This is a genomic window from Streptomyces sp. NPDC093801, assembly GCF_040701585.1.
GTDB lineage: Bacteria > Actinomycetota > Actinomycetes > Streptomycetales > Streptomycetaceae > Streptomyces.
Genome location: NZ_JBFBDP010000002.1, coordinates 150,846 through 260,893, shown reverse-complemented (window position 1 = coordinate 260,893; position 110,048 = coordinate 150,846). Strand labels below are relative to the sequence as shown.

Below are 110,048 nucleotides of genomic sequence, written 5' to 3'. Positions count from 1 at the left end.
TGCGGCCCGCCCGCCCCGGGCGGTCAGTCGGCCGAGGCGATCTCGTTCACGATCCACGCGCCGAGTTCCTCGGTCATCGTGGTGTGCCCCTCGTTGCGGCCGGCGCACAGGAAGGCGTCGAGCGCGCTGTGGTCCGGGCCGATCGCACGGTAGAGCGCCTTCGGGTCGCCGATCTCACCGGCCGCGACGGCGCTGATGCTGGGGATGAAGCAGGACGTGGTGATGACGTCCGGGTCCACGGTGTTGCCGAGGAGGGTCATGAGGAGGCCGGCCAGGCCGAAGCTGCCGGTGTCGCCCACGGGGGACGGCATGACGAACAGGCCCCCGGGCGCGCCGTCGATCTCGGGCAGGCCGTTGGTGCGCACCGAGACCGCGTCCTCGCCCGTCTTCTGCAGGCGGGCGACCTCCTGGGCGCCCTGCGCCTGGGTTGCCAGCCAGGTGTCGTGCAGCGTTTCGCCGTCGCACCTCACCGCGACCACACCGGGCTTGACCCCGTTGCCCTTACCGGTGCCCACACCGTTGGCGACGCCGATCTTGCGGACGCTGCGCGGCCATCCGCCGAGCGCGTCGAGCTCCTTCAGGAACTCGGCCCGTTCCGGCGCCGGCGCCGGGGTCTCGCCGACCTTCTCGATGTGCCAGCGCGCCATCTGCTTCGCGGCGGTGCTGTTGAGCAGTCCGGAGAACTGGCGCAGCACGGGGCCCAGGGTCGGCGCGTCGCCCCACTTGTCCGTCGCGTAGTGCGTGAAGGCCTGCAGGGAGATGGGGAACCACGCGCCGTGGTGCGGGGAGTCGTAGGAGAGGTGGATGGAGGTCTCGTGGTCGGGCAGGGTGGGGTCCTGCTCCATCTTGGCGAGGGCGTAGCGGGTGACGAGTCCGCCCATGCTGAACCCGCCGACCACCAGCTTCGCCCGGCCCACCCGCTCGGCGACGGCCCGGCGGATGCACTCGACGGCGGTTTCCGCGTTGGCGGTGATCGATGCGGTGCGGTCGGTGTAGCCGAGGATGATCACGTCGCGGCCGGTCGCGTGGAGCTCGGAGATGAAGCGGAAGTCCCCGTTCTCCTCCAGCCCGTGCCAGAGCTGGTCGAGGTCGCTGGACCCGCTGGAGAACCCGTCGGAGAGGATGACGGGCCTGACGAGCTGCCTGCGGTTCAGCGGGCTGTAGTAGACCCAGGCCATTCCGCCGGCGAGTGCCCATTCGTCATGCGGTTCCGGAGCGGGCGGGAGCGTGGAACGGGCCCCGGGGGCGACGGGGCCCCAGACGTCAACGACAGGTGCGGACATGATCAGCCGACTCCTTGTGCGGTGCGGTTCGCGGATACGCCGATTGGCCGGTGCCGTCTCGCACCTTCGCGGGACCCGGCCACCCCTCCATGGTTACAGAAAGTGCGCGTCCCGTTACTCAACGTGCCCGACGATTCGTAACCCCTTGCGTAACTCCAACCCCACCTGCCCCGTTAGCACCTTCCGCCCCTACCGCATCACCCTGCGGGCTCCCACAACCCCTCAGTCGTGCGTCCACCAGGCGCATGTGCATCCCGGATCGCAGACTGGGAGCTCGGCGAGGTGGCTTCCGAGCAGCCGGGCGGACGGGTGGTGGCGACCGGCGCCGGGATCAGAGGTCGCCGTGGACCAGGGCGTGCAGGTGCTCGTCGTGCCAGCCGTCCTCGTGCAACAGGGCGCTGCGCATCGTGCCTTCGAGGGAGAATCCGGCCTTCTGGGCCACCCGGCACGACGCGGGATTGGCCACCGCGTGACACAGCCGGAGCCGGTGCAGGCCCAGGTCGTCGAACGCCCACCGGCTCACGCTTCGCGTGGCATCGACCATGGCGCCGCGGCCCCGCCCTTCGGGCAGGATCCAGTACACGATTTCGGCACTGCCGCCGGCGAGGTCGATGTCACCCCATCCGATCAAGCCCACGGCCCGGCCGTCGGCGGGCCCGGCGACGGCCCATATCGCGCTCTGCTCCTCGCGCCAGCGCTCGTGCATGCGGCCGATCCGCTCGCGCGCCTGCGCCCGCGACGTCACGACGAGCCGGTTCCACTGGCGGATGGCCGGTTCCCGGGAGGCGGCCACCAGTGCGTCGGCGTCGCTGATGCGCCAGGGGCGCAGCTCCAGACCGCCGGGGAGGGCCAGCACGGGTTGTTCCATCGCGGCCAGGCGGCCTGCGGGGACGACGGGTGGTACGGGTGGAGTGATCATCCCGGCATCGTGCCACGGGCCTCCGGCGGACGGACCCGGGCCGAAGTCCCCGCAGGGAAGGGCGAGCAGCCGGGCGTGCGGAGTTCCGGCCTGCGGGGTGCCGTCCGCGCGATTCCCGTTCGAGGGGTTCTCCTTTCCGCCGTGACAGCGTCGGGGCTCCGGGATCCACCAGGAACGAAGGGACGATGGGAATGGCCAAGTCAAGGCGCAGGTTCGGCATCGGCGCCGTGGTCGCCGCGATCGCAGCCGCGATGATCACGGTCACGGGACTCCAGGGAGCCAGTGCCCAGGACCTGGCACGCCGGGGCTGGGACCACTTCGGGTTCGGGGTGCCGTGGGAGGAGTCCTACGGGTACTCGCAGGGCATCAGGGCCGGGGACACGATCTACATCTCGGGACAGGTGTCCCACGACGAGGCCGGGAACTTCATCGGCGCCGGCGACTTCGAGAAGCAGGTGCGCCAGTCGTTCGCCAACCTGGACAAGGTCCTCGCGCACTACCGGGTCCCGCGCAGCCAGATCATCAGCATGAAGATCTTCACCAAGGACCTCCGCCAGAACTTCGACACGGCCGCCAGGCTGCACAAGGAGTACGTCGGCAACCACCGCACGACCGACACCATCGTCGGCGTCAGCGACATGTCCGTGCCGGAGCAGCTCGTGGAGATCGAAGCCATCGTCCAGGTCTCGCCGCGCTCCTGACCGAACGGGGCCGCGTGGCCACGACCGCCACGCGGCCCGCTCCGCGCACCCTAGCGGCCCGGTGACCGGCAACGGCCGCCGGGCCACGGCACGTCCGCCGGTCCCGCCGGCGGTGTCCGCAGGGCGGCCGGGGGCTACTTCAGGTCGGCGCAGGGGTCGCAGCAGGAGGGGGCTGGCTCCACGCAGACGGTGACCGTGTCCGTGTTGTTCGTGGTGTCGGGGTCCTTCTCGTTCCCGGTGGCGGCGGCCGTGTTGAGGATCCGGCCGGTCTTCTCGGCCTTGGCCCTCAGGACGAGGGTGGCCGTGGCGCCGACGGGCAGGCCTCCCACGGTCCAGCGGCCGGTGGCGGGGTCGTGGCGTCCGGGGCCTTCGGCGGAGAGGAAGGCCAGGCCGTCGGGGAGCCGGTCGGTGACGGTGACGCCGGTGGCGTCGTTCGGGCCGGCGTTGCGGACGGTGATGCGGTAGGTCACCGTCTGGCCCACGGTGACGGTCGTCGCGTCCGCCGCCTTCGTGACGGCCAGGTCGGCGGCGGGCCTGACCTCCGTGAGCTGTTCGTCGGAGGTGGACGTCAGGGGTTCGGGCGTGTCGCCGAGACGGTTCTCGTACGAGGCGGTCGCGGTGTTGCTGACCAGCTTGCCGGCGGCGGCCCGTCCGAGGGTGACCCGGTACTCGACCGTGGTGCCCGCCGGCAGCGTCTCGGTGTTGGCCAGGCTGCCCCCGGCCGTGGCGGACGCGCCGTTGCCGAGGTGGAAGACGACCCTGTTCGCCTGCGCGTCGAAGTGGGCCTGGTCGTCGCCCCGCGCGTCGCTCTTCACCCCGGCGTTCGGTCCGTCGACGATCCGCAGGGAGCCGGGCAGGTACGTGGTGCCCTGCGGTATCGCATCGGTCAGCACGAGGTTCTCCGCCGCTCCGCCGCCCGGGTTCCTGGCGGAGATGCGGTAGGTGAGGACGTCACCCACCTCCAGCGGCCCGGTGGGCGCGGCGGTCTTGTCGAGCACCACGTAGGGGGCGGTGCCGAAGAAGATGCCGTCCAGGAAGTTGCCGATGCCGCGGTTGCCGCCGGCGGCGGAGACGGAGCGGAAGGCGAAGCGGGTCAGCGTCTGGCCCGCCGGGACGGTGTAGGTGCCGGTGTAGTAGCCCCATGCGGTGTTGCCGTCGGTGAAGCGGCGCTGCTCCACGGGCGCGCCGGGCGCGCCGATGTCCAGCGCCATGGTGTCGTCCCCTTGGCGGCCCCGGTGGTACAGCCGCCAGTAGAGCTTCGTCCCGGGGGTCGTCGGCAGGTCCTGGTAGAGCGTGGAGACCTCGTTCGCGTTGAGCTCGGCGAACTGGGCGCCGTCGGCTGCCGGAACGCCCTGGAATCCCGAGTGCCACAGCTCGACCCGGTGGTCGGTGGCGGTCGTGAGCCAGCCCGGGACCCGCTTGGGCGCCTGCGTCTGCGAGGCGTCCGGCAGGATCTCCACACCGGCCACGACGGGATCCTCGAAGCTGCCGTTTGCCAGGGCGACCCGGAGCGGAGCGGGGGGTGTGGCCATGGTTCTTCCCTTCACGTCGACGCTGGTGGAAGGCGCCGCCGACCCGGACGCGTCCTCCGCGTGCCGTGGCGGAGCCGGAACACGCCGTAAGGGCATCGCATCCGGGTGAACACGTAAAGTGACGAACGGAGGGACTCGGCCAATCCCGTGCGACGGGTTTGCGGGATCCGCCCCCTCACCGCTCCTTCCGCACGGTGAGGTGCGCCGGTACGGACGCGCCGCCCCCGCCACACGCGCCTCCCGGCCCTCTTCCGCCTGCGCCGTCACGACCGAAAGCCCCTACCGCACCTGTCGAGCCCATCCCGCGCACGGGTGAATCACCCGTTGGCCGTGTTGACGTTCCGGGTGTCGCGGCTTTCGCGCCCGGGGACGGAGCGGGGACGACTCGGGGACAGAGCGGGGAAGGGTCGGTCACCGAGCGTCATGGCGTTCTGCTTCCCGTGCCGCCGACGGCTCCTCAGGCGACGAGTGCGTAGAGGGCGCTGGCGGTCAGCCAGATTCCGGCCAGCAGCGAGAGGGTGACGATCAGCTGGTCCTGGTGGTGCTCGAGCCAGCTCCGCAGGGCGCTCAGCCGTGCCTGGGCGGCTTCCGGGGCCCAGACGGTGTACAGCTCCATGATCAGGAGGCTGACGGTGGCCAGCAGGCAGTAGCCGGTCAGGGCCAGCCAGTCGGAGACGGAGGAGAGGTCGGCGTCGACGGCCGTGGCGGCGCCGGCCGCCACCAGGGCCCAGGGCTGGAGCAGCCAGGCGAGTGCGGCGGCGGTGGCGAGCGAGGCGTTGTCGATGCGGGCCGTCCAGCTCGGCGGCCGGTACGGGCGGGGCGGCCGCCGGAGGCGGTAGCCGCCGAACAGCACCAGGCCGACGCCGATCGCCAGCTTGGCGGCGACCGCGGCGGTCGACGGCGTGGTGTGGTGGACGGGCGGCGTCCCGCCGGTCAGCAGCACGACGCAGGCGATCACCGCGACCAGGTTGGCCAGCCAGGACAGCAGGTAGGTGAGGCCCTTGCGCACGCCGCGGCGCGACGCCAGCAGCAGGATGAAGGCGCTGTTGTGCAGCGGCCCGAGGGTGATGGCCGTGCCGATCACGACCAGGTCGACGACCATCGGCACAACGGCTCCCGGAGATCGAGGGCCGCCCGGTGTCATCGGGCGGGCGCAGGGCACGGGCGTGCCCGGCGGGCAGGGGGTTCCCGTGCCCGCGCGGGCCGCTTCCCGACTCTGCGGCCCCCGGCCCGGCGGATCAAGCGGGCCACGCCGGTACCGCCGAACCTCTCGGCCGGCCCGCGGTGGTCCGGTCAGGTGGCGGTCGCCGTCGGCCCGGGGCGTGGGGCCTCGGGCGCGGGCCCCGCCGGGAGCCGGGCGAGGTGGAGCGTGGCGACGTAGGAGACCACCACGCCGACGATCACCAGCGGCATCACGGTGAGGCCGTCCGCGCCGAGCAGCAGGGTGGCCAGCATGACGGCGGTCAGGGGCAGTTTCAGCATCGCCACGGTCATCGCGCCGATCCCGATGGCGAATCCGGCAGTGCTCCCCAGTCCGGGCAGGTGGGAGAGGGCGAGGCCGCCGGTCGCGCCCACGAAGATGGCGGGGAAGATCGGGCCGCCGCGGAAGGCGCTCATCGAGGCGCTGTAGGCCAGGGCCTTGCACACCAGCAGGACGACGAGGGTGGCCGCGGTGTAGCCCGCGCTGTCGGCCAGCAGGGGTGCGAGGGCGTCCTGGCCGGAGAACAGCACGCCGGTCACCGGCCGGTCCGTGATCACCGCGTACAGCAGCGCGATCACGCCGACGGCCACGCCCATCAGGACGGTGAGCGGCAGCCGGTGGCGCTCGACGACGGCCTGGAGGGAGAGTGAGGAGCGGCGGATCGCCTCCCCGAGGAAGGCGGCGGCGACGCCCGCGACGACCGCCCAGGCGAACTCGCCGACGGTGGGCGGGCCGACGGGCGGCACGTGGGTGAGCGCCAGCGAGAAGGTGCCGAGGCCGGTCCAGTTGCCCAGGCCGGTGAAGATCAGCGACCCGACCCCGGCGGAGAGCAGGCCCGGCACCAGCACCACGCCCATCATCGGGCCGCCCAGGCCGGTGGCCTCCATGAGGAGGAAGGCGCCGACGAGCGGGGATCCCAGCAGTTCGCTGATGGCCGCGAAACTTCCGGCCGCCCCGACCACGGCCACGGCGGTGGGCGGGGCGTCGCGCTTGAGGAGCTTGGCCGCGCCGACGGCGAGCCCGCCGCCGAGCGCGATCAGCGGGGCCTCCGGGCCGAGGACGGCCCCGAGGCCGAGCGTGGCGAGCGCGGCGAGCGCCACACCGGGCACCATGGCGAACGAGGGTACGCCGCCGGTCTTGAGGCCCTCGGCCGGCTTGTGGCCGCCTCCGCCCGGCAGGTGCCGGATCGTCAGGGCGACCAGTGCGCCGGCGACCGCGAGCGGCCCGATCGCCCACCAGTCGGGGGTCCCGTGGAAGCCGAGGTGCTCGGGCAGGTCGTGGTAGAGCAGCGACTGGAGTTCGGACACCAGGGCGAGGAAGCCGAACGCGACGGCCGAGATCGGGACGCCGAGCAGCGCCGAGATCACCAGCACCGACACGTAGCCGCGGCTGCGGACGATCGCCAGCGCGTCCTGTGGCGCTGCGGTGCCCTCGGCGGGTGGTCCGGCTGACATGTGCATCGTCTCCTTGGGATCCGGCCCGCATCCGGAACACCGGGCGCGCGGGCCTGAGTCTGGGGGTGGCACGGGCACCGGCCGTCGCTGCCCCGCCGGTGACCGGGCCCGGCCGGGAGCCGGGCCGCGCGGCGGGCGTCGGCCGAGGGGGCCGTGGTGCGCCCTACCGCCGCGGGGCAATGCGCGTGGGGGCCTCACCGGGTGCGGCCGGCTCCTGCCGGGCGGCGTCGTACGCCGGTATGGCGGTGCTCGGGTCGTCGGCCACCGGCTGTCCCTCCTGGCTGGGCGGCACGCCGTCCGGCGGCGGTCCGCATCCGTCCTGCGCATCATCGCGGGCGGGGACGACCGAGTACCGCTGCGGCACGCTCGGACGCGCGATCGGTGGCGGCGGCCCCCCGCGGGGCCCCGGGGCGGCACGGCGGGCGTCTCCGGCCGAGGACGGCCGATCGGGTGAGGTCCGGCGGGTCTGCCGGGCAGCGGCGGCCCGGGGTCCCGGGCTGCCGGTTGGCGGCGGCCCGGGGTCCCGGGCTGCCGGTTGGCGGCGGCCCGGGGTCCCGGGAACGGCCGGCCGGATGCGGTGTGCGCTACGCCGCCGGGGCGAGCGGCGCCGGCCCCTCCGTGACCACGGGGCACGGGCGGCTCGCCGGGCACGGGGGCTGCGGCGAGGCCGTGCTCCCTCCCCGCGCGTCCGGGCGCGGGGACGGGTACGACGGGGTGGGGAGTCCTTCGAGGTCCTGCCGGGTGACCGGCGTCGCCACGGCGTCCGCTCGGCCGGAGCCACCGGTGCCCCCGCGGCGGCCGCGGCGCGAGGGCGCCGGGACGCGCGGGGGCCGGGCACAGCCGGGTGCCGTCAGCGGCCGGCCGGGGTACCCGCCGGGGCGAAGCGGACGGTCTGGGACACCGCGTGCGGGCCGCGGACACGGGTCCCGAACACGACCACCTCGCAGCCCGGAGCGACCCGGCAGTCGACCGTGCGCCCGTCACCGGTGGTGAAGGTCTCCGAGAGCACGACCGTCTCGTCCAGCCGCCCCTGGTCGGTGGTGGCGGGCGGGCGGCCCCGGGTACGGCAGCCGGTGGCCTCCGTGGCGCCGGCGGCGCACTCCAGGACCACCGAGTGGTACTGCGGCTCGTAGCCGCGGCCGGTGACGTGTACGGACTGCCCGTCCACCAGCCCCTCGGAGGGGTCCACCCGCACGGTGGGAGCCGCCTCCAGCGCACCACCCGGCCGGAAGTCCAGCGCGACGGTGGTGAGCACGGCGCCGGTGTTGTCCGTCAGGGCCAGCCGGCACGGGTGCGCGGCGGTGGCGGTACGGCAGTCGAAGGTGCCCGTGCCCGTGGCGAGCTGTGCGTAGAGCTTCTTCGGCGACACCGGCAGGGTGCCGTCCGGCAGCACGCGGAACTGCCGTCCGGTGTCCTCGTCACAGGCTCCCGCCACCGTGTCCGGGGCACACAGTTCGACCCACACGTACGCCTTGGGCGGACCGGCCTTGACCGAGAACGCGACGATGTCCCCGTCGAGCAGCCCGGCCGTCCGCTTCACCACCAGCTGCGGAGCCGCCGGCACCGCCTCCGCCACCCCGCCCCCGGCCAGTCCGGCCCCGGCCAGTCCGGCCCCGGCCAGGGCCACCACGAGCCCGGCTCTCCCGAGAACCCTCCACGGTCCCATTGCCGCCCCCTCCTGTTGCGCGTGTCAGGACGAGGGGATCCTCCTGTCCCCCGGCGTCCCCCACAAGGACGCGATCAGGCCGCGTCCCGGAGCGTCCGGGGGCCGCAAGTGCCCGGGCCGGACGACCGGAACACGGCGATCACGGACGCCGGCGGCCGCGGTCACACGGAGCCGGGGAACCCCGGGACCGACGACCCCGTCTGCCGGTGATGTCCGGGGCACTGCGCGGTTCAGCCTCCGAAGACGGTTACGAACGCCTCGCAGAACGCGTCCAGGTCGTCCGGTTTGCGGCTGGTGATCAGGGGGCTGGCGCCCGCCCGGCAGATGTGGACCTGTTCGTCCACCCAGGTGCCGCCGGCGTTGCGGATGTCGGTGGCCAGGCTGGGCCACGAGGTCAGGGTCCGTCCCCGGACGACACCGGCCTCCACCAGCAGCCACGGCGCGTGGCAGATGGCGGCCACCGGCCGGCCCGCCTCGAAGAAGCCGCGCGTGAAGCCGACCGCCGACGCGCTCGTCCGCAGCGCGTCGGGATTCGCGACTCCCCCGGGCAGGACGAGGGCGTCGAAGCTCTCGTCCGTACGGCCGGTCAGGACCCGGTCGACCCGGTACGTACCGGCCTTGTCCAGGTGACGCATCGCCTGGACCTCCCCCGGCTTCGTCGAGACCAGCCGCGGGGTCCAGCCTGCCCCGAGGACCGCCTTCCAGGGCCAGGTCAGTTCGACCTCCTCGACGCCTTCGGGCGCCGTCAGGAATGCGATGCGCACGGTACTCACGTCCTTTCGAGGGCATTTCCCCGCTGCGGGCGGCCGGGCGCGGCCGCGGATGGGCGGGGACCGGGGGCCGGCTCCGGCGAGGTGGCCCGTGTCCGCGCCTACCCGCCGGGCCGCCCCTCACACGGTGCGGGCGCCCCTCCCCTGCGGCCCGGCTGCGGTGGCGGGTGCGGCCCGGTGCTGTTTGGCTGGGAGCCCACCCTCCCCCCACCACCCGAGGACCGGTCATGAGCAAGGACAACGGGCCGAACGAACGGGCCCGCGAGATGCGCGACAAGGCCCAGGAGCTGGAGCAGGCCGCCCAGCGGGCGACGGATCCCGCGGAGCAGCAGCGGCTGAGGAACAAGGCCCTGCACATCCGTCAGAAGAGCGAGGAGCAGAACGGTCCGGGCAGCGGGACCATGGACCCCATGTAGGCCGGGCGCTGCGCCCCGGGGAGTCATGACGCGTCGTCGTGGTCGCGGGCCACGGCCCGCTCCTGCCGCCGCCTCAGCTCCTCGGGGGTCCGTCCGGGCACCGGCCTGCTGGCCTCGGGGTGCACCGGGTCCGGGCCCGGATGCTCCTGCACCTGCTCCTCCCGGCCGATGCCGGGCTCCTGCTTCTTGTGCTTCATGCCGCTCATGGCAGCCGCTCCTCGTGCTTGCGTGCGGACGGGGGTCGGTGGGCAGGAGGCGGGTCGTTCACGCTCCCGCCCTCGCGGGGGCCAGGGGCGGGGTGTCGGCGCCCGCTCCCCGGCGGAGGCCTTCGAGGAACTCCGCGACGGCCTCCGTGGCCGTGGTCGACGGTTCCCAGCCCAGTTGTTCCCGGGCCCGCCCGGCGTCGAGCAGCGGCAGGCGCAGGACGGCGTCGAGGAGGCCGGGGGCGGCCGGTACGAGGTGCATGCGCCAGGCCGCGGCGAGCGCGGCGCGGGCCGCGCCCGCGGGGACCGGGACCGTACGGGTGTGGAGGAGGTCCGCGAGGGCTCCGGTGTCCAGCACGGGGTCGGCCACCAGGTTGAACGGGCCGTGGACCGGGCGGACGACGGCCGCGCGGTAGGCCCGGGCGGCGTCGTCGGTGTGCAGGGCCTGGAACCGCAGGCCGGAAACGGCGGGCAGCGCGGGCAGCAGGCCGGGCCGGATCAGGCGCCACGGCAGGAGCGGGCCGGCGAAGATCCGGCGCTGTTCGCTCGCCGACTCCTCCTTGAAGAGGAACGCCGGCCGCATCCGCACCAGCCGGATGTCGGGGTGGGCGAGCTGGAAGCCGTCCAGGTAGCGCTCCAGGTAGGCCTTCTCGCGGGTGTAGGCGGCGCCCGGCCAGCCGTGGGTGGGCCAGGACTCGTCGACGGGGCGTCCGTCGGCGGGGCCCGGCGAGTACGCGCCCACCGACGAGGCGTGCACGAGGGTGCGCACCCCGGCCCGGGCACAGGCCTCGAAGACCCTGATGCCGCCCAGCACGTTGGTCCGCCAGGTGGCGACGGGGTCGTGGGTGGGCTGGAACCGCCAGGCCAGGTGGACGACGGCGGCGGCGCCGTCGAAGAGGCCGGTCAGGTCCTCGTGGCCGGGGTCGACGTCGGCCGCGGCCCAGCGCACGCCCGGGATGCGGAGGTCCGGCAGCCGGCGGGCGATGCCGAGCACATCGGTGACCGTACGGTCGGCGGCCAGGGCCCGTACGACGCCGGTGCCGGCGTTTCCGGTGGCTCCGGTGACGACGACCCTCATGACGCCCACCGCGGCCTTCCCGGCATCCCGTGACGGGCCGCTCCCCCGTGGCGGCGGGCCTGGGCGGCATCCGCCGCCGGGGCGGCGAAGGTGCCCCGGGCGGCTTCCAGTCTCAGGGCCTCCAGGAGGGAGGCCTGCCGCCCCGCGCGGGCCAGGAGCCGGTCGACGGCGGCCAGGTCCAGGCGGGAGTCGGTGGCCGCGAGGACCCGCAGCGACCGCCACAGGGACGCCTTGCCCTCCACTCCGAGCCGCATGGCCTCCAGTTCGAGGACGTCGCTCAGGGGCGAGCGCTGCACCAGGCGGCCGTTGGGCTTGAGCCGGGCCGCCTTCTCCACCAGCCGGCCCGCGGCGACCCTGGGCCACTGTGCGGGCACGTCCAGGGCCGTCATGAACGCGCGCAGGCTCTCCCGGTCCTCGGCGATCGCCGCGGCGAGCCCGGCCAGGGCCGGCCCCGCGGGCGTACGGCGGTGGGTCCGGGCGATGCGGCGGATCAGGGACACGCCGCTGCCCGCGCCCGCGAGGTGGTCGTTGAGGTAGACCGCCAGGAGGCGCTGCGGGTCCGGAGGGGACGCGAGGGGGCGGGACCGTGTGCTGGTGGGACGGGTGTTCATGGCACCTCCGATCCGCGGGGGTGGCCGGCGGGCGGCCTCCGCTTCGGTTGGCGCGTGCCCGCGGTCATGCCCCGCAAACCCCGGAGGGCGGACGGCGGACCGGTCGGGGACCGGCCGGCGTGGAGGTTCGCCTCCCCCGGCCGGGGGAAGGAATGCCCACGATCCGGAGGGGGGTCCCGCCATGAGCACCGGGCTCGACGCCGTTCCGCTGGCACCCCGGCACCTGCCGCTCCTCGGGCACACGGTGGCGCTGCTGCGCGACCGGCCGGGGTTCATCGCCTCGCTGCCCGGCCGCGCCGGTCTGGTGCGGCTGCGGCTCGGGCCGCACACCATGGTCCTGGTGTGCGACCCCGCCCTCGTCCAGGAGGTCCTGCGGGAGGACCGCACCTTCGACAAGGGCGGCCCGTTCTTCGACCGGGCCAGGGAAGCGGTCGGCAACGGACTGGCGACCTGTCCGCACGGCCGGCACCGCAGACAGCGCCGGCTGTGCCAGCCGGCGTTCCGGCCGGCGCGACTGCCCGACTACGCGGACGCGGTCACCTCCGCCGCGTACGAGACGACCGCCGCCTGGGCCGACGGGCAGGTGGTCGATGTCAACCGGTCCATGCTGGCCATCGCCAACCGGACCCTGGCCACCACGATGTTCGGCAGCCGCCTGCCGGACGCCACGACGCGCCGCATCGGCGAGGACGCCGAGACGATCATGGCCGGCGCGATGCGCCGCATGCTCCTCCCCGCCCCCTTCGACCGTGCGCCGACGCCGGGCAACCTGCGGTTCCGGCGCGCCCGGGCGCGTCTGCTGGAGACGGTCCGCGAGGTCATCGCCGCCCACCGCACGGGCGGCGCCGGCCACCGGGACCTGCTCTCCGACCTCCTCCTGGCCGCGGAGCCCGACGGCCCGGACGACGGGCCCGCGGGGCTGTCCGACCAGGAGGTCGCCGACCAGGTCCTCACCTTCTTCATCGCCGGCACGGAGACGACCGCCGGGCTGCTGTCGTGGGTCCTGTACGAACTGGCCCGCCACCCCGAGGTCCAGGACCGGCTCCACGCCCACGTCACCCGGGTCCTGGGAGGCAGGCCGCCGCGGGCGGCCGACGTTCCCGAACTGACCTACGTCGCCCGGGTGGTCGACGAGGCGCTGCGCCTGCACTCGATCACCTGGCTCGTCACCCGCACGGTCACCCGGGCCACCACGCTCGGCGGAACGCACCTGCCGGCCGGGACCACGGTCGCCCTGAGCCAGTACGCGGTCCATTGGAACCCCCTCGTCCACCCCCGGCCCCGTGTCTTCGACCCCGACCGGTGGGCCGGACGGCCCGCCGACCGGACCTCTTTCATCCCCTTCGGATCCGGTCCGCGCCGGTGCATCGGCGACCGTTTCGCCCTTCAGGAGAGCGCGCTCGTCCTCGCCCTGCTGATCGGCTCGTGGAGGTTCACGGCCGTCACCGACCGCCCCGCGAGGACCGCCCTGTCCGCGGCCTGTGTCCCCCGCGACCTGCGCCTGCGCCTCGAAGCCCGGCCGGCGTCCCCCGGACGGCCCTGAGCGGTGGCACGCGTCCGGCCCGGGCCCGCGCCGTCCTGCGCGCCGGTGCTCGGCGGCGCGCCGCGCGGTCCCGGGTGAGGGGGAGGGGCGCGCCGTCACGCGCGGGAGGAGGTGCGGACCGCGGTGGTGCTCGCGTACGTCCGGTTCCGGCGGTTACCCGCGCGCACCGCTCGGGAAGGAGGTACGCGGCCGGAGAACGCGTGTGCCGACGGAAGGGGCGTGATGGTCGGGCCCGGGGTGACGGAGGAGCTGCTCGGTGCCGGGGGGATCCGCGACCGGGTCGACGGGTGCCTGGAGGACTTCCTCGCCGCCAAGTCCCGTGCCGCCCGGGCCCAGGGCCTGCCCACGGAGATCCCGCGGGTGCTGCGCGCCTTCCTGGGCGCCGGCGGCAAGCGGATCAGGCCCCTGCTGTGCGTGGTGGGCTGGTTCGCCGGCGGGGGTGCCGGCGCGGTTCCGCGGGCGGTGGTGCAGGTGGCCGCGTCGCTGGAGCTGTTCCACGCCTTCGCGCTCATCCACGACGACGTCATGGACGACTCCGACACGCGGCGGGGTGCCCCGACCGTGCACCGTGCGCAGGCCGCCCGCCGGAGCGCTGCCGGGGCCGCCGGGAGCGACGCCGAACGGTTCGGGCTGGGCGCCGCGATCCTGGCCGGGGACGCCGCCCTGGCGTGGTCCGACGAACTGCTGCACACGGCCGGGCTGTCGCCGGAGCGGCTGGTGCGGGTCCTCCCGCTGGTCGACGCGATGCGGACCGAGGTCGTGCACGGCCAGTTCGCGGACCTGGAGGCCACCGGGAACCCGGGCGCGGACGTGGGGGCCGCGCTGGCCGTCGTCCGCCACAAGACCGCCACCTACACCATCGAGCGCCCGCTGCACGTCGGCGCCGCCCTCGCCGGGGCCGGCGAGGGGGTGCTGGAGGCGCTCAGCGGCTACGCCCTGCCGGTGGGAGAGGCGTTCCAGCTCCGCGACGACCTGCTGGGCGTGTTCGGTTCCGGCGAGCGGACCGGCAAGTCCTCTCTGGACGATCTCCGGGCGGGCAAGCACACCGTGCTGGTCGCCCAGGCCTTCCGGTACGCCGATCCCGGCCAGAGGCGGGTCCTGCGGGCCCTGCTCGGCCGTGCCGGTCTCGACGAGGGCGCAGCCGAGACCCTGCGGGGCGTCCTTCTGGCCACGGGTGCCCGCGACCGTGTCGAAGACATGATCAAGGAGCGGCGGGCCCTGGCCCTCGACGCCCTGCGGGCCGCCGGCCTCCCGTCCGGCGCCGCTGCGGTCCTGCGGCAGCTGGCCGACACCGCCACCGTCCGCCCGGCATGACCCCCAGGGAGGCCGTCGCCATGGCAAGCCCGCCGAAGAACCCCCCGCCCGTCCCCGGCGCCCCGTCCTCCCCGGACCCGGCGCGCGGCCTGTTGCCCGCCGCCCGGGCCGTCGTCCGGGGCGCGGTGCGGGAGCCGTGGCTGAGCTGGCAGTTCATCAGGAACGACGTCTGGGCCGGCTTCTGCCCGGGCGTGTTCTTCGCCGTCGCCGTGGCCGTCCGGTACCAGCAGCCGCCGGGCCGCATCGCCGTGGTCGCCCTGGCATCGACCGTCTACTTCTGGCTCTACCTCTACACCTTCTGCCTCACCAACCAGGTCGCCGGACTGCACGAGGACCGCCTCAACAAGCCCTTCCGGCCCCTGGTGCGGCAGTCGGTCACCCCATGCGGCGCGCGGGTGCGCGCGGCCGTGGCCTTCTGCGCGTTCCCGCTGCTCGGCTGGGCGCTGGGGGTGTGGCAGTGGGCCCTGTTCTGGCAGGCCGTCACCCTGCTGCACAATCTCGGCGGCGCCCGCCACTGGATCGTCAAGAACGCCGTCATAGGCCTCGGCGTCCTGCCCATGCTCGGCGCCGCCTGGCAGATGACCGCCCCGCTCACCGCCGGGGCCTGGCGGTGGATGCTCGCCCTCGCCGTGTCGACGTTCCTCCTCATACCCGTCCAGGACCTGCGCGACCTCCGGGGGGACGCCGCAGCCCGGCGCACCACCTTCCCGCTCGCCTTCGGCGAGACCCTCACCCGCCGGTTCCTCGCGGCCGGGTTCGCCCTGCTCCCCCTGGCCGGGCACTTCTTCCTGATCCGCGCCACCACCCCGGCCGCGTGGTGTGCCGAAGCGGTCACGGCGGCCCTGTGCTGGACCATCGCCCGGCGCGTCCTCGACCGCCGCGGCCCGGCGTACGACCACCGCACCTACCGCTACTACGAGTACTGGTACGCCGCCGTCCTGGCCGCCGCCGTCCTCACCCTCTGACCCGTCCCCCGAACGGGCGGCCCGTCCTGCGGCCGTCCGCGGACGGCCGCAGGATGGTCGCGGGAACGCACGACGGGAGCCGTCCAGGATGCCGAACACCGCCGGTCACCCGCGCAGGGCGCGCCACGCCCTGGTGGGCCTGCTGCTCCTGGCCGGGGTCGCCGTCACCGGGTGCGGCGGCGGGGCCGGCGGCGCCGGCCGGGGTCCCGCAGCGGGACCCAGCCCCCGGGCGACGCACTCCGGCAGGGTCACCGTCGTCTACGAGGAGCGGACGCTCGAACCCGAGGACCGGCAGGTCGTGGCGCTGATCCGGAACTCCCGCGTACTGGAGCGGACGGCCGACTGGGTGAACCGATCCCTCACGCTCCCGCACGACATGGTCGTGAAGGTCACCGCCGCGGTGCCGCCGGGCGTCACCGACGCGGTCACCCAGCCGGACGGCAGGACGATCTACATCCCGCCGTCGTTCCTGGCGGAGATCAAGGGGGCCTTCGCCGAGATCGTGAAGACGGTCGAGCGGCCCTCCGTGTTCCCCGCGTCCGCGTACCACACCGACGACCTGACCGTGCTGGCGACCGAGTTCGTCTTCGGCCACGAGATGGGCCACGCCCTGCAACGCCAGCTCGTGCTGGCCAACCTCGGTCTCGAGGAGGACGCGGCCGACGGCTTCGCCTCGTTCCACACCGTCAACGAGGTCGGGCCGGGCCCCTCGCTGGCCGCCGCGATCCTCTTCGACCAGATCGCCCGCAAGGAAGGGCGGCTGACCCTGGAGAACTTCGCGAGCGACCACCCCGTCACCCAGCAGCGCGTCTTCACCTTCCTGTGCTACCTGGAGGGCAGCGACCCGGAGAAGTACCGGCGGCCCCTGGTCGACGGCGGCTACCTGCCGAAGACCCGCGCCCCGCTCTGCCCGCAGGCGTGGGCCATGCTCGACCACGGCTGGTGGACCCAGCTGCAGCCTCGTTTCAGCGCGGCGTTCAAGGCCCGGGGGGACGAGGAGCAGAGGCGGTCCCGCGCCCGGCTGCTCGCGGAGACGGGGGCCCTGGCGGAGCAGCTGGACAGGATCCGCACCAGCCAGTGAGCGCGGCCCGGCCGGCTCCGGCGGTGCGGGCGGGGCGCCTCAGCCGTCGCCGTCCTCGACCTCCCAGCGCAGCAGGTCCCCCGGCTGGCATGCGAGCACCTCGCAGAGCGCGGCGAGCGTCGCGAAACGCACCGCCTTGGCGCGGCCGTTCTTGAGTACCGCCAGGTTGGCGGGCGTGATCCCCACCCGCTCCGCGAGCTCGCCCACGGACATCTTCCGCCTGGCCAGCATCACGTCGATGTCGACGGCGATCGGCATCAGATCACCTCGTCCAACTCGGCCTGGAGCTGTGCCGCTTCGGTGTCGCGTGCGACGGCCTGGACGAGCAGCATGCGCAGGACGAGCACGATGAGCGCGACTCCCAGGATGGCCACGCCGATCCCGCCCATGATGACGGTGACGCCCGGGTCGTCCCGCTGGCCCGGTGCGTTGACGGCCGTGACGGCGAACCACACGAGGGCGGCCGCCACGATCGCGCCGATCACGCCGTCCACGTAGCGGAAGGCGGCGTGGGAGAAGACGGTTCCGCGCCGCACCATCGCCACCAGCCGCCCTACGCAGACCAGGGCGACCTGGGCCGCCAGCATGCCCGCGACCGTGATCAGGCGCAGCGGCGTCAGCGGGACCGACCCGTCCTCCGGGTCGTTCCCGCTGATCAGGGTCCACACCATCATCGCCTGCACGCCCACGGTGCCGGCGAGCACGACCGCGAGCACGGCCTGCAGCGCGCGGATCGTCAGCTTGCCCATGATCCCACCTACCTTCCATCGATCTTCGATGGGAATCTATCGAATTTCGATAGATGACGCCAGCGGCCGGGGGTGAGGCACCCCAGTGAAAATTGCCATTCAAGATCTTGAAGTTTGTTCATGCCCATGCCAGATTCGGCGCAGCACCACCCGGGTCGACGGCGGAGCCCATTCCTGCTGCGCCGCAACAACTGCAGGGAGAGGCCACCACCATGCCGGCACCACACACCTCCGGGGACCGCCTCGCGGTCGAGAGACGGACCATCGAGGCCGTCCCGGACTCCGAACGGCACGGCACACCGCGCAGCCAGTTCACCCTCTGGTTCGGCGCCAACATGCAGATCACCGCCATCGTCGACGGCGCGCTGTCGGTCGTCTTCGGCGCCGACCCGCTCTGGGCGATACCCGCGCTGCTCCTCGGCAACGTGCTCGGCGGCGTCGTCATGGCCCTGCACTCCGCGCAGGGACCGCGGCTGGGCGTGCCGCAGATGATCTCCAGCCGGGCGCAGTTCGGCGTGTTCGGCGCGGTCCTGCCGCTGCTGCTGGTGATCCTCATGTACCTCGGCTTCGCCGCGACCGGCAGCGTGCTGGCCGGCCAGGCGCTGGCGAAGATGCTGCACCTCGGCACGGCCGCCGGGATCCTCCTCTTCGGAGCGCTGACCGCCGTCGTCGCCGTGACCGGCTACCGCCTGATCCACGTCGCGGGCCGCATCGCCACCGTCGTCGGCGCACTCGGCCTGGGCTATCTGATGGTGCGGCTGTTCACACAGTACGACGTGGGCGCGCACGTCGGCACCAAGGGGTTCGAGGCGGCGACCTTCCTGCTCGCCGTCGGTCTCGGAGCCGGATGGCAGCTCACCTTCGGCCCCTACGTCGCCGACTACTCGCGCTACCTGCCCCGCGAGACCAGCACCCGTGCGACGTTCTGGTCCACCTTCGCCGGCTCCGTCATCGGATCCCAGTGGGCCATGACGCTGGGCGCGCTCACCGCCGCCGTCGCGGGCAAGGCCTTCCTGCCCGACCAGGTGGGCTTCCTCGGCCATCTGGCGGGCCCGGCGCTCCTCGCGTTCCTCATCTACCTGGTGATCGTCGTCGGCAAGCTGACCGTCAACTGCCTCAACGCCTACGGCGGCTTCATGTCGGTCCTCACCACCGTCACCGCCTTCGACCGGCGCTCGCGCATCGCACCCGCGGCGCGCGCCGCCTACATCGTCGGCTTCATCGCGGTGTCCATGGTCATCGCGCTCGCCGCCAGCGACGACTTCCTGAACAACTTCAAGAACTTCGTGCTGCTGCTCCTGGCCGTGTTCACGCCGTGGAGCGCGATCAACCTGGTCGACTACTACCTGCTCTCCCGCGAACGGGTCGACATTCCCGCCCTCTACGACCCGGACGGCCGCTACGGCCGCTGGAACGCCGCCGCCCTGAGCTGCTACCTCATCGGCATCGCCGTTCAGGTCCCGTTCCTGGCCACCAAGCTGTACACGGGCGCGATCACCAAGAAGCTCGACGGCGCCGACATCTCGTGGATCGTCGGGCTGGCCGCCACCTCGGCCCTCTACTGGCTCTGGGCGCGCCGCACCGCCAACCCGCCCGCCGAGACCATCCACCCCGCCGCGGCCGACGGCGGGGCCCCGGAGGCGGCGCCGGCCGGCTGACCGGGCTCTCCCGCGGGCCGTCGGCCGGCGGGCCGCCGGAGCGCGTCACGGGGTGAGGACGATCTTGCCCTTGACGTGGCCGGTCTCGCTGAGCACGTGCGCCGCGGCCGCTTCCTCCAGCGGCAGGACCCGGTCGACGGCCACGCGGAGGCTGCCGTCCTCCACCAGGGCGGTGACGCCCTCCAGGTCGGCGCCGGACGGGGTGAACCCGAACTCGACGAACCGCAGGCCGCGCGCCCGCGCCTGCTCCCGGACGGCGGACCGGTCGGGACCGGTGCCCCGGACGTCGAGGAGGGTCCCGCCCGGCGCGAGGGTGTCCAGCGACCGGGGTCCGTAGTCGCCGCCGATCGGGTCCAGGACCACGTCGACGTCCCGTACGACCTCCGCGAAGTCGGCGGTGGTGTAGTCGACGAGCTCGGCGGCACCCAGGCCGCGCAGGAACGCGTGCCCGCCCTCCCGGGCGGTGCCGATGACGTACGCGCCGCGTGCCGCGGCGATCTGCACGGCGAGGTGGCCGATCCCCCCGGCCGCCGCGTGGACGAGCACCCGCCGGCCGGGGCCGACGGCGGCGACCCGCACGAGCGACTGCCATGCGGTGAGCGCCGCGACCGGCAGCGCGGCGGCGGACACGGGGTCGATGCCCGCCGGCGCCGCGGCGAGGGCTTCCGCCGGTGCGACGACGTACTCGGCGTAGGCGCCGTGCGGCGGGAAGGCGCAGCCGTACACCTCGTCGCCGGGCCGGAAGCGCCCCGCCGCCCCCTCGCCGGCCTCCTCCACCACTCCGCACAGGTCGAGGCCCAGGGTGAACGGCGGGGCTCCGAACTTCCGCACCGTCCCGGAACGGATCTTCCAGTCGGCCGGGTTCACTCCTGCCGCGCGGACGCGCACCAGCACCTCGCCCGGGCCCGGCACCGGCACGTCGGTCTCGACGACCTCCAGGACGTCCGGGCCGCCGTAGCCGCGCTGGCTGACCGCGCGCATGCGGGTGGTCATACGGGAACTCCCCTCGGTCGGTCGGCCGGTTCGGCCGATGGCGGTCACCATCCTCGACCGGGTGGGTACCCCTTGTGAAGTAGGCACCTGATTGATACCCAGGTACCTCATGGATACCGACAAGCGGGCTCCCGCCTCCGCTCCCGCTCCCGCTCCCGCCTCCGCCCCCACCCCCACCTCCGCCTCCGCCTCCGCCTCCGCCTCCGCCTCCGAGGACTGGACCGCCGCCTACCGGCGTGACTGCCCCTCGCGCACCGTCGTCGAGGTGCTGGCCAACAAGTGGGTGCTGTACGTCCTGGCGGCGCTCCGCCGCCAGGAGCGCCCCATGCGCTTCAGCGAGCTGCGGCGCCTCCTGGACGGCATCACGCAGAAGATGCTGACGCAGACCCTCCGCGCGCTCGAACGGGACGGGCTGGTGCACCGCACGGTCTACCCCACCGTCCCGCCCCGCGTGGAGTACGGGCTCACCGCGCTCGGGGTCGAGGCCGGACGGCTGACCGGTGCCATCGGCGAGTGGTCCGTCGAACACGCCCGGCAGATCCTGGCCGCCCGCCGGACCTTCGACGACCGGGTCGCCGAACCCCCGCAGCCCGTCGAGCCGCGGGACGGCGCGCAAGGGTGAAAATGGGGGTGATGCGGACCCGTGCCCCACGAGGGGGTTCCCATGCGCACGCACCGGCATCACCGTCGCCCTCCTCCGCGGAGGAGGAGGCGAAGGCGTCGGCACCCGCTCCGCCGCCTGGCACTGCTCGTCCTCACCCGCCGCACCGCGAGACGGGCGATGGTGTGGGGCATGCGGCTGACGGTGCGCAGCGCCCGGCTCACCCTCCGGATGGCCGTGCGCCGCGCCGCGCCGCGGCGGCTCCGGCCGGGCTGACACGCCGCGGCTCCCCGCGGCGCCGTCCGGCGCCACCGGACGGCCCAGAGGTGCGGCCACCGGCCGGGTGACCGGCCGGGCGCCGACGGCGTGTACGGCGTCGGACCCCCCGGGGCGGGGGTGAGGATGCTCGGGCCCGCTCTCCCCTCTTGACCGGCTGGAGTCTTTCCGTGCTCGAACGCAAGAAACTCAAGGGCCGCACCCAGGTCACCTTCGTCCTGCCCGAGGACACTCCGGTCGGCCCCGTCAGCGTGGTCGGGGACTTCAACCACTGGAACCCCCACGCCCACCCCCTGGCCCCGCGCGGCGACGGCACCCGCGCCGCGACGGTCGCCCTGCCCGCCCACACCAGCCACGCCTTCCGCTACCTCGCGGCCGGCGACTACTGGTTCGACGACGAGCACGCCGACCACCACGACGGCAGGAACAGCCGCCTCGACACCTGACCCGCCCGGCGGCCGCCGAAGGCCCGCGTCCCCGTCCGGGATTGGGTGCCGCGCGGCGGGGCAGACGCCCTGCAACCAGCCTGGTCTGGTGGGAGACCCCACGCCACCACAGGGTCACCGCGGGTGGCCGACGGACGGTGCGGGTGGTCTCGCTCGGCTTTGCGCGGCCCGGTGCCGTGCGCTTGACGGCCTCTTCCTCCGCGTTCGGGAGCCGACCGCTATGGGCTCCGATCCGAACGGCGGACCGCACCGTGCACGCCTTCGACATCCAGGTCACCGAACGTCCCGGCCGGACGGTGGTGGCGCTGGCGGGTGAGCTCGACCTGGCCACCTGTACCTGCGTCACCGAGGCCACCGCCGCGATCGCCCTGAAGGACCTGAGCCTCGTCCTGGAGCTGTCGGCCCTCACCTTCCTGGGTCCCACGGGGCTCAACCTGCTCCTCGGCCTGCGCCGACGCGCCCGGGACGAGGGCGGCACGCTGACCCTGTCGGGCCTGCCCGACCAGGCACGCCGGGTCCTCGATCTCACCGGCACCCGCCACCTGTTCGCCCTCTGCCCCCGCCCCGCCCCGTGAGCGCGCGGCACGGCCCGCGCACCACGGCCGGGCGGGGTCAGGACACGGGCGGGACGGAGGGGGGAATGCGGGCGTGGACGGTCTTGCCGCCCTCCCGCGTCGGAAGGACGTCCACCCGGGAGGCGAGGCACTGCACGAGCGGCCAGCCGTAGCCGCCGGTGGCTCCCGTCGGGTCGCCCGGACGTCCGCGGGGCGGGGTGGGGCTGGAGTCCGTGACGTCGATGTCCAGGCCGTGCGGTGACCAGCCCACGTCCAGTCCGCACCGGCCGGAGGCGTACTTCACCGCGTTGGTCACGAGCTCACTGGCGACCAGCAGCGCCGCGTCCTCGACGGCCGCCGGCACCGGGTCCCCGCTGAGCACGGCGTCGTCGACGAGCCGGCGGACCTCCCGTCGGGCCCGGGCCGGCGCGCTGTCCCCCTCGCACTCGCAGCGCCGTCGCACCGGGCGGGGTTCCGCGGGGTCGGTCATGGTCCCCTCACCTCAGCCCTCTGCCGCTCACGGCCCCGACAGGACGCCTTCCCCCGGAGGCCCGGCCTCATGCCCGCGGCAGCCGTGCCGGCGCTATGTGCGGTGGTTGTGGTGGCGGCCGTGACGGGCGTGATGCCCGTGATGGCGGTCGTGGTGCTTGAGGGAATCCATGATGCCCGCGGCCCGTTCCCGGACGTGCTCCGCCGCCTCGCGCATCTTGGCCTTCGCCTGGTCCGTCCTGCCCTCGGCCTGCAGCCGTTCACTGCCGGCGATCTTGCCGACGGCTTCCTTGATCTTGCCTCTGACCTTGCCCATGGTGGCGTCGTGACCCATGACCTCGGCCCCCTTCGGTGCGGGAACGGGTATGTCGTCCACGCTAGGAGGGCCCGGCCGTCTCCGCCTGTCGGTCCGCGCGTCCCGTCCGGTTCCGGGATGCGACGGCCCGGCGGGGGAGGTGAGCATGGAGGGACGTGGGTGCCTGATCCGCCCACCGGGAAGAGAGGCCAGGTCCCGTGAAGGAAGACCCAGCCGCCGGCCCGCACGTCGGTCCCGCCCCGGCGGGCGGCGGCTCGCGGGTGCTGGCCCCGCTCGCGCTGGCGCAGTTCATCTGCAGCTTCGCCGGCTCGAACATGAACGTGATGATCAACGACATCAGCCGCGACCTCGACACCACCGTCCAGGGGGTGCAGATCGCGATCACCGTGTTCCTGCTGGTCATGGCCGCCCTGATGATTCCGGGCGGCAAGGCGACCGACCGGTTCGGCCGCAAGCGCTGCTTCCTCGCCGGCCTGACCGTCTACGGCATCGGCGCCCTGCTCAGCGCCGCCGCGCCCGGTCTCGGCGTGCTGATCCTCGGCAACTCCCTCCTCGAAGGCGTCGGCACCGCCCTGCTCATCCCCCCGGTCTACATCCTCACCACGCTGCTCTTCACCGACCTGGCCTCCCGCGCCCGCGCCTTCGGGGTCATCATGGCCGCCGGCGGCGTGGGAGCGGCCGCGGGCCCGCTGATCGGCGGCCTGATCACCTCCGCGATCAGCTGGCGCGCCGCGTTCGTCTTCCAGGCCCTGGTGATCGTGGTGATCATCGCTCTGAGCCGCACGGTCTCCGACCCCCTGCCGCCGGACCCCGACCGGCACTTCGACGTCCGCGGCGCCGTCCTGTCCGCGGGCGGGCTCGTGCTGATCGTGATGGGCATCCTCGCCGCCGACAACGACCTGTGGCTCATGCTCTGCCTGATCGCCGTCGGCGTCCTCGTGCTGGCCTGGTTCGTGCACTGGATCCGCCACGAGGAGCGCACCGGAGTGGAACCCCTCCTGTCCACGAGCCTCTTCCACAACCGGACCTCCAACCTGGGCCTGGTCACCCAGAACGCCCAGTGGCTGCTGCTCATGGGCACCTCGTTCACCGTCGCCACCTATCTGCAGGTCGTGCGCGGCTACGACGCCATCCAGACCGGCGTGATCTTCACGGCCGCCACCCTCGGCCTGCTCGCCTCCTCCCTCGCCGCCGAACGCCTCGCCCGACGGCGCCCCCAGCGGACCTTGATCATCGCCGGGTTCGCCCTCGCAGTCGTCGGCGTCGCGGCCCTGATCAGCCTCGTGTCCGGCTCCGTGAGCGCCTGGGCGTTCGCGCCCGGTCTGCTGCTGATCGGGCTGGGCCTGGGCGTCATGCTGACCCCGTCCGTGAACGTGGTCCAGTCCGCCTTCCCCGAGGACCGGCAGGGCGAGATCTCCGGCCTGTCCCGGAGCGTCTCCAACCTCGGCTCCTCCTTCGGCACGGCCATCGCCGGCACCATCCTCGTCGCCAACCTCACCACGAGCGCCTACGCCGCCGCCATGGCCGTCCTCGCGCTCGCCGCCCTCATCGGCCTCGCCACCGCCACCCGCCTCCCCCGCACCACCCCGCCCGCGCACACCGCACCAAGCCCCGGAGCCTGAACCTCCCGCCGTCCCTGCACCCGTCCGCGGCGCACGAGGGGCACAGCCGCCCCTCCCCGCGGTGTCGGCGCCACTGCCGCGGCTGCCGGATGGTATGCACGGGTTCGTCCGTATATCGGGAGGACCCTGGAGAGGTGCATGCCCCGGAGACGCACAGCACTGCTCGCCGCCGCCGGTCTGCTCACCGCGGCGCTGGGCGCGGCCCCACCGGACCGGGCCGGCGCCGGCGGGCACCGGACGTTCGACGTCGCGACGTACAACGTCTACCAAGGGGCCGACCTCGTCCCCCTCTTCAGCGCCCCCGACCTGCCGGAACTGATCCGGCGCGCCGGTGTCGCCTACGACCAGGCCGTCGCCACCGACTTCCCCGGCCGGGCCCGGTCGATCTCCCGCCTGCTCAAGAAGGACCGGCCGGCGGTCGTCGGCCTGCAGGAAGTCGCCCTGTGGAAGACGGGCCCGCGGGGCGGCCGGCTCACCACCGCCTACGACTTCCTGGCCATCCTGCTGGAGGCGCTGCGCGCCGAGGGGCTGCGCTACCGGGCGGCCGCGGTCGACACCACGTTCAGCGGCACCCTGCCGATCAGCGCCACCCGGCAGGCGAGCATCACGGACCGGGACGTGATCCTGGTGCGCGACGACCTGCGGACGGCAGACGCCCAGTCGCACCTCTACGCGGCGCAGCTGGTCGTCCCCACACCCTCCGGCCTCACGTTCACCATCCCCCGGGGCTGGTCCTCCGTGGACGTGCGGCTCGCGGACGGTCCGGTGCGGGTGGCGAACACCCATCTGGAACCCTCGGCGGCGCCCGTCCGCACGGCTCAGGCCCGGGAACTGCTCACCGCCCTGGCCCCCTCGCCCCACCCCGTGGTCGCGGTCGGCGACTTCAATTCCCCGCCCGTGGACGCGAGCGGTCCGTACGGCACCTTCACGGGCGGCGGCCACCTCGACGCGTGGCATGCCGTGCACCCGGTGAAGAACGGCTTCACCGCGGCCCAGGACCCCGGTCTGACCAACGTCCCGTCCGCGCTGAGCCGCCGTATCGACCACGTCTTCCCCCAGGCGGGCCGACTGGCGGCGGTACGCGCCGAGGTCATCGGCGACCGGCTGCGCGACCGCACCCCCGCCGGCCTGTGGCCGTCCGACCACGCCGGCCTGGTGGTACGGCTGCGCACCGGCCGCCGGTAGCGACGACCGCCGGGCCGGGAGACCGTCCGCCGGCGGCGGCGCCTACGGCCCGGCGGGCGCGGCCGTCTCACGCCCCTCCGCACCGGGTGCGGCGGTCCAGCCGACGTGCGGGGGTACGACCCGCGCGCACAGGGGGTGGCCGCGTGCGTCGGTGAGGCCGAGGCGGGCCACCAGCAGCCCGCTGCGGGACGGGCGGCGTCACCGGGATGCGGGTCCAGGAGTCCGGGAGGGCGGCCGCGGCCCTGTACGGCGACGTGGACGTCGCGGTACACGGGGCCGTCGCCGTCGGGCGGTGCGCAGGTGCTGCCGGGCAGGTCGTGTGCTTCGATGCGGATGCGCAGGCCGGTCATCGTCCCGCCCCTTCCCGTCGGCCCGGACATCCTCGCACCGGAGCCCTCGGACCGGCCGAAGACGCAGGTCGCCCGGCGGGTCGGCGCCGGGGCTCTGGCAGGTCGGGGGCCGACCATGATTTATGCTTCAGAGCGGCCACTGGGCGGCGGCTCGTCGCCCGATACGGCAACTGCGGAACGGTCAGTCCGACCGGTCGGGGAGAGCGACCTGCATCGGGGCCCTGGTCCGAACGGGGACCACATGACGCTGATCATGAAGATCCTGGGGAATCGAGGGGCCGCCGACAGGCGCCTCAGTGGTACGGGCGCCCAGCCCACCCGCCCCGCGCAACAGAAGACCCCCAGGGAGAAGTGAGGTATGCCAGTGATCTGCGTCGGAGGCATGATCGGCATCGGCAAGACGACCGTGGCCGAGCTGATCGCCAAGGAGTTGGGGAGCGAGGTCTTCTACGAGAGCGTCGAGGACAACCCGATCCTCCCGCTCTTCTACACGGCGAGCCCCGAGGAGATCCAGGCCAAGCGCTACCCCTTCCTCCTCCAGCTCTACTTCCTCCAGACGCGGTTCGCCTCGATCAAGGCGGCGTACAAGCAGGGCGACAACGTCCTCGACCGGTCCATATACGAGGACTGGTACTTCGCCAAGGTCAACCACGACCTCGGCCGGATCAGCTCCCTCGAGATGCAGGTGTACGAGGGCCTGCTCGACGAGATGATGCGCGAGATCGACGGTCTGCCGTACCGCAAGGCGCCCGATCTGATGGTGTACCTCAAGGCGGACTTCGAGACGGTCCTGCACCGCATCGGGCTGCGCGGCCGCGACTTCGAGCAGGACGAGAGCCTCGTGGAGTACTACCGGACGCTGTGGTCCGGCTACGACGACTGGGTGCACAAGCACTACTCGGCCAGCGAGGTGCTCGTGATCGACATGAACAACACGGACGTGGTGAACAACCCCGGGGACGCGGTCCGCGTGGCGCAGGAGGTCAAGGACGCCCTGGCGGCGGGCGGGCGCCGGGCCTGACGCCGGTCCTCGTCCGCGGACGGGGCACTCAGCCGAGGAAGCCGAAGGGGTTGGAGAAGCAGGTCAGGTCACTGACGCGGACCAGGCCGAGCCCCTCGGGATCGACCCCGGAGCCCGACAGGACCACGTCCGTGGTCCCGACCCGTCCCCGGGCGACCCAGCCGCAGTTCCGGCCCTCGCGCCAGAGTTCGAACACCACGGGCCGCCCTTCCACGGTCACGGTGACGGGTTCGGGGGCGGGCAGCGCGGCCGGGGGTTCCCCGCCGGTGGCGAGGTAGTCCTCGAAACCCCGCTGCAGGGCCTCCTCCACCTCCGGGTTGCCGAGGGAGGCGCTGCTGACCGTGACGTGCGCGACCTCGGGGTCGAAGTGCGGCGAGCCGAACCACAGGTGGACGTGGGCGTCGCCGCCGACTCGGTCGTGGCCGTGCCCCGTGACCTGCCGTGACTGCGGCCAGGCGGCGTCGACGCCGAAGGCGGTGAAACCTTCGGGCGCGCCGGGTATGCCGTGCTCGTTCATGGGATCTCCCTGTTTCTTCGACGGAGTTCCGCCCGGAGGGCGGCGGTGGCAGTAACAGTGGGCTGCTCCGCGGCACCGTGGGCGATATGACCGCCCGTCAGGTCCGTCCGCCGGGCGGCCGCGCGGGCGGGGAGTCCGGCGGGCGGGGTACGGGCGTCCATTCCGGCGAGCCTACGGGGGCCGGTGGCGCCGCCCCCGCGCGGGATCCGGCCCTGCGGGCGGGGCGGGCGCGGTACGACGTCCGGGGAGGTGTGACGCCGGCAGGGCCCTCGGCGTGCGGCAGTGATCCGGCGCCGGGCGGTCAGCGTCCGAGCGCCCGGCGGACCGTCAGTCCGTGGTGGAGGCGCAGGCGGCGCATCTCCCACCAGGACAGGGCCGTGACGGTGACGGGCGCACCCAGGACGAAGGCCGCCCGGACGCCTGCCGGGACCTGGGGGTAGGCGCCCGTGACGACGTCCAGCAGGGCCATCTCCCACACCAGCACGCCGGCGAGGACCGGCGGCACCACCTCGTGGATGTCGGCGGTGCGGAAGACGTGGACGAGCGAGAGGCCGATGCCGTAGAGGGCGAAGCACACCGCCCACACGAACAGCACCCCGATGGCGATCTTCCCGGGCGTCCCGACGGCGGCGCGCAGCCCCGCCAGTTCCGGCGCCATCGCGAGCGCAGAGGTGCCCATGGAGGCCGTGACGGCCAGGACCGCGCCGAGCGGGCGCACGGCCCGCCGCAGGTAGACGCGCCGCAGTCCGCCCCGCGCGGCGGCGACGAAGACGCCGACCACCACGGGGAGGGTGCAGACCAGGACCAGGACGCTGGACCAGCTCTGATCGAGGCGCTCGTCCGCCGCGGCCTTGACGTCGCCGGCGCTCACGACCGCCTTGTAGGCGAGCGTCAGCCCCACCCAGGCGGCCAGGCCCAGCACGGTCCGCCCCATCTGGAGCCGGCGGACCTGGGGATCGTCCACGATCCCGGAACGCGAGGGCCGGAAGGCCCGTTGGGCGGCGTAGAGCGGATTGCGGATCCCGCGCAGGACCTTCCGGCCCCGGGAGGGCTCGGCGGGCGGAGGCGCGGCCGGCGGTGCGTACGTGGGGTACGGCGGGTACGGCGGGTACGGGTACCCCTGCGGCGGAACCGGTACCGCGGAGGGCCCCTGCGGGGGGTACGGATACCCCTGCGGCGCCGGCTGGGCGGGCCGTGCCGCCGGCGGCCGACCGCCCGCACCGCCTGCCGGACCCGCGTATCCGCCGTCCCCGCCCGTGCCGTACCCGCTCACTCCGTGCCCCCGTCCCGACTGCCCCGCACCGCCCTGCCGATGGTACGCATCGTCATCGGAGCGCCCCACCCGGCGCTGCCGCGCGGCGGGCCCGCCGGTGACGGTCGGGACCCGGCGCGACCCTCGGCCGGGTTCCTCCAACAGCCCCGACACCAGCCGGAATTGGGAGAACCGGACCCCTGCTACGGTGGGCCGATGACATCGATCAAGCAGTTCCAGGTCACCTTCGACTGCGCGGACCCCGAGCGCGTCGCCCGGTTCTGGTGCGAGGTGCTGGGGTACGTCGTCCCGCCTCCGCCGGAGGGGTTCGCCGACTGGGACGAGTTCAACCGGTCGCTGCCGCCCGAGCGGCAGGGTTCGGCGTTCGCCTGCAACGATCCCTCGGGCGTGGGGCCGCGGCTCTTCTTCCAGCGCGTTCCCGAGGGCAAGGCCGCCAAGAACCGGGTGCACCTCGACGTGCGGGTCGGTACCGGGCTCGTGGGTGAGGAGCGGCTGGCCGCGCTGGAGGCCGAATGCGCACGCCTGCTCCCGCTCGGGGCGGTGCGCGTGCGGCTGCTGCGTGCCGACGGCGTCAACGAGTCGTGCCTCGTGATGCAGGACGTCGAGGGCAACGAGTTCTGCCTCGACTGAGCCGGCCCTCGGCCCTCCGCGCCTCCCCCGACCCCGCGGCATGCGGGCGGGCACGGGGCCGTCGCCGGGGTGTCAGAACGCGAAGAGCGGGTTGCCGTTCAGGGTCGCGGACATCACGCACGCGTTGGCGAAGGAGTGCTTCCACGCGACGCGGTCGCCCTGCCAGACGCCGTCCGCCGTGACCGTGACGGGGTCGAAGCGCTTCGTGCACGGGCGGCCGCGGTCCGGGGCGGCCAGGAGGCGGTCGAACCGGCCTCCGGTGTCGTTCATGGCGTCGCACGCGGCCCGGGGATCGGGGTGCGTGCCTTCGGCGGAGTAGGCGCAGCTGAGGACGGCCGCCCGCAGGACGGTGCCCGGGGTGGTGCCGTTGCCCTGGGTGATGGTGAAGACCATGGCGGACGGGCCGGACGGGCCGGCCGCCTCGGCCCGTGCCACGCCCGCGGTTCCCGCGAGGCAGAGGAGAGCGGCGGCGGAGACTGCTGCCAGGCGCTGACGCATGATCAGTTTCCTTTCGAATCACAGGCGTTCTGCGGCGCCACAGCTTGCGTGTAGCGCTCGGACAGGGCCGAGCCTTCCAGATCCGAAGGCCCGCCGCACATGGACGATCGGGATACGGACACCGGGTTCGCATATCGGAGACCGGAGGTGATGCGTCCGCCCCCTGTGCGTGATGTCCGCAGGTCCGCGCCGCGCGGCACCGCGGCGCTCCGCCCGCCCCGGCGGGCCCGCTCCCGCCGTCGGCCCTGGTGGCGGCCGCGGCGGTCCGGGCCCCGCGGCCGTCCAGGGTGACCGGATCGGTACGGTGGCGCGCCCCGGCCGGCCTCGGTCCCGGAAGGCCTCGTCCCGGCCGGGACGGTACGGCCCGCGCCTCAGGGGCGGGCCGGGGGGCCGTCCGTGCGGTCGGCCGGTCCCCCCTCGCCGCCGTCCGCGAGCGCATGGAGTTCGGCGACGATCTCGGTGCCGAGTGCGTACGCCGGCACGCCCGCGGTGATGAGCGCGGTCTCGGCGACGCCGACGAGGTCGGCGATCGCCGCTCCGGCGTGCAGCGCGCCCCGGGCGTGGATCCGGGCGGGATGGGCCCGGCCGAGGGCCAGCAGCTGCCCGAAGTGGACCAGCTGCTGCACCCGCGCCCCCAGTGGACTGTCCGTCAGGACGATGTGGCGCAGGGCCGCGATCGCCTCCTCCGTCGGCAGCCGGTCGTACTCCCGGGCCAGGCGCAACCGCTCCTCCACTCCCCCGGGCACGGTTCCGAGGGTGGAGCGGTACCGGTCGCGTACGGCCTCCGCGCGGGAGGCGGCGGTGGTGTCCGTCACGACGCGACCTGCGCGATCGCGGCACGCACGGCCTCCTGGGCGCCCGGCGGGAAGTCCACGGCCCCGCCGATCGCCGCGGCGGCGATCTCGGCCTCGGCGCTCTCCTCGATCGCCACCACGAGGTGGGCGGCGGCCGCGGCGTCCGGGCCGAACACGAGGAGGCCGTGGTTGGCCAGGAGCACCGCGGCCGTCGTCGGGCGCCGTTCCAGCACCTCGGCGATGCCGCGCACCGACACGTCCGATCCGCGGGGCCCCCAGGGGACCACCGGAACGTCCTCGGCCTGCCCGAAGCGCAGCATCGGCTCGGTGCGGCAGGGCAGCGGCCGGTGGGCCACCGCGAAGGCGGTCGCGGCGGGCGAGTGGGTGTGGATGATCGCGCCCACGCGGGGCCGGGCCCGGTACACGGCGGTGTGCATGGCGATGATCTCGGCGCTGACGGACTGCAGTTCGCCTTCGAGGACGCGCCCGTCGAACCCGACGGTCGCCAGCTGCTGCGGCCGCAGGCCGCGGACGTGCCCCGGCGTCAGGAGGATCCGCTCGCCGTCCACCCTGGCGCTGAGGTTGGCGTGTCCGGAGTGGGCCATCACCCCGGCCGCGAAGAGTTGCTCCGCGGCTTCCACCAGCCGGCCGGCCAGCTCGTCCCGTACGCGTGCGTCGCTCATGGCGCTACCTCCACATGTGCTGTCGGCGGCGACCCGTTCGCCGCCGTCCACCTGCGGACCACTCTTCAACTTGAACTAAGGTTCAAGTCAAGCGCCGGGGCGGCGGGGAGCCAGGCGGAACAGGGACCGGAACCGGAACCGGAGGAGCACAGCGTGCGCATGACGATCGGCCGACTCTCCGAGATCACGGGAGTGCCCGCTTCGGCCATCCGGTACTGGGAGCGCCACGGCCTCCTGCCGGCGCCCGAGCGGGTGAGCGGGCAGCGGCGCTATCCGCCGGAGGCGGCGGAACGGATCACGGTGCTGCGCACGTGCCAGCAGGCCGGGCTGACCCTGGTGGAGATCGCCGAGTTCCAGCGGGAGCAGTCGCGCAGGGAGGCGGTGATCCGCGCCAAGATCGGTGAGATCGAGCAGCGCATGGTCGACCTCGGACACGCCCACGAGCTCATGACGCACGCCCTCAGGTGCGGCGAGGAGGACATCGTCCGGTGTCCGAAGTTCCGGGAGCAGATGGCCGCCTGGCGGACGCCGGATCCCGCGTCCTGAACCGCCCTCTGTGGGCGGGGGCGGCGCCGCCCGGGCCGGTGCGCACCCGGGCGGCCCCCGCCGCCCGGTGGGCGGCGGGGGCGTCGGCGCCGGCCTGCCGGGGCCCGGCGGCCGGGCGGACGGGCTACTTCTTGATCTGGTTGAGGCAGAGCACGAACTGCTTGCCCGACCTGCGCCGGGAGCCCCGGCTCTGCTCGTAGTAGCCCATGTCGGACTTGCCCTGGCAGCGGTTGGTGTCCAGCGTGCCGGGGATCACCTCGACCACCTTGTACGTGGCCCCGGCGGACCCGCAGTCCACCACCTGGAGGTCCAGGCTCGCGGCCGTGGTCCCGTTGTTCTTCAGGCAGTTGCCGACCTCGGCGTGGTCGGCGTCGTCCTGGCTCAGGAAGTACCCCACCGCGCAGGCGATGAGGACGAGCACGATGCCGATGCCCTTGAGGATCTTCATGATGCCGGGGCCGCCGCTGCGGGCCGGCGGGGGCGGCGGGGGCGCGGACCACTGCTGCGGGTGCGGCGGCTGCATCTGCATCGGCGGCTGGTTCGGGTACGTCTGCTGCTGCGGCGGACCACCGTACGGCGGCTGGGCCTGCGGCGGCGGGTACGCGTACCCCGGCTGGGGCGGGTAGCCCTGCGGGGGCGGTGCGTACGGGCCGGGCTGGCCGTAGGGGCCGGGGCCCTGCTGCGGCGGATAGGTCATGCGGGAGTCCCTCGTTGGTCAGGCTTTACGTCGAATTGACGTGGGCACGCTATAGCAATCGATCACGATCGCTTCAATCCGTCCGCCGGCGCCGGCCCGCCGTCCCCGCCGCCGCGGCCCGGACGCGCTCCCTCAGGCGGCCTTGGACCGCCGGGCGAGGAGTTTGCCCAGCTCCCACGCCAACAGGAGCACGACGGCGGCCAGCAGCGCCCAGCCGAACTGCCGCGCGTTGATGTCGGTCGTCCCCAGCAGGCGCCGGAAGCCGTCCAGCTGGGTGACCAGCACGGCGAGCACGAACTGGGCCAGGGCCACCCAGTTCATCTGCTTGCTGTCGAACGTCGAGGTCGTCAGCACGGACTCCGTCTCGCTGCGGCACTCGAAGGCGGCCACGATCAGGCACATCGAGAAGGCCGTGAACGCGATCGACTGGCCGACGGCGGTGCTGCCCCAGTGGCTCTCGCCGAGCTTGATCAGCGCGAGCAGCAGGATGGTGAGCGCCAGCCCGCCCAGCCCGACGGTGACGAAGACCGGCCGCGTGAGGACCGATTCCCCGCGCGGGCGGGGCCTGCGCCGCATGAGTCCGGCGCTCTCCCGGTCGAAGCCGAGGGCGAAGCCGAACGAGGCGTTGACGACGAAGTGGATCCACAGGACCTGCGGCGGGGTGAAGGGCTCACCGGCGGCGATGTTGAAGACGGTGGCCCCCAGGAAGGTCAGGACGAACGTGACCAGCAGGAGCAGCACGAACCGGATGTACTTGGTGAGGTTGTCGTAGATCGTCCGGCCCTGCTCGACGGCATAGACGATGGTGGCGAAGTTGTCGTCCGAAAGGATCATGCGTCCGGCGTTCTTCGCCACGTCCGTGCCGCTGCCCATGGCGATGCCGATGTCCGCCGCCTTGATGGCCGGCGCGTCGTTGACGCCGTCGCCGGTCATCGCGACGACCTCGCCCTTCTTCTTGAGGGTGTTCGCGAGCAGCACCTTGTGCTCCGGTGCGACCCGGCCCACCACGCCGATGCCCTCGATGCGGGCGAGCTGCTCGTCCGCGCTCATGGCCGCGAAGTCGGCGCCCAGGACGGCCTCGCCGGGGATGCCGATCTGGCGGGCGATCGCCGCCCCGGTGGTGACGTCGTCACCCGTGACCAGGCGGACGCGGATGTGCGCCGCCTGCGCGTCGGCCACCGCGGCCTTCGCCTCCTCGCGCGGCGGGTCGACCATGCCGACGAGGCTGGTCATCCGCAGCTCGGTGACGTACCCGAGCAGGTCGCCCTCCGGATCGAAGCCGTCCGGGTCCAGGTCGCGGCTGGCCGCGGCCATCACCCGGTGCCCCTCGCCGCCCATCCGCTCGCTCGCCGCCTCCGCGCGGCGCTGGAGTTCGCCGTCCCACGGGATCGTCCGGCCCGCCGCGAGGGCGGTGGTCGCCCGGGCCATCACGGCCGGGCCCGCCCCTTTGACGAAGCAGCGCACGACCTGCCGCCCCGAGGCGTCGGTCGCCGCGTGGAAGGTGGCCATCAGCTTGTACTCGGGGTCGAACGGGAGGGTGGCGAGCCGGGGAAGGGCCCCGCGGGTGGCATCGGTGTCCAGGCCGGCCTTGTGGGCGAGGACCAGCAGCGCGCCCTCGGTGGGGTCGCCCACCACCTCGCCGCCGACCAGCTTGGCGTCGCTGGCCACCACGTAGGGCAGGATCGCGTCCTCGATGCCCGCGGCGGACCCGGCTGCGTGGTGGACCTTCCCCTCCAGTCCGTAGCCCGTCCCCGACACGGTGTACCGGTCGGTGGGGCTCAGCACCTCGACGGCCGTCATCTGGTTCATCGTCAGGGTGCCGGTCTTGTCGGAGTTGATCGCCGAGGTGAACGCCAGCGTCTCCACCGACGGGAGTTCCTTGACGATGGCGTTGCGCCTGGCCAGGTTCAGGCTCCCGACGGATAGGATCGCCTGGGTGACGGTCGGCAGGGCCTCGGGGATCGCGGCGATCGCCAGCGAGACCGCGCTGACGAACAGCACGTCCCAGGCCTGGTCCCGCTGGCGCCCCAGGGCGAACATCACGACCATGGTGAGGCCCGCCGCCGCGGTGATCCACAGGGTCAGCCGGTCGAGCTCCTTGGTGAGCGGCGGCACTTCCTTCTCGGTGGCCGACAGCATGCCGGAGATCTTGCCGAGTTCGGTGTCGGCGCCGGTCGCGGTGACGACCATGAGGCCGCTGCCGTGCGTCACCGGGGTGTTCATGAACGCGGTGTTGGTCCGGTCGCCCGGCGCCGGCCGGATGCCCTCCAACGCGCCCGTCTCCTTCGCGGCGGGGACGCTTTCGCCGGTCAGTGCGGACTCGTCGATCTGCAGGGCGCTGGCTTCGACCAGGCGTCCGTCGGCCGGCACCTGGTCGCCGGCCGAGATGAGCACGACATCGCCGTCGACGAGCTGTTCGGCGGGGATCTCGGCTTCCGTGCCGTCCCTGCGGACCCGCGCCGTCGCCTTCATCATCGACTTCAGCGCGTTCATGGCGCTCTCGGCCTTGCCCTCCTGGCGCAGGCCCACGACGGCGTTCAGCAGGGTCAGTACGATCAGCAGGATCGCGGTGGTCCACTCCCGGATGACCAGCGAGACGATCGCCGCGGCCACGAGGACGATCTGCATGTAGCTGCGGTACTGGGCCAGGAACCGGCGCCAGGCCGGCGTGGGCGCCTCCTCGGGCAGCGCGTTCGGGCCGTTCGCGGCCAGGAGTTCGGCGGCCCGGGCCGCGGACAGGCCGACCGCGGGATCGACTCCGAACGCCGCCGCGACCTCCTCGGGAGAGCGCGTGTACCAGCCGTCACCGGCAGCCCGGGGCGGTTCCGCCACGGAATCCGACCGCACCGTCATGGTTGTGCCTTCCGATCCGGGGCCGCGGACGCATCCGGGCCGGACACCCTAGCCGTGCTTCCTCCGCATCTTCCGCTTCCGGCGCTTCCTCCCGCCGTGCCCTCCGGCCCGGTCCGACGACGGGTGCCGGGCCGCGTACGGATCGGACGCGGCCCCCGCGGGGGCCTCCCGCTCCAGGCCCCGCTTCGTGACGAGGAGGTCCTTGCGCACCTCCGGCGACACCTCGGGGTACTGGGGATCGATCTCCATCAGGGTGTGCGCCAGGACCGCCCCCGCGCAGATCCGCGCGAACCACTTCCGGTCGGCCGGTACGACGTACCACGGCGCCCACCGCGTGCTGGTGGCGGAGAGCATCTCGGAGAACGCCTTCTGGTAGTCGTCCCACCGGCGCCGCTCGCGGACGTCGGCGGCGGAGAACTTCCAGTTCTTCTCCGGCAGGTCGATCCGCTTCAGGAAGCGGATGCGCTGCTCCTCCTTGGACAGGTTCAGGAAGACCTTCACCACCTTGAACCCGTTGTCCGTGAGGTAGCGCTCCCACCGGTTGATCTCCCGGTAGCGGCGGTCCCAGATGTCGTCTCCGACGCCCCGTCCGGGCCCGTGCTCCGGAAGATGCTGCCGCAGGAGGACCTCCGGGTGGACCCGCACGACGAGGACCTCCTCGTAGTGCGAACGGTTGAAGATCGCGATCTCGCCGCGTGCGGGCAGCCTCTGGGCGTAGCGCCACAGGTAGTCGTGGTCGAGCTCTTCCGCGGACGGCACCTTGAAGCTGCTGACGCGGACGCCCTGGGGGTTGACCCCGCTCATGACGTGGCGGATCGTTCCGTCCTTGCCCCCGGCGTCGAGGGCCTGGAGGCAGAGCACGACGCCGTACGTGTCCTGGGCGGCCAGCCGATCCTGGTACTCGGCGAGCAGCGACACCCCGGTCCGCAGCAGCTCGACGCCTTCGCGCTTCTTCATGCCGCCCTTGTAGCGGGGGTCGAAGTCCCGCTCCAGGTCCACCGTGGACCCGGGCTCCACCCGCAGCGGCTCGACGAACTCCGCGATGCGCCCGGCTCTCCCGTCCGTCATGGCCCGTCACCCCTTTCGTGGACATTCTGGGGGCGCCCCGCCAAGATCGCCCTCCGGACGCCCGCCGGGACCGGCCCACCCCTCAGCTGGGGTTCACCGTTCCCGGCCCCCGCCCGTGGCACCGGGCTCGTCGTCCCAGTCGGGGACCGTGGTGGTGCCCGAGAGCCAGTCCCGGCGCAGGACCGCGTAGCCGACCGCGTCGCGCACCCGGCCGTCCGCCGCCGGCCAGGCGTCGCGGTAGTGGGCCTCCTTCACGTAGCCGCTGCGCCGGAGGGCGCGGCGCATCGCGGTGTTGTCCTGCCGCGTGGTGGCCTCGATCCGGCGGACCTGCGGGAACGCGGTGAACACGTGGCCCGTGAGCCAGGCCAGCGCCTGTCCGCCCAGGCCCCGCCCCCGGTGCTGCGAGCGGATCCGCAGGTCGAACAGCGGTGTGTCGTCCTGCAGGTCCGTCAGCCGGACGAGTCCGGCCCGCTCGCCGGCCCGGACGATCCAGAAGGCCCGGTTGTCCGGGCCGTCGTAGCGGCCGTCCTCGACCCACCGGCGGGCCTGGTCCCGGGCCACGACGTCCACGGCGTGGAACGGCCAGGTGTCGCCGGAGAGGAAGTCGACCAGGTGCTCCGCATGGGTCGGATGCGTCGGCTCGACGCGTTCGTAAGTGGTCTCCACGGGCGCAGCCTAGGGTCGCGGGCAGCGGCCCGGACACCGGTTTACGCGCGGGTGGAGGACGTCCTGGCCCTCTTCTGCCGGACGGGGGAGGCGTCCCGGTGCCCGGCTTCAGGGCTGCTGCGGCTTGTTGCGGTCGATGTACTCGTTCGCCTTCTCCTGACCCGTGTCGACCTTGTCGGAGTACTTGCTCCCCGTCCGCTCGTCGATCATGTCTCCCCCGCGGTCCACGGCTTCCTTGGCCTTGTCGGGGTGCTGGCCGAGCAGTCCCTTGAGCTTGTCGACGATCGACATCGCGTCCTCCTTAGGCGGCTCTTGCCCTCCCAGCGTCCTCCTCCTTCCGGCGGACCGCATCCGCGCCCGTCAGTCGACCCGTACTCCGATGACGCAGGTGTCGTCGTCGGTGTCGGACCAGCTCTCGGTGAGCAGCCCGTCGAGCCGGCCGTCCAGGTCGTCGGCCGCCGAGGCCACCGTGTCCAGCAGATGGGCCAGGGAGTCCTGTACCGAGGCGTCCCGGCGTTCGACCAGGCCGTCCGTGAACATCAGGAGTGTGTCGCCCGGTTCGAGCCCGACCTCCTGCTCGGCGTAGGAGACGTCGGGCAGGGCGCCGAGGAGCAGGCCCTCGATCAGGGGGAGGGCCTCGGCCCCGCCCCCGCGGACGAGTACGGGCGGCAGGTGGCCGGCGCGCGCCCAGCGCATGACCCGGGTACGGGGGTCGTAGAGGCCGCAGACGGCCGTCGCGGTGACCTGCTTGGTCAGGTGGTGGGTGACCGTGTTGAGCCAGGACATCAGCTGGCCGGGGCCCGCGCCGGTGACGGCGAGGCCGCGCAGGGCGTTGCGCAGGACGACCATCCCGGTGGCCGCCTCGATGCCGTGTCCTGCGACGTCGCCGACGGAGAGCATGATCAGGCCGGAGGGCAGGACCAGGGTGTCGTACCAGTCGCCGCCGACCAGGGACTCCGTCTCCGCGGGGCGGTAGCGCACCGCCACGCGCAGTCCCGGCGCCTCGACGTGGTGCTCGGGGGGCATGATGGCGTGCTGGAGCTGGAGGGCGAGGCGGTTGCGTTCGGCCGATTCGGCCTCGGTGAGGGCGAGTTGGTCGCGGGTCGCGGCGAGGGCCACCTCGGTCCAGTGCTGCGCGGAGATGTCCTGGCAGGCGCCGCGGACGCCGTGCAGCCGCTGGGCGGAGTCGAGGACGGGCTCGGCGACGACCCTGATGTGGCGCAGGATCCCGTCGGAGCGCCTGAGCCGCAGGTTGACGGAGGCGGGGCGCCGGTAGCGCAGGACGGCGCGCAGGAAGCGTCCGAGGGCCGCGGCGTCGTCCGGGTGGGCGTGCGCGGGCAGGTCCCGCAGGGGTACCGGGGACGCGGTGCCCGGCAGCCCGTGGAGGGCGTAGAGCTCGGAGTTCCAGGTGATCCCGCCGGTGGCGAGGTTCTCCTCGAACCCGCCGATGCGGCCCAGGCGCTGGGCGTGCTGGAGGAGGTTGGCGAGCCGGGCGGTCTCGTCCTCGATCCGCCAGATCAGCAGGACGGCGGCGCCGTGCCGGCTGACGCTGATGTCCGCGACCGAGGTCAGCGGGATCTGGTCGACGAACGAGGTCAGGCCCACGCGTTCGGCGCGGAACGGCTCGCCTGTGGCGTGCACCCGCTCGACGATGCCGAAGAGGCCGTTGTCGCCCGCGGCCGTGGGGTAGGCCTCCAGGAGCAGGGCGCCGTTCACGTCGGCGCGGGGGCGGCCCGCGGGGTCGGCGAAGCGGCTGTTGACGTGGCGGATGCGGAAATCGGCCAGCCGGCCGTCCGGATCGAGTACGGGGGTCAGGACGACCGTGGGGTCGTGCAGCCCCTCGGCGAGGTCGATGAGCTCCGAGACGTCGGGCAGGAGCCCCTCCGGTGCGACGGCGGGCGGGGGCGCCGTGTCCAGCGTGTGGGCACAGAGCTCGGCCAGTGCCTCGACCTGGCGGTGGATCTGCGGCGGCAGCGGCGCCAGGGGGTGCGGCCACACCACTTCGAGCACCCCGTGCACCCGGCCGCCCGTCCCCGCCGGTACGGCCATCCGGCCGCCACGCGGCCATTGCAGGTAACCGACGGAGGGCAGGCCCTCGCGTTCCGGGTCGGCGAGGGTCACGGCGGCGCGCTCGCGCAGGGCGAGGCGGGGGACGGTGGCGACGCCCGGGGGTACGTGGCGCCAGCGCGCGGCCTCCTCGGCGGGGAAGCCGGCGTGGCCGGCGAGGGCGAGCGAGCCGTCGGGGGCCGCGGCCCACACGGCCACGGCGACCGCCCCCAGCGGTGTCAGGGCGTTGGCCAGCAGCGACTCGGCCACGGCCTGGGTGTCGGCGGCGGCGAGCGCTCCGCTCTCGGCGGTGCGCAGGCGTACGCCCACGGTGGCGTCCCGCGGGGCCGGCCGCGCCGTCGCGGTGCGTTCGACGAACTCGGCCGCGATCTCGCTGACGTGGTCGAGGGCCGCCTCGTTGACGATGTCGGCGGCGAGTTCGAGGGGGGAGAGCCCGGCCTCGCGGCAGAGTTCGTCGAGCTGGCGGGCCGCGGCGGCGGGGGTGCAGTCCAGCCGCCCCATGAGGATGCCCTTGGCCAGTTCGACCAGGGCCCGGCCGTCGGCGGCCGCGTGCGCTTCCCGGACCTCCCGGCGCAGGCGCTCGACCGTGGCGACGAGCCGGCCCAGGGGGGTGGGTGCCTGCCGGGGGACGGAGGGCGGCGGGCGGTCGCCGGCCACCGCCCCGTCCGCCCGTTCGCCGGGGTGGGAGGCGTCGAAGGGGGTCACCGTGCGGCCGGCCCCTCGTGGAGGCGGCCCGGGTCGGTGGTCAGCCAGTGTCGGACCCGGTCCATCAGGTCGCCGGCGTCCACGGGTTTGGTGACGTAGTCGCTCGCCCCGGCGGCGAGGCTCTTCTCCCGGTCGCCGGGCATCGCCTTGGCCGTGACCGCGATGATCGGCAGCCGGGCGTGGGCGGGCATGCCGCGGATCTCCTCCGTCGCGGCGTAGCCGTCGAGCTCGGGCATCATCACGTCCATCAGGATGAGGTCGATGCCGGGGTTGCGCGTGAGGGTCTCGATGCCCTTGCGGCCGTCCTCGGCGTGGAGCACGCGCATGCCGTGCAGTTCGAGGATGCCGCTGAGGGCGTACAGGTTGCGCGCGTCGTCGTCGACGACCAGGACGGTGCGCCCGGTGAGCTCCCCGTCGGGGGTCCGGGGGGTGCGCTCGGCCCGCGCCCGCCCGTCCGCGGGGGCGGCCGCCTCCCCGGGCCGGTCGGCGGACAGGTGCAGCACGATGCGTTCGCGCAGCTCGTCCAGGCTGCTCAGCAGCTCCACGCGGCGGGACGCGGCGCGCTCGCGCAGGGCCCGTTCGCGGCCGGTGTCGAGGCGAGGGTTGTCGTGGGCCAGGACCGGCAGCGATCCGAACGCCGGGTCCCCGTCCAGCGCGTCGAGGAACCTCATGGCCTCGCCGCCGGCCATGTCGAGTTCGAGGACGACGCAGTGGAACGGCCCGGACGCCAGGACCGCGGCGGCCTCTCGCGCGCTGGTGGCGCCCACCACCTGGACGCCCGCCTCCTGCTCGGCCCCCACCCCCGCCCGGCGCGGTACGAGGTCGCGCTCGGCGCTCTCGGCGACGAGGGAGAGCAGGCCGTTCGGGCGTTCCTCGATCACGAGGAGGCGGCGGGTCTGCCGCGGCCGCCCGCCGGCGGTCCCCGGGCCGCTCCCCCGCCGCGGCTCGGGCAGTTCGTACGCGGCGGCGCGGGCCGCCGCGGGAAGGGGCGCGGGACGTTCCTCGAAGTCCGCGTGGTGGACGGGGAGGTGGAGGGTGAAGGTGCTGCCCTGGCCGGGGGTGCTCTCGGCGGTCACCGCCCCGCCCAGCAGCTGGGCGATCTCCCGGGTGATGGAGAGGCCGAGGCCGGTGCCTCCGTACTTGCGGCTGGTGGTGCCGTCGGCCTGCTGGAAGGCGCCGAACACGGACTCCAGCTGCTGCTCGGGGATGCCGATGCCGGTGTCGCGGACGCGGAAGGCCATCATGCTGCCGCGGTGGAGCAGCCCGGCGGGGACCTCGGCGTCGGAGGCCCGCTCGATGCGCAGCTCGACCCCGCCGCGCTCGGTGAACTTGACGGCGTTCGACAGCAGGTTGCGCAGGATCTGGCGGAGCCTGGAGTCGTCGGTGAGGAGGTCGGCCGGCGCGTCGGGGGCGGTGGTGACGGTGAAGTCGAGGCTCTTCTGGGTGGTCATGGGCCGGAAGGTGGCCTCGACGTAGTCCAGCAGCTGGTGCAGGTCGACCCGTTCGGGGTGGATGTCCATCTTGCCCGCCTCGACCTTGGAGAGGTCGAGGATGTCGTTGATCAGCTGGAGGAGGTCGGAGCCGGCCGAGTGGATGATGCCCGCGTACTCGACCTGCTTCGGGGTGAGGTTGCGGCTGGGGTTCTGGGCCAGGAGCTGGGCCAGGATGAGCAGGCTGTTGAGCGGCGTGCGCAGCTCGTGGCTCATGTTCGCGAGGAACTCCGACTTGTACGTGGAGGCCAGCGACAACTGCTGGGCGCGGTCCTCCAGTTCCTGCCGGGCCTGTTCGATCTGCAGGTTCTTGGCCTCGATGTCGCGGTTCTGGCTGGCCAGCAGGGCCGCCTTCTCCTCCAGTTCGGCGTTGGAGCGCTGCAACTCCGACTGCTGGGCCTGGAGTTCGGCGGACCGGGCCTGGAGCTCGGCGGTCAGGCGCTGGGATTCCCCGAGGAGCTCGTCGGTGCGCGCGTTGGCGACGATGGTGTTGACGTTGACGCCGACGGTCTCCATCAACTGGCCGAGGAAGTCGCGGTGTACGGGGGTGAAGGCCGAGAACGAGGCGAGTTCGATCACCCCGAGGACCTGGTCGTCGACGACGATCGGCAGGATCATCAGGCTGCCGGGCGTGGTGCGGCCGAGTCCGGAGGAGATGACGTAGTCGGCGGGGACCTGGTCGCTGGCGATGGTGCGGCGGCTGCGGGCGGCCTGCCCGACGAGCGAGTCGCCGAGGGCGAAGCGTTCGGCGACCCCGTCGCGGGCGGGGCGGCCGTAGGAGCCGACGAGGCTGAGCATCGTGCCCCGGGGGGTGTCCTCCGCCAGGTAGAAGGCGCCGTACTGGGCGGCGACCAGCGGGGTGAGCTCGTCCATGACGAGCTCGGCGACGACCGCGAGGTCGCGGTGGCCCTGCATCAGGCCGGAGATCCGGGCCAGGTTGGACTTGAGCCAGTCCTGTTCCTGGTTGGCCCGGGTGGTCTCGCGCAGGGAGCCGACCATGGAGTTGATGTTGTCCTTGAGGTCGCCCATCTCGCCCGGGGCCTCCACGGTGATGGAGCGGGTGAGGTCGCCCTCGGCGACGGCGCTGGTGACGGCGGCGATGGCGCGCACCTGGCGGGTGAGGTTCCCGGCGAGCTCGTTGACGTTCTCGGTGAGCCGCTTCCAGGTGCCGGAGACGCCCTCGACCTCGGCCTGGCCTCCGAGGCGGCCCTCGCTGCCGACCTCGCGGGCCACGCGGGTGACCTCGGCGGCGAACGAGGAGAGCTGGTCGACCATCGTGTTGATCGTGGTCTTCAGCTCCAGGATCTCCCCGCGCGCGTCCACGTCGATCTTCTGCGAGAGGTCCCCGCGGGCGACGGCGGTGGCGACCTGGGCGATGGAGCGGACCTGGCCCGTCAGGTTCGACGCCATGACGTTGACGTTGTCGGTGAGGTCCTTCCAGGTCCCGGACACCCCGCGGACGGTGGCCTGGCCTCCCAGGTTTCCCTCGGTGCCGACCTCGCGGGCCACGCGCGTCACCTCGTCGGCGAACGCCGAGAGCTGGTCGACCATCGTGTTGATCGTGGTCTTCAGCTCCAGGATCTCCCCGCGCGCGGTGACGGTGATCTTCTGGGAGAGGTCGCCCTTGGCGACGGCCGTGGCGACCTGGGCGATGTTGCGGACCTGGTCGGTGAGGTTTCCGGCCATGAAGTTGACCGAATCCGTCAGGTCCAGCCAGGCTCCGCCGACCCCGGGGACGTCCGCCTGGCCCCCCAGGGTCCCCTCCGTGCCGACCTCGCGGGCCACCCGCGTCACCTCGGACGTGAACAGCGACAGCTGGTTGGCCATCCCGTTGAAGACCGTGGCGATCTCCCCGAGGAGCCCGTCCGCCGCGTCGGGCAGCCGCGTACGGAAATCCCCGTCGCGCACGGCCGTCAGCCCCGCCAGCAGCAGGCGCAGCTCCGACTCGGTGATGCCGCCCCCGCCCCCTTCCACCGGGGCTCCGCCCGCCGCAGCCGCGCCGGTCCGCTCAGCCATCGCCAACCTCACTCTCGCCGTCCCTGACGGGGGGAAGGCTAACCCCCGCCGCGGCACCCCGCGGCCGTCAGCCGGCCAGCGCCTCCCGGACTCCGGGGTACTGCGCGAGGACCGTGTCCGCGCCGGTCAGGGCGAACAGACGGCGCAACTGGCGTCCCGGGGCGGCGATCCGCAGGACGGTCATGCGGTGCACCCGAAGGAGCAGGTTCAGGAAGGAGGAGTCGCCGAAGGTGACGGCGCCCGCGTCCAGGACCACCAGGGGGTACCGGTGCGCGGCGGCGGTCAGGGCCTCCTCCAGCGGCGCCAGGGTGTCCTGGTCGAGTTCTCCGCGCGCCACGACGACCCGGCCGGCTCCGGCCCGATGGCCCTCCCCCGCCACGCCGCCGCTCCGCGCGTCCTGCGCTCCGGCCATCTCCGCCTCCCCGGACGTCACCGTACGTGTTCCGGAAGGGAGTATGCACGGTCGTCGCGCCGGGGGCCGCGCCCCGGCCCGGCCGCACTGCGGACCGAACGGGCCGCGATCGGCAGGTGTACGACGCCGAACCCGGGGCAGGAGCGGCCGCGGCAGCCATCGACCACAGGGAGGGAACGGCCACCATGTCCCGTTCGGCCGCAGTAGTGAACCCCGTTCGTCCGACGGACCGCCAGGCTCCGGCCTGCGCCCCGGCCGCGGAGGGAACGCCGCCGGCGGGAGCGCTCCCACGGGTGGAGGAGGCGCGGGAGCTCTCCCCCGCGGACGCCCGGGAGTTGTCGCGGCTGTTCCTGGTCCGGCTGCGTTCCCTGGAGGAGGGGACGCGGGAGCACCAGTACGTCCGCAACACCCTCATCGAGATGAACCTCTCCCTCGTCCAGTACGCCGCCCGCCGCTTCCGGTCCCGGGCGGCCGGGGGCGGGGTCGACATGGACGACATCGTCCAGGTCGGCACCATCGGCCTGATCAAGGCCATCGACCGCTACGACCCCGCCCGCGAGGTGGAGTTCTCCACGCTCGCGCTCCCGTACATCACCGGTGAGATCAAGCGGCACTTCCGCGACACCACCTGGGCCGTCCACGTCCCGCGCCGCCTCCAGGAGCTGCGCACCGAGCTGGCCAAGGCCCAGGAGGTCCTCACCGACGCGCTGAAGCGGGCCCCGACGGTCAGGGAGCTCGCCGGGCACCTCGGGCTGCCCGAGGAGCAGGTGATGGACGGTCTGATCGCCGCGAACGGGTACACCAGCGGCTCCCTGGACCTCGCCTGCGAGGAGGACGGGACCCGGGGGACGGGCCGGCCGGCGCGCCCCCTGGCCGAGAAGCTCGGGGACCCGGACCCCGCCATGGAGCTGTTCGAGGACTTCCACACCCTGGCCCCCCTGCTGCGGGAGCTGGATCCCCGGGACCGGCTCATCCTGCGCATGCGGTTCGGCCAGGAGAAGACCCAGTCGGAGATAGGCGCCGTGCTCGGCATCTCGCAGATGCAGGTCTCACGGCGGCTCTCCCGCGTCCTGGGACGGTTGCGGGAGGGCATGCTCGCCCGGTAGGGGGCGCCGGCGGACCCGCTTCCCGCGCTCCGGCCCGCTGCCGGGACCGCCCGTGGCCGCCGCCCGGGAACCGCGCGCCCCCGTACACTGTCGGGCACTCGAAGTGCCCCTCGAACACGGCCCGCCGGGTGTCCCCGCCGCGGGCGGGGGCAGGTGCGTACGGTGCGCACAGCGACGGAACCAGCCGGGGCCCGTACGGCCGCCACGAGAAGGGAACCATGCAACGGTGAGGGTGAGAGCACAGTGACGAGCAGCGGATCGCCGACCGCCCGTCCGCCGCAGCCGCACACGGCCCCGCGCCAGCGCCGCCACCTGGCACTGGACGGTGTCCGGGGCCAGGTCGCGAAGGGCCGCGACTTCGCGCGGCGGGCCCTGCGGGACTGGGAGTGGGACGGGACCGAGAGCGCGGAGGACGCACTGCTCGTCGTCTCCGAGCTGGTGACCAACGCCGCTCTGCACGCGGGTGGCTGCCTGCACCTCGCCCTCACCCGCGGTGAAGCCCTGCGGATCGAGGTGTCCGACGGCTCCACGGCCCTGCCGCGCCGCGACACCCCGCCCCGGCCCGGCATCCCGGGCGGCCACGGGCTCCACATCATCGAGCGGCTGTCCGACCGCTGGGGCTGCGAGACCCATGAGCGGGGCAAGGTGGTCTGGGCGGAGATCGACGGGTCCCGGCTCGCGGCGGACCCGGTCGTCGCGCACTGAGCCGCGCCCCGGCCCGCACTGAGCCGCGCCCCGGCCCGCGCGGGGCGCACCCGGGGACTCCCCCGTCACCACTCGGGGTGGACGTCGTGGCTGTCGTAGCGCTCGCCCTTGTCGGTCAGCCAGGGGCGGAAGCGGCCGGGTCCGCTGCGCTCGCCGCTGTAGCGGACCGCTTCGCCGGTCTCGTCCGTGACGACGACCGCTCCGGCCTTCTGGGCGCTGCGCAGGGCATGGGTCCAGTGCCGGCCGCGGTGGCCGGTGCGGTAGTCGGGGATCTTGCACTGGGACATCGGTGTCACCGCCTCGTCGGAGTCCCGGGGCCCCGCCCGGCCGCGTCGGGGTCGGGCATGGGGTGGGTACCGGACAGACCCTTCTACCCGGAATGTTCCGGTTCGAACGTCGTACGGGCCGGCTACGCGGCCGGCGGCGTGGTGAGGCGGGCGCACTCGGCCACCACGGCCCGCAGATCGCCCGTCGTGCTCATGAGCCGGCGCTGGAGGCGGGCCCCGTTGCCGCGGTCGAGCAGGCGCGCCACCCCCTGGCGAACGCGTTCGAGGTCGCCGTTCTCGTCGAGCGCGTCCCGGACGTGGTCCAGCAGTACGTCGAGGACCGCCGCGGGCGGGGCGGGGCTCATGGTGCGGGGGTCGAGCAGCGGGCCGTCCAGGCCCGACTTGGCCGCCTGCCAGGAGGCGAGCCGCAGCAGGCCGACGCCGATGCGGGCCGGCGGCAGCCCGGCGCCCCATGCGCGGGCGGCGGTGTCCACCAGGGCGCGGACCAGGGCGGCGAGCAGGACGGGGGTGTCGGGTTCGAGGCAGACGTCGGCGACGCGGACCTCGACCGTGGGATAGGCGGCGGAGAGGCGGGCATCGAAGTAGACCATGCCGTCGTCGCGCAGGACGCCGGTGGAGAGCATGTCGCGCACCTGCCCGTGGTAGCCCTCCGCGCTGCCGAAGGCCTCGGTGGGGCCGGCCGAGGGCAGGCGGTTCCACACGCGGCTGCGGTAGCTGGCGTACCCGCTGTCCTGGCCCTGCCAGAAGGGCGAATTGGCGCTGAGGGCGGTCAGGACCGGCAGCCAGGGGCGGATGCGGTCCAGTACGCCCACGCCCTCCTCGTCCGACTCGACGCAGACGTGGACGTGGCAGCCGCAGGTCAGCTGCTCCTGCGCGGTGAGGCCGAACTGCCGGCTCACCCAGCGGTAGCGTTCGCCGGCCATCGTGGACGGCCGGACCGGCAGCGGGGACGTGGCCAGTGCGGCGACGGCCCCGCCCGCCTCGGCGGCGTGCCGTGCGGCCTGGGTGCGCCAGCGGAGGATCTCCTCGGCCAGTTCGCCCATCCGCAGCACGGGGCGGGTGGCGAACTCCACCTGCTCGCACTTGAGCTCCGTCTCCAGCGCCCCGTCCTGCGTGCCGTTGTCCGCGTTCCCCTCGCGGGAGGCGGCCGACATCACGGCGGCCGACAGGGCGAGCGGCTCCCCCGTCCCGGCGTCGACCAGCAGCAGTTCCTCCTCCACGCCCACGCTGCGCATGCCCGTTCCCTTCGTCCGCGTCGTGCACACCCCGTGCGTCTCGTGTGCCCCGCAGAAACGGTTGTACCCCGTGGGCGTGCGATCTCGGGGCTCGCCCCGGCGGCCGGGGCCCGCCTTCGCCGACCGGGGGCGGGCCAGGCCGGTCAGCCGTCGAGCGCGAGGGCGTTCTTGGCGTGCGCGACGGATTCCTCCGAGGCCGGTCCGCCGGGGTTCTCGGTGGCCAGGGCCTGGTTGGGGGTGACGAAGGGGCGCATCCGCCGCTCGTACGCGGCGTACGCCGTGTGGTGGTCCCCGCCCGCCCGGGCGAGGCAGTCGGCCAGGACGTAGGCGCCCGCGAGCGCCAGGCTGGTGCCCTGGCCCGAAAGGGGGGAAGGGCAGTAGCCCGCGTCCCCGAGCAGGGCCACCCGGCCCCGTGACCAGCGGTCCCGGATCTGGGCCATGGCGTCGCAGTAGAAGTCGGGGGCCGTCCGGGCGGCCCGCGCCAGACGGCTCCCCTCCCAGCGCATCGACGCGAGCCGGTCCGCGACGATCCGGCGCAGCCCGTCGCCGTCCGCGAGCTCGCGGCCGAGGGGGGCCGACACGAAGCCGAAGGCGATCCGGAGTTCGGTGTTGTCGCGTAGGGGCATGATGCCGAACCCCGACTCGCCGTCCTGGAGCCACATCTGCCAGTCGTCCAGGCCGAGGAAGTTGTCCGCGCTGAACACCGAGAGGTAGCTGCCGAGGTGGTGGGCGAAGCGCTCCTCCGGGCCGAAGGCCAGGCGCCGCACCGCCGAGTGGAGGCCGTCGGCGCCGACGACGAGGTCGAAGGTGCGGGACGGCCCGTGCTCGAAGCCGACGCGGACACCGGTGCCGTCCTCGTCGAGCCGGGTGACGCCGTCGCCGAACACGTACTCCACCTCCGTGCGGGTGCGCTCGTGCACCAGCCGCACCAGGTCCTCGCGCAGCAGCTCGACGTCCCCGCTGTCCAGCCGGCCGCTGCTGAAGGTCGCCTCGGTGGTGCGGTGCACCTCGCGGCCGTCGGGGCCGAGGACCGACATGCCGCGCATCCGGGTCCGTACGCTCCGGGCCTCCTCCAGCAGGCCCATCCGCTCCACCACGTCGAGCGCCACGCCGCGGACGTCCACGGCCTGTCCGCCGGGGCGGCGGCCCGGGGCGCGCTCGGCCACGGTCGGCGCGAAGCCGTGGCGGCGCAGCCAGTGGGCGAGGACGGGGCCGGCGATGCCGCCGCCGGAGACGAGTACGGTCTGCTTGGGGAACCCTCCCGTGGTACGTACGGCGTACACAACGGAACGTACGGCGTACACGAAGCTCCTTCAACTGCCCTTCTGATGAGGTGTACTAGCACAGGCAGAGGCCCGATCGGCGTTTCGGCTGCTACCTTCTGCACTAGTACAGGAGAGGAAGGAGGCGGGACGTGACGAAGGCCACGGGGCCGGCCGGCGATCCGCCCTACCTGCGCATCGCCGCCGCGATCCGCCGGCGCATCGCGGACGGCGAGCTGACTCCCGGGGACCGGGTTCCCTCGACCCGGCGCATCGCCGGGGAGTGGGGGGTCGCGCTCGCCACCGCCACCAAGGCCCTGGCCGCCCTGCGCCTGGAGGGGCTCGTCGAGGCCCGGCCGCGGATCGGCACGGTGGTCGCCGGGCCGGCGCCCGCCGCCCCCGCCCTCCCGGCCCGCAGGCCGCCCGCGCCCTCCGCCCGCCCCGAGCAGGAGCTGAGCCTGGAGCGGATCGTGCGCACCGCCATCGGGATCGCCGACGCCGAGGGGCTGTCGGCCCTGACCATGCGCGGCGTCGCGGCCCGGCTCGGCGTCGCCGCCATGGCGACCTACCGGTACGTCCCGAGCAAGGAGGACCTCGTCCTGCACATGGCCGACGCCGCGTTCGGCGAGGCTTCCTACGACGCGGACGCCCCCGGGGACTGGCGCGCCCGCGTCGAGCTGGGCGCCCGCACCCTGTGGGGCCTGTACCGCAGGCACCCGTGGCTGGCGCAGACCGGCACCCTGACCCGCCCGCTGCTCGTGCCCAATCTGCTGGTGCACGGCGAGTGGGTGCTGGGCGCCCTCGACGGCCACGGCCTCGACCCCACCACCCTCTTCGACATCCACGTCCTGCTCTACAGCCACGTCCAGGGCCTGGCCGCGCACCTGGAGATGGAGGCGCACGCCCAGGCCGCCACGGGCCAGACGGAGGACGAGTGGATGGACAGCCGGACCCCCGTCCTGCGGGAGCTGATGGAATCCGGCCGCTTCCCGGCCTTCGCCAAGGTGGTCGGCGCCTTCGAGCAGGGCTACGACCTGCGTCTCGACGCGCTCTTCGAGCTCGGCCTCGCCACGCTCCTCGACGGCCTCACCCCCCTCGTCGAAGGCGGGCGGGCCGTCGCACGGTCCGGCCGGCCGGGCCGGTAGCCGGCGCGGTGCGTTCCGCGCGGGCCGCCGGCCCGGTGCCGGCCGGCTACCGCGGTGTGCGCAGGCACTCGATCAGGTAGTCGCCCGTCTCCGGGTCCACGGTGACGCCGTGGGCCTCGCTGCCGAAGCCGGGGAAGGCCCGGTCGAAGGCCTCCAGGGCGCCCAGGTAGCGCAGCAGCGGGCCGTCCGGGCCGCCGAGCGATTCGCCGGGCATCAGGACGGGGATGCCGGGCGGGGTGACGGTCACCATGGCGGCCGCGATCCGGTGGGCGGCATCGGCCAGGCGCAGGCGCTCGGTACCGCCCCGGATGAGCTGCTGGTAGCAGTGCCGGGGCGGGTGCACGGGCTCGGGGAGCTCCTGGAAGGCCTCGTCCAGCGCCCGGATGAAGGCGCCGCGGGTGAGGTGCTCGTGCATCCGGGCGCACAGGTGGCGCAGGGTGGTGTCCCGGTAGCGGCCGGGGTGGCGCTCGGTGAGGGTGGGCAGGACCCGGTCCAGCGGGGCGTCGGCGTCGTAGAGGGCCTTGAAGTCCATCAGGGCGTCCATGAGGGTGCCCCATTTGCCCTTGGTGATCCCCATCGAGAACAGGATGAGGGTGGTGTAGCTGTCGGTCTTCTCGACCACGATGCCGCGGCCCGCGAGGTACTCGGTGAGGACCCGGGCGGGGATGCCCCACGGCAGGGTCTCGCCGGCGGCGCTGACGCCGGGGCAGGTGAGGGTGACCTTGACGGGGTCGAGGAGGCAGTAGCCGTCGGTCAGGTCGGGGAATCCGTGCCAGGCGGCGCCGGGTTCGAGCTGCCAGCAGGCGGGCTCGGCGGCCAGCAGGCCGGCGGGCGCGTCGGCGAAGGCGACGCGCGTACCGGTGGCGGGGTCGGTGACCGTATCGGGCTGCCAGACGCCGAAGAACCAGTCGGGGCGGTCGCCCGCTTCCGCGATGCGGCGGCCGGTGCGGACGACGGCCTGCCGGAAGCGGATCGCCTCGGTGACGGCCTCGTCGATCAGCCACCGGCCCTGCGGCCCGTCCATCATGGCCGTCGCCACGTCGAGGGAGGCGATGCCGGGATAGAAGGCGGAGGTGGTGCCGTGCATCATGAACGCCTCGTTGAAGCGCTCGTGCTGGACGGGCGCCCGGGGCGCGGGCCGTACGTGGACCATGGCGCACTGGGACAGCGCGGCGAGCAGCTTGTGCGTGGAGTGGGTGGCGAACACGGTGGGCCGGTCGGCGCCCTCGAAGGTGTCCGGGCCCACGGCCATGCCGTAGCGGCCCCGGTAGAGGGGGTGGAAGCGGGCGTAGGCGAACCACGCCTCGTCGAAGTGCAGGCGGGGCGTGCTGGCCGCCAGGGCCCGGGCGGTGGCGGGGGTGTCGTAGCACAGGCCGTCGTAGGTGGAGTTGGTGACGACCGCGTACTGGGCGTCCGGTGAGACCGCTCCCGCGGCGAGGGGGTTGGCGGCGATGCGGGCGGCGACCGCGGCCGGGTCGGTGGCGGTGGGCGGCACGGGGCCGGCCAGTCCGTAGCCGTTGCGGGTGGGCACGAGGTAGACGGGGCGGGCGCCGGAGACGACCAGGCCGTGCAGGACGGACTTGTGGCAGTTGCGGTCGACCAGGGCGATCTCGTCGGAGGTGACGCTGTAGTGGCCCACCATCCGGTTGCAGGTGGAGTCCCCGTGCAGCACGAAGTACGTGCGCTCGGCGCCGAAGACGCGGGCGGCGTTGCGCTCTGCCTCGCCGATGGGCCCGGAGTGCTCGTAGAGCGAGCCGAGCTCGCCCACGGAGATGGACAGGTCCGTACGGAACAGCCGCTCGCCGTAGTAGTCGAAGAAGGCCCGCCCCGCCGGGGACTTCAGGAACGCCACCCCGCCGGAGTGGGCCGGGGTGTGCCAGGAGTACTCGTGGGCGTCCTCGAAGCGGCGCAGGGCGCGGAAGAACGGCGGCAGGAGCTCCTTCGTGTACGTGTGGGCGGCGGCCGCGACCCGGCCGGCGATGAAGGCGGGGGTGTCCTCCAGCGGCCAGATGTAGCCGACGACGGTCTCCGACACCCACAGCGGCAGGTGCTCCAGGTCGTGGTCGGAGCTGTCGGTCATCAGGAGGAAGACCGGCAGGTCCTTGAAGCGGTGCCGGATCCGGTCCAGGACCTCGGCCCCGCCGGTGGGCACGTCGGGCGCGTCCGCGGCCGGGGCGGCCGCCGGGGGGCGCGGCAGCTCCCAGGCCACCACCGCGGCGGCGATGCCCGCCTCCGTCTGGAGCATCGCCCGGGCGTCCCGCGCATCGGCGGCCCGGCGCAGCTCCAGTCCGCGGGCCTCGAGTTCCTTGCCGATCCGGCGCAGTTGTTCGGCGCTCACCCCGCCGCCGAGGGGGTCCTCGCGCAGGGCCAGCAGCACCGTGCCGTTCGCCATGGGTTCCGTCCGCCTTCCGTCACGGGGCGCCCCGGCCGGCCGGGGCTTGACGGGGCCAGTCTGGACCTGCCCGCCGCACCCGGAAGCGATCTTCGGAGGCGGTTCACCCGCCGGTGGGCGCGGCGCCGGCGGCCCCTTGACCGGCGCGGCCAGGCCGTCTCTTCCGGGTCTCGCCGGTCGAGGCCGCGGCGTCCGGTGCCGTGCATCGCACGGCGGAGAGGCTCCCTGGTACTGGACGTACCCGGGTGCCCCGGCAACGCGGCGAGGTGCGGTGCCGGGCGTCCCGGGACAACACGCATAGCGGGTGGCGGTGCCGCGCGGATCAGCCGATCGGATGACGGGCGGGTCGGCCGGGTGTGCCGGGAGGCGCAGACCTCGGGGGGACCCCCGGCCGCTTCGGGCCGGAGCACGATGGGGGCATGAACCCGCACGACCGACTGCTGCTCGATGCCGCCAGGGCCGGGGACGCGGACGCGGTGCGCGCCGCGCTCGCCGCCGGCGCCGCTCCGGAGACCCGTGACGCGGAACTCCGCACACCGCTGCTGCTCGCGGCGCTCGGCGACCACGTCGCCGCCGCCGAGGTCCTGGTCGCCGCCGGCGCCGACCCCGACGCCCCCGATTCCCGCGAGGACAGCCCCTGGCTGGTCACCGGGGTGACCGGCAGCGTCCGCATGATGCGGGCGCTGCTCCCGGCCGGGCCCGATCTGACGCAGCGCAACCGGTTCGGCGGGATCAGCGTCATCCCGGCCGCCGAGCGGGGGCACGTCGCCTACGTCCGGGCCGTGCTGGCGGAGACGGACATCGACGTCGACCACGTCAACCGGCTCGGCTGGACCGCCCTGCTGGAGGCCGTCGTCCTCGGCGACGGCGGCCGGCGCCACGAGGAGGTCGTCCGGCTGCTGCTCGCCGCCGGAGCGGACCCCTGGCTGGCCGATTCCCAGGGGGTGACGGCGCACGAGCACGCCGTGCGGCGCGGCTTCGGCGGCCTGGCGCGGCTCCTCGGCGCGGCGCAGGAGCGTTCCGGCCGCGACGGCCGGAGCGCCCGGTGAGCCACCGGGTCCGGCCCCGGACCCGTACCGGGACGGGCCGGCGGGCGCGGTCGCTGCTGGCCGTCGTGCCGGCCGTGGCCGCCCTGCTGGGCGGCTGCACGGCCGCCGGTTCCGGCAGCGCCGCGGACCGGGCTGCGGCACCGCCCGCGCCGAGCGGGACGCCGCTGCCCGGCGGCCTGCCCACTCCCGGAGGGACCCTGCTCGTCGCCGACTTCGGCGCGGACACCGTCACCTTCGTCGATCCCCGGCGCGGCCCGGTCGGCTCCGTCACGGTCGGCACGGCGCCGTACGGGCTGGCCGTCGGGCCGGACGGCCTCGCCTGGGTGGCGACCGCCGAGGGCGTGGCGGTGGTCGACACCCGGGCCCGGGCCGGCGTGGCCCGGATCCCGTACACCACCGGCACGGGTCCCGCCGGCACCGGCGAGTACCGGGGAGGCGGCATGGGCATCGCGCTCTCGCCGGACGGCTCGCGCGCGTACGTGGGCGTCAACGTGCCCGGCCGCCGGGGCGTGCTCGAGGTGATCGACACCGCCGCGCGGAAGGTCACCGCCACCGTGCCCGTGGGCCGCCGCCCCTTCGACGTGGACGTCGCCCGGGACGGCGGCGAGGTGTACGTGACGGGCCACGACTCCTTCGACGTCACGGTGGTCGACGCCGGTACGCTCGCCGCGCGCCGGATCGAGGTCGCCCCGTACGGCACCGAGGGCGGCCTCGGCTCCTGGCTCAAGCCGCACTACGCGGTCGTCCGCCCGGGGGACGGCCGGCTGCTGCTGCCCTTCGAGGGGGAGCGGCTCGCCGTGGTGGACCCGCGCAGCGGAGCGGTCGCGGTGGAGCCGATGACGGCCGACACGCACCAGCACGGGACCGCCCTCACCTCCGACGGCCGGCTGCTCGTCGTCGGCACCGGCGCCGTGGAGGAGGGCAGGGGCCCCTCCCTGACCGTCCGCTCGCCCGGCGGCGAGGAGCGCGTGTACCCGCTGGACGGCCCGCACGAGGACGTCGCGGTGTCCCGCGACGGCCGGACCGCTTACGTCACCGGCGGCTACACGCGCGAGGGCCACTGGAACGGGCTGACGGTCGTCGACCTCACCGACGGCACCACCCGGCGCCTCCCCGCAGGCACCCGCCCCCTGGGCATCGCCGTCCTCCAGGCCCCATCGGATCAGGGCGCGCGGTCGCGGGGCGACGGGGTCCCGGTCAGCCGCCGCCCTTGAGGCGGCGGTTGACCTCTTCGGTGATGCGGCGGTTCAGTTCGGCCAGCTGCTCGGGGGTGTAGCCGGTGAGGTCGCCGAGGTCCGGTGGATCGGTCCGGGGTTTGTCCTTCTGCTTCTGCTCGTCGCGCCGTTTGAGTTCCTGCTCCTCCGGGGAGCCGGGTGCCGCGTACGCGCACTTGATGAGCGTGCCGTCGGCGGCCTTCAGGCAGGTCGCCTCGCGGCCCGCGACCTGGCCCCGGCCCTCCACCCGGTAGCGGATGTCCTGTTCGCTGCCGATCGTCGCGGTCCAGGTGGTGCCGCCGGTGGGGACCACCTCGAACACCTGGTCGTCGTTGTAGCAGCAGACGTCCCGGTACTCCGCCTTGATCAGGGCGACGATCGCCTTCGGCGAGGACCAGGTCGGGTCGAGCCGGTGGACGGTCAGGGGCGCCAGCCCGCTGCCCTGGTAGTGCGCCGGGACCGTCGCGACGGCGACGACGGAGCTGGCCTCGCCCTGCGGGGTGAGGGGGGTGACGTAGGCGCTGCGTCCGCTCGAGTCGCCGTAGCGCAGGGTGAATTCGGAGTCGTTGCCCGCGTTCGCACCGTCCTCCGAGGCGTCCCAGCCGCTGCGTTCGAACCACCAGTCGGTGAAGCTGCCGACGGCGGCGACCGCCTCCCGCTGCCGGGCGGCGAGGCTGACGGGGTAGGAGGGGCCCGGGACGGCTTCCGTGTCGGTGGTGATGGTGACCTTGCCCGTGCGGCCGTTGTAGAGCGCGACCCCGGCGGGCCGTTCGGTGACGACGAGGAACCCGGTCTGGCGCTTGAGGGGGACGACCACGATGGGCGTCTCGCCCGAGCAGGTCACGTAGGCGTCGCCGGCCTTGAAGCGGACCCAGCGCTTCTGCTCGGAGATCTTCCGGCCCAGGTTGTGGTCGAACCAGCCGCTGATGCGCGCGTCCGCCACGTCCACGTCGAAGGCGCAGCGCTGCTGCGAGCGGCTGGTGCCGCCGAGCGGGACGTCCTGTTCGAGGCCCACCTCGTACCCCGACAGCCAGCCGCTCCGCTCGACGAGGGTGGCGAAGCGGTCGGAGTCGGGCAGATAGGTGATGTCGGCGATCTCGCCGGTGACATCGCCCAGGTGCGGGGCGGCCTGCGCCTTGCCGACGAGGAACGGGGCGCGGGGCGCCAGCCCGGGCACGGGGTCCGTCACGACCTGGGTGGCCTGCATGTAGGCGCGGTCCTGGAGGTACGCGCCGTAGATCATCCACCCGACCGCGAGGACGAGGCCGGCGAGGACACCCAGACAGCCGAGGGTCGCCGCCACGTCGCTCTGGCCGACGGTCTTGCCGCGCCACCTGCGCACGAGCCGCTGGAGCGACCAGACCAGCAGGACGCCGCCCGCGGCCAGCAGCGGCAGGGCCAGCCAGGCGAAGAGCTTGCGCAGCTCCCACACCAGGACGGTGGAGTAGTACGGGGCGAACAGCGGCACGCACGCCGCCACCACCACGACACCGCCCAGCGTCATGCCGACACGCAGAGCCCGGCTCATCAGCGCCTCCCCCATGGCCCGGTTCGGCTCAATTGTGGAGGGCCGGGCGCTCCGGTGCCAGGGGCTTCGCGGAAGAGGGTGTCCGGGTTCCGGACGGCGGCCCGGGCGGAACCCGGCGGGACGGACGGTACGGCTCAGGGCTGGTGCGTCGCGGGCGCCGGTGCCGGTCCGGGTGCGTCGACGGCGACGAGTTCGACCTCGAAACCGTCCGCGTTCTCCAGATAGGCGGCGTAGGTCCGTTCCCCGCCGGCGTGCGGATGGCGGTCGGGGAACATCAGGGTCCAGCCGTGTTCCGGCGCCCGGCGGGCCAGCGCGTCCACGGCGTCGCGGCCCTCGACGTGGAAGGCCAGGTGGTTCAGCCCGGGCCGGCAGCGGTCGTGCCGCTCCGCGGTGAGGGCGGGCGACTGCTCGAAGACCAGGTAGGTCGCTCCGAGGCGCCAGCTCCGGCCGTCGCTCCAGCTCTGGAAGGGCGTGTAGCCCAGGGATTCCAGCAGCCACCCGAAGGAGGTGACGGCCCGCTCCAGTGCGGGCACCCAGATCTCCACGTGGTGCAGGGCACCGTGCACCGGCCGGGTCACGCCGGCCCCACCGCGGCGGCCCCGGCCGCGCGAGCGCGCAGCAGCGTCATTCCGTCCCCCGTCGTCGCCCCGGGCCGCGCGTTCACGGCCCCCCGGCATTGTAGGTCCGCCGCAGGTACCTCCCGGGCCGACCGCCGCGCACACGCGCGGCCTCCTGGCTTAGCCTGAACGCCCGTTTCGTTCTTGCCCGTTGCGACCGAGGAGATCCATGGCCGACACCGTCGACTCACTGACCGCCCGTCTTCACGATCTGCTGGTGACCTGCCTGGCCGGCGCCCCGCGGCGGGGCGATCTCGCCGCGGGCCTCCACGACGTGACCGCCCGGGCCGCGCCGCTCGGCCCCGACGGTGCGTGGCTCGCCGCCGCGTGCCACGCGAACCTCGGCGACCTGGCCGTCGCACAGGGCGACCTGAACCGGGCCCTGTACCACCTCGACGCGGCGGTGACGGCCGGCTACAACGACTGCGTGGCCCTCCACATCCCCTCCATACGGCCGCTGCACCAGGATCCCCGCTTCCGTGTCACGTACGAGCGGATGCGCATCACCCAGGGCGACTTCGAGGAACTCGTCTGGCTGCACCGGGAGATGCAGATCATGGTGAGCGAGGCCCGGGAGGCGACCGTCGACAACATCGGCCGCCTGGACACCGGGGTGTCCCCGCTCCCGCAGGCCCCCCTGCCGACCCGTGCGCCGCACACCCCCGGCCTCCTGATCACCCGCATCGAGCTGGCCGCGCTCCAGACCGCCCTCCAGCAGGCGGCGTTGAAGGCGGAATTCGGGCGGAGTGCGGGCAACACCAGCCTCGGCCTCATCGACGGGTCCTGGGACCACACCCGCGCCGTGTCCGACGCCCGGCACGCCGACGACCGGGACACCCGGCGCCAACTGGAGGCCGAGGCCCGGGCCTTCGTCGAACGTCCCGGCGCCGGCGCCGTGCTCCTGGCCTGCCCGCCGCTGGGCTCGATCACCTACCCGGGCTGACCGGACCCCCGGCCTGTTCGAGGAGCGCCCGTTCGGCGTGCTCGCGGAAGGTGCGGGCGGGCCGGCCGGTGAGGCGCTCGACGGTGTCGGTCACGCGGTCCTCGGCCCCCTCGGAGATGGCCCGGTCCATGTCGGCCAGCATCGCGGCGAACGCGGGCGGCATCAGCCGGGCGAGCCGCTCGCGCATCTGCGCGTGGGGCAGGGGGCGGTGGACCACGGGCCGGCCGGTGACCTCGGTGAGGACGGCGGCGATGTCGTCGTGGCTCAGGGCCCGGGGGCCGGTGAGGACGAGGTCGGTGCCGGGAGCCCGCGGGTCGGTGAGGGCGTGGACCGCCACGGCCGCGATGTCGTCGGCGTCGACGAAGCCGACCCGGCCGCCCCCGGCGGCGGTGACGAGGACGCCGTCGGCCCGGATGCCGCGGGCGTGCAGGTGGTCTCCGGTGAAGTTCTGCATGAACCAGGACGGCCGCAGCACCGCCCATTCGTCGAAGAGGCCCGGCAGGGCGGCGTGCACCCGGCCCGCCGCCGGGCCGCCCTCCGGGATGGAGGAGGCGCTCAGGAGCACCGCGCGGCGCACCCCGCGGGCGCGGGCCCGGCGCAGGAACGGGAGGACGGAGGCCGCGGGGTCGGGATCGCCCACGGGCGGGATGACGTAGAGGCGCTCGACGCCGTCGAGGGCGGTGTCGTGGGTGCCCGGGTCGTACCAGTCGAAGCGGACCGGCTCGGCTCCGGCGACGGCGGCGCCGCTGCGTCCGGCCGCCTTGACCGCGTGCCCCGCGGCGGCCAGCCGCGCGGTGACGCGGCTGCCGGTGGTGCCGGTGGCGCCGATGACGAGGGTGGTGCCGGTCGCCGGCGAGGGGCTGGCGTGCGGGGCGGTCATCGGCTGCTCCTGGCGGGTTCGTCGCCGGGTTCGAGGACGGCGAGGGGGTTCCAGTAGTCGCGGTAGGCGGTGATGCGGCCGTCGTCGACGGTGACCACGGCGATGTACGTCATGTCGTAGGGCCGTCCGCTGCGCACCAGCCGGCCGGTGGCGCGCATCTCGGCCACGATGGTCCGCGGGTCGGCGGTCTCGTGGATCCTCAGGTCGGCCTCGGGGAAGTCGTGCAGGTCGATGTGGTCGGGGTAGGGGCGCATGTAGGCGGCGACCGCTTCCCGCCCCTCCAGCCGCCGCGGCCGTCCCGGGGGTGCGAACGGGAACTCCATCACCCCGTCCTCGGCCCACAGGGCCACCCAGCCGGGGATGTCCCCGGCCAGCAGCAGCCGCAGGCCGTGGCGGTACAGCTCCGCCGGGGCGGTGGGGGCGGGTCCGGGTGGAAGACCGGGTTCGGGCATGGCTGTCCTCCGTCTCATAGAATACGGACCGTGGGTCCGCTTCAAAGATACGGACCCGGGGTCCGTTTTTCAATTGGAGGAGCCGCGTGCCCGAACCCGAGCGCAAGACCCGCAAGGACGCCGCCCGCAACCAGCGGGCCGTCCTGGAGGCGGCCGACGCCCTCTTCGCCCGCGCCCAGAGCCCCGAGGACCTCACCATGGCCGACGTCGCGGCCGCCGCCGGGGTCGGGAAGGGCACCGTCTTCCGTGCCTTCGGCGACCGCGCGGGGCTGCTGCGCGCGCTGTACGAGGCCCGGCTCGAACCCGTCCGCCAGGCCGTGGAAGCCGGGCCTGTGCCGCTCGGGCCCGGCACCCCGCCACAGGAGCGCGTACCCGCCCTCCTCGACGCGCTGCTGTGCTTCAAGCTCGACAACCGCCGCCTCGCCCTCGCCCTGGAGGCCGGCGGGGGCGGGACGACGCCCTACCGGGCCGGGCACTACGAGGACTGGCACGCCCTGCTGCGGTCGGTGCTGGAGCGGATCCCCGGGCTCACCGACCCCGGGTTCACCGCCCACGCCCTGCTCGCCGCCACCCGGGCCGATCTCGTGGAGCGGCTGGCCGGTCCGGAGGGCCTGACGCGCGAGGACCTGCGGGCCCGGCTGGCGCGCTACGCGGACCGGGTCGTCACGGCGCGGCCGGCCGACGCGCCCCCGGAGTGAGGGCCCCTCCGGCCGGGGCCGCCCGGCCGGAGTAACCGACGGACGGGCGGCGCGTTGGGTACCGCGTGACACTCGACGATCTCTACACCGACATCGTGGCCGAGGAACTCGACGCGGACGCCGACGCCGGGCCCGAGCGGCTGCCGGTGCTCACCTACCGCGAGGCCGTGCTCGCCCTCGCCGTCCTCGGCGCCGTCGCCGAGGGGCGGACCGGCGAGGAGGTGCGCACCACCGCCCGCGCCCTGGGCACCCGGCTCGGCATGCGCCTGCCCGCCGGCTGAGCCGTCCCCGCCCGCGAGCCCGCCACCGGTTCAGGCCGTGCCGCCGGCGACGACCGCGCACGGCGTCCCGAACGGGTCGGGCACCCTCGCGATGCGTCCCACCCCCGGGGCGTCCACGGCCGGGATGATGACGGCGGCCCCGGCCTCCGCGGCCCGCGCGAGCGCGGCGTCGCAGTGCTCGACCTCGACGTACGGGTGCCGTTCGGGGGCCGATCCGGCGTCCCGGTGCTCCTGGCCCGGTTGCCGGATGCCGCCGCGCACGGTCCGCCCTGCCCCGCCGGCAGGGCAGGGGATGCTGTGGACGAGGCCTTCGCCCATGGGCACGTCACGGGTCTCCCGGGACGGGACGCTGCCGTGGAACTCCTTCGCGGAGGCGCGCTCGGCGGTGCAGAGCTCGATCCGGCCGACGCCGCCCGGCTCGTCGACGCGTTCCGGCCCGCCGGTGTCCACGGGGGCGCGTCGGCCGTGCCCCTATCCTGCGGAGATGATCAAGCCCATAGAACTCGTCATATTCGACTGCGACGGGGTCCTGGTCGACAGCGAGCGGATCGCCGCACGCGTACAGGTCGCCCTCGGGGCCGCATGGGGGTGGCCGCTGACCGAGGAGGAGGTCGTCGACCGGTTCATCGGACGCTCGCACGCCGCGATCCGGGAGCAGATCGCGGACCGGCTCGGCCAGGAGACGGCCGCGATCTGGTCGGAGAGGTTCGAGGAGCTGCACCGCGAGGCCGTGGACGCCGGACTCGCCCCGGTCGACGGCCTGCCCGAAGCCCTCGACGCCCTCACCCTGCCGACCTGCGTCGCCTCCAGCGGCTCGCACGACAAGATGCGCCACACCCTCGGCCGCACCGGGCTCTACGCACGCTTCGCCGGCCGCATCTACAGCGCCACCGAGGTGGCCCGCGGCAAGCCGGCGCCCGACCTGTTCCTGCACGCGGCCCGGCGGATGGGGGTGGACCCGGCTGCCTGCGTCGTGGTCGAGGACAGCGGGCCCGGCGTCCGCGCCGCCCGGGCCGCCGGCATGCGCTCCCTCGGCTACGCCGGCGGGCTGACCCCGGCGGCCCGCCTGGAGGGCCCCGGCACCACCGTCTTCCACGACATGCGGGCGCTGCCCGCGCTCGTCGCGGCGCTGTAGGCGCTGCGCGGGCCGGACGTCAGCGCCAGGACCGGTGCTGCACGGGCTGCCCGGGGGCCGGCCGGGCGCTGCGGAGCAGGGCGTCGAAGCGGGCGTACAGGTCGTGCGCCTGCTCGGGCGCGGGGACGTAGGCGGTGACGGACCCGTCGGCGAGCTGGACCGTCACCACGCTGCCGCCGCGCTGGTCGGGCTGGTGCCACAGCCCGGCGAGGGCCGCGGCGGGGACCCAGCCCGGCTCGCTCTCCGGGGCGCGGCGGCCGCCCCGGCGCCGCCGCAGGGCCCGCCGGTAGCCGGGGATCAGCAGGGCCGGGAAGGTGGCGACGGCGAACAGGAAGATCGCGATGCCCGCGATCACGCCGCCGGCCCAGTTCAGCAGCGCGATGAGGGCGCCGTAGCAGAGCGCCACCAGGAACACGCACATGGAGGCGTCGACGGCGGCCTCCGGCGCCCCGGTCTTGCGGAGCACGGTGAAGGCGCCGAGCGAGGCGAGCATCACCAGGAGGGTGACGCATCCGGCCCCCTCGCCGAGGAGGGTCTCGGCGAGGGACTCCTCGCGCTGGTCCGGCTTCACGGCGTAGCCGTGGTCGTGGAAGTGGACGGTGATCCGCCCGCCCGGCGTGGCGTTCACGCCCTTGATCGCGTACATGACGATCACGCTAGCGCCCCCGGCGGGACCCCCGGGGACCGGCCCCCGGTCCGGAGCCCTGCGGCGCCCGGCTTCCGTTTCCGGGACCTCCCGGCGTGAGAACGGGCACATTTTTGTCCCTTTTGACCAAAATCGCTGGATCCTTGACTGCGGTCGTACCAGATCCACCGCCACCGGGAGAGACATGCGCAGCGCACACCGCCTGACGGACCACGGCCGGATCGGCCTGCCCGCGATGGCGGGAGCCGCCGCACTCGGCCTCTGCCTCACGCTGCTGATCCCGGCCGGTGACGCCTCCGGAGCCGAGGCGCCCGCGCCCGCCGGAGCGGCCGCCGGACGGGCGGCCGGCGCGGCCGGCGCGGTGGCGGGCCTGCAGGAGGTGTCCTCGTTCACCGTCCACTTCCCCGCCGCCCCGTACCGGACCGCGAACATCGGGCGGGCCGTCGAGCTGATCAACGGATCGGTGGTCCGCCCGGGCGGGACGTGGAGCTTCAACGGGACCGTGGGCGAGCGCACCCGGGAGAACGGCTTCGTCGACGGCATCATGATCAACGACGGCCGGTACGTGAAGGCGCCCGGCGGCGGCGTCTCCAGCGTGGCCACCGCCATGTACAACGCCGCGTTCTTCGCGGGCGTCGATCTCGTGGAGCACGGGGCGCACTCCTTCTACATCGAGCGCTACCCCGAGGGCCGCGAGGCCACGGTCGCCTGGGGCACCCTCGACCTCCGCTGGAGGAACGACTCCGGCCACCCGCTCACCGTCCGGGCCGAGTCCACCGACACCTCGGTGACGATCACCCTGCTCGGGACGAAGAAGTACGACGAGGTGCGCGCCACCCAGGGCCCGCGCACGAACGTCACCCCGCCGGGCGCGCGCCGGGCCTCCGGCCCGGACTGCGAGGCGCAGACCCCGCTCGAGGGCTTCGACGTGGCGGTGGACCGGGTGTTCGTCCGCCGGGGCCTGGAGGTCGGGCGGCAGACGTTCCGCACCCACTACACCCCGCGCGATGAGGTCGTCTGCACCGTGGACCCCACGCAGAGCCCGTCCCCGGCGGACCCCACGCAGAGCCCGTCCCCGGCGAGCCCGTCCCCGGTGGGTCCGTCCCCCACGGCGGCCCCGGCCTCGGCGGCCCCGGCCTCCGCCGCTCCGGCCCCCGGCGCCGGCTGACCCGCCTCCGGGGCACCCCGGCGCGAACGCCCTCCAGGTTGGCCGAAACCCGGACTCCCAGGCGCCCGCCGCCCTGACCTAGCCTGCGGTCCGAACCAGGACCGAAACCGGGGGGACGCACGTGACGCGGGAGACACAGGCGCACGGGCAGGGCGGGGAGGACGCCGGTCTCGACTCGGTGGTCTGGGGGTGCTGCCGCGCCGGGACCGGGTGGTTCTGGATGGCCCGCCACACCGCCTGGGACGGCACCGTCCGGCGCACCGCGCACGGCTGGCGCGAGACCCGGGACGACGCCACCCGGGTGGGGGCGGCGGCGGCCCGGAACCTGGCCGCCGGCACCCGTGCGCAGGTGTTCCTGCGGCACCGGACCGCCGAGTACGCCCTGCGGGTCCTCCTGGAGGACAGCGGGACCCTGGCGCCCCAGCGCCCCGCGCCGCGCTAGGGCCGGCGCACCGTGCCGCCCGCTCAGGGCGCGGACAGGGCTCCGGCGCGGGCGATGACCACGTCGAGCAGGGCCAGCAGGCAGTCGCGCGCGTCGTCGCGCGAGCGGGCGTCCAGCAGGAGCACCGGGGTGGCCGGATCCCGCAGGTGCAGGGCGGCTGCGATCTCCTCGGCCGTGTAGGGCTGCTCGCCGTGGAAGCAGTTCGCGCCGACCACGAACGGCAGCCCGCGGCTCTCGAAGAAGTCGATCGCCGGGAAGCCCCGGTCCAGGCGGCGGGTGTCGACGAGCACGAGCGCCCCCAGGGCCCCGCTCAGCAGGTCGTCCCACATGAACCAGAACCGCTCCTGGCCGGGCGTGCCGAACAGGTAGAGGACGACCCCGGCGTCGGCGAGGGTGATCCGGCCGAAGTCCATCGCGACGGTGGTCAGGGTCTTGGACTCGATGCCGTCGAGGTCGTCGACGCCGACGCCCGCGCTCGTCAGGCGCTCCTCCGTGCGCAGCGGCTCGATCTCCGAGACCGACTCGACCAGGGTCGTCTTGCCCACTCCGAATCCGCCGGCGATGAGGATCTTGACAGGGGCCGCTTCCCGGGCGGCGGGGGCGGCGGAGGTGTCATATCCGGGCAAGGTTGTCCCTGATTTTCATGAGCAGGTGGACATTGGTGGTCTCGGTGCCCTCCAGGGGCGGCCGGTGGTCGATCAGACCCCGGTCGGCGAGTTCGCCCAGGAGGAGCGTCATCGGCGTGAGGCGCATGTGCATGCGGGCGGCGATCTCGGCGACCGCCATGCCGCCCGGCGGCGCGCACATGGCCAGGACGGCCTGCCATTCGGTGGCCAGTCCGGCGTGGTCGACGTCCCCGGGGACCGCCGCCACGATGGTCGTGTCCATCGTGAGGACGGTCTGCGGAGCGGCGGCCGTGCGGCCGTCGGTGAGCGCGTACAGCCGGGTCCGGCGCGTGCTGCGGCGCTGCGGCTCGTCCGGCATTACGCGGTCGGCGCGGAGGTGCGCTCGGGGGTCCCCAGCCACTCGCCGAGCGCCTGGGCGGTCCGTACGGCCTCGCCCCCCAGCTCTCCGAGGCGGGCCTTGCGGTTGGTCACCACGATGAGCGTGCTGCCCTCCCCGCACCCGACGACGCACAGGTAGCGGTCGTCCATCTCCACGAGCTGGCGGATGACGCGGCCGCCGTCGATCTCCCGGGAGATCGCCTTCATGGTGGCGGCGATGCCGGAGGAGGCGGCCGCGATGCGCTCGGCCTGGTCCCGCTCCAGCAGGTAGGCGCTGAGCTTGATCCCGTCGTTGGACAGGAGCACGGCTCCCTGGATTCCGGCGATCCTGCTGAGGTTGTTGTCCAGGATGCCGTAGATCATGTCGCTGGCTGTTGTCATGGCTGGTCCGCTCCGAGCTCTGCTTCCACTTTCTTGGTCCCCTCTTCGTAGTCCGCCCAGGCGTCGGCCACCTCTTCGGGTGTCGCCGCGTCCCGGCCGGCGTCCGGCTCCGAGGCGCGGGGGCCGCGCAGTTGCCGGGTGAGGTGGGTCTGCGGGACGCGCTCGGGCAGGGCCGGCCGCGCGTCGGCGGCGGCCGTGGAGCGGGTGGGCAGCGCCCGCTCGGGCCGCGGCGGTACGGGGGTGGGGGCGGCCGCCCCGGGGGCCGGGGCCGGCGGGGCCTCGGGCACGGGCTCCCGTACCGCCGGCTCCCGTACCGCGGGCTCCGGTACCGCCGGCTCCCGTGCGGGGATCCGTACCGGAGCCGGCACGACGGCCGGCCCCGGCTCGCGGCCGGGCCGGGGCCCGGGCTCCGGGTGCTGCGCGGCGGGCGCCAGGAGCGTGCCCGGCAGGACCACCACGGCCGCCGTCCCCCCGTACACGGAGCGCCGCAGCGTGACGCGGGCCTGGAGCTGCTCGGCGAGGTGGCCCACGACGAAGAGGCCCAGCCGGTGCGCGTTCTCGGCGAGCACGGAGTACGGCGGCGCCGAGTGCAGGCGCTCGTTCATGGCCTCGTACCCGGCGGGCGTCACGCGGGGTCCGCGGTCCTCGATCTCGACCGACAGGCCGTCGGCCACGAGTTCGGCGCGGACGACCACCTTCGAGCGCGGCGGCGAGAACCGGGTCGCGTTGTCCAGCAGTTCGGCCAGCAGGTGGCTGATCTGGCTGATGGCGTGCGGCTGGACGCTCGCCTCGTCCAGGGCCTGGCGTTCGATGCGCCGGAAGTCCTCGACCTCCGCGGCGGCCTCGCGCAGCAGGTCGGCGACGCGCATGGGCTCGGTGTGCGGGTCGGGGATCTCGCCGCCCGCGAGGATGAGCAGGTTCTCGATCTGGCGCCGCATGCCCACCGTCAGCTGGTCGGAGCGCATCAACTGGGCCAGGAGCGCCTCGTCGTGGCCGAAGGTGTCCTGGAGGTCCTCGGTCAGGCTCAGCTGCCGGCTGACGAGGTTCCCGGTGCGCGAGGCGATGCCCGAGGCGAACAGGCCGAAACCGTGCCGCTCGGCGGCGAGTTGCCGGTGCCCGTCGACGGAGGCGGCGACCACCCGGGCGAAGGCGTCGGCGATCTGCCCGACCTCGTCCTGGCGTCCGCGCACGGCCGGCAGCGCCTCCTCGTCGACGGGTTCCCCGCGCTGGAGGCGGGCCACCACGTCGGGCAGCGTCTCCTCGGCGATGGCGACCGTGCGGGTGTGCAGCCGGTTCAGGCGGCGCAGGACCGAGCGCGTGGTGAGGACGACGACGGCGGTGACCAGCAGCAGGGCGCCGCCGCTGGCGCCGATCAGCCAGGTGACCTCGACTTCCAGCTCGGTGGCCTTCGCGTCGGCGTCGTCGAACACGCTGCGGGCGCGGTCCGTGTTGAGCTGGGCCAGGCGGGGGGCGAAGGTGCGGTAGGCGGCGGGCCAGTCGCCGACGTCGGCCGGCAGCTTCACACCGGTCGGGGTGTCCTTGTGGTTGGCGATGACCGCGTTCTCGATGCGGAGTTTGGACTGCCAGGCCTCCGAGCCCGTGAGCTTGTCGTACGACGCCAGCTCGGCGGGCGGCAGGTACGGCACGATCCAGGTGTCGTAGAGGTAGCGGTGGGTGCCGACGGCGTCGAGGAACTGGGAGAACCCGGTGGCCGCCAGTTCACGGGAGGGCCCGGCCAGCGCGAGGGCGGTGTCCTCGCGCGCGACCATCTCGGTGGCCGAGAACAGGGCGACGGCGGGCCTGCTCTCCTGGGCGAGGTCGGCGTCCTCGGAGTGGCTGAATTCGTCCTGGTACGCACGGATGATGTCGTCGATGACGCCGGTGTAGTAGCCGACCGCCTGCTCGGCGCTGCCGCTGTGGGCGTCCGCCCGCTTGCGGTACGAGGCCAGGAGGTCGAGCCGTCCGCCCACGGTGTCGAGGCGCCCCTCGCCCGGGTCCTGCCCGTCCTCGTCGGCGTGCTGCGCCGCGTCGCCGCCGCTGCCCGATATGCGGCGGAACTCCGCCGCCGCCCGGTCGGTTCCGGCCCGCTTCTCGCGCAGGGCGTCGTCGGTGACGGGCGAGCCCGCCCACCGCGCCGCCGTCATCGCCCGCTCGGCCTGGAGCTCGTTCATCAGCGTGACCAGGGGCACGCCGATCCGCTCGCCGTCCTCCACGTCGCCGCGCAGGTGCTCCGACTGGGCCAGCAACCGCTCTGCGGTGACGGCGACCTGGGTCCCCATCGCCACGGTGGGGACGACGGCCAGGCAGACCAGCATCGTGCGCAGGCGCACGGTGCGGCGGCGCCGGACGGGCGGCGGGCTGGGTGGGCCTTCGGGTGCCATCGCAGACATCGGTCCTCGGGAGCGGCGGAGACGGGCCTGGACGAGGGCATGGGGGAACTGCCGACACGGCCCTGTGGGGTGAGGATGCCGATCATATCCAGCCAGTCCGAATAAACGGAGACCCTACTTCCACGCCGCTGTGCGGAGGTCAGCGCAGGGACTCCGCCGGGGGGCGCTCGCGCAGGGCGCCGTAGCCGATGAAATAGGCCGGGACGCGGTTCAGCCAGCGCGAGTCCGTGACCAGTTCGGTCATCCGCTTCGCCCGCCGGGGGTTCCCGAAGGCGGTGCGGCCGGCCAGCAGGGGCTCGATGACCTGGGCGTGGGCCAGCCGCTGGAGCCCCTGGGTGGCCACCGTCGTGGGCCAGCGCCGCAGTTGGACGCGGCGCACGTCGTGGAGCCCCACCGTGCCCGCGCGCAGCGGGCGTACCAGGTGGCGGGCCGCGGCCACCGCGTCCTGGACGGCCAGGTTGATGCCGATGCCGAAGACGGGCGACATCGCGTGGGCGGCGTCACCGATGCACAGCAGTCCGGGACGGTGCCAGCGGCGCAGCCGGTCGAGGCGGACGTCGAGCAGTTTGACCTCGTCCCAGGAGGTGACGGCGCCCGCGCGGTCGGCCAGCCACGGCACGGCGTCCGTGAAGCGGGTCATGAAGCGCTCCAGCCCCTCGGAGCGGCGCTCGGCGTCCGTGCCCTTGGGGATGAGCGCCGCGCACTGCCAGTAGTCGCCCCGGTCGATGAGGGCGGTGAAGAACCGGTCGCCCAGGCCGCCGACGAGCCCGCCGGGGTCGTCCTCGCGGCGCGGCATTCGGAACCACCAGGCGTCCATGGGGCAGGCGAAGCCCTCCAGTCCGAGTTCCGGCAGGGCCCGGGCCAGCGAGCCGCGGCCGTCGCAGGCCACGGTGAGGGTGGCGCGCAGTTCGCCGGTGGTGCCGTCGGCGGTGCGGTAGCGGACGCCGGTGACCCGGCCGCGCTCCAGGAGGAAGGAGGTCGCCCCGGTGTCCATGCGCAGCCGGAAGGAGGGCTCCTTGCCCGCCTCGTCGGCGAGGAGGTCCAGGAGGTCCCACTGGGGCACCATCGCGATGTAGTTGTACGTGCCGTGCAGCGCCGAGATGTCCCCGACGGTGACGAGGGACCGGTCCGGTCCGATGGGCAGCTGCACGGAGGTGACCCGGCGCTGCGGGAGCCGGGCGAAGCGTTCGGCGAGGCCGATGTCGTCCAGGAGCGAGAGCGTCGACGGGTGCACGGTGTCGCCGCGGAAGTCGCGCAGGAAGTCCCCGTGCTTCTCCAGCACGGTCACCTCGACTCCGGCCCGGGCCAGCAGCAGCCCCAGCACCATGCCGGCCGGTCCGCCGCCCACCACGCAGCACGTCGTGCGTTCCTGTTCCACGGCACCACCACCCCTTTCCGGATTTCAGGCGCTCGGATTCGGGTGCCCGAGGTGACGACTCACTGGTAGGTGACTAGCATGGTCAGAGGAGGGCCGCCACCGCGGGAGCAGGATTTCAGCCTGCGGTGATGCAGACGGCCCAGTGAAGAGCGGTCCAGCCCCATGGGTCCGTGGCTCGAACAGCCACGTTGACGGCGGATGCGCCCCCACGTTTATCGGGTAATGGCAAAAACTCCGTGCTGTTGGCGAAAGGAGGAAGAAACCGCTTCGCGCCGTGGGAACGGCGCAGTGACGAGAAGGGTTCTGAACCATGCAAGCACTGAGAGTGAAGCGGCTCTTCGCGGCCTCCGCGATCGGAGTCCTCCTGGCCGGCGGCGCCGCCCTCGGCGCGGCGGGTACCGCTGCCGCGGCAGCACCCGCGCACCCGGTCACGTACAGCCACGGCGGCGGCGGTTGGGACGACGACAACGGCTATGGCCACGGCTGGTACGACGACGATGACGACTGGGGTGGCGGCGGCGACTGCGGCTGACCGGCAGCATCCCACAGGCTGTGCGGACCGCCGACCCGGCGGTCCGCACAGCGGCGTGTCCGTGCGGGCCCGTAGCGGATCCCGGGCCCGGCGCCGGGGTTCAGCGGCGCCGGGAGGCCGGGCGGGACGCGGCGTTCGGGCCGTAGCGGTCGTAGTAGTCCTGGAGCAGGCCGGACTCCTCCAGGACGGTGTCGGCCCAGGCCCGGTCCAGTCCGGGCGGGGCGGGCCGGGTGGCGACGGCGCAGGCACCGGTGAGCATCCCCGCGTAGACGAGGTCCGAGTGGAGGTTGCTGATGCTGTCCGTCTCGTGGAAGTTGACCGGCCGTCCGCCGGCGAGCACCGTGACGTCGACCCCGCCGGGCAGGACGTGGGTGCGGGACGAGGGGCGCGTCACGGGGTCCCCGTCGGCCAGGGCCTCCAGGGCGGGCAGGTCGAACTCCGTGTCGCGGCTGCTGACACTGGCCAGGTAGGCCGGTCGCCGCAGGGAGCGGAACTCCCGGGTGGACATGCTGGTGCGGCCGGTGACGCCGAAGACGAGCAGCGGCTCGTGCCGGTCGAGCAGGGCGGGAAGGTCCCGGTCGGTGACGTAGCCGCTCTCGTGGGCGTCGATGAGCCGGAGGATGTCGGCGTCGTGGACGGCGACCCGCATGCGGCGCTGGGTCAGCAGGGCCGCGATGTGCGCGCCCACGTTGCCGTAGCCGACGACCAGAGCGGGCTGGCCCTCGATCTTCAGGGCGGGCAGCAGTTCCAGGGCCGTGGCCACGGCCTTCTCGGCGATCCAGTACGACTCGATGCGCCCCTTGAGGCGGGACTGGGCGACCGAGAACACCGGGAAGGGCAGCTCCTGTTCGCGGCCCTCCAGCTTGTAGATCCCGGACATGGTCTGCTCCACCACCCCCGCCCACCGCCCCGCCCCGTCCGCAGCGGGCCCTCCGTCGCGGGCCCCGTCCAGCAGCGCGGGGGCGACGTAGCCCCCGTCGTCCAGGGCCAGGCAGCGCAGCCCCCTGCGGCGGGCCCGCCCGGTGTGCTCGCGCACGGCTTCCGGGTCCCCGGCGTCGACGACGCGCACCCCCTGTTCGACGAGGTGGCCGTGGACGCGGTGGCGCCACTGGTACGCGTAGTCCTTGCGCAGGACCGTCATCGCGTCGAGCGGGGCGCCCAGTTCGGCCAGGCAGCCGACGAGGTGGACGAGGTCGGTCAGGAAGTGCCCGGTGACCAGGACCGCGAAGCCCGCGAGGGGTTTTCCGCCGCCCAGGCGCCGGACGGCGGCGCTCATCAGCGGCAGCTCCCCCGCGACCCGCACCACCTCGTGCGCGGAGAGCGCCTGGCGGTGCCATATCTCGGCCCAGCGCTCCAGCGAGGCCGACGCGGGCCGCGGCGCCGCGGCCCGAGAGGCGCAGGTTCAGGCGCAGCAGGGGCGACCCGGCCCCGTCACGGCGCATCTCCGTGGAGACGTACATCGCCGCGTGCAGGCCCGGTTCGAGGCGGGCGGTGAGTTCCCCGCCGGCCTGGGCGAGCACGGCGTCCGGCCCGGCGGCCTCGCACAGGCGGCGGGCGGCGCGCTGCAGGAGGCGCGGGCCGTCCTCGGGGTCGCCGGCCACCTCGACCGCCGTCGCCGCGAAGGGGACCGGGCCCTCGGCGGGCCGGTCGGCGCGGCGGTCCGGGCGCGGGGCGGTCAGGGTATTCGATTCTCGGTCCACTTGAATTCCCATCCGTTCCGCCCGGCTCGCGTGCACATGAGTTTCCGACAAGGGGATCGTCCGCCGATTTCCCATGAATTCGACGGGGCTTCACAGGGCGCCCCGCGGGGAGAAGCGGTCAGCAGGCCACGGGAATGAGAATACGGTCATGCCGGAAATAGCCACCGCATTACGGGTCGAATCGTCCTCGAATCGCCCTGGAATCGCGGGGCGGTCCCGCGGACACGGCACATACTCGACCCACCGATTCCCCACCCGAGGAGGCCCCGTGCCCACGGCACACGACTGGATCGACGCCCTCGGCCTGGAACCGCACGTGGAGGGCGGGTACTTCAGGCGGACCTTCCAGGCGGACCACCGCCCTCCGATCCCGACCGACCGGGGCGACCGGTTCACCCTGACGTCGATCCACTACCTGCTCACCCGGGAGTCGCCGGTCGGGCACTGGCACCTCAACCGGTCCGACATCCTGCATTTCCACCACCACGGCGGTCCGATCACCTACCACCTGCTGCATCCGGACGGCCGGTACGCGACCGCCGTCCTCGGCCAGGACCCGGGGCGGGGCGAGGTGCTCACCCTGGCCGTTCCGGGGGGCGTCTGGAAGGCCTCCCACCTCGTCGCCGGTGACCACGGCCTGATCAGCGAGGCCGTCTCGCCCGGGTTCGACTTCGCCGACATGACCCTGGGCCGGCCCGACGAGCTGTCGGCCCTGTTCCCGGACCACGAGGCCCTGGTGCGCCGGTACTGCCGCCGCCCCGACGGGCCGGACACCTCCGCCGGCTGAGGCCGCGGGGGGGCGGACGCGGGGGCGGACGCGGGCGGCGGCGGGCATCGGGAAGGGGGCGGACCCGGGGGTGCACAGTCGTTTACCCTGAGGGTGAACAAGTGTGCACCCCTTGGTGTCCCGCTCCCCTCCCCCCGTCTGGAGCCGCATGCCCTCCGCGATACCCGCCACCGGCCGGCCCTCCGCGCACGCCCGGTTCGTCGTGCCCGTCCTCGCCTTCTGCGGCATGGTCGTGGCCGTCATGCAGACCCTCGTGGTCCCGCTGCTGCCGCACGTCCCCGCGCTGACGGGCGCGAGCCCGGGAGCCGCCGGCTGGCTGGTGACCATCACCCTCCTCACCGGTGCGGTCTTCACCCCGGTGCTCGGGCGCGTCGGCGACATGTACGGGAAGCGGCGCGTCCTGCTGGCCTCGCTCGGCGTCCTCACCCTCGGCTCCGTACTGTGCGCGGTCAGCTCCGACATCGGCGTGCTGATCACCGGCCGGGCCCTGCAGGGCGCCGCGCTCGCGGTGATCCCGCTGGGCATCAGCATCATCCGCGACGAGCTGCCCGCCGACCGGGTGCTGCCCTCGATCGCCCTCATGAGCTCGACGCTCGGCATCGGGGCGGCGATCGGCCTGCCGGTGGCCGCGCTGGTCATGGAGAACTTCGACTGGCACACCATGTTCTGGGCCTCGGCCGCGCTCGGCCTGGCCGACCTGCTCCTGGTGCTGTGGATCGTCCCGGAGTCCCCCGTGCGCTCCCCCGGCCGCTTCGACCTCCCCGGAACCCTCGGCCTGGCCGGCTTCCTCGTCGGACTGCTCCTCGCCATCACCCGGGGCGCGGACTGGGGCTGGGCCTCCGGGCGCACGCTCGGCCTGCTCGGCGCGTCCGTCGCCCTCGGCCTGGTCTGGGGCCGGTACGAGCTGCGCACCCGCTCCCCCATGGTCGACCTGCGGGTCTCGGCGCGGCCCGCGGTCCTGCTGACCAATGTCGCGGCCCTCCTCATCGGCTTCGCCTTCTACGCGAACTCCCTCGTCACCGGCCAGATGGTGCAGGAGCCCACCAGTACGGGGTACGGCCTCGGCGCCTCCCTCGTGGTCAGCGGCCTGTGCCTGCTGCCCGGGGGCCTCGCGATGGTCGCCCTCTCCCCCGTCTCCGCGCGGATCTCCGCCGCGTACGGGCCGCGGACCGCCCTGGCGCTCGCCGCCGTCGTCATGGCCGTCGGCTACGTGGTCCGCTTCTACACCAGCCACAGCCTCTGGCTGATCGTCGCCGGAGCCACCGTCGTCTCCTCGGGCACGGCCATCGCCTACTCGGCCCTGCCCGCCCTCGTCATGCGGGCCGTACCGGTGGGCGAGACGGCCGCGGCCAACGGTCTGAACACCCTGATGCGCTCCGTCGGGCAGGCCTGCTGCAGCGCCGTCGTCGCCGCCCTGCTGGCCCACATCACCTTCACCGCCGACGGCCGCACCGCCCCGACCCTCCACGCGTACTGCTGATCTTCCTCATCGCCGCCGGAGCGGCGCTCGCCGCCCTCGCCGCCACCCTCTTCCTGCCGTCGGACCGGCCTCGCGACCGGGCCGCCGGGGGCGCTACGGTCACGGTGTCGACGTCCGTGACAGCCGCCCGGGAGAGCGCATGAGCACCAGCGACGGATCCGCCACCGTGCGGGCCGCCACCGCCGAGGGGGAGGAGGCCGCGGGGAGCGGACGGGACGCCATCGTGCGGGCCGCCCGCCGGGCGTTCACGCTGCGCCCGTACGCGGAGGTCACCCTGCGCGGGATCGCCGCCGCCGCCGGGGTGAGCCCCTCGCTGATCGTGAAGCGGTTCGGCAGCAAGGAGGCCCTGTTCAACACGGTCGCCGATTTCGGCGCGGCCGCCGACGCGCTGTTCGCGGCCCCGCCGTCGCGGCTCGGGCGGCACCTGGTCCTGACGATGGTCGAGCTGCGGGAACGCTTCGGCGGGGACCCGCTGCTGCGGGTGGTGTTCTCCCTGGGCATCGAGGACGAACGCACCCTGCTGCGGGCACGCTTCCGCGAGCAGGTCACCGACCGGCTGGCCGCCACCCTGGAGGGGCCGGACGCCGCGCTGCGGGCCGAGCTCATCGCCGGCCAGCTGCTCGGCCTCGGCGCCACCCTGAGCCTCCACCGCCCGGACGGCGCGGGCGCGCACACGGGCGCCGACCGCCTGGCCGACCTGTACGCACCCGGCCTCCAGCGCCTCGTCGACGGCGCCTGACCCGACGCACCGCCCCAAGACACCGCCCCGCGGCGCCGCGCTAGGCCCCGAAGCCCGTGACCAGGGCGTGCGGCAGGTAGTCCGTGTCCACGGCGGGCAGCCAGCCGTGGGTCCGGTACCCGAGCGCGGCCAGGGCCAGCGGGAGGAGCGGGAGGAGGCTGCGCGGCCGGGCGCCGGGGCCCGGCAGGGCGCTGTGGGGCAGCAGGAGCGCCGCCAGCTCGGCGTCGAAGGCCTCGCGCTCGCCGGCGGCCAGGGCGCGCAGGGCCCGCAGCCCCGCGGCTTCGGCCCGGTCGGGGGCGTCGCCGCTCTCCTCGGCCCGGCCGCGCAACCGCTCCAGTCCGGCGTCGAGGGCGGCGAGCTTCGCTTCGGCGGTCGGCGGATGGTCCTGGTCCTCGTCGCCCGTGTCGCCGACGACCTGGGCCATGAACCCCTTGACCAGCTCCGTGACGGGGTTGCCCGGAGCGTTCCCGTCCCACTCCTCGCGGGCGAAGTGGAAGGCCTCCCCGTGCTCGGCGACCTCGTCCGCGAGGATCGCCAGACAGAACGCGTCGGTCCACTCCGAGGGGGTGACCCCGTCGAGGGCGTCGCGCTCACCGCCGGGCCGGTAGCTCATCCCGAAGTTCACGTGCTCCAGGAAGACGTGGAAGGAGTCGTACGTGTTGTACGCGGCGTACGAGACCGCCCCGGCCGCCGCCGCGGCCGCGTCCTTCAGGACGGCCTCCGCCTCCGGGGTGTCGAGGGCGGGCGTCCCGACGGACAGGGCGCCGAGGTGGTCGAGGAGCTCCTCCGCGATCAGCTGCCACTCGTAGGTGGTCATCCGCCCCGCCCTCGACATCGTGCGGACCTGCCCGCCGATCCGGTCCTCGAAGTCGTCGAGGGCCGCCGAAACCGCCGCTCCGCCCACCTGATGACGCTCTATCCGCACAGCCCACTCCTTGATCACTGACCTGCCCCCACCCTAGGCCGTCTCTTTTCGGATCCTGCCGGTCAGGCCCGCGTCGTCCGGCGCCGTGCATCGCAGGGCGGAGAGGCTCCCCGCGTACCGGACGTACCCGGGTGCCTCGACAGCGCGGCGAGGTGCGGTGCCGGGCGGCGCGGGTCGGGCGAGATCCGCAAGAGACGGCCCGGGGCCGCGCTCCGACACCGGTCCGCGGCAGGGCGGCCGGCGTGTCGTCAGGGGCCGTGCGGGGGACGGGGCAGGGGCGGGAGGGAGGGTTCGTCCAGCCAGGCCGCGCACAGGCCGTCCGTCGGCCCGGCCGCGTAGCGGGCCGCATGGGCGGTGAAGGCGGCCGTGGTCACCACGCCGTGGCGGTTCAGGGCGGCCCAGTCGCGCAGCATCCGGAAGAAGGCCTCGTCGCCCAGGGCGCAGCGCAGCGCGTGGAGCGTGAGGCCCCCGCGCTGGTAGAGGCGGTCGTCGAACATCAGCTTGCGGCCCGGGTCGGACAGCCGCAGGTCCTGCGGCCGCGAGGCGAGCAGCCGGTGCGCGGCGGCCGCCAGCGCCTGGGCCGTACGGCCGCCGGAGCGTTCCGACCAGAGCCATTCGGCGTACTTGGCGAAGCCCTCGTTCAGCCAGATGTGCCGCCAGTCGGCGATGGTCACGCTGTTGCCGAACCACTGGTGGGCGAGTTCGTGGGCGATGAGCCGCTCCGAGCCGCGGGCGCCGTCCACGTGGTTGGCGCCGAAGGCGGACAGGCCCTGGGCCTCCACCGGGACGTCCAGGTCCTCGTCGGCGACGACGACCGTGTACTCGCCGAAGGGGTAGGGCCCGAACAGCTCCTCGAACAGGCGCATCATGGCGGGCTGCCGGGCGAAGTCGTGGGCGAACCGCGACAGCAGGTGCGCGGGCACGTGGGCGTTCTGGGGGACGCCGCCGGGGCCCGCGCCCTCCAGCGGCACCGTCCGGTACATGCCGACGGACAGGCCGACGAGGTAGCTGGAGGTGGGCGCGGACTGCTCGTACACCCAGGTGGTGGTGCTGGCCCTGGTGGTCCGTGTCAGGAGCCGGCCGCCGGCCGCCACGGTGTAGGCGGAGGGCGTGTTGAGCGAGATGTGGTAGGAGGCCTTGTCGGCGGGCCGGTCGTTGCACGGGTACCAGGAGGGGGCGCCGACCGGCTGGCTGGCCACCAGCGCGCCGTCGGTCAGCTCCTCCCAGCCGATGCCTCCCCAGGGGCTGCGCACCGGCCTGGGGTTGCCCGCCCAGTGCACCTCCACGGTGAACGCCGCCCCGGGCGCCAGCGGTTTGGCCGGCCGGATGCGGAGCCGGCCCGCGCGGTGGGTGTGGTGCGGGGCCCGGCCGTCGACCAGGACACGCCCCACCTTGAAATCGGCCAGGTTGAGGAGGAACTCGGGCAGTGCCTCCGGTCCGGCGATCGCGCTGATCCGGGCCCGGCCGGTGAGCCGGTTGGGGCCGGGGCGGTACTCCAGGGCGAGCTCGTACCGGTGCGCCCGGTAGCGCGCATCGCCGTTCTCCGGGAAGTACGGGTCCGGTGCCGCTGTCCGCTGACCGCTCACTGCCGTTTCCGCTCCCTGCGCCGTGCTCGTACGGGTGCCGGCGGGCCGGCCCGCCCGCCGTTCCGGGGAAGGCGGATCAGGAGCGCCACGCCTCGATCGGGTTGCCCAGCCAGCGGGTGTCGTCGGGGACGGACTCCCCGGCCATCACGAGGGAGGCGGGGCCCACCGTGCCGCGGGCCCCGACCGTGCTCCCGGGCAGGACGATCCCGCCCGGGCCCAGGGTGGCGCCCTCGCGCAGCACCACAGTATCCGTCCGCAGGATCCGGTCGTGGAAGAGATGCGTCTGCAACACGCAGCCCCGGTTGACGCTGGTCCCGTCGCCGAGCACCACCAGGTCCGGCTCGGGCAGCCAGTGGCTCTCGCACCACGCCCCCCGCCCGATCCGGGCACCGAGCCCGCGCAGCCACAGGGTCAGCAGCGGGGTGCCGGGCACCGCACCGGCCAGCCACGGCACGGCGAGGACCTCCGTGAAGGTGTCGGCCAGCTCGCCCCGCCACACGTAGGCGCTCCACAGGGGGTGCTCCCCCACCCGGTGCCGGCCCACCAGCAGCCACTTGGCGGCCACGCCGACCGCGCAGGCGGCCGCGCCGGCGGCGAGCAGGACCGTGCCGGACAGCGCCGCGGCCCCGCCGGGGCCCGGGCCGCCGGGCCCCGCCAGCCAGCAGAGCGCCGCCGCCGTCAGGACGGCCAGCGCGGCCGAGCAGAAGACGGGCAGGAGCCGGCAGAGTTCGACCAGGCCGCGCGCCCACAGCAGCCGCGCGGGCGGGTCGTAGGTACGGCTGTGGTCGGCGGCCGCCGCCGACCGCGGCAGCCGGACCGGGGGCAGGCCCAGGTAGGAGCCTCCCTTCTTGGCCTTCTTGGGCGTGGCGGACAGCACCCCGACCAGCCCGTCGTCGGGCACCGTGCGGCCGGGCGCGGTCATGCCGGAGTTGCCGAGGAACGCCCGCCGGCCGATCTGCGACTGCCCGATCCGCACCCAGCCGCCGCCCAGTTCGCAGGGGGCGGTCAGGGTGTCGTCGGCGAGGAACGCGCCGTCACCGACGGTGGTGAGGCTGGGCAGCCCGAGGACGGTCGACACCTCCGCGCGGCGGCCGACCCGCATGCCGAGCAGCCGCAGCCAGACGGGGGTGGCCAGCGCGGCGTACAGCGGGAAGAGCGTGTCCCGGGCCAGGTCCATCAGCTGGGTGACCGCCCAGGCCTGCCACCCGGTCCGGCTGTGGGTGGGATGGCTCCCGGTGCGCAGTCCGAGGCTGAGCACCCGTACGCAGACCAGCACCAGCAGGGCGAACGTGAGCCCGTAGGCGAGCGCCCCCGGCACCACCGCGAGCAGCGCCCCCCGCAGGGCCGGGCCGGCGCCGGCGCCGGCGGGCACGAAGCGGGCGGCCACGCACAGGGCGGGCAGGGCCGCGAGCAGGGGCAGGGCGGTCAGGCCCACGCCGGTCGCCCCGTACATCGCCCGCCACAGGAGCGGGCGCGGCGGACGCTGCGGGGGCCAGTCGTGCTTGGCCCGGCCGAGCCGGACGGCGGGGGCCCCGGCCCACCGCTGGCCGGTGGGGACGTGGCCGACGACGGCGGAGCCGGGGGCCACCTCGGCCCGCTTGCCGACGCGCGCCCCGGGGAAGAGCAGGCTGCGGGTGCCGACGACCGCGCCCGCGCCGACCCGGACCGGGCCGATGACGAGCCGGTCCCCGTCCAGCCAGTGCCCGCAGAGGTCCACCTCGGCCTCCACGGCGCAGCCGCGGCCGAGCCTGAGCATGCCGGTGACCGGGGGCAGGGAGTGCAGGTCCACGTCGGGGCCGACCCGGGCGCCGAGGGCCCGCGCGTAGCGCTCCAGCCAGGCCCCGGTGAGCGAGGTGGCGCCGGCGCACTCGGCGAGCCGCTCGGCGGTCCACAGCCTCAGGTGCACGCCGCCGCCCCGCGGATGGCGCCCGGGCGTCACCCCGCGCAGCAGCAGGCGCGCGCCGCCCGCCGCGATCGCCAGGCGTCCGGGCGGGCTCAGCAGCAGCACCGCCCCGGCGGCCACGAGCCACCAGGACGCGGTCGGCGCCCACGGGTAGGGCCCTAGCCGGTGCAGGACGTTGCCCAGGGCGAACAGCACGACCGTCCAGCGCAGGCCGGCCAGGGTGAACAGGGGCAGGAGGAGCAGCGTCTGGAGGACGCGGGAGAGGAGCGGGACCGGCGTGACGGTCCGGGGCGCCTCGTCCTCCCGTACGGACTTCTCCAGCCGCCGGGCCAGTTTGCGCAGGACGGGCTGCTGGTAGACGTCGAGGACGGCCGCACCGGGGTAGCGGGTGCGCAGCAGGGTGACGAGGCGTGCGGCGGCCAGGCTGCCGCCTCCGATGGCGAAGAAGTCGTCGTCGGCGCCGGTGACGGGCACGCCCAGGGCCTCGCTCCACTGCTCGGCGAGCCAGGCCTCGGTGCCGTGCAGCTCCCCGGCGGTCGGGGTGGTCCCCGCTCCGGGCAGGGGCCAGGGCAGGGCGTCGCGGTCCACCTTGCCGGAGGTGCGGGTCGGGAGGGCGTCGACGGGGGCGAGCAGCGGGACGAGCGCGGCGGGCAGCTCGGCGCGCAGCCGGGCGAGGGCGGAGGCGTGGTCCCAGCCGTCCTGGGTGACGAGGTAGCCCACGAGGAGCTGGTTGCCGCCGCGGGCGGTGCGTACGGCGGCGGCCGCGCCGGCGACGCCCGGCAGGGCCCGGAGGGCGGCGTCCACCTCGCCGAGTTCGATGCGGCGGCCGCCGAGCTTGACCTGTTCGTCGCCGCGTCCGAGGAAGACCAGGCCTTCCGGTTCGGCGCGGACGAGGTCGCCGCTGCGGTAGGCGCGCGGCCAGCCGAGCGACGGGAGCGGGGCGTACTTCTCGGCGTCCTTGCCGGGGTCGAGGTAGCGGGCCAGTCCGACGCCGCCGATCACCAGCTCGCCGCTGCCGCCCATGGGCACGGGCTCCCCGGACCCGTCGACCACCGCGAGCTCCCAGCCGGCCAGCGGCAGGCCGATCCGGACCGGTTCCGCGCCGGTCAGGAGCGCGGCGCAGGCGACGACGGTGGCTTCGGTGGGGCCGTAGGTGTTCCAGACCTCGCGGCCCTCGGTGACCAGGCGCCGTCCGAGCTCGGGCGGGCAGGCCTCGCCGCCGAAGACCAGCAGCCGGACCTCGTCGAGGCTCTCGGGCTCCCAGAGCGCGGCCAGGGTCGGGACGGTGGAGACGACGGTGATCTCCTGGTCGACGAGCCAGGGGCCGAGGTCGGCTCCGGCGCGCACCTGGGCGCGGGGGACGGGCACGAGGCAGGCGCCGTGGCGCCAGGCCAGCCACATCTCCTCGCAGGACGCGTCGAAGGCGACGGACAGCCCCGCCATCACCCGGTCGCCGGGGCCGATCGGGTCGTCGGCGAGGAACAGGGCGGCCTCGGCGTCGACGAAGGCGGCGGCGCTGCGGTGGGTGACGGCCACGCCCTTGGGCCGGCCGGTGGATCCGGAGGTGAAGATGATCCAGGCGTCGTGCTCGGGTGCGGGCGGTGCGGAGCGGACCCGGCCGGCGGCCCGGGGGCCTCTGACCTCGATCCCGGGGCCGGCGCCGAGCACGGCCCGGACCCCGGCTTCGGAGAAGACGAGTTCCGCCCGCTCGTCGGGGTCCTCGGCGTCCACGGGCACGTAGGCGGCGCCGGCGGCGAGGACGGCGAGGACGGACACGTACAGGTCGTTGGTGCCGGACGGCACCCGTACGCCGACCCGGTCGCCGGGCCCGATGCCGCAGGCGGCGAGGACCCGCCGCCTGCGCTCGACCTCGGCGGCCAGGGCCCGGTAGGTGAGCCGGGCGGTGCCGTCGTCGAGCGCGGGCTCGTCGGGGTGGGCGCGCACCGTGGCCGCGAGGACGTCGACGAGGGTGCGGGGAGGGGCGGCCGGCCCGGTCGAGAACCGGGCGGACTTGCCGGTGTCCTCGTCGGGGGTCGGGCGGGGGCCGGGCGGGTCGCCGCCGGGCCTGCGGGCTCCTTCCGCCGCCCGCTCTCCTTCCCTCTCCCCGTCGTCGTCGAGCAGATCGAGTTCACCGCGCCCTGGTGTGATTGCCATCGGCCCTCGCGTCTCGTTCCCGGAAGCGTCCGGAGCGCCGCCGGGCCCGGGCCTGCCCGGGTCGTGGCGTTCCGGCGCCGAACAACCCACCAGCCTAGTCCGGCGGTGGGGCGAATCCGGGCGAAGCGCCGCGCCTGGCCGGATCGCACCGCCCTTCGGGTGGTGGCCGGACGTGTCGGCGGGCGCCGCCGGTACGCGTTCGCGATGCTGGGCCGGGCGCGGCAGCAGGGCGACGGCCGGCCCTCCCGCACGGCGACAAGGAGAACGGCATGCCGACGGACTCGGTCGGACGGTTCCTGGCGGCTCTGGACCCCCGGCACCGGGAGGCCGTCGCGGACCGGTCCCGCGAGGAGCAGGAGCGGCTCGCGGCGGCCTGGGAGGAGGAGCTCGCGGCCGACGACGAGCTCGACACCCTCGACGAGCTGTCCCCGCCCGCGGCCGAGTCGGAGGCGGCCCGCCGCATCATGGACCGCGAGTCCTGAGCCCCCGGCTCCCGCGGCGGACCCGGGTCAGGGGCGGGCGGGCAAGCGGTGGAGGACGACCTCGCCCAGTGTGCCGTCGGCGGCGGTGAGGGTCAGGAACGTGTGGTGCGGCTGCCGGCGGCGGTCGGTGGGCGAGCCGGGGTTGAGCAGGCGCAGCCCGCCCGGGGCCGTGGAGTCCCACGGGACGTGGCTGTGGCCGAAGACGAGGACGTCGGCGTCGGCGTCGGGGAACCGCTCGGCGCAGCGCCGCTCGCGGCCGGCGGCCGGGCCGGTCTCGTGGACGACGGCGAAGCGCAGACCGCCCAGCTCGGCGCGGGCGATCTCGGGGAGGCGGCGGCGCAGGGCGGGGCCGTCGTTGTTGCCGTGGACGGCGATCAGTCGGCGGGAGCGCGATTCCAGCAGGTCGAGGGTGGCCTCGTCGGTCCAGTCTCCGGCGTGGACCACCGCGTCGGCGTGGTCGACGGCCTCCAGGAGTGCCTCCGGCAGCCGCCTCGCCCGTACCGGGACGTGCGTGTCCGAGGTCAGCAGGATCCTCACGCGTCCACGGTACGCGGGCGACGTGCGCGCACCCGCCGGCGGGGATTGCGCCGGCGGGGGCGCGGCGTGGCGCGCGGCCGTCAGCAGCCGAGGGTGACCTCGTGGACGACCGGCCTGGCGGGCCAGGGGAACGAGGCCACGCCGAAGGCGGCGCGGACGGTCGACCCGCAGGGGACGGCGGCGGCCTGGCCGCGCACCTCGACGGTGGAGGAGGTGAAGACGACGGGCCGGTCCTGGGTGACGGGCGATCCGCCGCCGGCGACCTCGACGGACAGCGTGGTGAACAGCTGCTTGGGCGCGGGGGCCGGGCTGCCCGGGGAGGGCGGGCCGGCGAGGCCGACCGTGCCGTAGAACTCGACGGTGGTGCCGGTGACCTCGGCGCACACCCTGGTGGCCAGACCCGCCTGGAGGCCGGAGCCGCCGCAGGAGGTGACGGTCTCGGCGGCGGCCGCGGGCGCTGCGGCGACGGCGGGGGCGGTCGCGAGGACGGTCAGGCCCACGGCGCCGGCGGCCAGAAGGGCTAAGCGGTTCATCGGCAATCTCCTCATCGGCATGTTGGATCACCGCCCGGGCGTGTGCCCCGGACGGGCTCTATGACATGTGATATTTCACATCACACAAGAATGCAAGGTGATCACGAGCTGAACCGCTCCCGCCGACGCCGTGACGCCTTCCCCCTTCCGCCGCCCGCCCGGGGGGCCGTGAGGGGAACCGGCCGGGCCCGCCCACCCCCGACCGGCTCCCCTCGAATCCGTTACGGCGTCCAGCGCGGGTCGCGGCCGCTCAGCCCGACCGTCCGGTCCAGCCGGGGGGCCTCGTCCGGTACGGGCACGACCGGCCCGAAGACGCCCCTGCCGTCGCCGGCCTGCTCGGCGGCCGCCAGCAGGAAGCCGTGGGAGGCCTGGAGTGCGGCGGCGTCGGGGGCGTACTCCTGGCCGGTGGCCCGGGCCAGGTCCCAGCCGTGGACGACCAGTTCGTCCGCGGCGACGGCGGCCGCGACGGCGCCGGGCAGGTCCACACCGCCCGCCCGGGTCATCCCGGTCCAGGCGTCCGGGTCCCTCCAGGCATCGGCCAGGTCGTCGAGCACCTTCGGGAGCCGCTCGCGCCAGTCGGCCGGCAGCCGGGGCGCGGCCGTGCCGGGCGGCGTGTCGGTGGTGGGGCCGAGGTCCTTGCGTGCGGCGTCGCGGAAGGCCACGGCCAGCCCCGCGAGGTGGCCCAGCAGGTCGCCGACCGCGTACGCGGGGCAGGGGGTGGGCCCGGCGAGCCCGGCGTCGGGCACACCGGATACGAGGCGGGCCACGACGGCCGCCTGGGGTCCGAGATCGAACGCGGTCGTGCCGGTCATCTGGCGCTCCCTCCGGAAGAATCGGGTCTGCAGGGTAGACCGGCGCCGGCGCCGGAACTCATCGGACATGCCCGGGGCCGTTGCGGCGGGCATAGGATGCGGGCCGGGCGGGGCCGTAGCGCAGAGGTCGACGCGCGCGGTCTCCAACACCGCGAGGACGCCGGTTCGACTCCGGCCGGCTCCGCCCGCTCCACGACCGGCACGCCCCGGATACGGTCCGCACGAGCCGGCCGTCGCGCCGGGCCGGGCTCCGGGCCGTCCCCGTCCACCCGCCGGCTGTCCGCGGAGCGCCTCATCCTGCCCGGCCGGGCAGGGGCGCGGCGAGGCGGGCCAGTTCGGCCCCGGAGAGTTCGAGGCGGGAGGCCCGGGCCGAGTCGGTGATCGAGGCCGGGCGGCTGGCGCCCGGGAGGGGGATCACCGCCGGGGAGCGGGAGAGGAGCCAGGCCAGGGCGACCTGCTGAACGGAGACTCCGTGTTCGGCCGCGACCTGGTGGAAGGCGGTGCCCGTGGAGGTCGGGCCCGAGGGGCCGTCCAGGGAGCTGCGGGAGATGCCTCCCAGGGGGCTCCAGGGGAGGAACGCCAGACCCAGTTCGGCGGCCAGGCGCAGCTGGGGCTCGCTGTCGCGGACGGCCGGCGAGTACTGGTTCTGCACGGAGGCGAGGCCGTCGCCGAGGATCTCGTGCGCCTGGCGGATCTGGGCGGTGCCGACGTTGGAGATGCCGGCGGCGCGGATCGTGCCGGCGTCGAGGAGATCGCGCAGGGCGCCGACGGACTCCGCCCAGGGGACGGCCGGGTCCGGCTTGTGGAGCTGGTACAGGCCGATCGCCTCGACGCCCAGCCGCCTCGCGGAGGCTTCGGCGGCGCGCTTGAGGTGTTCCGGGGTGCCGGTGACGGTCCAGCTTCCGTCGCCGGGGCGGCCCCGGCCGCCCTTGGTGGCGACCAGGACCCCGGAGGTGTCGCCTCCGTAGCGGGCCAGGGCGCGGGCGACGAGCCGTTCGTTGTGGCCCGCTTCGCCGGCGTGCCAGTGGTAGCTGTCGGCGGTGTCGATGAGCGTGACGCCGGCGTCGAGGGCCGCGTGGACGGTGGCGACGGCCCGGCTCTCGTCCGGGCGGTTCTCGATCGACAGCGGCATGGCGCCCAGGCCGATGGCGCTGACGGCGGTGTCCGCGAGGGTGCGGTACGGGTGCGGCATGGCGGTTCGTGTTCCTCAGCGGGTGGGGGCGGTGGCGGCTGCGGCGAGCGTCTCGGCGACGGCGCCGGGCAGCCAGTCGGCGGTGCGGGAGAAGGTGAAACCCAGTTCCTTCGCGCGGGCGTTGTCCATGGCGTAGTGGCGGTCGAAGGAGAACGGCGACGGCGTCTCGCCCGCGGCGGCCACCCGGTAGAGGGGCTCGCGGCCGACCTGCGCGGCCACGGCCCCGGCGACGGCGCGTACGTCGAGCGCGCCGTCGGAGCAGGCGTTGAGCGGACCGCTGAAGTGCCCTTCGGTGGCCGCCCACAGCAGCAGGTCCGCCAGCTCCCCGTAGTGGATGAACACCGTGGGCAGCTCGTCGGCGCGGACGGTGATCGCCTCGCCCCGGGAGACGCGGTCGGCGTAGTGGGCCAGGCGGCCGGTGAACTCCTGTGCGCCGCCGCCGAGGACGTGCGCGCTGCGCACGGAGGCGAAGGTGAAGCCGCCGGAGCGGGCGAGGACGGCCTCCGCCTGGCGCTTGCCCTCGGCGTAGTGCGCCTCCAGGTACCCCGCGTCGTGCCAGGGCAGCTGCGGGTCCACCGGCCAGGCGGCCGGGTCCACGTTCCCCTCCGGCACCGGGGTGCCCGCCGGTACGGCCGGCAGTGCGGCGGTCGCCGGATCGTAGACCTCGATGGTGGAGGTCATGACGTACCGGCAGGTGCGGCCGGCGAAGGCACGGGCGGCGATCGCGGCCTGCACGGGCGTGTAGCAGACCTGGTCGACGACCACGTCGAAGGTGCGGGAGCCGAGGGCGGCGACGAGGGCCGCCTCGTCGCCGCGGTCGACGACGAGGTGCTCCACACCGGCCGGCGGGCGGCTCGACCCCCGGTTGATCACAGTGACCTGGTGGCCGGCCGCCTGCAGCCGCTGGACCAGGAGCTTTCCGAAGTACCGGCTTCCGCCGATGACGCAGATCCTTTGCATGCCTCCACTGTGGGCGGCCGCCGTCATCAGCAGAAGTCGTCGGTTCATGGACGGGTATTAAGGAAAACTGGTGACGGTCAGGGCTGCTGCGGGCCCGGGACGGGGTTCTTGCGGACGTGCAGGACGTACGCGTCCAGGGGCAGGGGACTGCGGCCGTGGAGGTGGAGTCCCGCATCGGCCAGCAGGCGGGCGTAGTGGTCGGCCCGGCGTTCGCGGCCCCCGACGTTGCAGAGCATGTGCAGGTCCCAGGGGGTGGCGAGGGAGGGGGAGCCGTCCGCCGGCAGGAGGCGTTCGACGATCAGCAGGTCGGCGTGGTCGGGCATCGCACGCGCGCAGTGGCCGAGGATCTCCCGGCAGCGGTCGTCGTCCCAGTCGTGCAGGACGCGGGCGAGGAGGTAGACGTCGCCTCCGGGAGGCACGTCGGCGAAGTCTCCCGCCCGGTAGTCGCAGCGCGCTCCGCAGCCTGCGGCGTCGAGCAGGCGGCGGGCCGCGGCGACGGCGTGCGGGCGTTCGAGGAGGACGCCGTGCAGGCCCGGGTGGGCCGTGAGGACCTGGCGCAGGAGCTCTCCGTTGCCCCCCGCGACGTCGACGACCGTGGCGGGCGAGGGCGCCTGGGCCGCGGCGGTGACGGCCGGGTGGGCGGGGAGCGGCGCGAACATGCGCGAGCCGGCGGCCATGGACCGGTCGAAGAGGTCGGCGAGTTCGGGGTCGCGGGCGAAGTGGTCGAAGTGGCTCTCGCCGTGCAGGTGGTCGAAGCCCGGTCGCCCCGTCCGTACGGCGTGGTCGAGTCCGCCGAAGGACCGGTAGAAGGGACCGCCGTACATCAGGGCCAGGGGCCGCATCGACGCGGGTGCGTCCGCCCGCAGCAGGGCCCCGAGCTCGGTGAGGCGGAACCCCTCCTCCGGTTCCTCCTCGCGGGTCACGGCGCCGAGCGTCGCGAGGTAGCGCAGGAGCGTGGCCAGGCCCCGGGGGTGGGTGGCGGTCAGGTGGGCGAGGTCCTCGGTGCGGCGCGCGCGGCGCGTGTCCATGGCGTCGGGCAGGTGGAGCCGGGCGAAGGAGGCGAGGGCCTGTGTGGCCCAGGCCCCGGTGAGCAGGTGGAGGAGCGTTTCGGCAGGCGGCCGCGCGGTCGTGTGCGGGCGGGGGTGCCCGTCGGGGTGGTCCAGGTGGGCGGCGAGGGCGTCGCGGTGGTCGCCGGGTGCGTAGAGCTCCAGCCGCCGGTACCCGCAGGCCGCCTCTGCGGGGGCGGTGAAGTACAGGACGGTGCCGTCCTCGTGCGGGTTGTAGCCGCCGCCGTCGGGGCTCGCCCCGTAGCGGGCCAGGACCGCGCAGAGACCGCGCAGCACCAGCGGGTCCGGGCGGTCGATCTCGAATGCGAGGTGCTCCTCGTGCCCGCGGGCCCGTTCGTGGGCGGCGATCGGCTCCAGACCCGAGTGCGGGGGCACGGTCAGCGCGAACACCTCGACCGCCCGGCGCTCGCCGGCGGCTCCGCGCACCTGCGGGCGCAGGATCCGCACGTCGAGGTCGGCCGGGTCGCGCCGGTGGCGCCGGGCCAGACGCCCGCGGACGACGACACTCGGGTGGGAGGGGGTGTCCACCGCCAGTCCGCAGTCCGCGAGTTGGGCCCGCAGGCCCCCCTCGTCCGGCGGGAAGACGAGCATCCCGGCGTGGGCGAAGCGGCAGTGCCCGGCCAGTGCCCGCAGGTCCGGGCCGCCGATGCCCGGCAGGAGGAGCGGCAGCAGGGCGGCGCTGTCGTGCTCGCGGACGAACGCGGCCGCCGCGCGCAGGCGGGCCGTGTCGTCCAGCAGCATCGTTTCGTCGGGGAAGGTCATCGTCATCGGGGGAACGTCCTCAGGAGCCGGGGGTGGTCAACGCAGGGCAGGGCGGGACAACAGGGGCAGGGCAAGGCGGGGCGAGGCGGCGCAAGGGGTGGCGCCGAAGGAAGGGGAAGCGGGCGGCGGCGCGCGGCGGGGCGGTCAGACGCAGACGTAGTTCTCGGCGAACCAGTCCCGGTGGATGCGCGAGGTGCGCAGCGAGGCGATCCGGGAACGGCGCAGGGCGGCCTGGAAGAACGATCCGCCGCCGCCGTCCCCGCCGGGTGCGGCGTGCAGCAGCCGCGTCATCCACCCGGTGAACTCCTGCGCCCTCCAGATGTGGGCCAGACACCGGTCCGAGTACCCGTCCAGTCCCCCGGTGTCGCCCCGGACCAGGGCGTCGGCGAGCGCTCCGGCCAGGATCTCGGCCTCCAGGACCGCGAGGTTGGCCCCCTTGGCGGCGGCCGGGGCGAGCAGGCTCGCCGCGTCGCCCGCGAGGAGGAGCGAGCCGTACCGCAACGGCTCGACCACGTCGCAGGTCAGGTCGAAGAGGCCGCGTTCCAGGAGCGCGCCCCGGAGCAGCGGCCCGTGCTCCGCGGCGCGCATCCGGACGTCGAGCTCGTCCCAGATCCGCTGGTCGGACCAGGCGTCGGCGGGGGTGCCGCGCTGCCACTGGAGGTAGTAGCGCGTCATCTCGGGGGTGCGGGCCATGTGTCCCGCGAAACCGTGGTCGTGGAGGGCGTAGCCCACCGCGTCCAGGCTCGGCGGGGCCTGGGCGAGGAGGCCGAGCCAGGTCACGCCGTGGTCGTGGTGGTGGCGGACGGCGTCCGGGGGCAGGGAGCGGCGGGCCGCCCCGTGCCGCCCGTCGCACCCGGCGACGTAGCGGGCGCTCCACCGGGCGGGGCGGCCGTCGGGCTCGCGCGTGGTGACGGACGGCCGCGGGCCGTCGGCCTCGTGCACGGAGAGCGCCTCGGTGTCGAAGTGGATGCGGCCGCCGCGGTGGAGGTAGTGCCGCAGGAGGTCCGCGACCAGGTTCTGCTGCGGGTAGACGTGGTGCGGTCCGGCTTCTCCGAGGGCCCCGTAGTCGAGACGGAACCGGCCTTCCGGCGTGCGGAACTCGCAGGTGCCGTGCCGGAGGCCGTAGCGGAGCAGGCCGTCGGCGAGGCCGTGGCGTTCCAGGACGCGTGCGGTGTTCGGGGCGAGGAACCCGGCGCGGGCCCGGGTCAGGACGTGGGAACGGGAGGCGCGTTCCAGGACGACGCAGTCGATTCCGGCGGTGAGCAGGAGGTTTCCGAGGACGAGTCCGGCCGGACCGGCACCGAGGACGACCACGTCGACTGCTGCGCGTAAGGCGCGAGTTGGCTGGCTTTCCGTCATAGCGGGTGAAGCATAAGCACGCGAAGATCAATGAACCTACGCGAGCAACCCCTTAGCGGGATTAAAGCGACAATCACCCTGGACGTCTCCGGCCCGTGGCTCCGGGCCGCCGACGGCCCGGAGCGGGCCGGCGGGTAGCGCACGCCAGGCGCGCGGAACGGGGTGCGCGCTCCGGCGCACCCCTGCCGCGGCACCGGACCGGAGCACCGCCCCGGCCTGCGCGGGCCGGACGGGGTCCTCGGCGCACCGGCCGGCGGCGCGGCGGTGCCGCGCGCCGCCCTGGTGCCGGGACGTGCCCGCACGGCGCGGGACCGCGCCCTCCGCCGCCGGACGCGAGGGGGTCGACGTGTTCCTGTCGGCCCTCGACGACCACGCCTCCGCGGCCTTCGCCGGGGTCGTGACGGTGGTCCCGGTGATCAGCCCGGCCTGGACCGGAATGCCGGTGTTGGGCACCCTCGACGGGCTCGCCTTCGGCTGGTTCACGGCGGTGGACACCGCGGTGGTCACGCTGGTCCCGCCCCGGGCCGAGGACGCCGCCCGCGCCATGGACGTGCCGACTGCGTCGGTGACACGACGGACCCGGGGCCGGCGGCACTCCCGGGGGCCGGCCCCCGGGCCGCGTCGCTCGGACCGGGCCGGGGCCGTCGAGGCGCGGGGGGCTCGACGGACCCGCCGGTCAGGCGCAGGTGTCCGTGTAGGCCCCGTCCCCGGGGGCGCGGCCGATGTCGGCCCGGATCCGGACGACCACCTCGTCCTCGCCCCCGGTCCGGCTCGGCAGGCCGGGACCGCTGGAGAGGAACAGGGCGGAGATCTGCTCGGCCGCCTGTACGGCCGCCGACTCCAGGCCCCGGATCTCGATGGTGATCACATTCGCGCTCATGCCGAAGGAGAACGGCCGGACCCCCCTGCCGGTTCCGGTCGCGGCGGGAGGTCACCCGAAGGGACGCGCGTCGGTCCGCCGGGCCTTCACCCGGTCGGGCCAGGCGGCGGGCGTCCGCTCCCGCGAATGGCCCAGGATCGGGACACCGGGCAGGCCAGGAGGCGGGTCTGCTGTCTAGCGTCGCTCTCAAGGAGACCGGTTCCCGACGCTTGGGGAGACGACCATGTCCCGTAGAAGGCGGTGGACGGCCGGCGTCTGCGTCAGTGCGGTCGCTGTCGGCCTGCTCGCCACCGGGGGCGGCCGCGCCCCGGCGCCGCGCGAGGCCCTCGGCGGCGGCTCGGGTTCCGGGGTCGCCGTGGGCGCGTACCTCCACTACGGCTCGCCCGGCATCGACCGGATGCAGGGGCTCTCGCGCTGGCTCGGCGGGACCGAGCTGCGCGCCGGGCACACCTACCTGCCCGGGGACACCTGGGTGAACATCGAGGGGGCGCCGGATTCCCTGCGCAACTGGGCGCGCTGGCGCAAGGAGAGGCGCAACCGGCTCTTCGTCCTGAACGTGCCGATGTTCGAGGGCAACGAGGCCGATGTCCCGGACCACCGGGTCGCCGAGCTGATCCGCGCCGGCGCGCAGGGCGAGTACGACCACCACTTCCGGCGGCTGGGCGAGCGGCTGGTCGGCCTGGGGGTGCCGGACACCGTGATCGTGCTGGGGTGGGAGATGAACGGCTACAACTACACCCACCGGTGCAAGCCCGACCCCGAGAACTGGAAGCGGTACTGGCGGCGCATCGTGGACGCCATGCGCTCCGTGGAGGGGCAGAAGTTCCGCTTCGACTTCGCCCCCAACCGCGGCAGGGACTCCATCGCCTGGACCCGCTGCTATCCGGGGGACGACGTGGTCGACATCGTCGGCATGGACTCCTACGACCAGCCGCCGGGCGATTCCTTCGACGAGATGGTCGACCAGCCCTACGGGCTCCAGCAGCACGTCGACTTCGCGAAGGCGCACCACAAGCAGATCTCGTACCCCGAGTGGGGGCTCTTCCGCAACGGTGACAACCCCGAGTACATGCGCCGGATGCTGGCGTGGATCGACGAGCACAGGCCGCTGTACCACAGCATCACCGACTACTGCCCGCACGGTGTGTGGCAGTGCGGCGAGAACCCGCGTTCCGCGCGGGTGTTCCGGGAGTTCCTGTCGGACCACCGGAGGGGACACCCGGCGCCTCCCCCGTCCGGTGGGACCGTGTGGGGCGGCGAGGGGTTCACGCCGGGCCGTCCGGCCCGCTGAAGGGGCGGCTGCGCCGGCGGCCGTGGGGCGGAGTGATCGGTCCGGCGCCCTGCAGGGGACGTGGGCGCCCCCGGCACGGACGCGTCGCGCGTATCGCCCGCGCGTGACGGGGCCCCGCGCGGCCCCGGAGTCCGCAGGGGCGCGGGGGGCGCACCCGGCAACGACCGGGCCCTGCCCGGTATAGGCACTCGCTCCGGCCGGGGCCGCGAGCTCCCGAACGATGCCGTCCGGCAGGCCCGGACGGCCGCTTCCGCATGCCCGCCCGGTTCGCCGACCGGAGTCCGACCGGAGTCCGACCGAACAGCGGAATGGTCGGACAAATTGAAGGCATATCATCTCGGACACCTTTGCCGAACCGAGATATTTCCTGTCGTGTCCGGCACCTCAGCCATGTCCGTCTCGTGCAAAATGGGCGGTCGTCGGGAGCCGTAACGCAGTCACCGAGAACAGTCACCATCACGGTTTGTTCCTGTATCTGAATGCGGAGGTATCACGATTGCCGAAATCAAATAAACGCGGGGAGATTCATCGCTCTCCGGCCCTCTTGCTCGTATTCTCCGTAACCGCCGCCGCACTCCTCACTCCCACCACCCCCGCCCAGGCCGCTTCGCTCTACGGGATAAAGGCCGTCGCCGTCGCCGCCTCCAAGAAGGGCGCCCCCTACGCCTACGGCGCCACCGGGCCCGGTGAGTTCGACTGCTCGGGCCTCACCCTCTACGCCTTCCGCGCGGCCGGCCGGGTCCTGCCCCGCACCGCGGAGGCCCAGTACGAGAGCACGGACCACATCTCGCGCACCGAGCGCGCACCGGGAGATCTGGTCTTCTTCCCCACCGGGGGAACCATGGGCCACGTCGGCATCTACGCGGGCCAGAACAAGATCTGGCACGCTCCCCGGCCCGGCACCCGCGTCAGGCTCGAACGCATCTGGACGGGCAGCGTCCGCTACAGTCGGGCCAATTAGCGCCGCCAGGGCGGAACGCCCGGCGGCCTCCCGCGCGAAAGCCGCTCCGAAAAGGAATCGGCGCCGCAGGCGCGGACGACGGTGACATGCGAACGGATTCATCGACCTGCGGAGAACCCTGTCACGGGGGCGCCCGGACGTCGCCGCACGGCCGCGCTCCCGCGCTTCACGCCGCCGCGCGCCATCGCCACCCCCGCCGACGAACGCGTCGGCGGAGGAACGGGCCGGTGCGCTCACAGGCTAGCGGTGCGTGCGCTGGGCCTCGACGATCTGCCGTACCGGGCCGTCGAGGCCGGCGCGGGCCTGGATGCGCTCGGCGAAGCCGGGGAACTGCCCGGCGACGGCGCTGAGCACCCGCAGTTCGAGCGGCGCCACGTTGACCTCGCACCGGTCGCGCCGGACGGCACGTACCACGCCGTCGGCGACCTGCCGGGGCGTGACGGTCCTGATGCCGCCCGGCGGGGTGGCGCCCGTCGCGGCGAACATGCCCGCGTCGCGGACGAAGCCGGGCTGGACCAGGGACACCCCCACCCCGGTGCCCCTGAGTTCCTGGCGCAGGGCGAGGGCGAATCCGCGCAGCCCGAACTTGGTCGCGTTGTACAGGGAGGTGGAGCCGGTCGCCGCCTTCCCGGAGAGGGACCCGACCAGCACGATGTGGCCGCGCCCCCGGGCGGTCATGTGGGCCGCGAGCAGCCGGGCCAGCAGGACGGGCGCGCGGAGGTTGACGTCCAGGGCGCGGTCGAGCTGCTCCTCGGTGTAGTCGAGGAGGTCTCCGCTGGCGGGCAGGGCCGCGTTCGCGACGAGGACGTCCGTCCCCGCGCAGGCCTCCGCCAGCATGACGACGTCCGACCGGACGGCCAGATCGGCGACCACGGTACGGGCGCCGTGGACGCCGGCGGCCGCCTTGAGGGCCTCCTCGCGGCGGCCGCTGAGGGTGAGGCGGGCCCCCTGCGCCGCCAGGCGGGACGCGAGGGCGGCGCCGATGCCGCCGGTGGCGCCGGTGAGGAGGACGTTCGATCCGGATAGGTCCACGATGACTCCCGTGCGAAGACGCTGCCCCTACTGTTCGTTCGAACGAACAGTAGGGACAGGCCCGCCTCCTGTCCACACCCCCGGATCCCCAACTCCCTTGCCCTGCAAGGGCGGGAGGCCCCTGGCGGCGGATGGGGCAGAATGTCGCCATGCCCGCCGCTTCCGACACCCGCCAGAGCATCGTCGACGCCGTACTGCGGATCATCGGACAGGACGGGATCGCCGCCGTCACCAACCGGCGGATCGCGAGGGAGGCCGGGGTCTCCCTGGGCTCGGTCACCTACCACTTCGCGACCCAGCACGAGCTGCTGCGCGAGAGCCTGCTCCGGTTCGTGGCCGAGGAGACCCGGCACTTCACGGAACTCGCCGACTCGTGTGCGGACGAGTGCTTCGACATCGGGCAGGCGGCCGACGTGGTGGCGCGGGTCGCGGGCGGCGACGCCTTCGACAGCCGCCACATCGCACCCTTCGAGCTGTACGTCCAGGCCGGCCGGGACGAACGGCTGCGCGCCGCCGCCGCCGAGTGCTTCACCGCCTACGACCTGCTCGCCACCCGGGTCCTGTCCCGCCTCGGCGTTCCGGACCCCGAACGCCTGGCGGGAGCGGCCGTCGCCCTGGTCTTCGGACAGCAGCTGCGCCGCCTGGCCACCGGCGCCCCGGCCGAGGACCTCGTGGACGCCCTGCTGGTCCTCACCCGGCCCGCTCCGTCACCGGCCCCGTAGGCGCCTGCGGCCCGGGGATTCACCGGGCGCGGGTCAGGGTCGAGGGGGCGCCGGCGGACTGGGCGCCCTCCAGTTCGACGGTGAGGGTGTCGGGGCCCGTCATCGTGACCACGTAGAGGTTGCCCTTGGGGCAGTCGAAGGTGGCGGTGCGGTCGGTGGGCCGGCTGGTCGCAGCGGCCAGGTACGCGGTGGCGCCGCGGAGTTGGCGCAGCTCCAGGGCCTCCGTGCAGCCCAGGTCGCGACCGCTGGAGATCTCCCGGACACTGCTGATCTGCCGTCCCGTCAACTCACCGACGGAGCCCGCCTGGAAGGTGACGGTGACGGCGAAGTCCCGGGTGCGGGCACGGGTGATGCCGTCCGCGTCCGGGGTGCCGGGCCCGAGGCCGGTCCAGGTACCGGCCCAGGAGGCGGGCAGGGCGGAGACCGCCGGGGAGGGGGTCGGGGCCGGCCGTTCGGCCGCCTTGCCGTCCGCGTCCCCGCCCCCGCCGCCCGCGAGTCGGGGCAGCAGCAGGAGCAGCGCGGCGAGGGCGGCGGCTCCCGCCGCACCGCCCAGGAGCAGCCGCCGGCGGGCGGGCGGCGGCGACGCGGCGGGGGGCACGGGCGGCACCGCCGGGCCGAACTGCGCGCATTCCGGGGGCACATGGCACGGGGGCGGGGGCGCGGCGGCCGGCCCTGGCGCCGTGAGCAGGGCGCGGAGTTCCGCCTCGCGGCGGCCCGTGTCCGCCGCCAGGGCCGGCGGGGCCGCGCCGGCCCATCCGTCCGCTTCGGCCGGCCCCAGCCGGACCCCCAGTTCCTCGGCGGTGGGCCGCCGGCCGGGATCCTTGGCCAGGCAGTCCCGCAGCAGCGGCAGGAGCGGGGGCGGCACCCCGTCGAGCCGGGGCTCGTCGTGGACGATGCGGTACAGCAGGACGGGGAGGCTCGGCTCCTCGCCGTGGGCGAGGAAGGGTCCGCGGCCGGTGGCGGCGTGGACGAGGACGGCGGCGAGGGAGAAGACGTCCGCCGGATGTCCGGCCGTGTCACCGGTGGCCTGCTCCGGCGAGAGGTAGCCGGGGGTTCCGACGACCGCGCCCGTCCGCGTCCGGCGCGGGTCGCGGACGGCGCGGGCGATGCCGAAGTCGATGAGGAACGGCCGCTCCGGGCCCAGCAGCACGTTGGCCGGCTTGATGTCCCGGTGCACCACGCCCGCATCGCGTACGGAGACCAGGGCGGCCGCCAACTCCCGGGCCAGGGAGCGCACGGCCGGTTCCGGGAGCGGACCCTCGCGGCGCACCCAGTCGGCCAGGGAGGGCGCGGGCACGTACTCCGTCGCGAGCCACTGCGCGGACGAGCCCGCCGGGCTGAAGTCCACCACGGAGACCGTCCAGGGTGAGCGCACGCGGTCGTTGGTGCGGATCTCCCGGTCGAAGCGTTCGGTGAAGCCCGGATCCCGGCTCAGCTCCCGGTGCACGGTCTTCAGGGCCAGCGCCCGGCCCGAGGCGGTCCGGGCGAGGAACACCTCGCCCATGCCGCCCTCCCCGAGCCGGGCGAGCAGGCGGTATCCCCCGATGTCGAGCGGATCACCGGATCTCAGCGGTTCCACCAACCCACCCCCGTCGAACAAGCGTTGCCGCGCAGAACTGTACGGGGCGCCACCGGCGGCCGGGGCCGCCTCCCGGGGCGCAGGAGGCTGCCGTCACCAACTCGGCGTGACACGCCGTTGGTCAGGTGAATGCCCGGCAAGAGGCCCCCGCAGGCGGTGTGATCCTGGTTCGACGTCCGTCATCGACTTTGGAGTGACATGCGTATTCGCACTGCCTTCGCCGCCACCGTGCTGGCCGCCGTCGGCATCCTCGGCGCCACCGGTTCCGCCGTCGCCGACGCCAACGCCAACGGTGCCGCCATCGGCTCCCCGGGCGTGCTGTCCGGCAACGTCGTCCAGGTGCCCATCCACATCCCGATCAACGTGTGCGGCAACACCATCAACGTGATCGGCCTGCTCAACCCGGCGGCCGGCAACACCTGCATCAACACCTGATCCGCCCGCGGCCCCCGGGCCGCTGTGACGGCCCCGTCCCGGTGAGCACGACGTCCGGGCGGGGCCGTCCGCCGCGTCCGCCGGGTCCGTGACCCCTCCGGCGAACGGGCGGTGTGCGGAGCCCTGTCGGTGCCGCTGGCTAGGCTGAGCGGATGACCGAAATGAGGATCGTCGCCGATCGAGGCGCATGGCGGGGCGGGTTCGAGGAGCGGGTGCTGGCCGGCTACCGGGCCGCCGGCTGCTCGGAGCCCCTGGCCCGGGCCTTGCTGGAGCGGGCCCTGAAGGGCGTGGACGGCTGGACGCTCGCCACGGACGGCACCGGGTGGGCGGCCGTCGAGCTGACGCGGGAGAACGGCGCCGCCGTGGGCCGGATCCACGACCTGACGGTGCCCGGGCACCGCGCGTGGGCCGAGCGGTGGTGCGCGGAGCAGGGGGCCGAGCGGGTCCTCGTCCGGCTCGCCGGCGGCGGAGCGGGGGCCTTCGCCGACTACCCCGTACGGGGCCAGAACCGCATGCGTGCCGTCGCCGAGGATCCGCAGCTGCCGCCGGGGCTGACGGTCCGCCGCCTGCGCGAGGACGAGTACCCGCAGTGGTACGCCCGCGAGGAGGCCTCGTACGTCGCGGACATCGTCCGGTCCGGGGCCCTGACGCCGCAGCAGGCCCGGGAGAAGTCCGACCGTGACTTCGCCGAGCAGCTGCCCCAGGGCTATCTGACGCCGGGGCACGCCTTCTACGCGATGGAGGCCGGCGGCGCGGTCGTAGGCACCGGCTGGGTCAACCACGGCTTCCTGCCGGGCGTCACCTTCGGCTTCTCGCTCGAGGTGTACGAGGAGCACCGCGGCAGGGGCTACGGCCGGGCCGCGATGGCCGTGGGCGAGTGGGCCACCCGGCAGGGCGGCGACGAGGCGCTGATGTTCAACGTGTTCGGCGGCAACGAGGTCGCGATGGGCCTCTACGACAGCACCGGCTTCACCGTGCTGGACGAGTTCCGCTCCATGGGACTCTGAGCCCCCGGCCGGGGCGGGGCCCGCCGCCCCAGGGCCTGTCGCCGCCGTCGCGGGGCGGACGGGAGTGGGACGACGGGTCCTAGCGGGCCGGGCCCTCGCCCTCGAAGGCGTCCGGCGTGCGCCGGGCCAGCGCGGAGTGGCGGAAGGAGTAGCCGAAGTAGATGACCAGGCCGATGAGGAACCAGACCACGAAGCGGATCCAGGTCTCCACGCGCAGGTAGGTGATGAGCCAGACCGAGGCCACGACGCCGAGCGCGGGGAGGAAGGGCATCATCGGGGTCCGGAAGGAGCGGGGCAGGTCGGGGCGCCGGTAGCGGAGCACGATGACCGAGGTGCACACGACCGCGAAGGCCAGCAGGATCCCGATGTTGGTGAGCTCCGCCGCCTCGCCGATCGGTACGAAGCCGGCGATGACCGCCGACGCCGCGCCCACGATCCAGGTGACGCGGACGGGGACGTGCCGCGTCGGGTGCGTCTTGGCGAACCAGTGGGGCAGCAGTCCGTCACGGCTCATGGAGAACCACACGCGCGTCACGCCGAGCATGAAGGTGAACATCACCGTGAGGATGCCGATGATGGCCCCGACCGCGATGATGTCGGCGACGGCGGGCAGCCCGACCGCCTTGAAGGCGCTGGAGAAGCCGCTCTCCGGGTCGATCTCGGTGTAGGGCTGCATGCCCGTCAGGACCAGGCAGGCGAGGACGTACAGCACCATGGCGATGCCGAGGGAGTAGATGATCGCCCGGGGCATGTGCCGTTGCGCGTCCTTGGACTCCTCCGCCGCCGTGCTCATCGCGTCGTATCCGAAGACCGCGAAGAAGACGGTGGCCGCGCCGGTGAAGGCGCCGCCCACCCCGAACGGGAAGAAGGGCGTGTAGTTGTCGGTGTTGATGTGGAAGAAGCCGACGACGATGACCAGCAGCACCACCAGCACCTTGATGCCGACCACGACCGTCTCGAAGCGGGCCGCGCTCTTCATGCCCAGGTTGAGCAGGTAGGCGGTGAACAGGCACAGGACGGCTGCGATGAGGTCGAAGCGGTGCCCCGCTCCGGTGCCCGGGGCCCCGAGCATCCAGACGGGCAGGGAGGTGCCCGTCTCCTCCACGAGGAAGTTGAAGTACCCGGAGATGCCGATCGCGACCACCGCCACGATGGCCGTGTACTCGAGCAGCAGGTCCCAGCCGATGAGCCAGCCCGCCAGCTCGCCGAGGACGGCGTACCCGTAGGTGTAGGCGGAGCCGGCCTTGGGGATCAGGCCGGCGAACTCCGCGTAGGAGAAGGCCGCCGCGGCGCTGGCCACGCCGGCGATGAGGAAGGAGAGGAGCACCGCCGGGCCGGCGACGCCGTTGGCGACCGTTCCGGCCAGGGTGAAGATGCCGGCGCCGATGATGCCGCCGACGCCGATGGCCGTGAGCTGCCACAGGCCGAGGGTGCGGGTGAGGCGCTCGCTGGGGGTGCCTTCGGGCTCTTCGATGTGCTCGATCGGCTTGCGGCGGAATACGCCCTGCCCTGACCACAAGGTGGCCATGCTCCGTTCCTTTCCGCCGGGGATGACGAGCGCACATCATCTCGGACGCGCCGCCGTTGCGGAATTAGGCGCTCCGGTGGTGGGCTCCCCCCTCCGCCCCTCGCCCGGAACGCGGGCCGCCCCCGGCCGCGCGGGCGGCCGGGGGCGGTGGCGTGCGGGGCGGCGGCGTTCAGGCCTGCAGGATGCCGGTGCCCAGGAGGCCGAAGAGGAGCACGCCGACGACGACGCGGTAGACGACGAAGGCGTTGAAGGAGTGCTTGGCGACGAACTTGAGGAGCCAGGCGATCGAGGCGTAGGCGACGACGAAGGACACGGCGGTGCCGACGACGAGGGGGAGCGTGTCCACGCCGGCCCCGAGCGCGTCCTTGAGCTCGTACAGGCCCGCGCCGGTCAGCGCCGGGATGCCGAGGAAGAAGGACAGGCGGGTGGCCGCGACGCGCTCCAGGTCCAGGATCAGGCCGGTGGACATGGTGGCGCCGGAGCGGGAGAAGCCGGGGAAGAGCAGGGCGAGGATCTGCGAGGAGCCGACCAGCATGGCGTCCTTGAGGGAGCTGTCGTCCTCACCCCGCTTGTGCCGGCCCATCTGGTCGGCCGCCCACATCAGCCCGCTGCCGACGATGAGGGATCCGGCGACCACCCACAGGGAGGCCAGCGGCCCCTCGATCAGGGGCTTGGCCGCCAGGCCGACGACGACGATCGGGATCGTCGCGTAGATGACCCACCAGGCGAACTTGTAGTCGTGGTGGTAGCGCTCCTCGCGGTCGGCCAGCCCCCGTCCCCAGGCGGTGACGATCCGGGTGATGTCCTTGAAGAAGTACGCCAGGACCGCCGCGATGGCGCCGACCTGGATGACGGCGGTGAACGCGACGACGGACTTGTCGTCGACGGGGATGCCCATCAGCCCTTCGGTGATCTTGAGGTGGCCGGTGGAGGAGACCGGCAGGAACTCCGTCACCCCCTCCACGACGCCCAGGACTACGGCCTGGCCCACACTGATCGCGCTCACGTTCCTTCACCTTCGCTTGTTCGGACGGGGGCATCGGGCATCCTGGCGGACGCACGGGACGCATGCGACGCACAGAGTAACTTCTATTCGCGAATAGAAGTTACTCTGGACCCGGACGGCGAACGGAAGGAGGACGACGGTGCGCAGGCGCGAGGAGCCGCCGGGCCGGAGCGGCGGCGGACGGCGGGCGAACGGGGCCCTGGAGAACGAGATCGTCTCCCTCCTGCACGGCGCGGGCCGGGCCCTCACCCCCGGCGAGGTGGCCGAACGCCTCACCGCCTCCCCCGCCCACACCACGGTGGCCACCACCCTGGCCCGGCTGCACGCGCGCGGCGTCCTGGAACGCACCCCGCGCGGGCGCAGCTACGCCTACGCGCCGGTCACGGACGAGCCCGGGCTCACCGCCCGCCAGATGCACCGGGTCATGGAGGGCGGCAGCGACCGGACGTCGGTCCTGACCCGCTTCGTCGACGAGCTGTCCGACGACGACGAGGACCTGCTGCGCCGCCTCCTGGGTCCCGAGGGATAGGGCCCCCCGCCATGCACCTGGCCGTCTACCTGCCCCTCCTCTTCCCGGCGCTGGCCGGGCTCGGCGCCGGACCGCTGGCCCGGCGGCTGGAGCCCCGCCTGGCGACCTGGCTGCTGACCGCGGCGGGCCTGCTGCTCGCCGCCTCCAGCACCCTCGTCCTGGGCCTGCTCACGCTGGCCGGGCTGGTGCGCATCCCGCTCGTCGACGCGCTCAAGGGCTACGCGCCCGAGGTGGTCGCCCGGCAGGACCCCGCCGCGTGGCCCGCCGCGCTCGCGGGCGCCGCCCTGCTCGCCCTCGCCGTCCTGGCCGCCGCCCGGCTGGCCGCCCGGCGGGCCGGAGCCCTGTGGTCCGCCGCCCTGGAAGCCGCCTGCATGCCCGGTCCGGGTCCGGTCGTCGTCACCGACGACCCCGGCGCCGACGCCTACGCCATGCCCGGACTGCCCGGCCGGATCGTCATCTCCCACGGCATGCTCGACGCCCTCGACCCGGCCGGACGGGAGATCCTCCTCAGCCACGAGCGCGCCCACCTGCGCCACCACCACTACGCCTTCGTCTCGCTCACCCAGCTGGCCGCCGCCGCCAACCCCCTCCTGCGGCCGCTGTCCGGCGCCGTCGCCTACACCGTCGAGCGCTGGGCCGACGAGCACGCCGCGCGGCACACCGGAAACCGCCGCGCGGTCGCCGAGACCGTCGCCCGGGCCGCCATCGCCGCCAAGCGAAGCCGCGGCCCGCGCCGCATCCCCGCCGCCGCCCTCGGCATCCTGGGCCGCCGGCCCGGTCCGGGCATGGTCCCCCGCCGCGTCGCCGCCCTCCTGGCTCCCCCGCCCCGGAGCCGGCCGCTGCTCCTGGCCGCCGCCGCGGCGCTGCTGGCGGCCACGGGGCTGTGCGCGCTGGAGGCGGCCCACGACCTCCACCGGTTCCTGGAACTGGCGCACGCCCGCTGAACCGGGCGGGCGTCTACCGTGGCCCCATGAAGATCATCGACCTGGAGCCGGGTGATTCCCGGCTCGTCGCCGACCTGCTGCCCGTACTGCGCGAGCTGCGGCCGCACCTCACCCCCGCGCTGTTCGCGGAGGTCTACGCCGAGGGGCACCCGCAGGGCCTGCGGTTCAGCGCGGCGTACGACGCCGACGGCAGGTGCACGGGGGCCGCCGGCTGGCGCATCGTCGCCGGCACCTGCGACATCCGCAAGCTGTACGTGGACGACCTCGTCACGGCCTCCGGCTCCCGCTCCACCGGCGTCGGACGGGCCCTGCTCTCCTACCTGGAGGACCGCGCCCGGGCGGCGGACTGCCGGCTGCTGGACCTCGACTCGGGCACCCAGCGCACGGCGGCGCACCGCTTCTACTTCCGCGAGCGCATGGGCGTCGTCGCCTTCCACTTCGGCAAGGAGCTCGACGCGGGACCCGAGCCCGCCTGAACCACGGGCCGTGCCCCCAATCGGCTGAGGATCAGGACACACCGGGTCACAAGGGTCCGGCGGACGCACCGGAACCCTAGCTTGGGGCGGGTTCCGCCCTTCTGCTGAGAGGTGTCCTCCATGCGTTCCCTGCTGACCGCCCTCGCCGCCGGCGCCATCGTCTTCGGCGGCGCCACTGCCGCGAGCGCCGATGTGAACGTGGACTTCCACCCGCAGCCCTCGTACACCATCGTCTTCGGCCACTGGCTCCAGTTCGCCGGCGACGACGTGTTCAACGCGGGCCACGACAACATCGTCGGCTCGAACAACTGACGCGCCCCGCGCGTACGCCAAGGGCCGCCACCCTCCGGGGTGGCGGCCCTCGGCACGACGCTGCGGCGCGGGTCAGAACGCGAAGACGGCGTTGCCGTTGAGGGTCGCGGACATGTCGCAGGTGTTGGAGAAGGTGTGCTTCCAGGAGACCCGGCCGCCCTGCCAGACACCGTCGGCGGTCACGGTCACGGGGGCGTAGTGCATGGGGCAGGCGCGGTTGGCGTCGGGGGCGGCGAGGAGCCGGTCGAAGCTGCCGCCGGTGGAGTTCAGGGCGGTACAGGCGGCCTTGGGGTCCGGGTGGGTGCCCTGGGCGGCCGGCATGCAGCTGAGGGTGGCGGCGCGCAGCACCGTGGCTCCGGCGGCGTCGTCGCCCTGGGCGATGGAGAAGACCATGGCGGACGGGGCGTACAGGCTGGTGGGCTTTGCCTCCGCCATGCCGGTGGCGCCGGCCAGGCACAGGAGGGCGGCGGCAGGGACAGCAGCGAAGCGGTAGCGCACGACGAAACTCACTTTCGATACGAAGGTTTAGCGCGGCATTTACTTGCGTTGTCGCGCCTCGATGTGCCCGAGTCTGTCCGATGTGAAGGCAGGACGCATATCGATGACCTATTTACGGACAGAGTGTTCGACTATCGGATAACGAATGGTCGTTCGGGCAGCTCAGCCGGGGTGTGCCCGCTCCGTGTCCGGGCGGAAACGGGGGGTGATCGCCGGGAAGGCCGTCCGGACGGGGCCGCTGACCTGCTGCTGCGCACCCCGCGTACACCCGGCGGCCATTCAGCTTGTCCGGATCGGTACGGTTGCGGCCCCCGTGGAGGGACCCCAGCGCTCCTGCCGGACCTGGACGGTCTGGGAAGCGCCCCCCGCGCCGAGGCCGAGCACGAGGATGACCACGACCAGCACCTTGGCCGGCGTACCCAGGAGCAGGGGCCGGGTGGCCGAGGCGGCGGCCGGGGCGGGGGCGACCGCCTGGCCCACGGGCGGCCCGTCGCCGAAGAGGCGCTTGGGGTAGGCGGAGGTCAGCATCATGGCGTAGGCCTGGTAGCGCATCCGGAAGCGCACCACCGCGGCCACGGCCCCGAACACGGGCACGGGCATCCGCCCCAGCACCAGCGTGATCAGCCAGAACACCCAGCAGACGACCCCGAGGCCGTACTGCAGCAGGCTGGTCACGATCATCACCGGAATCATCAGGACGAGGCGGAACAGCACGGCCAGCCGGTTCAGCTCGCCGGGGCGCAGTTCGATCCGCACGGGGTGGCCCTGCCCGTCGAAGGAGAAGGGCGGGTAGCGGTCCACCAGCAGCATCGCGCTCGACACCACGCGGGTCTCGTACGCCAGGTACCCGCCGAGGAACTCCGCGATGCCGGCCGGGAGGCGGCCCTGGAAGAGGGCGGCGAACCAGCCGACGATCGTCACGAGGAAGGCGGCGATGCCGAGCAGGGCGGTGACGATGAACTGGGGCAGGAGCAGGAGCCAGCGCAGCAGGACCGTCCAGCGCCGCTGGCGCCCGGGCGGCGGTACGTCGAGCTCGGGCAGGTGTTCGGCCGTCGGGGGTCCGGGCTGCGGCGGGTGGCTGTTCCAGCCTGTGGTCATGGGGCGCTCCTGCCGTCGGTGGGGCGCGCGGTCCGCCCCGCCGACGGTGTTCCGGCCGGGCCGGGCGGCCGGGGCAGGGGCTGCGCGCGTACGCCCTGTCAGGGGTACCTCGCGGAACCCCTCATTCCAAGGATCCCGGCTGTACGGCGGCGCCCGTTGCCCTGAAGGGCCCCTCCGCCGGCCGTCAGCGCGGCGGTCCGGACGCGGCGGAGGGGGGCCGGGTACGCCGGAGCGCCGGCCCTCCGTCCTTCGACGGTGGACCGGCGCTCCGGGCCGGCTGCCGCGGGGCCCGCTCAGGCCGTGGCCGCCTCCGCGGCCGGGGCGGGGGTCCCGGCGGGGGCGTCGCCCTCCTCGTCGGGCCGCGGGACGCGGTGCAGGCCCCGGCGGTCGTAGAAGGCGGTGACGGCGAAGCCGAAGGCCAGCGCGGCGACGAGGGCGATCCCCATCGAGGTCCAGGCCCGGGTCAGACCCGCGTCGGCCTGGGCGCCGTAGTAGAGCAGGGAGCGCATGCCCTCGGTGATCTGGCGCAGCGGCTCGAACTCGGAGAGCCCGCGGAAGAACCCGGGCAGCGCCTGCAGGGGCACGGTCGCACCGGAGGAGGGGACGGCCATCGCGACGAAGACGATGGTGGCCAGCAGCATGCCGGGCGTGCCGAACGCGGCGAACAGGGCCAGTCCGCCGATGCCCACGACGGCGATGGTGGCGACCGAGTAGAGCCACAGCAGGCCCAGGTGGGAGGCGTCCATGTCGAGGATCGAGACGGTCGCGACCTCGACGAGGGTGCCCATGACGAGCGACATGCCCAGCATCAGCACCACGCCGGCGGCGAGGGTGCGCACCCGGCTGGTGTGCTGGACGGGAACGCGCTTGCGGACCGGGCCGTAGTCGGTGTGCAGGTAGCCGAGGGCGGTGTCCACCTGGGAGTTGACCAGGTTGGCGCCGAGCATGCCGCAGACGACCAGGACGAGCGCGTAGTAGAAGGCGCTCAGGCCCATGGCGCTGCGGGCGCCCACGGGGTGACCGTCGGCGACGGTCACGGTCACCGGGTCGGCGAGCTTGAGCTGGGCGGCGGTCGGCAGCGGGGCCTTCTGGGCCGCGGCCTGCTTCAGGAGCTCCTGGCCGATGTGGGCGGAGGCGGCGTGGGCGGCCTTCTGCGCGGCCTGGGAGGACATGGAGGAGCCGATGCTGCCGGCGGACTGGTTGGTCAGCACGGTCAGGGTCGGCGGGGCGGGCTGCTTGCCCTGGGGCGCGGGCTGCGGGGCGCCGAGGGCGGTCACCGTGGCGCTGAAGTCCTGCGGGATGACGAGGGCGCCGAAGACCTTGCCGCGGCCGAGGCGCTTGTCCGCCTCCTCGCGGCTGACCACCTGCCAGTCGATGCTCTTGTCGGTCTCGGCGGCCTTGCGTATGCCCGAGACGACCTGCTCGCCGAGGTTGACGTGGCGGCCGCCCGCATCGGAGCCGGCGTCGGCGTTGACCAGGGCCACGGGCAGGTCGCGCAGGTTGCCTCGCGGGTTGACGTTGCCGCCGACGTACAGCAGGGCGAACAACATCGAGACCACTGCGGCGATGAGCCCCGTTCCGATCCACAGCTGGGGTCGGCGGAGCACGGAGCGGGACGTGGGGTGGGGCATCGATTCTCCGGGTTCTCCGGTGCGGCTGCGGTGGGCTGCTTGGGCTGCGTTCCTGTGCTGGATACTTCTGGTATCCAGCTACTGGATAGTGGCAGTATCTTGTGGTGGTGTCCAATCGCCGATGCCGGACCGGATGACCAGCGGGGAGGCCGTGTGAAGATCTCGGAGCTCAGCCGGCGGACCGGCGTGCCGGTCGCCAGCATCAAGTACTTCCGGCGGCAGGGCCTGCTGCCCGCGGGCCGGGCGACCGCCGCGACCCTGGCCGAGTACGGGGAGGAGCACGCGGAGCGGCTGCGCCTGATCAAGGCGCTGACCACGCTCGGCGGCCTCTCCATCGCCGCCACCCGCGAGGTGCTCGGCGCGGTCGACCAGGCCCACACCACCGAGGGCGCCCTGGGGGCGATCAGCTACGCCCTCCCGGTGCCGGTCGCCTCCCAGGGCGGCGCGGGGGCGCAGGAGGACACCGCGGCCGAGGAGGCCGCCGGGGCGGAGGTGGCGGAACTCCTGGCGGCCCTCGACTGGCGGGCGCCGGCCACCTCGCCGCACGTGCGGGGGCTCACGACGGCCCTCAAGGAGCTGCGGCGGCTGGACGCGCAGTACGCCCCGGGCGAGCTCGCCGCGTACGCGAGGCTGGCCGAGTCGGTGGCCCGGCTGGACCTGGAGCGCGCCGAGTGCCTCGACGACCCGGTGGCCCTGGCGGAGCGGGCCGTCATCGTCTTCGCGATCTGCGCCCCCGTGTTCGAGCTGCTGCGCCGCCTCGCCCAGGAGGACCAGGTCCGCCGCCGGATGGCGGACGAGGACCCCGCCGGCCCGGCGCCGGGCTGCGGTCCGCACTGAGACGCCCCGCCGGACCCCGGGCGCACGGCCCGTCGGCAGCCCGCACTTGCCCGTCGCCTGCAACCGGCTGCTGCTCCCTGCCCGAGCCGATGGCGACGTGGCCGTGCGTGCCGGACGCCGTGGAGGCCTTCGCCCGCTACCGGGCCCTGGGCGGCTGAGCGGTGACCGGCGGTCCGTGCGGGGGCGCAGGTCAGAACGGGGGCGCGTCGCCCGCCATGAGGGCGGTGAGCCAGGCGGCGTGGGCGGCCCGGCGGGGGCAGTCGGCGGCGGAGCGGGGGGTGGCCGCACAGCCGTCGGGCCGGCAGTCCCCCGGGCCGCGGTCCTGCCGCGGGACGGCCCGGCCGTCCGTGAGGGCAGCGGACACCTGGGCGAGGCGGCAGTCGGGCAGGGCGTCGCGGTTGGCCGGGTTCCGGTAGGAGTGCGCGCCGTCGTCGGTGCGGACGCCGTCGGCGCCGGTGCTCCAGCGGGACGGGCCGGCCATGCCCTGCCGCCGCAGGACGGCGGCGGCGAGGCGCCCGGGTTCGGCGGCGCCGAGGCGGTCCCGCAGGCAGGCCGCGAGCCGCCGGCCCGCACCGGGCGGCGGGTCCTCGTCGCCCAGTGCGGGCAGCAGCAGGAGCAGCCGGGTGCCGGGGTCGGCCGCGGTGCCGCCGGGCAGGCCGTTGTCGGCCGCGCCGGCCAGCTCGTCCCAGGACAGGCCCGGTCCCCTCCAGTGCCCGTCGTCGCGGGCGAGGAGTTCGGCGTGCTCCCAGTCGGGGTGGTGGACCGCGTAGTCGACCCCGCCGTCCTCGGAGTCGTTCCGGTAGACGACGTGCAGCCGCAGGCCGCCGACGAGCGGCACCGTGAACACCGGCCGGTCTCCCCCGGCCCACAGGCGGCGCGAGAACGTACGGGAGGCGACCGGGTCGTGCCGCCCCAGCCAGGAGGCGGGTGTCCCGCCCCGCAGGCAGGCGCTCAGGTGCTGCCGCCAGAACAGCGGCTCCTCCAGGAGCTCCGGGCGGTGGGCGAAGGGCCCGCCGTCCCGGGGGGAAAGGCGGGCCGGATGGAGCTCGGGAAGCGCGGACACACCGCAATCATGCAGGTAGCCGGCCGGCCGGATGGCGCAGGGCCACGGCCTGCCCCGCCGCACCCGGACCACACGGTCCACCGCGCACGCGGACGCGACGGCGGGACGCCGCCCGGGCCGCCGCCCTGCGGAAGGCGGAGGAATTCGTCCTCTGGCGGCTCGACGTCCTCTGGCACCCCGCCGATCGCCCCGGCTGGTGGACCGGCACGGTCACCCCCACGGGTTCGCGGCCGCCGGCCTGGACCGGGCCGGCGCGGCAGCCGGTCCGGCCGTGCTCACACCCAGGTGTAGGTCTCGTCCGTGACCGCGTCCAGGGCCGCGTCGGCGACCGTCGCGCGCGGGTCGGGCAGGGCCGCGAGGGCGGGGCCGATGGGCGGGAAGAGCGGCAGGCCCGTCGTCTCCCGGTGGTCGATCCATTCGATGACGCCGATGTCCTGGCTGCCGTCGGGGAGTTCGTCGTGTTCGTACGCGGCGAGGCCGGCGCGGACGTCGGGGGTGATGTGGAGGCGGTAGAGCAGGTGGAGCTTGCGGGGCGGCGGGGTGGGGCCCGGGCGGGTGACCCGTTGGTCGACGACCCAGAGCAGGTCGCCGCCGTCGGCCCGGCCGACGTCGAGGTCGAGTTCCTCCTCGAGTTCCCGGCGCAGCGCGGCGACGAGGTCCTCGCCGTCCTCGACGTTGCCGCCGGGCGGGGTGTAGTGGACCGATCCGGCACGGTCGCGGCGGATGAGGGCGACCTCGTCACCGCAGAACACCAGGGCCCCGACACGGATCCTGATGCGGGAGAACGGGTTCGGCGGCTCGGCGGGGGTGTGCGTCATGGTGGCCAGTATCGCCCTGGGCCCCCGCTCCGCGCGGTGCCCGGGCGGCGGTCAGGGGCGGGCGGGGGTGGTGGTCCAGGGGCGGAGCTTCTCCGGGTTGCGGACCGCCCAGATGTGGGTGATGCGGCCCTCGGCGAGGCGGAAGGCCGCCACCGTGACCGTGGCGCCGTCGCGCTGGGCCACCAGGCCCGGCTCGCCGTTGACCGTGCGTTCCAGGAGCGTGAGGTCCGGGGAGAGGGCCGCGATGTGCGTCAGGTAGCCCGCGATGTCCAGGCTGCCCTCGATCGTGCGCTGCACGGCACTGGCCAGTCCGCCGCCGTCGGCGACCATCGTGGCGCCGGGGTCCAGGAGGGTGACCAGGGTCCGGATGTCGCCGGCCTGCCACGCCTCCTTGAAGTCGCGCAGGAGCGCCGCCTGTCGGGGGGCGGGGGTGGTGGGGGCCCGGTCCGCGGAGACCCGGCTGCGGGCCGACGACGCCAGCCGGCGGCAGGCCTCCGGGGTCCGGCCGACGATCTCGGCTATCTCGGGGAAGGGATAGCGGAAGACGTCGTGCAGGACGAACGCCACGCGTTCGGCCGGCGTCATCGACTCGAGGACGACGAGGAGGGCCATGCGCACCGAGTCGTCGACGGCCACCTGGTCCGCCGGGTCGGCCGTGACCGCCGGTCCGGCGGACCACTCCGTGCGGTCGGGCAGGGGTTCGGGGAGCCATGCGCCCACGTAGCGTTCGCGGCGGACGCGCGCGGAGCCCAGCACGTCCAGGCAGATGCGGCCGACCACCGTCGTCAGCCAGGCCCCCGGGGACGCGACGGCCGCCCGCTGCCGCCCCGGCAGCGCGTACCAGCGGGCGAACGCCTCCTGGACCGCGTCCTCGGCCTCGGTGAGCGAACCCAGCATCCGGTAGGCGAGGTTGGCCAGGTGGCGCCGCTCGCCGGCGATCACATCCGGCTCCGGTTCGCGTGGGGTGCTCATGGCCTCGTCCGCTCCTCGGGGCTGCTCGTGGGCCCGACTCCGCTCCCGCACCTCACACTTCGCGGGGCTGCGTCGTCGGATCAGCGAGACAGTACCGACCACCGCCGCACGGCAGAGACGGGGCCCCTTCCATGACGACCATCCAGACGACGACGGTCACCACGACCACCACCGCCTCCCGGCGCGCCACGGTCCTGCTGCGGGCGGCGGTCGCCCTGCAGACCCTGGCCGTCCTCTTCCAGGCCGTCACCGCCGGACTGCTGCTGTCCACCGCGTACGGCGAGGTGCTGCACGGCGTCGGCGCGCGCGTGATGTACGGCGCGTCGATGCTGTACGTGCTCGCGGCGGTCCTGGCCTGGCGGCCGGGGGGCGGCTCGCCCCGCCCCGTCCTGTACGCGTCCGGGTTCCTCGCACTCGCCTCGGTGCAGGTGGTGCTGGGCATCGCGCACCTCCCCGCAGCCCATGTCCCGCTCGGCGTCCTGCTGTTCGGCCTGAGCGTGCTGGACCTGGGCCGCCGCGGCCGGAGCTAGGCCGTCTCCTCCCTACGGGTCACCGGGCCCAGGGGAGTTCGCGGGTGCCGTCGGCTCCGGGGACGCTCGCCACGCCGTCCGCGCGCATCGCCGCGTACGCCTCGGCGTTCTCGGGGGCGCGGACGCGGCGCACGCCGTCCGGCGGGAGGACGAGGGTCCGGCCGGCGGCGACCCTCTCCGTACGGCCCTCGTGGGTGACGTCGAGGCTGCCCGCCGCGACCGTCCAGACCTGTTCGCGGCTGATGCGGTGCTCGGGACCGGTCCGGCCGCCGTTCATGGAGACGCTCCGGGTGCCGAGTTCCGCCACCACGTCTACGGGCTGCTCACGCGGGCCGTCGGCGACTTCCCGGACGGAGGGCGGGCGGCGGACCGCTGAGGGGTACCGGAACCGGCTACCCCGGAAGGCGGAACCCGTCGAAGAGGTCGTCCATGCCCCGCAGGGCCAGGCGGGTCGGAGTCGCACGGACCGCGAGGTCGCGGGCCGCCGCCGCGACGGGGTTGCGCAGCGCGCCCAGGCGGCCCACGCGGCGGGCGCGGAGGCGCACGGCGTCGGTGCGGTCGCGGCGGGCCGCCGTGTACGCCGCCAGGGCGGCCGCGACCGGGTCCGTACCGGTCGCGCCGGGGTCCGCGCCGGCCGCGCCGGCCGGGTCCGCCGGGTCGTCCGCGCCGTCACCGCGCGGGAGCAGGCGGGCGAGGACCACCGCGTCCTCGATGGCCTGGCAGCCGCCCTGGCCCAGGTTGGGGGCCATGGCGTGGGCGGCGTCGCCGAGCCAGGCGATCCGGCCGCGGTGCAGGGCGGGCAGCGGGGCGGCCAGGTCGTAGAGGTCGTTCCGGAGGACGTCGGCGGGAGCGAGGCGGCCGATGCGCGCCAGCAGGGCGGGGATGGGGGCGTGCCACGAGCCGAACCGGCGCAGGAGCTCGGACCGCGGGTCGGCCGACCGGGTCCCGGCGGGGACGACGGCGGTGGCGTAGAGGTAGTAACGGCCGTCGGACAGCGGGGTCACGCCGAAGCGCGCACCCCTCCCCCAGGTCTCGCTCATGGCCGGGACGTGCAGGTCCGGGGCGTCCACGATCGTCCGCCAGGCGGTCTCGCCGAGGTAGTGCAGGCCGGGATGACCGGGGAAGTGCGCGCGGCGCAGCGGGCTGTGGATGCCGTCGGCCGCGACCACCAGGTCGGCGGGGAGGTCCGGCCCGGCCGCCGTGCGTACGGTCGCGCGCCCGCCGGCCTGGTCGACACCGGTCACGGCGGTGCCGTGGCGTACGGTGCCCGGCGGCAGTCCCGCGGCCAGGGCGGCGGTGAACGCCGGGCGCGGGACGGCGATCGGGGGGATGCCGTAGCGGGACGCCAGGTCGGCCGTCGCGGTGCGGACCAGCCACCGGCCGCCGGAGCGGCGCACGCCCATCCACTCGGGCACGGCGCTGCCGACGGCGTGGGCGGCGTCGACGCCGATGGCGTCCAGGGCGCGCAGGGCGTTGGGGGCGAGGCCGATCCCGGCACCGGTGACGGGCGGTTCCTCGGCGCGTTCGCAGACCGTGACGTCCCAGCCCCGGCGGTGCAGCGCGAGGGCGGCGGTGAGACCGCCGATCCCGGCCCCGGCCACCACCGCGTGACGCTTCGCCATCCGACACCCCTCCCGGCCCGGACCGGACGCCCCTCGCCGCCGCGCAGGCCCCACTCTAAGGCCGGGAACGGTGGCCGTCCGGGGCGGACGACCGGGCCACCGTCCTGCTCGACACCCCGCAGTGGGGGACGAGCGCGAAGAAAGACCGTGGACCCGTGCGTATCCGGGGCGCATGCGGGCAGGCGGGGGTGGTGAAGCTCTGTCCGAGGAGGTGAACACGCATGGCAGCGGGCAAGAAGGCCAAGAACATCGGCAAGGACGCCAAGGGCAAGATCAAGGAGACCACCGGCAAGGCCGTCGGCAACGAGAGCCTCGAAGCGAAGGGGCGGGCCGAGCAGTCGATCGCCGACGCGAAGCAGGCCGGGCAGAAGGCCAAGGACGCACTCAAGCACTGACCGGTACCCGGTTCGTGTGGAGGCCGCCACCCCCGGCGGGGGGGGGGGCAGGCCCCACCGGCGGGGGGGCGCGGGGGGGGGGCGCCGGGGGGGGGGGGGGGGGGCGCGCCGGGGCCGCCGGC

Annotated in this window: 108 protein-coding genes, 1 tRNA gene and 3 pseudogenes; 44 read left to right on the top strand and 68 right to left on the bottom strand. The window is 74.4% G+C overall.

Translation table 11 applies throughout. The annotated features are described in order from the left end of the window. Positions 1–23: 23 nt before the first annotated feature. Positions 24–1,283 carry a hypothetical protein gene (locus tag AB0469_RS03055; protein ID WP_366449548.1) on the bottom strand — a complete coding sequence of 420 codons (1,260 nt, stop codon included), beginning with the start codon at positions 1,281–1,283 and terminating at the stop codon, positions 24–26. A gap of 331 nt (positions 1,284–1,614) precedes the next feature. Next, a complete protein-coding gene (locus tag AB0469_RS03050) occupies positions 1,615–2,202 on the bottom strand; it encodes a GNAT family N-acetyltransferase (protein ID WP_366449547.1) in 588 nt (195 codons plus the stop codon). 191 nt (positions 2,203–2,393) lie between these two features. Here AB0469_RS03050 and AB0469_RS03045 point away from each other — a divergent pair, with 191 nt between their 5' ends. After that, positions 2,394–2,903, top strand: coding sequence for a RidA family protein (locus AB0469_RS03045; protein ID WP_366449546.1), 510 nt, complete (start codon positions 2,394–2,396; stop codon positions 2,901–2,903). Positions 2,904–3,037: 134 nt separating this feature from the next. Here the strand turns inward: AB0469_RS03045 and AB0469_RS03040 are convergent, their stop codons facing one another. From AB0469_RS03040 to AB0469_RS03020, 5 genes are all read right to left on the bottom strand, one after another. Beyond that, entirely contained in the window at positions 3,038–4,435 is a 1,398-nt protein-coding gene (locus tag AB0469_RS03040; RefSeq protein ID WP_366449545.1) for a hypothetical protein, read from the bottom strand. 457 nt (positions 4,436–4,892) lie between these two features. Further along, complete coding sequence (locus AB0469_RS03035) at positions 4,893–5,537, bottom strand: GAP family protein (protein WP_366449633.1); 645 nt, start codon at positions 5,535–5,537, stop codon at positions 4,893–4,895. Positions 5,538–5,728: 191 nt separating this feature from the next. Further along, entirely contained in the window at positions 5,729–7,090 is a 1,362-nt protein-coding gene (locus tag AB0469_RS03030; RefSeq protein WP_366449544.1) for a chloride channel protein, read from the bottom strand. A gap of 850 nt (positions 7,091–7,940) precedes the next feature. Beyond that, the gene (locus AB0469_RS03025) at positions 7,941–8,720 is read right to left on the bottom strand and encodes a neocarzinostatin apoprotein domain-containing protein (RefSeq protein WP_366449543.1); all 780 of its coding nucleotides are present in this window, start codon (positions 8,718–8,720) and stop codon (positions 7,941–7,943) included. Positions 8,721–8,986: 266 nt separating this feature from the next. Further along, positions 8,987–9,520 carry a type 1 glutamine amidotransferase domain-containing protein gene (locus AB0469_RS03020; RefSeq protein WP_366449542.1) on the bottom strand — a complete coding sequence of 178 codons (534 nt, stop codon included), beginning with the start codon at positions 9,518–9,520 and terminating at the stop codon, positions 8,987–8,989. Between the two features lie 233 nt (positions 9,521–9,753). Between AB0469_RS03020 and AB0469_RS03015 the strand changes: the two genes are divergently transcribed. Continuing rightward, positions 9,754–9,942: a DUF6381 family protein gene (locus tag AB0469_RS03015; protein ID WP_366449541.1), complete on the top strand. Its 189-nt coding sequence runs from the start codon at positions 9,754–9,756 to the stop codon at positions 9,940–9,942. 23 nt (positions 9,943–9,965) lie between these two features. Here the strand turns inward: AB0469_RS03015 and AB0469_RS03010 are convergent, their stop codons facing one another. Genes AB0469_RS03010 through AB0469_RS03000 form a run of 3 tightly spaced genes read right to left on the bottom strand, consistent with a single transcriptional unit; the run spans position 9,966 to position 11,834 of the window. Further along, positions 9,966–10,148 (bottom strand): hypothetical protein, encoded by a 183-nt coding sequence (locus tag AB0469_RS03010; protein ID WP_366449540.1) that lies wholly within the window; start codon positions 10,146–10,148, stop codon positions 9,966–9,968. 58 nt (positions 10,149–10,206) lie between these two features. Beyond that, positions 10,207–11,223: an NAD-dependent epimerase/dehydratase family protein gene (locus tag AB0469_RS03005; protein WP_366449539.1), complete on the bottom strand. Its 1,017-nt coding sequence runs from the start codon at positions 11,221–11,223 to the stop codon at positions 10,207–10,209. Continuing rightward, positions 11,220–11,834 carry a hypothetical protein gene (locus AB0469_RS03000; RefSeq protein ID WP_366449538.1) on the bottom strand — a complete coding sequence of 205 codons (615 nt, stop codon included), beginning with the start codon at positions 11,832–11,834 and terminating at the stop codon, positions 11,220–11,222. The genes AB0469_RS03005 and AB0469_RS03000 overlap by 4 nt, the downstream gene beginning before the upstream one ends. 181 nt (positions 11,835–12,015) lie before the next feature. Between AB0469_RS03000 and AB0469_RS02995 the strand changes: the two genes are divergently transcribed. The 4 genes from AB0469_RS02995 to AB0469_RS02980 all read left to right on the top strand — a co-directional run bounded on the left by AB0469_RS02995 (position 12,016) and on the right by AB0469_RS02980 (position 16,737). After that, a complete protein-coding gene (locus AB0469_RS02995) occupies positions 12,016–13,377 on the top strand; it encodes a cytochrome P450 (RefSeq protein ID WP_366449536.1) in 1,362 nt (453 codons plus the stop codon). Positions 13,378–13,599: 222 nt separating this feature from the next. Continuing rightward, a complete protein-coding gene (locus tag AB0469_RS02990; RefSeq protein ID WP_366449632.1) occupies positions 13,600–14,691 on the top strand; it encodes a polyprenyl synthetase family protein in 1,092 nt (363 codons plus the stop codon). 20 nt (positions 14,692–14,711) lie between these two features. Next, complete coding sequence (locus tag AB0469_RS02985; RefSeq protein ID WP_366449535.1) at positions 14,712–15,656, top strand: UbiA family prenyltransferase; 945 nt, start codon at positions 14,712–14,714, stop codon at positions 15,654–15,656. 88 nt (positions 15,657–15,744) lie between these two features. Next, positions 15,745–16,737: a DUF4344 domain-containing metallopeptidase gene (locus AB0469_RS02980; protein WP_366449534.1), complete on the top strand. Its 993-nt coding sequence runs from the start codon at positions 15,745–15,747 to the stop codon at positions 16,735–16,737. 39 nt (positions 16,738–16,776) lie between these two features. Here AB0469_RS02980 and AB0469_RS02975 read toward each other — a convergent pair whose 3' ends face one another. Both AB0469_RS02975 and AB0469_RS02970 read right to left on the bottom strand, forming a co-directional pair. Further along, positions 16,777–16,995, bottom strand: coding sequence for a helix-turn-helix transcriptional regulator (locus AB0469_RS02975; protein WP_366449533.1), 219 nt, complete (start codon positions 16,993–16,995; stop codon positions 16,777–16,779). Next, positions 16,995–17,486 (bottom strand): DUF2975 domain-containing protein, encoded by a 492-nt coding sequence (locus AB0469_RS02970; protein WP_366449532.1) that lies wholly within the window; start codon positions 17,484–17,486, stop codon positions 16,995–16,997. Before AB0469_RS02970 ends, AB0469_RS02975 begins: the two co-directional genes overlap by 1 nt. 212 nt (positions 17,487–17,698) lie before the next feature. Between AB0469_RS02970 and AB0469_RS02965 the strand changes: the two genes are divergently transcribed. After that, complete coding sequence (locus tag AB0469_RS02965; protein ID WP_366449531.1) at positions 17,699–19,144, top strand: cytosine permease; 1,446 nt, start codon at positions 17,699–17,701, stop codon at positions 19,142–19,144. A gap of 45 nt (positions 19,145–19,189) precedes the next feature. Here AB0469_RS02965 and AB0469_RS02960 read toward each other — a convergent pair whose 3' ends face one another. Next, positions 19,190–20,137: an NADP-dependent oxidoreductase gene (locus AB0469_RS02960; RefSeq protein ID WP_366449530.1), complete on the bottom strand. Its 948-nt coding sequence runs from the start codon at positions 20,135–20,137 to the stop codon at positions 19,190–19,192. Between the two features lie 109 nt (positions 20,138–20,246). Here AB0469_RS02960 and AB0469_RS02955 point away from each other — a divergent pair, with 109 nt between their 5' ends. The 3 genes from AB0469_RS02955 to AB0469_RS02945 all read left to right on the top strand — a co-directional run bounded on the left by AB0469_RS02955 (position 20,247) and on the right by AB0469_RS02945 (position 22,035). Next, positions 20,247–20,759, top strand: coding sequence for a helix-turn-helix domain-containing protein (locus tag AB0469_RS02955; RefSeq protein WP_366449529.1), 513 nt, complete (start codon positions 20,247–20,249; stop codon positions 20,757–20,759). Between the two features lie 425 nt (positions 20,760–21,184). Next, a complete protein-coding gene (locus AB0469_RS02950) occupies positions 21,185–21,460 on the top strand; it encodes an isoamylase early set domain-containing protein (RefSeq protein WP_366449528.1) in 276 nt (91 codons plus the stop codon). 251 nt (positions 21,461–21,711) lie between these two features. Then, positions 21,712–22,035 carry an STAS domain-containing protein gene (locus tag AB0469_RS02945; protein WP_366449527.1) on the top strand — a complete coding sequence of 108 codons (324 nt, stop codon included), beginning with the start codon at positions 21,712–21,714 and terminating at the stop codon, positions 22,033–22,035. Between the two features lie 37 nt (positions 22,036–22,072). Here AB0469_RS02945 and AB0469_RS02940 read toward each other — a convergent pair whose 3' ends face one another. Then, positions 22,073–22,504: an ATP-binding protein gene (locus AB0469_RS02940; RefSeq protein ID WP_366449526.1), complete on the bottom strand. Its 432-nt coding sequence runs from the start codon at positions 22,502–22,504 to the stop codon at positions 22,073–22,075. Positions 22,505–22,597: 93 nt separating this feature from the next. After that, positions 22,598–22,879, bottom strand: coding sequence for a CsbD family protein (locus AB0469_RS02935; RefSeq protein WP_366449525.1), 282 nt, complete (start codon positions 22,877–22,879; stop codon positions 22,598–22,600). 137 nt (positions 22,880–23,016) lie between these two features. On the opposite strand from AB0469_RS02935, the gene AB0469_RS02930 reads away from it, so the two are divergent. Together AB0469_RS02930 and AB0469_RS02925 are read left to right on the top strand one after the other, a co-directional pair. Continuing rightward, complete coding sequence (locus tag AB0469_RS02930) at positions 23,017–24,441, top strand: MFS transporter (RefSeq protein ID WP_366449524.1); 1,425 nt, start codon at positions 23,017–23,019, stop codon at positions 24,439–24,441. 138 nt (positions 24,442–24,579) lie between these two features. Then, positions 24,580–25,626 carry an endonuclease/exonuclease/phosphatase family protein gene (locus AB0469_RS02925; RefSeq protein ID WP_366449523.1) on the top strand — a complete coding sequence of 349 codons (1,047 nt, stop codon included), beginning with the start codon at positions 24,580–24,582 and terminating at the stop codon, positions 25,624–25,626. A gap of 42 nt (positions 25,627–25,668) precedes the next feature. Here the strand turns inward: AB0469_RS02925 and AB0469_RS02920 are convergent. After that, positions 25,669–25,976 (bottom strand): annotated as a pseudogene (locus tag AB0469_RS02920) (DUF5990 family protein). Between the two features lie 358 nt (positions 25,977–26,334). On the opposite strand from AB0469_RS02920, the gene AB0469_RS02915 reads away from it, so the two are divergent. Next, positions 26,335–26,997 (top strand): deoxynucleoside kinase, encoded by a 663-nt coding sequence (locus tag AB0469_RS02915; RefSeq protein ID WP_366449522.1) that lies wholly within the window; start codon positions 26,335–26,337, stop codon positions 26,995–26,997. Between the two features lie 28 nt (positions 26,998–27,025). Here AB0469_RS02915 and AB0469_RS02910 read toward each other — a convergent pair whose 3' ends face one another. Beyond that, positions 27,026–27,514 (bottom strand): hypothetical protein, encoded by a 489-nt coding sequence (locus AB0469_RS02910; RefSeq protein ID WP_366449521.1) that lies wholly within the window; start codon positions 27,512–27,514, stop codon positions 27,026–27,028. A 301-nt stretch (positions 27,515–27,815) separates the two neighbouring features. Then, positions 27,816–28,478, bottom strand: a complete 663-nt coding sequence (locus AB0469_RS02905; protein WP_366449520.1) for a hypothetical protein — start codon at positions 28,476–28,478, stop codon at positions 27,816–27,818. Between the two features lie 504 nt (positions 28,479–28,982). Between AB0469_RS02905 and AB0469_RS02900 the strand changes: the two genes are divergently transcribed. Then, positions 28,983–29,417 (top strand): VOC family protein, encoded by a 435-nt coding sequence (locus tag AB0469_RS02900; protein WP_366449519.1) that lies wholly within the window; start codon positions 28,983–28,985, stop codon positions 29,415–29,417. A gap of 72 nt (positions 29,418–29,489) precedes the next feature. Here the strand turns inward: AB0469_RS02900 and AB0469_RS02895 are convergent, their stop codons facing one another. From AB0469_RS02895 to AB0469_RS02885, 3 genes are all read right to left on the bottom strand, one after another. Beyond that, a complete protein-coding gene (locus AB0469_RS02895) occupies positions 29,490–29,915 on the bottom strand; it encodes a subtilase-type protease inhibitor (protein WP_366449518.1) in 426 nt (141 codons plus the stop codon). Between the two features lie 371 nt (positions 29,916–30,286). Next, positions 30,287–30,730 (bottom strand): carboxymuconolactone decarboxylase family protein, encoded by a 444-nt coding sequence (locus AB0469_RS02890; protein WP_366449516.1) that lies wholly within the window; start codon positions 30,728–30,730, stop codon positions 30,287–30,289. Beyond that, positions 30,727–31,392 carry a class II aldolase/adducin family protein gene (locus tag AB0469_RS02885; RefSeq protein ID WP_366449515.1) on the bottom strand — a complete coding sequence of 222 codons (666 nt, stop codon included), beginning with the start codon at positions 31,390–31,392 and terminating at the stop codon, positions 30,727–30,729. Before AB0469_RS02885 ends, AB0469_RS02890 begins: the two co-directional genes overlap by 4 nt. A 159-nt stretch (positions 31,393–31,551) precedes the next feature. Here AB0469_RS02885 and AB0469_RS02880 point away from each other — a divergent pair, with 159 nt between their 5' ends. Continuing rightward, complete coding sequence (locus tag AB0469_RS02880) at positions 31,552–31,938, top strand: MerR family transcriptional regulator (protein ID WP_366449631.1); 387 nt, start codon at positions 31,552–31,554, stop codon at positions 31,936–31,938. A gap of 124 nt (positions 31,939–32,062) precedes the next feature. Here the strand turns inward: AB0469_RS02880 and AB0469_RS02875 are convergent, their stop codons facing one another. The 8 genes from AB0469_RS02875 to AB0469_RS02840 all read right to left on the bottom strand — a co-directional run bounded on the left by AB0469_RS02875 (position 32,063) and on the right by AB0469_RS02840 (position 43,912). Next, complete coding sequence (locus AB0469_RS02875) at positions 32,063–32,635, bottom strand: hypothetical protein (RefSeq protein WP_366449514.1); 573 nt, start codon at positions 32,633–32,635, stop codon at positions 32,063–32,065. Positions 32,636–32,767: 132 nt separating this feature from the next. Beyond that, positions 32,768–35,488 carry an HAD-IC family P-type ATPase gene (locus AB0469_RS02870; RefSeq protein ID WP_366449513.1) on the bottom strand — a complete coding sequence of 907 codons (2,721 nt, stop codon included), beginning with the start codon at positions 35,486–35,488 and terminating at the stop codon, positions 32,768–32,770. Between the two features lie 48 nt (positions 35,489–35,536). Continuing rightward, on the bottom strand, positions 35,537–36,556 hold the full coding sequence (locus tag AB0469_RS02865) for a polyphosphate kinase 2 family protein (RefSeq protein WP_366449512.1): 1,020 nt from the start codon (positions 36,554–36,556) through the stop codon (positions 35,537–35,539). Between the two features lie 93 nt (positions 36,557–36,649). After that, a complete protein-coding gene (locus tag AB0469_RS02860; RefSeq protein WP_366449511.1) occupies positions 36,650–37,222 on the bottom strand; it encodes a GNAT family protein in 573 nt (190 codons plus the stop codon). 108 nt (positions 37,223–37,330) lie between these two features. Next, positions 37,331–37,513, bottom strand: a complete 183-nt coding sequence (locus AB0469_RS02855; protein WP_366449510.1) for an antitoxin — start codon at positions 37,511–37,513, stop codon at positions 37,331–37,333. A 69-nt stretch (positions 37,514–37,582) separates the two neighbouring features. Further along, the gene (locus tag AB0469_RS02850) at positions 37,583–39,946 is read right to left on the bottom strand and encodes a SpoIIE family protein phosphatase (RefSeq protein ID WP_366449630.1); all 2,364 of its coding nucleotides are present in this window, start codon (positions 39,944–39,946) and stop codon (positions 37,583–37,585) included. Positions 39,947–39,990: 44 nt separating this feature from the next. Then, the gene (locus AB0469_RS02845) at positions 39,991–43,500 is read right to left on the bottom strand and encodes a HAMP domain-containing protein (protein ID WP_366449509.1); all 3,510 of its coding nucleotides are present in this window, start codon (positions 43,498–43,500) and stop codon (positions 39,991–39,993) included. 67 nt (positions 43,501–43,567) lie between these two features. Further along, positions 43,568–43,912, bottom strand: coding sequence for an STAS domain-containing protein (locus AB0469_RS02840; RefSeq protein ID WP_366449508.1), 345 nt, complete (start codon positions 43,910–43,912; stop codon positions 43,568–43,570). Between the two features lie 185 nt (positions 43,913–44,097). On the opposite strand from AB0469_RS02840, the gene AB0469_RS02835 reads away from it, so the two are divergent. After that, the gene (locus AB0469_RS02835; protein WP_366449507.1) at positions 44,098–45,018 is read left to right on the top strand and encodes a SigB/SigF/SigG family RNA polymerase sigma factor; all 921 of its coding nucleotides are present in this window, start codon (positions 44,098–44,100) and stop codon (positions 45,016–45,018) included. 243 nt (positions 45,019–45,261) lie between these two features. Continuing rightward, complete coding sequence (locus AB0469_RS02830; protein ID WP_366449506.1) at positions 45,262–45,723, top strand: ATP-binding protein; 462 nt, start codon at positions 45,262–45,264, stop codon at positions 45,721–45,723. A gap of 65 nt (positions 45,724–45,788) precedes the next feature. Here the strand turns inward: AB0469_RS02830 and AB0469_RS02825 are convergent, their stop codons facing one another. From AB0469_RS02825 to AB0469_RS02815, 3 genes are all read right to left on the bottom strand, one after another. Further along, entirely contained in the window at positions 45,789–46,010 is a 222-nt protein-coding gene (locus tag AB0469_RS02825) for a hypothetical protein (protein WP_042811755.1), read from the bottom strand. A gap of 122 nt (positions 46,011–46,132) precedes the next feature. After that, complete coding sequence (locus AB0469_RS02820) at positions 46,133–47,245, bottom strand: glutamate--cysteine ligase (RefSeq protein ID WP_366449505.1); 1,113 nt, start codon at positions 47,243–47,245, stop codon at positions 46,133–46,135. A 143-nt stretch (positions 47,246–47,388) separates the two neighbouring features. After that, positions 47,389–48,528 (bottom strand): FAD-dependent monooxygenase, encoded by a 1,140-nt coding sequence (locus tag AB0469_RS02815; RefSeq protein ID WP_366449503.1) that lies wholly within the window; start codon positions 48,526–48,528, stop codon positions 47,389–47,391. 131 nt (positions 48,529–48,659) lie between these two features. Here AB0469_RS02815 and AB0469_RS02810 point away from each other — a divergent pair, with 131 nt between their 5' ends. Beyond that, a complete protein-coding gene (locus tag AB0469_RS02810) occupies positions 48,660–49,652 on the top strand; it encodes a TetR/AcrR family transcriptional regulator C-terminal domain-containing protein (RefSeq protein WP_366449502.1) in 993 nt (330 codons plus the stop codon). 46 nt (positions 49,653–49,698) lie between these two features. Here AB0469_RS02810 and AB0469_RS02805 read toward each other — a convergent pair whose 3' ends face one another. After that, positions 49,699–52,044: an Orn/Lys/Arg decarboxylase N-terminal domain-containing protein gene (locus AB0469_RS02805; RefSeq protein ID WP_366449501.1), complete on the bottom strand. Its 2,346-nt coding sequence runs from the start codon at positions 52,042–52,044 to the stop codon at positions 49,699–49,701. 419 nt (positions 52,045–52,463) lie between these two features. Here AB0469_RS02805 and AB0469_RS02800 point away from each other — a divergent pair, with 419 nt between their 5' ends. After that, entirely contained in the window at positions 52,464–53,093 is a 630-nt protein-coding gene (locus tag AB0469_RS02800) for an ankyrin repeat domain-containing protein (RefSeq protein WP_366449500.1), read from the top strand. After that, a complete protein-coding gene (locus AB0469_RS02795; RefSeq protein ID WP_366449499.1) occupies positions 53,090–54,307 on the top strand; it encodes a YncE family protein in 1,218 nt (405 codons plus the stop codon). The genes AB0469_RS02800 and AB0469_RS02795 overlap by 4 nt, the downstream gene beginning before the upstream one ends. Here the strand turns inward: AB0469_RS02795 and AB0469_RS02790 are convergent. Continuing rightward, positions 54,291–55,835 (bottom strand): hypothetical protein, encoded by a 1,545-nt coding sequence (locus AB0469_RS02790; RefSeq protein ID WP_366449498.1) that lies wholly within the window; start codon positions 55,833–55,835, stop codon positions 54,291–54,293. The genes AB0469_RS02795 and AB0469_RS02790 overlap by 17 nt on opposite strands. A gap of 134 nt (positions 55,836–55,969) precedes the next feature. Continuing rightward, positions 55,970–56,413: a VOC family protein gene (locus tag AB0469_RS02785; protein ID WP_366449496.1), complete on the bottom strand. Its 444-nt coding sequence runs from the start codon at positions 56,411–56,413 to the stop codon at positions 55,970–55,972. A 208-nt stretch (positions 56,414–56,621) separates the two neighbouring features. Here AB0469_RS02785 and AB0469_RS02780 point away from each other — a divergent pair, with 208 nt between their 5' ends. Then, a complete protein-coding gene (locus tag AB0469_RS02780; protein WP_366449494.1) occupies positions 56,622–57,395 on the top strand; it encodes a hypothetical protein in 774 nt (257 codons plus the stop codon). Here the strand turns inward: AB0469_RS02780 and AB0469_RS02775 are convergent. Both AB0469_RS02775 and AB0469_RS02770 read right to left on the bottom strand, forming a co-directional pair. After that, positions 57,379–58,275, bottom strand: a complete 897-nt coding sequence (locus AB0469_RS02775; protein ID WP_366449493.1) for an NAD(P)H-binding protein — start codon at positions 58,273–58,275, stop codon at positions 57,379–57,381. The two genes, AB0469_RS02780 and AB0469_RS02775, sit on opposite strands and share 17 nt — an antisense overlap. Next, complete coding sequence (locus AB0469_RS02770; RefSeq protein WP_366449492.1) at positions 58,272–58,727, bottom strand: nuclear transport factor 2 family protein; 456 nt, start codon at positions 58,725–58,727, stop codon at positions 58,272–58,274. The genes AB0469_RS02775 and AB0469_RS02770 overlap by 4 nt, the downstream gene beginning before the upstream one ends. Positions 58,728–58,813: 86 nt before the next feature. On the opposite strand from AB0469_RS02770, the gene AB0469_RS02765 reads away from it, so the two are divergent. Next, a complete protein-coding gene (locus AB0469_RS02765; protein ID WP_366449491.1) occupies positions 58,814–59,425 on the top strand; it encodes a TetR/AcrR family transcriptional regulator in 612 nt (203 codons plus the stop codon). 65 nt (positions 59,426–59,490) lie between these two features. Further along, positions 59,491–59,706, top strand: coding sequence for a hypothetical protein (locus AB0469_RS02760; protein WP_366449490.1), 216 nt, complete (start codon positions 59,491–59,493; stop codon positions 59,704–59,706). Between the two features lie 30 nt (positions 59,707–59,736). Here AB0469_RS02760 and AB0469_RS02755 read toward each other — a convergent pair whose 3' ends face one another. After that, positions 59,737–60,156: a hypothetical protein gene (locus AB0469_RS02755; protein WP_366449489.1), complete on the bottom strand. Its 420-nt coding sequence runs from the start codon at positions 60,154–60,156 to the stop codon at positions 59,737–59,739. A gap of 34 nt (positions 60,157–60,190) precedes the next feature. On the opposite strand from AB0469_RS02755, the gene AB0469_RS02750 reads away from it, so the two are divergent. After that, positions 60,191–60,841, top strand: a complete 651-nt coding sequence (locus tag AB0469_RS02750) for an HAD family hydrolase (RefSeq protein ID WP_366449488.1) — start codon at positions 60,191–60,193, stop codon at positions 60,839–60,841. Between the two features lie 19 nt (positions 60,842–60,860). Here AB0469_RS02750 and AB0469_RS02745 read toward each other — a convergent pair whose 3' ends face one another. After that, positions 60,861–61,487, bottom strand: coding sequence for a hypothetical protein (locus AB0469_RS02745; protein ID WP_366449487.1), 627 nt, complete (start codon positions 61,485–61,487; stop codon positions 60,861–60,863). Positions 61,488–61,860: 373 nt separating this feature from the next. Here AB0469_RS02745 and AB0469_RS02740 point away from each other — a divergent pair. Both AB0469_RS02740 and AB0469_RS02735 read left to right on the top strand, forming a co-directional pair. Further along, positions 61,861–62,655, top strand: a pseudogene (locus tag AB0469_RS02740) (VanW family protein); the annotation flags it as partial. A 121-nt stretch (positions 62,656–62,776) separates the two neighbouring features. Continuing rightward, positions 62,777–63,097 carry a hypothetical protein gene (locus AB0469_RS02735; RefSeq protein WP_366449486.1) on the top strand — a complete coding sequence of 107 codons (321 nt, stop codon included), beginning with the start codon at positions 62,777–62,779 and terminating at the stop codon, positions 63,095–63,097. A gap of 23 nt (positions 63,098–63,120) precedes the next feature. Here the strand turns inward: AB0469_RS02735 and AB0469_RS02730 are convergent, their stop codons facing one another. The 5 genes from AB0469_RS02730 to AB0469_RS02710 form a co-directional block, all read right to left on the bottom strand. Continuing rightward, entirely contained in the window at positions 63,121–63,723 is a 603-nt protein-coding gene (locus AB0469_RS02730; protein ID WP_366449485.1) for an ATP/GTP-binding protein, read from the bottom strand. Continuing rightward, positions 63,710–64,081: a DUF742 domain-containing protein gene (locus AB0469_RS02725; RefSeq protein ID WP_366449484.1), complete on the bottom strand. Its 372-nt coding sequence runs from the start codon at positions 64,079–64,081 to the stop codon at positions 63,710–63,712. The genes AB0469_RS02730 and AB0469_RS02725 overlap by 14 nt, the downstream gene beginning before the upstream one ends. Further along, positions 64,081–64,482, bottom strand: a complete 402-nt coding sequence (locus tag AB0469_RS02720) for a roadblock/LC7 domain-containing protein (RefSeq protein ID WP_042818750.1) — start codon at positions 64,480–64,482, stop codon at positions 64,081–64,083. The genes AB0469_RS02725 and AB0469_RS02720 overlap by 1 nt, the downstream gene beginning before the upstream one ends. Further along, positions 64,479–66,863, bottom strand: coding sequence for a nitrate- and nitrite sensing domain-containing protein (locus tag AB0469_RS02715; RefSeq protein ID WP_366449483.1), 2,385 nt, complete (start codon positions 66,861–66,863; stop codon positions 64,479–64,481). The genes AB0469_RS02720 and AB0469_RS02715 overlap by 4 nt, the downstream gene beginning before the upstream one ends. A gap of 148 nt (positions 66,864–67,011) precedes the next feature. Continuing rightward, positions 67,012–68,250 carry an FAD-dependent oxidoreductase gene (locus tag AB0469_RS02710; protein WP_366449482.1) on the bottom strand — a complete coding sequence of 413 codons (1,239 nt, stop codon included), beginning with the start codon at positions 68,248–68,250 and terminating at the stop codon, positions 67,012–67,014. Positions 68,251–68,560: 310 nt separating this feature from the next. Between AB0469_RS02710 and AB0469_RS02705 the strand changes: the two genes are divergently transcribed. Beyond that, the gene (locus tag AB0469_RS02705; protein ID WP_366449481.1) at positions 68,561–68,782 is read left to right on the top strand and encodes a hypothetical protein; all 222 of its coding nucleotides are present in this window, start codon (positions 68,561–68,563) and stop codon (positions 68,780–68,782) included. Between the two features lie 100 nt (positions 68,783–68,882). On the opposite strand, the gene AB0469_RS02700 is transcribed toward AB0469_RS02705, so the two are convergent. Next, positions 68,883–70,058, bottom strand: a complete 1,176-nt coding sequence (locus AB0469_RS02700; RefSeq protein WP_366449480.1) for a hypothetical protein — start codon at positions 70,056–70,058, stop codon at positions 68,883–68,885. A gap of 692 nt (positions 70,059–70,750) precedes the next feature. Between AB0469_RS02700 and AB0469_RS02695 the strand changes: the two genes are divergently transcribed. The 3 genes and pseudogenes from AB0469_RS02695 (at position 70,751) to AB0469_RS02685 (ending at position 73,488) form a co-directional block, all read left to right on the top strand. Continuing rightward, positions 70,751–71,269: a cupin domain-containing protein gene (locus AB0469_RS02695; RefSeq protein ID WP_366449479.1), complete on the top strand. Its 519-nt coding sequence runs from the start codon at positions 70,751–70,753 to the stop codon at positions 71,267–71,269. 148 nt (positions 71,270–71,417) lie between these two features. Further along, positions 71,418–72,892, top strand: a pseudogene (locus tag AB0469_RS02690) (MFS transporter). Continuing rightward, the gene (locus AB0469_RS02685; protein ID WP_366449478.1) at positions 72,889–73,488 is read left to right on the top strand and encodes a TetR family transcriptional regulator; all 600 of its coding nucleotides are present in this window, start codon (positions 72,889–72,891) and stop codon (positions 73,486–73,488) included. The pseudogene AB0469_RS02690 and the gene AB0469_RS02685 overlap by 4 nt, the downstream one beginning before the upstream one ends. A gap of 40 nt (positions 73,489–73,528) precedes the next feature. Here the strand turns inward: AB0469_RS02685 and AB0469_RS02680 are convergent, their stop codons facing one another. The 3 genes from AB0469_RS02680 to AB0469_RS02670 all read right to left on the bottom strand — a co-directional run bounded on the left by AB0469_RS02680 (position 73,529) and on the right by AB0469_RS02670 (position 80,056). After that, positions 73,529–74,413: an Imm49 family immunity protein gene (locus AB0469_RS02680; RefSeq protein WP_366449477.1), complete on the bottom strand. Its 885-nt coding sequence runs from the start codon at positions 74,411–74,413 to the stop codon at positions 73,529–73,531. 248 nt (positions 74,414–74,661) lie between these two features. Continuing rightward, positions 74,662–75,999 carry a M1 family metallopeptidase gene (locus AB0469_RS02675; RefSeq protein WP_366449476.1) on the bottom strand — a complete coding sequence of 446 codons (1,338 nt, stop codon included), beginning with the start codon at positions 75,997–75,999 and terminating at the stop codon, positions 74,662–74,664. Positions 76,000–76,075: 76 nt separating this feature from the next. Next, complete coding sequence (locus AB0469_RS02670) at positions 76,076–80,056, bottom strand: Pls/PosA family non-ribosomal peptide synthetase (protein WP_366449475.1); 3,981 nt, start codon at positions 80,054–80,056, stop codon at positions 76,076–76,078. A 269-nt stretch (positions 80,057–80,325) separates the two neighbouring features. Here AB0469_RS02670 and AB0469_RS02665 point away from each other — a divergent pair, with 269 nt between their 5' ends. Beyond that, entirely contained in the window at positions 80,326–80,538 is a 213-nt protein-coding gene (locus AB0469_RS02665) for a hypothetical protein (protein ID WP_366449474.1), read from the top strand. Between the two features lie 27 nt (positions 80,539–80,565). Here the strand turns inward: AB0469_RS02665 and AB0469_RS02660 are convergent, their stop codons facing one another. The 3 genes from AB0469_RS02660 to AB0469_RS02650 all read right to left on the bottom strand — a co-directional run bounded on the left by AB0469_RS02660 (position 80,566) and on the right by AB0469_RS02650 (position 82,420). Beyond that, the gene (locus tag AB0469_RS02660) at positions 80,566–81,075 is read right to left on the bottom strand and encodes a metallophosphoesterase (protein WP_366449473.1); all 510 of its coding nucleotides are present in this window, start codon (positions 81,073–81,075) and stop codon (positions 80,566–80,568) included. 80 nt (positions 81,076–81,155) lie between these two features. Further along, complete coding sequence (locus AB0469_RS02655) at positions 81,156–81,608, bottom strand: hypothetical protein (RefSeq protein ID WP_366449472.1); 453 nt, start codon at positions 81,606–81,608, stop codon at positions 81,156–81,158. Between the two features lie 221 nt (positions 81,609–81,829). Beyond that, positions 81,830–82,420, bottom strand: a complete 591-nt coding sequence (locus tag AB0469_RS02650) for a TIGR03086 family metal-binding protein (RefSeq protein ID WP_366449471.1) — start codon at positions 82,418–82,420, stop codon at positions 81,830–81,832. A 109-nt stretch (positions 82,421–82,529) separates the two neighbouring features. On the opposite strand from AB0469_RS02650, the gene AB0469_RS02645 reads away from it, so the two are divergent. Beyond that, a tRNA-Trp gene (locus tag AB0469_RS02645) sits at positions 82,530–82,604 on the top strand. A gap of 108 nt (positions 82,605–82,712) precedes the next feature. On the opposite strand, the gene AB0469_RS02640 is transcribed toward AB0469_RS02645, so the two are convergent. The 5 genes from AB0469_RS02640 to AB0469_RS02620 form a co-directional block, all read right to left on the bottom strand. Next, a complete protein-coding gene (locus tag AB0469_RS02640) occupies positions 82,713–83,612 on the bottom strand; it encodes an aldo/keto reductase (RefSeq protein ID WP_366449470.1) in 900 nt (299 codons plus the stop codon). Positions 83,613–83,627: 15 nt separating this feature from the next. After that, positions 83,628–84,572: an NAD-dependent epimerase/dehydratase family protein gene (locus tag AB0469_RS02635; protein WP_366449628.1), complete on the bottom strand. Its 945-nt coding sequence runs from the start codon at positions 84,570–84,572 to the stop codon at positions 83,628–83,630. A gap of 77 nt (positions 84,573–84,649) precedes the next feature. After that, positions 84,650–86,407, bottom strand: a complete 1,758-nt coding sequence (locus tag AB0469_RS02630) for a methyltransferase (RefSeq protein WP_366449469.1) — start codon at positions 86,405–86,407, stop codon at positions 84,650–84,652. 138 nt (positions 86,408–86,545) lie between these two features. After that, positions 86,546–87,760: a 4-hydroxybenzoate 3-monooxygenase gene (locus AB0469_RS02625; RefSeq protein WP_366449468.1), complete on the bottom strand. Its 1,215-nt coding sequence runs from the start codon at positions 87,758–87,760 to the stop codon at positions 86,546–86,548. A gap of 676 nt (positions 87,761–88,436) precedes the next feature. After that, on the bottom strand, positions 88,437–88,640 hold the full coding sequence (locus AB0469_RS02620) for a hypothetical protein (RefSeq protein WP_366449467.1): 204 nt from the start codon (positions 88,638–88,640) through the stop codon (positions 88,437–88,439). Between the two features lie 223 nt (positions 88,641–88,863). Here AB0469_RS02620 and AB0469_RS02615 point away from each other — a divergent pair, with 223 nt between their 5' ends. After that, positions 88,864–89,931, top strand: coding sequence for a glycosyl hydrolase (locus AB0469_RS02615; RefSeq protein WP_366449466.1), 1,068 nt, complete (start codon positions 88,864–88,866; stop codon positions 89,929–89,931). Positions 89,932–90,475: 544 nt separating this feature from the next. Next, a complete protein-coding gene (locus AB0469_RS02610) occupies positions 90,476–90,892 on the top strand; it encodes a C40 family peptidase (protein ID WP_366449465.1) in 417 nt (138 codons plus the stop codon). Positions 90,893–91,132: 240 nt separating this feature from the next. On the opposite strand, the gene AB0469_RS02605 is transcribed toward AB0469_RS02610, so the two are convergent. After that, positions 91,133–91,924 (bottom strand): SDR family NAD(P)-dependent oxidoreductase, encoded by a 792-nt coding sequence (locus AB0469_RS02605; RefSeq protein ID WP_366449464.1) that lies wholly within the window; start codon positions 91,922–91,924, stop codon positions 91,133–91,135. Between the two features lie 149 nt (positions 91,925–92,073). Between AB0469_RS02605 and AB0469_RS02600 the strand changes: the two genes are divergently transcribed. Next, entirely contained in the window at positions 92,074–92,646 is a 573-nt protein-coding gene (locus tag AB0469_RS02600; protein ID WP_366449462.1) for a TetR family transcriptional regulator, read from the top strand. Positions 92,647–92,665: 19 nt separating this feature from the next. Here the strand turns inward: AB0469_RS02600 and AB0469_RS02595 are convergent, their stop codons facing one another. Then, the gene (locus AB0469_RS02595) at positions 92,666–94,225 is read right to left on the bottom strand and encodes a serine/threonine-protein kinase (RefSeq protein WP_366449460.1); all 1,560 of its coding nucleotides are present in this window, start codon (positions 94,223–94,225) and stop codon (positions 92,666–92,668) included. Positions 94,226–94,423: 198 nt separating this feature from the next. On the opposite strand from AB0469_RS02595, the gene AB0469_RS02590 reads away from it, so the two are divergent. Continuing rightward, positions 94,424–94,660 carry a chaplin gene (locus AB0469_RS02590; protein WP_042811629.1) on the top strand — a complete coding sequence of 79 codons (237 nt, stop codon included), beginning with the start codon at positions 94,424–94,426 and terminating at the stop codon, positions 94,658–94,660. 152 nt (positions 94,661–94,812) lie between these two features. Continuing rightward, the gene (locus AB0469_RS02585; RefSeq protein ID WP_366449459.1) at positions 94,813–95,667 is read left to right on the top strand and encodes a GNAT family N-acetyltransferase; all 855 of its coding nucleotides are present in this window, start codon (positions 94,813–94,815) and stop codon (positions 95,665–95,667) included. 79 nt (positions 95,668–95,746) lie between these two features. Here AB0469_RS02585 and AB0469_RS02580 read toward each other — a convergent pair whose 3' ends face one another. After that, positions 95,747–97,195: an amino acid permease gene (locus tag AB0469_RS02580; RefSeq protein WP_366449458.1), complete on the bottom strand. Its 1,449-nt coding sequence runs from the start codon at positions 97,193–97,195 to the stop codon at positions 95,747–95,749. A gap of 169 nt (positions 97,196–97,364) precedes the next feature. Next, complete coding sequence (locus tag AB0469_RS02575) at positions 97,365–98,201, bottom strand: undecaprenyl-diphosphate phosphatase (RefSeq protein WP_366449457.1); 837 nt, start codon at positions 98,199–98,201, stop codon at positions 97,365–97,367. Positions 98,202–98,340: 139 nt separating this feature from the next. On the opposite strand from AB0469_RS02575, the gene AB0469_RS02570 reads away from it, so the two are divergent. The 4 genes from AB0469_RS02570 to AB0469_RS02555 all read left to right on the top strand — a co-directional run bounded on the left by AB0469_RS02570 (position 98,341) and on the right by AB0469_RS02555 (position 100,462). Next, on the top strand, positions 98,341–98,730 hold the full coding sequence (locus AB0469_RS02570) for a BlaI/MecI/CopY family transcriptional regulator (protein WP_366449456.1): 390 nt from the start codon (positions 98,341–98,343) through the stop codon (positions 98,728–98,730). A gap of 11 nt (positions 98,731–98,741) precedes the next feature. Continuing rightward, entirely contained in the window at positions 98,742–99,674 is a 933-nt protein-coding gene (locus AB0469_RS02565; protein WP_366449455.1) for a M56 family metallopeptidase, read from the top strand. 26 nt (positions 99,675–99,700) lie between these two features. After that, entirely contained in the window at positions 99,701–100,150 is a 450-nt protein-coding gene (locus AB0469_RS02560; RefSeq protein ID WP_366449454.1) for a GNAT family N-acetyltransferase, read from the top strand. 120 nt (positions 100,151–100,270) lie between these two features. Continuing rightward, positions 100,271–100,462, top strand: coding sequence for a hypothetical protein (locus AB0469_RS02555; RefSeq protein WP_366449453.1), 192 nt, complete (start codon positions 100,271–100,273; stop codon positions 100,460–100,462). A gap of 72 nt (positions 100,463–100,534) precedes the next feature. Here AB0469_RS02555 and AB0469_RS02550 read toward each other — a convergent pair whose 3' ends face one another. The 3 genes from AB0469_RS02550 to AB0469_RS02540 all read right to left on the bottom strand — a co-directional run bounded on the left by AB0469_RS02550 (position 100,535) and on the right by AB0469_RS02540 (position 103,689). Then, the gene (locus AB0469_RS02550) at positions 100,535–100,972 is read right to left on the bottom strand and encodes a subtilase-type protease inhibitor (protein ID WP_366449452.1); all 438 of its coding nucleotides are present in this window, start codon (positions 100,970–100,972) and stop codon (positions 100,535–100,537) included. 267 nt (positions 100,973–101,239) lie between these two features. Next, entirely contained in the window at positions 101,240–102,058 is an 819-nt protein-coding gene (locus AB0469_RS02545; protein WP_366449451.1) for a DUF4389 domain-containing protein, read from the bottom strand. Between the two features lie 293 nt (positions 102,059–102,351). Next, positions 102,352–103,689 carry a YhgE/Pip family protein gene (locus AB0469_RS02540; RefSeq protein WP_366449450.1) on the bottom strand — a complete coding sequence of 446 codons (1,338 nt, stop codon included), beginning with the start codon at positions 103,687–103,689 and terminating at the stop codon, positions 102,352–102,354. 153 nt (positions 103,690–103,842) lie between these two features. On the opposite strand from AB0469_RS02540, the gene AB0469_RS02535 reads away from it, so the two are divergent. Beyond that, positions 103,843–104,526, top strand: a complete 684-nt coding sequence (locus AB0469_RS02535; RefSeq protein ID WP_366449449.1) for a MerR family transcriptional regulator — start codon at positions 103,843–103,845, stop codon at positions 104,524–104,526. Positions 104,527–104,716: 190 nt separating this feature from the next. Here AB0469_RS02535 and AB0469_RS02530 read toward each other — a convergent pair whose 3' ends face one another. The 3 genes from AB0469_RS02530 to sigJ all read right to left on the bottom strand — a co-directional run bounded on the left by AB0469_RS02530 (position 104,717) and on the right by sigJ (position 107,379). Beyond that, positions 104,717–105,589, bottom strand: a complete 873-nt coding sequence (locus tag AB0469_RS02530; RefSeq protein WP_366449448.1) for a hypothetical protein — start codon at positions 105,587–105,589, stop codon at positions 104,717–104,719. A gap of 275 nt (positions 105,590–105,864) precedes the next feature. Then, the gene (locus AB0469_RS02525; protein ID WP_366449447.1) at positions 105,865–106,407 is read right to left on the bottom strand and encodes an NUDIX domain-containing protein; all 543 of its coding nucleotides are present in this window, start codon (positions 106,405–106,407) and stop codon (positions 105,865–105,867) included. 51 nt (positions 106,408–106,458) lie between these two features. Next, the gene (gene sigJ / locus AB0469_RS02520; RefSeq protein WP_366449446.1) at positions 106,459–107,379 is read right to left on the bottom strand and encodes an RNA polymerase sigma factor SigJ; all 921 of its coding nucleotides are present in this window, start codon (positions 107,377–107,379) and stop codon (positions 106,459–106,461) included. A gap of 131 nt (positions 107,380–107,510) precedes the next feature. On the opposite strand from sigJ, the gene AB0469_RS02515 reads away from it, so the two are divergent. Then, the gene (locus AB0469_RS02515; protein ID WP_366449445.1) at positions 107,511–107,909 is read left to right on the top strand and encodes a hypothetical protein; all 399 of its coding nucleotides are present in this window, start codon (positions 107,511–107,513) and stop codon (positions 107,907–107,909) included. A gap of 19 nt (positions 107,910–107,928) precedes the next feature. Here AB0469_RS02515 and AB0469_RS02510 read toward each other — a convergent pair whose 3' ends face one another. Together AB0469_RS02510 and AB0469_RS02505 are read right to left on the bottom strand one after the other, a co-directional pair. Further along, entirely contained in the window at positions 107,929–108,219 is a 291-nt protein-coding gene (locus AB0469_RS02510) for a cupin domain-containing protein (RefSeq protein WP_366449444.1), read from the bottom strand. Between the two features lie 82 nt (positions 108,220–108,301). Then, a complete protein-coding gene (locus tag AB0469_RS02505) occupies positions 108,302–109,531 on the bottom strand; it encodes an FAD-dependent monooxygenase (RefSeq protein WP_366449443.1) in 1,230 nt (409 codons plus the stop codon). A gap of 221 nt (positions 109,532–109,752) precedes the next feature. On the opposite strand from AB0469_RS02505, the gene AB0469_RS02500 reads away from it, so the two are divergent. Next, complete coding sequence (locus tag AB0469_RS02500) at positions 109,753–109,926, top strand: CsbD family protein (protein WP_366449442.1); 174 nt, start codon at positions 109,753–109,755, stop codon at positions 109,924–109,926. Positions 109,927–110,048 lie beyond the last annotated feature (122 nt).

Bases quoted from the DNA above. Each gene is read 5' to 3' on its own strand.
- AB0469_RS03055 (WP_366449548.1), bottom strand. From the start codon at position 1,283: ATGTCCGCACCTGTCGTTGACGTCTGGGGCCCCGTCGCCCCCGGGGCC.
- AB0469_RS03050 (WP_366449547.1), bottom strand. From the start codon at position 2,202: ATGATCACTCCACCCGTACCACCCGTCGTCCCCGCAGGCCGCCTGGCC.
- AB0469_RS03045 (WP_366449546.1), top strand. From the start codon at position 2,394: ATGGCCAAGTCAAGGCGCAGGTTCGGCATCGGCGCCGTGGTCGCCGCG.
- AB0469_RS03040 (WP_366449545.1), bottom strand. From the start codon at position 4,435: ATGGCCACACCCCCCGCTCCGCTCCGGGTCGCCCTGGCAAACGGCAGC.
- AB0469_RS03035 (WP_366449633.1), bottom strand. From the start codon at position 5,537: ATGGTCGTCGACCTGGTCGTGATCGGCACGGCCATCACCCTCGGGCCG.
- AB0469_RS03030 (WP_366449544.1), bottom strand. From the start codon at position 7,090: ATGTCAGCCGGACCACCCGCCGAGGGCACCGCAGCGCCACAGGACGCG.
- AB0469_RS03015 (WP_366449541.1), top strand. From the start codon at position 9,754: ATGAGCAAGGACAACGGGCCGAACGAACGGGCCCGCGAGATGCGCGAC.
- AB0469_RS03010 (WP_366449540.1), bottom strand. From the start codon at position 10,148: ATGAGCGGCATGAAGCACAAGAAGCAGGAGCCCGGCATCGGCCGGGAG.
- AB0469_RS03005 (WP_366449539.1), bottom strand. From the start codon at position 11,223: ATGAGGGTCGTCGTCACCGGAGCCACCGGAAACGCCGGCACCGGCGTC.
- AB0469_RS03000 (WP_366449538.1), bottom strand. From the start codon at position 11,834: ATGAACACCCGTCCCACCAGCACACGGTCCCGCCCCCTCGCGTCCCCT.
- AB0469_RS02995 (WP_366449536.1), top strand. From the start codon at position 12,016: ATGAGCACCGGGCTCGACGCCGTTCCGCTGGCACCCCGGCACCTGCCG.
- AB0469_RS02990 (WP_366449632.1), top strand. From the start codon at position 13,600: ATGGTCGGGCCCGGGGTGACGGAGGAGCTGCTCGGTGCCGGGGGGATC.
- AB0469_RS02985 (WP_366449535.1), top strand. From the start codon at position 14,712: ATGGCAAGCCCGCCGAAGAACCCCCCGCCCGTCCCCGGCGCCCCGTCC.
- AB0469_RS02980 (WP_366449534.1), top strand. From the start codon at position 15,745: ATGCCGAACACCGCCGGTCACCCGCGCAGGGCGCGCCACGCCCTGGTG.
- AB0469_RS02975 (WP_366449533.1), bottom strand. From the start codon at position 16,995: ATGCCGATCGCCGTCGACATCGACGTGATGCTGGCCAGGCGGAAGATG.
- AB0469_RS02970 (WP_366449532.1), bottom strand. From the start codon at position 17,486: ATGGGCAAGCTGACGATCCGCGCGCTGCAGGCCGTGCTCGCGGTCGTG.
- AB0469_RS02965 (WP_366449531.1), top strand. From the start codon at position 17,699: ATGCCGGCACCACACACCTCCGGGGACCGCCTCGCGGTCGAGAGACGG.
- AB0469_RS02960 (WP_366449530.1), bottom strand. From the start codon at position 20,137: ATGACCACCCGCATGCGCGCGGTCAGCCAGCGCGGCTACGGCGGCCCG.
- AB0469_RS02955 (WP_366449529.1), top strand. From the start codon at position 20,247: ATGGATACCGACAAGCGGGCTCCCGCCTCCGCTCCCGCTCCCGCTCCC.
- AB0469_RS02940 (WP_366449526.1), bottom strand. From the start codon at position 22,504: ATGACCGACCCCGCGGAACCCCGCCCGGTGCGACGGCGCTGCGAGTGC.
- AB0469_RS02925 (WP_366449523.1), top strand. From the start codon at position 24,580: ATGCCCCGGAGACGCACAGCACTGCTCGCCGCCGCCGGTCTGCTCACC.
- AB0469_RS02915 (WP_366449522.1), top strand. From the start codon at position 26,335: ATGCCAGTGATCTGCGTCGGAGGCATGATCGGCATCGGCAAGACGACC.
- AB0469_RS02910 (WP_366449521.1), bottom strand. From the start codon at position 27,514: ATGAACGAGCACGGCATACCCGGCGCGCCCGAAGGTTTCACCGCCTTC.
- AB0469_RS02900 (WP_366449519.1), top strand. From the start codon at position 28,983: ATGACATCGATCAAGCAGTTCCAGGTCACCTTCGACTGCGCGGACCCC.
- AB0469_RS02895 (WP_366449518.1), bottom strand. From the start codon at position 29,915: ATGCGTCAGCGCCTGGCAGCAGTCTCCGCCGCCGCTCTCCTCTGCCTC.
- AB0469_RS02885 (WP_366449515.1), bottom strand. From the start codon at position 31,392: ATGAGCGACGCACGCGTACGGGACGAGCTGGCCGGCCGGCTGGTGGAA.
- AB0469_RS02880 (WP_366449631.1), top strand. From the start codon at position 31,552: ATGACGATCGGCCGACTCTCCGAGATCACGGGAGTGCCCGCTTCGGCC.
- AB0469_RS02875 (WP_366449514.1), bottom strand. From the start codon at position 32,635: ATGACCTATCCGCCGCAGCAGGGCCCCGGCCCCTACGGCCAGCCCGGC.
- AB0469_RS02870 (WP_366449513.1), bottom strand. From the start codon at position 35,488: ATGACGGTGCGGTCGGATTCCGTGGCGGAACCGCCCCGGGCTGCCGGT.
- AB0469_RS02865 (WP_366449512.1), bottom strand. From the start codon at position 36,556: ATGACGGACGGGAGAGCCGGGCGCATCGCGGAGTTCGTCGAGCCGCTG.
- AB0469_RS02855 (WP_366449510.1), bottom strand. From the start codon at position 37,513: ATGTCGATCGTCGACAAGCTCAAGGGACTGCTCGGCCAGCACCCCGAC.
- AB0469_RS02845 (WP_366449509.1), bottom strand. From the start codon at position 43,500: ATGGCTGAGCGGACCGGCGCGGCTGCGGCGGGCGGAGCCCCGGTGGAA.
- AB0469_RS02840 (WP_366449508.1), bottom strand. From the start codon at position 43,912: ATGGCCGGAGCGCAGGACGCGCGGAGCGGCGGCGTGGCGGGGGAGGGC.
- AB0469_RS02835 (WP_366449507.1), top strand. From the start codon at position 44,098: ATGTCCCGTTCGGCCGCAGTAGTGAACCCCGTTCGTCCGACGGACCGC.
- AB0469_RS02825 (WP_042811755.1), bottom strand. From the start codon at position 46,010: ATGTCCCAGTGCAAGATCCCCGACTACCGCACCGGCCACCGCGGCCGG.
- AB0469_RS02820 (WP_366449505.1), bottom strand. From the start codon at position 47,245: ATGCGCAGCGTGGGCGTGGAGGAGGAACTGCTGCTGGTCGACGCCGGG.
- AB0469_RS02805 (WP_366449501.1), bottom strand. From the start codon at position 52,044: ATGGCGAACGGCACGGTGCTGCTGGCCCTGCGCGAGGACCCCCTCGGC.
- AB0469_RS02800 (WP_366449500.1), top strand. From the start codon at position 52,464: ATGAACCCGCACGACCGACTGCTGCTCGATGCCGCCAGGGCCGGGGAC.
- AB0469_RS02790 (WP_366449498.1), bottom strand. From the start codon at position 55,835: ATGAGCCGGGCTCTGCGTGTCGGCATGACGCTGGGCGGTGTCGTGGTG.
- AB0469_RS02780 (WP_366449494.1), top strand. From the start codon at position 56,622: ATGGCCGACACCGTCGACTCACTGACCGCCCGTCTTCACGATCTGCTG.
- AB0469_RS02775 (WP_366449493.1), bottom strand. From the start codon at position 58,275: ATGACCGCCCCGCACGCCAGCCCCTCGCCGGCGACCGGCACCACCCTC.
- AB0469_RS02770 (WP_366449492.1), bottom strand. From the start codon at position 58,727: ATGCCCGAACCCGGTCTTCCACCCGGACCCGCCCCCACCGCCCCGGCG.
- AB0469_RS02750 (WP_366449488.1), top strand. From the start codon at position 60,191: ATGATCAAGCCCATAGAACTCGTCATATTCGACTGCGACGGGGTCCTG.
- AB0469_RS02745 (WP_366449487.1), bottom strand. From the start codon at position 61,487: ATGTACGCGATCAAGGGCGTGAACGCCACGCCGGGCGGGCGGATCACC.
- AB0469_RS02725 (WP_366449484.1), bottom strand. From the start codon at position 64,081: ATGCCGGACGAGCCGCAGCGCCGCAGCACGCGCCGGACCCGGCTGTAC.
- AB0469_RS02720 (WP_042818750.1), bottom strand. From the start codon at position 64,482: ATGACAACAGCCAGCGACATGATCTACGGCATCCTGGACAACAACCTC.
- AB0469_RS02715 (WP_366449483.1), bottom strand. From the start codon at position 66,863: ATGGCACCCGAAGGCCCACCCAGCCCGCCGCCCGTCCGGCGCCGCCGC.
- AB0469_RS02705 (WP_366449481.1), top strand. From the start codon at position 68,561: ATGCAAGCACTGAGAGTGAAGCGGCTCTTCGCGGCCTCCGCGATCGGA.
- AB0469_RS02700 (WP_366449480.1), bottom strand. From the start codon at position 70,058: ATGAGCGCCGCCGTCCGGCGCCTGGGCGGCGGAAAACCCCTCGCGGGC.
- AB0469_RS02685 (WP_366449478.1), top strand. From the start codon at position 72,889: ATGAGCACCAGCGACGGATCCGCCACCGTGCGGGCCGCCACCGCCGAG.
- AB0469_RS02670 (WP_366449475.1), bottom strand. From the start codon at position 80,056: ATGGCAATCACACCAGGGCGCGGTGAACTCGATCTGCTCGACGACGAC.
- AB0469_RS02665 (WP_366449474.1), top strand. From the start codon at position 80,326: ATGCCGACGGACTCGGTCGGACGGTTCCTGGCGGCTCTGGACCCCCGG.
- AB0469_RS02655 (WP_366449472.1), bottom strand. From the start codon at position 81,608: ATGAACCGCTTAGCCCTTCTGGCCGCCGGCGCCGTGGGCCTGACCGTC.
- AB0469_RS02650 (WP_366449471.1), bottom strand. From the start codon at position 82,420: ATGACCGGCACGACCGCGTTCGATCTCGGACCCCAGGCGGCCGTCGTG.
- AB0469_RS02640 (WP_366449470.1), bottom strand. From the start codon at position 83,612: ATGCCGCACCCGTACCGCACCCTCGCGGACACCGCCGTCAGCGCCATC.
- AB0469_RS02635 (WP_366449628.1), bottom strand. From the start codon at position 84,572: ATGCAAAGGATCTGCGTCATCGGCGGAAGCCGGTACTTCGGAAAGCTC.
- AB0469_RS02630 (WP_366449469.1), bottom strand. From the start codon at position 86,407: ATGACGATGACCTTCCCCGACGAAACGATGCTGCTGGACGACACGGCC.
- AB0469_RS02625 (WP_366449468.1), bottom strand. From the start codon at position 87,760: ATGACGGAAAGCCAGCCAACTCGCGCCTTACGCGCAGCAGTCGACGTG.
- AB0469_RS02620 (WP_366449467.1), bottom strand. From the start codon at position 88,640: ATGAGCGCGAATGTGATCACCATCGAGATCCGGGGCCTGGAGTCGGCG.
- AB0469_RS02615 (WP_366449466.1), top strand. From the start codon at position 88,864: ATGTCCCGTAGAAGGCGGTGGACGGCCGGCGTCTGCGTCAGTGCGGTC.
- AB0469_RS02600 (WP_366449462.1), top strand. From the start codon at position 92,074: ATGCCCGCCGCTTCCGACACCCGCCAGAGCATCGTCGACGCCGTACTG.
- AB0469_RS02590 (WP_042811629.1), top strand. From the start codon at position 94,424: ATGCGTATTCGCACTGCCTTCGCCGCCACCGTGCTGGCCGCCGTCGGC.
- AB0469_RS02585 (WP_366449459.1), top strand. From the start codon at position 94,813: ATGACCGAAATGAGGATCGTCGCCGATCGAGGCGCATGGCGGGGCGGG.
- AB0469_RS02580 (WP_366449458.1), bottom strand. From the start codon at position 97,195: ATGGCCACCTTGTGGTCAGGGCAGGGCGTATTCCGCCGCAAGCCGATC.
- AB0469_RS02565 (WP_366449455.1), top strand. From the start codon at position 98,742: ATGCACCTGGCCGTCTACCTGCCCCTCCTCTTCCCGGCGCTGGCCGGG.
- AB0469_RS02560 (WP_366449454.1), top strand. From the start codon at position 99,701: ATGAAGATCATCGACCTGGAGCCGGGTGATTCCCGGCTCGTCGCCGAC.
- AB0469_RS02555 (WP_366449453.1), top strand. From the start codon at position 100,271: ATGCGTTCCCTGCTGACCGCCCTCGCCGCCGGCGCCATCGTCTTCGGC.
- AB0469_RS02545 (WP_366449451.1), bottom strand. From the start codon at position 102,058: ATGACCACAGGCTGGAACAGCCACCCGCCGCAGCCCGGACCCCCGACG.
- AB0469_RS02540 (WP_366449450.1), bottom strand. From the start codon at position 103,689: ATGCCCCACCCCACGTCCCGCTCCGTGCTCCGCCGACCCCAGCTGTGG.
- AB0469_RS02525 (WP_366449447.1), bottom strand. From the start codon at position 106,407: ATGACGCACACCCCCGCCGAGCCGCCGAACCCGTTCTCCCGCATCAGG.
- sigJ (WP_366449446.1), bottom strand. From the start codon at position 107,379: ATGAGCACCCCACGCGAACCGGAGCCGGATGTGATCGCCGGCGAGCGG.
- AB0469_RS02515 (WP_366449445.1), top strand. From the start codon at position 107,511: ATGACGACCATCCAGACGACGACGGTCACCACGACCACCACCGCCTCC.
- AB0469_RS02505 (WP_366449443.1), bottom strand. From the start codon at position 109,531: ATGGCGAAGCGTCACGCGGTGGTGGCCGGGGCCGGGATCGGCGGTCTC.
- AB0469_RS02500 (WP_366449442.1), top strand. From the start codon at position 109,753: ATGGCAGCGGGCAAGAAGGCCAAGAACATCGGCAAGGACGCCAAGGGC.